Origin of the sequence: Spirochaeta thermophila DSM 6578 (assembly GCF_000184345.1) — a bacterium.
In the GTDB taxonomy this organism is placed as follows: Bacteria; Spirochaetota; Spirochaetia; order Winmispirales; family Winmispiraceae; genus Winmispira; species Winmispira thermophila.
This window is the reverse complement of sequence record NC_017583.1, coordinates 230,687-346,029: the sequence shown is the minus strand read 5'-3', so window position 1 is coordinate 346,029 and position 115,343 is coordinate 230,687. Positions and strand designations below refer to the sequence as shown.

The 115,343-nt window shown below is 62.5% G+C and carries 97 protein-coding genes, 1 tRNA gene and 1 pseudogene (2 of these 99 running past the window's edge); 38 read left to right on the top strand and 61 right to left on the bottom strand.

Annotated features, from left to right (window positions below):
• Together SPITH_RS01410 and SPITH_RS01405 are read right to left on the bottom strand one after the other, a co-directional pair.
• Positions 1–261, bottom strand: the 5' portion of a protein-coding gene (locus SPITH_RS01410; protein ID WP_014623966.1) for a hypothetical protein. It extends 195 nt beyond the left edge of the window; the window shows 261 of its 456 coding nt (coding positions 1–261); its start codon is at positions 259–261; its stop codon lies off the left edge, out of view.
• A gap of 33 nt (positions 262–294) precedes the next feature.
• Complete coding sequence (locus SPITH_RS01405) at positions 295–1,731, bottom strand: putative bifunctional diguanylate cyclase/phosphodiesterase (protein ID WP_014623965.1); 1,437 nt, start codon at positions 1,729–1,731, stop codon at positions 295–297.
• A 118-nt stretch (positions 1,732–1,849) separates the two neighbouring features.
• Between SPITH_RS01405 and SPITH_RS01400 the strand changes: the two genes are divergently transcribed.
• Positions 1,850–3,220 (top strand): tetratricopeptide repeat protein, encoded by a 1,371-nt coding sequence (locus SPITH_RS01400; RefSeq protein WP_014623964.1) that lies wholly within the window; start codon positions 1,850–1,852, stop codon positions 3,218–3,220.
• 10 nt (positions 3,221–3,230) lie between these two features.
• On the opposite strand, the gene rsmG is transcribed toward SPITH_RS01400, so the two are convergent.
• From rsmG to pepT, 9 genes are all read right to left on the bottom strand, one after another.
• Positions 3,231–3,875 (bottom strand): 16S rRNA (guanine(527)-N(7))-methyltransferase RsmG, encoded by a 645-nt coding sequence (gene rsmG, locus SPITH_RS01395; protein WP_014623963.1) that lies wholly within the window; start codon positions 3,873–3,875, stop codon positions 3,231–3,233.
• Entirely contained in the window at positions 3,875–5,734 is a 1,860-nt protein-coding gene (gene mnmG / locus SPITH_RS01390) for a tRNA uridine-5-carboxymethylaminomethyl(34) synthesis enzyme MnmG (protein WP_014623962.1), read from the bottom strand. The genes rsmG and mnmG overlap by 1 nt, the downstream gene beginning before the upstream one ends.
• A gap of 6 nt (positions 5,735–5,740) precedes the next feature.
• A complete protein-coding gene (gene mnmE, locus SPITH_RS01385) occupies positions 5,741–7,090 on the bottom strand; it encodes a tRNA uridine-5-carboxymethylaminomethyl(34) synthesis GTPase MnmE (RefSeq protein ID WP_014623961.1) in 1,350 nt (449 codons plus the stop codon).
• A gap of 63 nt (positions 7,091–7,153) precedes the next feature.
• Positions 7,154–8,614: a hypothetical protein gene (locus SPITH_RS01380; RefSeq protein ID WP_014623960.1), complete on the bottom strand. Its 1,461-nt coding sequence runs from the start codon at positions 8,612–8,614 to the stop codon at positions 7,154–7,156.
• 98 nt (positions 8,615–8,712) lie between these two features.
• A complete protein-coding gene (locus SPITH_RS01375; RefSeq protein WP_013313103.1) occupies positions 8,713–9,390 on the bottom strand; it encodes a hypothetical protein in 678 nt (225 codons plus the stop codon).
• 35 nt (positions 9,391–9,425) lie between these two features.
• Positions 9,426–10,727 carry a DUF6175 family protein gene (locus SPITH_RS01370; protein ID WP_014623958.1) on the bottom strand — a complete coding sequence of 434 codons (1,302 nt, stop codon included), beginning with the start codon at positions 10,725–10,727 and terminating at the stop codon, positions 9,426–9,428.
• 25 nt (positions 10,728–10,752) lie between these two features.
• Positions 10,753–12,099, bottom strand: coding sequence for a hypothetical protein (locus SPITH_RS01365; RefSeq protein ID WP_014623957.1), 1,347 nt, complete (start codon positions 12,097–12,099; stop codon positions 10,753–10,755).
• 48 nt (positions 12,100–12,147) lie between these two features.
• Positions 12,148–13,482: a hypothetical protein gene (locus SPITH_RS01360; protein ID WP_014623956.1), complete on the bottom strand. Its 1,335-nt coding sequence runs from the start codon at positions 13,480–13,482 to the stop codon at positions 12,148–12,150.
• Between the two features lie 12 nt (positions 13,483–13,494).
• Positions 13,495–14,772: a peptidase T gene (pepT, locus tag SPITH_RS01355; protein ID WP_014623955.1), complete on the bottom strand. Its 1,278-nt coding sequence runs from the start codon at positions 14,770–14,772 to the stop codon at positions 13,495–13,497.
• A gap of 79 nt (positions 14,773–14,851) precedes the next feature.
• Between pepT and SPITH_RS01350 the strand changes: the two genes are divergently transcribed.
• The 4 genes from SPITH_RS01350 (at position 14,852) to SPITH_RS01335 (ending at position 18,626) form a co-directional block, all read left to right on the top strand.
• Positions 14,852–15,763, top strand: coding sequence for a DUF2156 domain-containing protein (locus tag SPITH_RS01350; RefSeq protein ID WP_014623954.1), 912 nt, complete (start codon positions 14,852–14,854; stop codon positions 15,761–15,763).
• A gap of 180 nt (positions 15,764–15,943) precedes the next feature.
• Positions 15,944–17,368: a type I glutamate--ammonia ligase gene (gene glnA / locus SPITH_RS01345; protein WP_014623953.1), complete on the top strand. Its 1,425-nt coding sequence runs from the start codon at positions 15,944–15,946 to the stop codon at positions 17,366–17,368.
• A 102-nt stretch (positions 17,369–17,470) separates the two neighbouring features.
• Positions 17,471–18,136, top strand: coding sequence for an HAD-IA family hydrolase (locus SPITH_RS01340; RefSeq protein WP_014623952.1), 666 nt, complete (start codon positions 17,471–17,473; stop codon positions 18,134–18,136).
• On the top strand, positions 18,114–18,626 hold the full coding sequence (locus SPITH_RS01335; protein WP_014623951.1) for a hypothetical protein: 513 nt from the start codon (positions 18,114–18,116) through the stop codon (positions 18,624–18,626). The genes SPITH_RS01340 and SPITH_RS01335 overlap by 23 nt, the downstream gene beginning before the upstream one ends.
• Here SPITH_RS01335 and SPITH_RS01330 read toward each other — a convergent pair.
• From SPITH_RS01330 to SPITH_RS01310, 5 genes are all read right to left on the bottom strand, one after another.
• Complete coding sequence (locus tag SPITH_RS01330) at positions 18,554–19,618, bottom strand: ABC transporter ATP-binding protein (RefSeq protein ID WP_014623950.1); 1,065 nt, start codon at positions 19,616–19,618, stop codon at positions 18,554–18,556. The two genes, SPITH_RS01335 and SPITH_RS01330, sit on opposite strands and share 73 nt — an antisense overlap.
• On the bottom strand, positions 19,615–20,601 hold the full coding sequence (locus SPITH_RS01325) for an ABC transporter ATP-binding protein (protein WP_014623949.1): 987 nt from the start codon (positions 20,599–20,601) through the stop codon (positions 19,615–19,617). The genes SPITH_RS01330 and SPITH_RS01325 overlap by 4 nt, the downstream gene beginning before the upstream one ends.
• An 11-nt stretch (positions 20,602–20,612) precedes the next feature.
• A complete protein-coding gene (locus tag SPITH_RS01320) occupies positions 20,613–21,716 on the bottom strand; it encodes an ABC transporter permease (protein ID WP_014623948.1) in 1,104 nt (367 codons plus the stop codon).
• Positions 21,717–21,720: 4 nt separating this feature from the next.
• Complete coding sequence (locus SPITH_RS01315; RefSeq protein ID WP_014623947.1) at positions 21,721–22,656, bottom strand: ABC transporter permease; 936 nt, start codon at positions 22,654–22,656, stop codon at positions 21,721–21,723.
• Positions 22,657–22,777: 121 nt separating this feature from the next.
• Positions 22,778–24,358 carry a peptide ABC transporter substrate-binding protein gene (locus tag SPITH_RS01310; protein ID WP_014623946.1) on the bottom strand — a complete coding sequence of 527 codons (1,581 nt, stop codon included), beginning with the start codon at positions 24,356–24,358 and terminating at the stop codon, positions 22,778–22,780.
• Between the two features lie 169 nt (positions 24,359–24,527).
• On the opposite strand from SPITH_RS01310, the gene SPITH_RS01305 reads away from it, so the two are divergent.
• Positions 24,528–25,424, top strand: coding sequence for a 1-acyl-sn-glycerol-3-phosphate acyltransferase (locus tag SPITH_RS01305; protein WP_014623945.1), 897 nt, complete (start codon positions 24,528–24,530; stop codon positions 25,422–25,424).
• Here SPITH_RS01305 and SPITH_RS01300 read toward each other — a convergent pair.
• From SPITH_RS01300 to SPITH_RS01290, 3 genes are read right to left on the bottom strand one after another with little or no spacing between them, the layout of a single operon-like run.
• A complete protein-coding gene (locus SPITH_RS01300; protein ID WP_014623944.1) occupies positions 25,396–26,292 on the bottom strand; it encodes a UPF0158 family protein in 897 nt (298 codons plus the stop codon). The genes SPITH_RS01305 and SPITH_RS01300 overlap by 29 nt on opposite strands.
• Positions 26,279–27,976 (bottom strand): proline--tRNA ligase, encoded by a 1,698-nt coding sequence (locus SPITH_RS01295; protein ID WP_014623943.1) that lies wholly within the window; start codon positions 27,974–27,976, stop codon positions 26,279–26,281. Before SPITH_RS01295 ends, SPITH_RS01300 begins: the two co-directional genes overlap by 14 nt.
• Positions 27,977–28,019: 43 nt before the next feature.
• Positions 28,020–30,149 (bottom strand): substrate-binding domain-containing protein, encoded by a 2,130-nt coding sequence (locus SPITH_RS01290; protein ID WP_014623942.1) that lies wholly within the window; start codon positions 30,147–30,149, stop codon positions 28,020–28,022.
• Between the two features lie 281 nt (positions 30,150–30,430).
• Here SPITH_RS01290 and SPITH_RS01285 point away from each other — a divergent pair, with 281 nt between their 5' ends.
• The 5 genes from SPITH_RS01285 to SPITH_RS01265 all read left to right on the top strand — a co-directional run bounded on the left by SPITH_RS01285 (position 30,431) and on the right by SPITH_RS01265 (position 35,998).
• Positions 30,431–31,753 carry a transposase gene (locus tag SPITH_RS01285; protein ID WP_014623941.1) on the top strand — a complete coding sequence of 441 codons (1,323 nt, stop codon included), beginning with the start codon at positions 30,431–30,433 and terminating at the stop codon, positions 31,751–31,753.
• A gap of 316 nt (positions 31,754–32,069) precedes the next feature.
• Complete coding sequence (locus SPITH_RS01280; protein WP_014623940.1) at positions 32,070–33,518, top strand: ATPase domain-containing protein; 1,449 nt, start codon at positions 32,070–32,072, stop codon at positions 33,516–33,518.
• Positions 33,519–33,527: 9 nt separating this feature from the next.
• Entirely contained in the window at positions 33,528–33,881 is a 354-nt protein-coding gene (locus SPITH_RS01275) for an ANTAR domain-containing protein (protein WP_014623939.1), read from the top strand.
• A gap of 3 nt (positions 33,882–33,884) precedes the next feature.
• Positions 33,885–35,231: a sensor histidine kinase gene (locus tag SPITH_RS01270; RefSeq protein ID WP_014623938.1), complete on the top strand. Its 1,347-nt coding sequence runs from the start codon at positions 33,885–33,887 to the stop codon at positions 35,229–35,231.
• A 113-nt stretch (positions 35,232–35,344) separates the two neighbouring features.
• Positions 35,345–35,998 carry a peroxiredoxin gene (locus SPITH_RS01265; protein WP_014623937.1) on the top strand — a complete coding sequence of 218 codons (654 nt, stop codon included), beginning with the start codon at positions 35,345–35,347 and terminating at the stop codon, positions 35,996–35,998.
• Positions 35,999–36,054: 56 nt separating this feature from the next.
• Here the strand turns inward: SPITH_RS01265 and SPITH_RS01260 are convergent, their stop codons facing one another.
• From SPITH_RS01260 to SPITH_RS01200, 13 genes are all read right to left on the bottom strand, one after another.
• Complete coding sequence (locus SPITH_RS01260) at positions 36,055–36,774, bottom strand: hypothetical protein (protein ID WP_014623936.1); 720 nt, start codon at positions 36,772–36,774, stop codon at positions 36,055–36,057.
• A 61-nt stretch (positions 36,775–36,835) separates the two neighbouring features.
• A complete protein-coding gene (locus tag SPITH_RS01255) occupies positions 36,836–37,711 on the bottom strand; it encodes a metallophosphoesterase (protein ID WP_014623935.1) in 876 nt (291 codons plus the stop codon).
• 9 nt (positions 37,712–37,720) lie between these two features.
• Entirely contained in the window at positions 37,721–39,031 is a 1,311-nt protein-coding gene (locus SPITH_RS01250) for an ATP-dependent 6-phosphofructokinase (RefSeq protein ID WP_014623934.1), read from the bottom strand.
• A gap of 66 nt (positions 39,032–39,097) precedes the next feature.
• Entirely contained in the window at positions 39,098–40,771 is a 1,674-nt protein-coding gene (locus SPITH_RS01245) for a glycoside hydrolase family 9 protein (protein WP_014623933.1), read from the bottom strand.
• Between the two features lie 236 nt (positions 40,772–41,007).
• Complete coding sequence (locus SPITH_RS01240) at positions 41,008–42,810, bottom strand: family 20 glycosylhydrolase (protein ID WP_014623932.1); 1,803 nt, start codon at positions 42,808–42,810, stop codon at positions 41,008–41,010.
• Positions 42,811–42,816: 6 nt separating this feature from the next.
• A complete protein-coding gene (locus SPITH_RS01235; RefSeq protein WP_014623931.1) occupies positions 42,817–43,953 on the bottom strand; it encodes a carbohydrate ABC transporter permease in 1,137 nt (378 codons plus the stop codon).
• The gene (locus SPITH_RS01230) at positions 43,953–44,867 is read right to left on the bottom strand and encodes a carbohydrate ABC transporter permease (protein ID WP_014623930.1); all 915 of its coding nucleotides are present in this window, start codon (positions 44,865–44,867) and stop codon (positions 43,953–43,955) included. Before SPITH_RS01230 ends, SPITH_RS01235 begins: the two co-directional genes overlap by 1 nt.
• Positions 44,868–44,949: 82 nt before the next feature.
• Positions 44,950–46,236 carry an ABC transporter substrate-binding protein gene (locus SPITH_RS01225; RefSeq protein WP_014623929.1) on the bottom strand — a complete coding sequence of 429 codons (1,287 nt, stop codon included), beginning with the start codon at positions 46,234–46,236 and terminating at the stop codon, positions 44,950–44,952.
• Positions 46,237–46,435: 199 nt separating this feature from the next.
• Complete coding sequence (locus SPITH_RS01220) at positions 46,436–47,365, bottom strand: aldose 1-epimerase (protein ID WP_014623928.1); 930 nt, start codon at positions 47,363–47,365, stop codon at positions 46,436–46,438.
• The gene (locus tag SPITH_RS01215) at positions 47,346–48,155 is read right to left on the bottom strand and encodes a PIG-L deacetylase family protein (RefSeq protein ID WP_014623927.1); all 810 of its coding nucleotides are present in this window, start codon (positions 48,153–48,155) and stop codon (positions 47,346–47,348) included. Before SPITH_RS01215 ends, SPITH_RS01220 begins: the two co-directional genes overlap by 20 nt.
• 4 nt (positions 48,156–48,159) lie before the next feature.
• Positions 48,160–49,170: an SIS domain-containing protein gene (locus SPITH_RS01210; RefSeq protein WP_014623926.1), complete on the bottom strand. Its 1,011-nt coding sequence runs from the start codon at positions 49,168–49,170 to the stop codon at positions 48,160–48,162.
• 18 nt (positions 49,171–49,188) lie between these two features.
• Positions 49,189–50,370, bottom strand: coding sequence for a diphosphate--fructose-6-phosphate 1-phosphotransferase (locus SPITH_RS01205; protein WP_014623925.1), 1,182 nt, complete (start codon positions 50,368–50,370; stop codon positions 49,189–49,191).
• Positions 50,371–50,600: 230 nt separating this feature from the next.
• Positions 50,601–51,632 (bottom strand): aldose epimerase family protein, encoded by a 1,032-nt coding sequence (locus SPITH_RS01200; protein WP_014623924.1) that lies wholly within the window; start codon positions 51,630–51,632, stop codon positions 50,601–50,603.
• A gap of 128 nt (positions 51,633–51,760) precedes the next feature.
• Between SPITH_RS01200 and SPITH_RS01195 the strand changes: the two genes are divergently transcribed.
• The 4 genes from SPITH_RS01195 to SPITH_RS01180 all read left to right on the top strand — a co-directional run bounded on the left by SPITH_RS01195 (position 51,761) and on the right by SPITH_RS01180 (position 55,335).
• A complete protein-coding gene (locus SPITH_RS01195; RefSeq protein ID WP_013313069.1) occupies positions 51,761–52,936 on the top strand; it encodes a M20/M25/M40 family metallo-hydrolase in 1,176 nt (391 codons plus the stop codon).
• Positions 52,920–53,960 (top strand): glucosyl-3-phosphoglycerate synthase, encoded by a 1,041-nt coding sequence (locus tag SPITH_RS01190; RefSeq protein WP_014623923.1) that lies wholly within the window; start codon positions 52,920–52,922, stop codon positions 53,958–53,960. The genes SPITH_RS01195 and SPITH_RS01190 overlap by 17 nt, the downstream gene beginning before the upstream one ends.
• Positions 53,961–54,001: 41 nt before the next feature.
• Positions 54,002–54,074: transfer RNA gene (locus tag SPITH_RS01185), tRNA-Pro, on the top strand.
• A gap of 64 nt (positions 54,075–54,138) precedes the next feature.
• Positions 54,139–55,335, top strand: coding sequence for a right-handed parallel beta-helix repeat-containing protein (locus tag SPITH_RS01180; RefSeq protein ID WP_014623922.1), 1,197 nt, complete (start codon positions 54,139–54,141; stop codon positions 55,333–55,335).
• Between the two features lie 9 nt (positions 55,336–55,344).
• Here the strand turns inward: SPITH_RS01180 and SPITH_RS01175 are convergent, their stop codons facing one another.
• Positions 55,345–56,544, bottom strand: a complete 1,200-nt coding sequence (locus SPITH_RS01175) for an ROK family transcriptional regulator (RefSeq protein WP_014623921.1) — start codon at positions 56,542–56,544, stop codon at positions 55,345–55,347.
• A 132-nt stretch (positions 56,545–56,676) separates the two neighbouring features.
• Between SPITH_RS01175 and SPITH_RS01170 the strand changes: the two genes are divergently transcribed.
• Entirely contained in the window at positions 56,677–59,106 is a 2,430-nt protein-coding gene (locus SPITH_RS01170; protein WP_014623920.1) for a beta-mannosidase, read from the top strand.
• A gap of 56 nt (positions 59,107–59,162) precedes the next feature.
• Here the strand turns inward: SPITH_RS01170 and SPITH_RS01165 are convergent, their stop codons facing one another.
• A complete protein-coding gene (locus SPITH_RS01165) occupies positions 59,163–59,816 on the bottom strand; it encodes a hypothetical protein (protein ID WP_014623919.1) in 654 nt (217 codons plus the stop codon).
• Positions 59,817–60,340: 524 nt separating this feature from the next.
• On the opposite strand from SPITH_RS01165, the gene SPITH_RS01160 reads away from it, so the two are divergent.
• Positions 60,341–62,464: a methyl-accepting chemotaxis protein gene (locus SPITH_RS01160; RefSeq protein WP_014623918.1), complete on the top strand. Its 2,124-nt coding sequence runs from the start codon at positions 60,341–60,343 to the stop codon at positions 62,462–62,464.
• Here SPITH_RS01160 and SPITH_RS01155 read toward each other — a convergent pair.
• Positions 62,439–64,739 (bottom strand): methyl-accepting chemotaxis protein, encoded by a 2,301-nt coding sequence (locus SPITH_RS01155; protein ID WP_014623917.1) that lies wholly within the window; start codon positions 64,737–64,739, stop codon positions 62,439–62,441. The two genes, SPITH_RS01160 and SPITH_RS01155, sit on opposite strands and share 26 nt — an antisense overlap.
• 139 nt (positions 64,740–64,878) lie before the next feature.
• Here SPITH_RS01155 and SPITH_RS01150 point away from each other — a divergent pair, with 139 nt between their 5' ends.
• Entirely contained in the window at positions 64,879–65,799 is a 921-nt protein-coding gene (locus SPITH_RS01150) for a patatin-like phospholipase family protein (RefSeq protein ID WP_014623916.1), read from the top strand.
• Positions 65,775–66,698 (top strand): serine O-acetyltransferase EpsC, encoded by a 924-nt coding sequence (gene epsC, locus SPITH_RS01145; RefSeq protein ID WP_014623915.1) that lies wholly within the window; start codon positions 65,775–65,777, stop codon positions 66,696–66,698. The genes SPITH_RS01150 and epsC overlap by 25 nt, the downstream gene beginning before the upstream one ends.
• A gap of 1 nt (position 66,699) precedes the next feature.
• Here epsC and SPITH_RS01140 read toward each other — a convergent pair whose 3' ends face one another.
• From SPITH_RS01140 to SPITH_RS01070, 16 genes and pseudogenes are all read right to left on the bottom strand, one after another.
• Positions 66,700–67,374 carry an SPOR domain-containing protein gene (locus SPITH_RS01140; RefSeq protein WP_014623914.1) on the bottom strand — a complete coding sequence of 225 codons (675 nt, stop codon included), beginning with the start codon at positions 67,372–67,374 and terminating at the stop codon, positions 66,700–66,702.
• Between the two features lie 3 nt (positions 67,375–67,377).
• Positions 67,378–67,995: a dephospho-CoA kinase gene (coaE, locus tag SPITH_RS01135; protein ID WP_014623913.1), complete on the bottom strand. Its 618-nt coding sequence runs from the start codon at positions 67,993–67,995 to the stop codon at positions 67,378–67,380.
• Positions 67,996–68,003: 8 nt separating this feature from the next.
• Entirely contained in the window at positions 68,004–70,697 is a 2,694-nt protein-coding gene (gene polA, locus SPITH_RS01130; protein ID WP_014623912.1) for a DNA polymerase I, read from the bottom strand.
• Positions 70,698–70,699: 2 nt separating this feature from the next.
• The gene (gene flgN, locus SPITH_RS01125) at positions 70,700–71,164 is read right to left on the bottom strand and encodes a flagellar export chaperone FlgN (RefSeq protein ID WP_014623911.1); all 465 of its coding nucleotides are present in this window, start codon (positions 71,162–71,164) and stop codon (positions 70,700–70,702) included.
• An 8-nt stretch (positions 71,165–71,172) separates the two neighbouring features.
• Positions 71,173–71,568 carry a flagellar export chaperone FliS gene (fliS, locus tag SPITH_RS01120; RefSeq protein WP_013313054.1) on the bottom strand — a complete coding sequence of 132 codons (396 nt, stop codon included), beginning with the start codon at positions 71,566–71,568 and terminating at the stop codon, positions 71,173–71,175.
• A 70-nt stretch (positions 71,569–71,638) separates the two neighbouring features.
• Complete coding sequence (locus tag SPITH_RS01115; RefSeq protein WP_014623910.1) at positions 71,639–73,921, bottom strand: polysaccharide deacetylase family protein; 2,283 nt, start codon at positions 73,919–73,921, stop codon at positions 71,639–71,641.
• 47 nt (positions 73,922–73,968) lie between these two features.
• On the bottom strand, positions 73,969–75,255 hold the full coding sequence (locus tag SPITH_RS01110; protein ID WP_014623909.1) for a PhoH family protein: 1,287 nt from the start codon (positions 75,253–75,255) through the stop codon (positions 73,969–73,971).
• Between the two features lie 122 nt (positions 75,256–75,377).
• Complete coding sequence (locus SPITH_RS01105; protein ID WP_014623908.1) at positions 75,378–75,773, bottom strand: class II SORL domain-containing protein; 396 nt, start codon at positions 75,771–75,773, stop codon at positions 75,378–75,380.
• 357 nt (positions 75,774–76,130) lie between these two features.
• Positions 76,131–76,322, bottom strand: a complete 192-nt coding sequence (gene rpmB / locus SPITH_RS01100) for a 50S ribosomal protein L28 (protein WP_014623907.1) — start codon at positions 76,320–76,322, stop codon at positions 76,131–76,133.
• Positions 76,323–76,444: 122 nt separating this feature from the next.
• Positions 76,445–79,807 (bottom strand): adenosylcobalamin-dependent ribonucleoside-diphosphate reductase, encoded by a 3,363-nt coding sequence (locus tag SPITH_RS01095; protein WP_014623906.1) that lies wholly within the window; start codon positions 79,805–79,807, stop codon positions 76,445–76,447.
• Between the two features lie 158 nt (positions 79,808–79,965).
• Positions 79,966–80,514, bottom strand: a complete 549-nt coding sequence (locus SPITH_RS12705; protein WP_052296237.1) for a methylated-DNA--[protein]-cysteine S-methyltransferase — start codon at positions 80,512–80,514, stop codon at positions 79,966–79,968.
• Between the two features lie 196 nt (positions 80,515–80,710).
• Positions 80,711–80,884, bottom strand: a pseudogene (locus SPITH_RS12895) (putative signal transducing protein); the annotation flags it as partial.
• Positions 80,885–81,024: 140 nt separating this feature from the next.
• Positions 81,025–81,549 (bottom strand): hypothetical protein, encoded by a 525-nt coding sequence (locus SPITH_RS01085; protein ID WP_014623905.1) that lies wholly within the window; start codon positions 81,547–81,549, stop codon positions 81,025–81,027.
• An 82-nt stretch (positions 81,550–81,631) separates the two neighbouring features.
• Positions 81,632–82,555 (bottom strand): AEC family transporter, encoded by a 924-nt coding sequence (locus tag SPITH_RS01080; RefSeq protein WP_014623904.1) that lies wholly within the window; start codon positions 82,553–82,555, stop codon positions 81,632–81,634.
• 32 nt (positions 82,556–82,587) lie between these two features.
• Positions 82,588–83,517, bottom strand: coding sequence for a hypothetical protein (locus SPITH_RS01075; protein ID WP_014623903.1), 930 nt, complete (start codon positions 83,515–83,517; stop codon positions 82,588–82,590).
• Positions 83,514–84,314 carry a DUF4037 domain-containing protein gene (locus tag SPITH_RS01070; RefSeq protein WP_014623902.1) on the bottom strand — a complete coding sequence of 267 codons (801 nt, stop codon included), beginning with the start codon at positions 84,312–84,314 and terminating at the stop codon, positions 83,514–83,516. The genes SPITH_RS01075 and SPITH_RS01070 overlap by 4 nt, the downstream gene beginning before the upstream one ends.
• 74 nt (positions 84,315–84,388) lie before the next feature.
• Here SPITH_RS01070 and SPITH_RS01065 point away from each other — a divergent pair, with 74 nt between their 5' ends.
• The 7 genes from SPITH_RS01065 (at position 84,389) to SPITH_RS01035 (ending at position 89,102) form a co-directional block, all read left to right on the top strand.
• Positions 84,389–84,934: a hypothetical protein gene (locus SPITH_RS01065; protein WP_014623901.1), complete on the top strand. Its 546-nt coding sequence runs from the start codon at positions 84,389–84,391 to the stop codon at positions 84,932–84,934.
• A 94-nt stretch (positions 84,935–85,028) separates the two neighbouring features.
• Positions 85,029–85,550 (top strand): STAS domain-containing protein, encoded by a 522-nt coding sequence (locus SPITH_RS01060; protein ID WP_014623900.1) that lies wholly within the window; start codon positions 85,029–85,031, stop codon positions 85,548–85,550.
• 85 nt (positions 85,551–85,635) lie between these two features.
• Complete coding sequence (locus SPITH_RS01055) at positions 85,636–86,280, top strand: lactate utilization protein (RefSeq protein ID WP_014623899.1); 645 nt, start codon at positions 85,636–85,638, stop codon at positions 86,278–86,280.
• A 20-nt stretch (positions 86,281–86,300) separates the two neighbouring features.
• Entirely contained in the window at positions 86,301–86,675 is a 375-nt protein-coding gene (locus tag SPITH_RS01050) for a RidA family protein (protein ID WP_013313041.1), read from the top strand.
• Positions 86,654–87,226 carry a 5-formyltetrahydrofolate cyclo-ligase gene (locus SPITH_RS01045; protein ID WP_245523414.1) on the top strand — a complete coding sequence of 191 codons (573 nt, stop codon included), beginning with the start codon at positions 86,654–86,656 and terminating at the stop codon, positions 87,224–87,226. Before SPITH_RS01050 ends, SPITH_RS01045 begins: the two co-directional genes overlap by 22 nt.
• Before the next feature lie 33 nt (positions 87,227–87,259).
• Positions 87,260–87,847 carry a DUF6657 family protein gene (locus SPITH_RS01040; protein ID WP_014623897.1) on the top strand — a complete coding sequence of 196 codons (588 nt, stop codon included), beginning with the start codon at positions 87,260–87,262 and terminating at the stop codon, positions 87,845–87,847.
• A 31-nt stretch (positions 87,848–87,878) separates the two neighbouring features.
• The gene (locus SPITH_RS01035) at positions 87,879–89,102 is read left to right on the top strand and encodes an MFS transporter (RefSeq protein WP_014623896.1); all 1,224 of its coding nucleotides are present in this window, start codon (positions 87,879–87,881) and stop codon (positions 89,100–89,102) included.
• On the opposite strand, the gene SPITH_RS01030 is transcribed toward SPITH_RS01035, so the two are convergent.
• The gene (locus SPITH_RS01030) at positions 89,056–91,758 is read right to left on the bottom strand and encodes an ATP-binding protein (protein ID WP_014623895.1); all 2,703 of its coding nucleotides are present in this window, start codon (positions 91,756–91,758) and stop codon (positions 89,056–89,058) included. The genes SPITH_RS01035 and SPITH_RS01030 overlap by 47 nt on opposite strands.
• A gap of 98 nt (positions 91,759–91,856) precedes the next feature.
• Between SPITH_RS01030 and SPITH_RS01025 the strand changes: the two genes are divergently transcribed.
• A complete protein-coding gene (locus SPITH_RS01025) occupies positions 91,857–93,830 on the top strand; it encodes a cache domain-containing protein (RefSeq protein ID WP_014623894.1) in 1,974 nt (657 codons plus the stop codon).
• Positions 93,831–93,957: 127 nt separating this feature from the next.
• On the opposite strand, the gene SPITH_RS01020 is transcribed toward SPITH_RS01025, so the two are convergent.
• Together SPITH_RS01020 and SPITH_RS01015 are read right to left on the bottom strand one after the other, a co-directional pair.
• Complete coding sequence (locus SPITH_RS01020; protein WP_014623893.1) at positions 93,958–94,344, bottom strand: hypothetical protein; 387 nt, start codon at positions 94,342–94,344, stop codon at positions 93,958–93,960.
• Between the two features lie 100 nt (positions 94,345–94,444).
• Positions 94,445–95,461, bottom strand: coding sequence for an Ldh family oxidoreductase (locus tag SPITH_RS01015; protein WP_014623892.1), 1,017 nt, complete (start codon positions 95,459–95,461; stop codon positions 94,445–94,447).
• A 166-nt stretch (positions 95,462–95,627) separates the two neighbouring features.
• Here SPITH_RS01015 and SPITH_RS01010 point away from each other — a divergent pair, with 166 nt between their 5' ends.
• From SPITH_RS01010 to metH, 3 genes are read left to right on the top strand one after another with little or no spacing between them, the layout of a single operon-like run.
• Positions 95,628–96,533, top strand: coding sequence for a pantoate kinase (locus SPITH_RS01010; RefSeq protein WP_014623891.1), 906 nt, complete (start codon positions 95,628–95,630; stop codon positions 96,531–96,533).
• Positions 96,530–97,288, top strand: coding sequence for a 4-phosphopantoate--beta-alanine ligase (locus SPITH_RS01005; RefSeq protein ID WP_014623890.1), 759 nt, complete (start codon positions 96,530–96,532; stop codon positions 97,286–97,288). Before SPITH_RS01010 ends, SPITH_RS01005 begins: the two co-directional genes overlap by 4 nt.
• Before the next feature lie 15 nt (positions 97,289–97,303).
• Positions 97,304–100,945 (top strand): methionine synthase, encoded by a 3,642-nt coding sequence (metH, locus tag SPITH_RS01000; RefSeq protein ID WP_014623889.1) that lies wholly within the window; start codon positions 97,304–97,306, stop codon positions 100,943–100,945.
• On the opposite strand, the gene panD is transcribed toward metH, so the two are convergent.
• From panD to panB, 4 genes are read right to left on the bottom strand one after another with little or no spacing between them, the layout of a single operon-like run.
• Positions 100,940–101,302, bottom strand: coding sequence for an aspartate 1-decarboxylase (gene panD, locus SPITH_RS00995; protein ID WP_014623888.1), 363 nt, complete (start codon positions 101,300–101,302; stop codon positions 100,940–100,942). The two genes, metH and panD, sit on opposite strands and share 6 nt — an antisense overlap.
• A 60-nt stretch (positions 101,303–101,362) precedes the next feature.
• The gene (locus SPITH_RS00990; RefSeq protein WP_014623887.1) at positions 101,363–102,049 is read right to left on the bottom strand and encodes a phosphopantothenoylcysteine decarboxylase domain-containing protein; all 687 of its coding nucleotides are present in this window, start codon (positions 102,047–102,049) and stop codon (positions 101,363–101,365) included.
• The gene (locus SPITH_RS00985) at positions 102,046–102,585 is read right to left on the bottom strand and encodes a flavoprotein (protein ID WP_014623886.1); all 540 of its coding nucleotides are present in this window, start codon (positions 102,583–102,585) and stop codon (positions 102,046–102,048) included. The genes SPITH_RS00990 and SPITH_RS00985 overlap by 4 nt, the downstream gene beginning before the upstream one ends.
• A gap of 59 nt (positions 102,586–102,644) precedes the next feature.
• Positions 102,645–103,439 carry a 3-methyl-2-oxobutanoate hydroxymethyltransferase gene (gene panB / locus SPITH_RS00980; RefSeq protein WP_014623885.1) on the bottom strand — a complete coding sequence of 265 codons (795 nt, stop codon included), beginning with the start codon at positions 103,437–103,439 and terminating at the stop codon, positions 102,645–102,647.
• Between the two features lie 180 nt (positions 103,440–103,619).
• Here panB and SPITH_RS00975 point away from each other — a divergent pair, with 180 nt between their 5' ends.
• From SPITH_RS00975 to SPITH_RS00950, 6 genes are read left to right on the top strand one after another with little or no spacing between them, the layout of a single operon-like run.
• Entirely contained in the window at positions 103,620–104,339 is a 720-nt protein-coding gene (locus tag SPITH_RS00975; protein WP_014623884.1) for a TetR/AcrR family transcriptional regulator, read from the top strand.
• A complete protein-coding gene (locus tag SPITH_RS00970) occupies positions 104,326–105,015 on the top strand; it encodes an ABC transporter ATP-binding protein (protein WP_014623883.1) in 690 nt (229 codons plus the stop codon). Before SPITH_RS00975 ends, SPITH_RS00970 begins: the two co-directional genes overlap by 14 nt.
• The gene (locus tag SPITH_RS00965) at positions 105,012–106,277 is read left to right on the top strand and encodes an ABC transporter permease (RefSeq protein WP_014623882.1); all 1,266 of its coding nucleotides are present in this window, start codon (positions 105,012–105,014) and stop codon (positions 106,275–106,277) included. Before SPITH_RS00970 ends, SPITH_RS00965 begins: the two co-directional genes overlap by 4 nt.
• A gap of 10 nt (positions 106,278–106,287) precedes the next feature.
• Complete coding sequence (locus SPITH_RS00960) at positions 106,288–107,541, top strand: ABC transporter permease (RefSeq protein ID WP_014623881.1); 1,254 nt, start codon at positions 106,288–106,290, stop codon at positions 107,539–107,541.
• Positions 107,542–107,551: 10 nt separating this feature from the next.
• Positions 107,552–108,292, top strand: a complete 741-nt coding sequence (locus SPITH_RS00955) for an outer membrane lipoprotein-sorting protein (protein WP_014623880.1) — start codon at positions 107,552–107,554, stop codon at positions 108,290–108,292.
• Positions 108,286–109,452, top strand: a complete 1,167-nt coding sequence (locus tag SPITH_RS00950; protein WP_014623879.1) for a hypothetical protein — start codon at positions 108,286–108,288, stop codon at positions 109,450–109,452. The genes SPITH_RS00955 and SPITH_RS00950 overlap by 7 nt, the downstream gene beginning before the upstream one ends.
• Before the next feature lie 36 nt (positions 109,453–109,488).
• Here the strand turns inward: SPITH_RS00950 and SPITH_RS00945 are convergent, their stop codons facing one another.
• Complete coding sequence (locus tag SPITH_RS00945; RefSeq protein ID WP_014623878.1) at positions 109,489–111,063, bottom strand: DUF5312 family protein; 1,575 nt, start codon at positions 111,061–111,063, stop codon at positions 109,489–109,491.
• Positions 111,064–111,106: 43 nt separating this feature from the next.
• On the opposite strand from SPITH_RS00945, the gene SPITH_RS12700 reads away from it, so the two are divergent.
• The gene (locus tag SPITH_RS12700; protein ID WP_014623877.1) at positions 111,107–112,057 is read left to right on the top strand and encodes an epoxyqueuosine reductase; all 951 of its coding nucleotides are present in this window, start codon (positions 111,107–111,109) and stop codon (positions 112,055–112,057) included.
• Positions 112,058–112,150: 93 nt separating this feature from the next.
• Positions 112,151–113,443 (top strand): aminotransferase class I/II-fold pyridoxal phosphate-dependent enzyme, encoded by a 1,293-nt coding sequence (locus SPITH_RS00935; protein WP_014623876.1) that lies wholly within the window; start codon positions 112,151–112,153, stop codon positions 113,441–113,443.
• 41 nt (positions 113,444–113,484) lie between these two features.
• Here the strand turns inward: SPITH_RS00935 and SPITH_RS00930 are convergent, their stop codons facing one another.
• Together SPITH_RS00930 and mnmL are read right to left on the bottom strand one after the other, a co-directional pair.
• Positions 113,485–115,110 (bottom strand): methyl-accepting chemotaxis protein, encoded by a 1,626-nt coding sequence (locus SPITH_RS00930; RefSeq protein WP_014623875.1) that lies wholly within the window; start codon positions 115,108–115,110, stop codon positions 113,485–113,487.
• Between the two features lie 98 nt (positions 115,111–115,208).
• Positions 115,209–115,343, bottom strand: partial view of a tRNA modification radical SAM protein MnmL/YtqA gene (mnmL, locus tag SPITH_RS00925; protein WP_014623874.1) — the 3' portion only. Its footprint extends 819 nt past the window's final position; the window shows 135 of its 954 coding nt (coding positions 820–954); its start codon lies off the right edge, out of view — the gene reads right to left on this strand; the stop codon is at positions 115,209–115,211.

Genomic DNA, 115,343 nt, shown 5'->3' with positions numbered 1-115,343 from the left:
GTACCCCTCCCCCACGAACACCTGCCACACCCTCTCGCGCCAGAAAAAGAGCACAAGGCCCTCACCGTACACGAAGGCCACGTCGTCCTGCCAGGCCTCCCCGCCCCTCACCGCCTCCACCCGCTCCGGCACGCCCAGTTCCTCGAAGGCCCGGGCGAGATCCCAGCCAAGCATTCCCACCGGGTCGGGGCCCCCCTGTGCCCACACCCCCAAAGCGCCTGCCACGAGGAGACAGATCACCCACGGGCTCCGCACGTTCATCACCTTAACCACACCACAGACCCGGCCTCGAGGTCAAGCCCGAGCGACCCGGACCCCTTCCCTGAGAAGCCGCTCGAACTCCTCGGGCGGCACCGGTCTCGCGAAGTAGAACCCCTGGAACATCTCGCATCCCTCGGCCATGAGAAAGTCGAGCTGCCGTTCGTTCTCCACCCCCTCGGCAAGGGTGCTGATCCCCAGCGCCCCCGCCACCCCGATAATGGCCCGGACGATACCCTGCAGCGAGGGGTCGTCCTCCACCCCCACGACGAACGACCTGTCTATCTTGAGGGTATCGAAGGGAAACCGGCGCAGGTACCCGAGCGACGAATACCCCGTACCGAAGTCATCGATGCACAACTTCACCCCCATGGCCCGAAGCTCGTTCATCTTCTCCACAGCCTCTTCGGGATGATCCATGAGCACCCCCTCGGTCACCTCCAGCTTGAGGAACCTGCCTTCGAAGGCGAGGGACTTGAGGATCCCGGCCACCCGGAAGGCGAGATCGTGGAGCTTGAACTGCGGTGGCGAGAGGTTCACCGAGATGAAGAGGTCCCTGAAGCCCCGGGCGTGCCAGAGTGAGAGCTGCTTGCAGGCGCGGTAGAGCACCCATTGTCCGATCGCCATGATATCCCCCGTGGACTCAGCGAGGGGTATGAACCGGGCCGGCGAGACACTCCCCAATGCGGGATTGTCCCACCGTATGAGGGCCTCGGCTCCCACGATGGAGAGAGACCTGTCCACGATGGGCTGGTAGGCGAGGTGGAACTCCTCGAACCCATCCCTGAGGACCCGGCGCATGTGTTCGAGCACCAGTTCCTCCTCGAAGTGCCGTCGACCGATGTCCCCCGTGTAGAGGACCGCGCGCTCCTTCTCCCGCATCGCCTCGGCGACGGCAATGTGGAGCATCTCGAAGAGGGCGGGCCACTCCTCCCCGTGATCGGGGAAGAGCACGATCCCCACATAGCAGCCGAACTGGATGTCCTCCGCCGGAGGGTCCTGGGGCACCATCACCACATCCGAGATCTCCTTGCCCAGGCTCACCGCCTCCTCGTCCCCGCTCACGAGCCGCGCTCCCAGGAACTCCTCCGGCCTGTCTCCCTGGTAGAGCCCGGGGAGCACCCTCCTTATGCGACGGGCGGTCTTGAAGAGGAGAACCCTGCTCCTGTCCCTGCTGTTCTCTATGCGCTCGTACTTCTCGTCGAGCCGAATCAGGAAGAGGGCGAGCTTCTTCCCCTCACGGGAGGCCTCCTCCCTGAGTCGCGAGAAATCCTGTTCCAGCCCCTTCCGCACGGGGAGCCCCGTATCGGGGCTCTGATCCACCAGACGCCTCACCTGGCGATACTCCTCCTTGAGTTTCTCGAGGGCGTCTTTCGTCCGTTTCGCCACCACCAGGGTCTTCAGGATGTGCTGGAGCACGTCCTCGGGGACCCCGTGATCCCTGAGGGTCTGTTCCACCTCGGAGAGCGTCATACCACACAGTATAATAGGAGATCCGGAGGATTACAAATGAAGGGTGATACGTGCGCCTTCCTCCCGACACGTGAGGGATTTCCTTGACTTACCGGGTGTAAGACATGATAATGGTCTCATGGGTGCGCTTCCTCTCCTGCTTCCCGCGGCCATCGTACTCATCGGCCTGGTGATACTGGCCGTGTATTTCAACCTCTATGTCCTCTCCGACCCCGAGAAAAAGGCGGAGCGAAAGAAGAGGCGTGACAGGCAGGCGATCCTCAAGAAGGCCCAGCGAAGGCTCGCCCAGAACCCTCGTGATCCCGAGGCCCTCGTGGTACTCGCCGAGGCCTACTTCGAGGACCAGGAGTGGGAGAAGGCGCTGAAGCTCTACCAGGTGCTCGCCGAAGGGGTCACCGACAGGACCAAGGTCGACGAGTACGAGGTCCAGGTGCGAAGAGGGGTGTGCGCCTTCAGGCTGGGTCGCCACGAGGAGGCCTACCAGGCCTTCGCCGTGGCCTACAGCCTCAAGCCGGAGGCCTTCGAGGTGCGCTTCCACATGGGGGCGCTGGAGTACCTGAGGGGGGCCTACGAACATGCGGTGAAACTCCTCTCGGCCGCGGCGGCCCAGCAACCCGAACACCCCGAGACGAGGCGTTACCTCTCTCTCGCCCTCCACCGGAGCGGGAAATACAAGGAGGCCCTCCCCTCCATCAGGGCCATCCTCAACGAGATGCCCGACGACAAGGAGCTCCTCTTCGCCTATGCCGACTGTCTCGCGAACCTGGGCCAGAAGGAACAGGCCCTCTCCATCTTCACCCACCTCAGGGTGGATGAACAGTGGGGACCGCAGGCGTGCTTCAGGGCCGGACTGATCAACCTGGGTCTCCATAGGTACGAGCGGGCGATCAAGGACCTTGAGATAGGAGTCCGCCACCGCGGTATGGACAACCAGCTCAGGCTCGAGATGGAGTACCGGCTTGCACAGGCCTACATCCACCAGAAGGAGATCCGCAAGGCGGTGGAACACCTGAGGGCCGTCCAACGCACGAATCCGCACTACAAGGACGTGGAGGCCCTCCTCAAGAAGTACGGAGAGCTCCAGCAGAACCAGAACCTGCAGACATACCTCCTCGCCTCGCCGCCCGATTTCCTCACCCTCTGCAGGAAGCTGGTGGTGGCCTTCTTTCCCGGCGCATACGTACGGATCCTCAACATGAGCATAGAACGTTCCGAGTATGCGGACCTGCTCTGCGAGGTGGAGACGAGCCAGTGGCAGGATACGGTCCTCTTCCGCTTCGTCCGCACCACCGGGACCACCGGCGAGCTCGCGGTGCGGGACTTCCACGCCCGGCTCAAGGAGACGCGGGCGGACCGGGGCATCTGCGTGAGCGCAGGATCGTTCTCGGATGAGGCGAAGCGGTTCGTGGAGGCGAGGCTCATCGACCTGGTGGGGAAAGAGGATCTCATGGGCTATCTCAGGAAAGTGGACTCACTCAATCCCGTATGAGCACGAGACGTCACACGGGAAGTCTGCCCCTGGCTGCGATGAGGCTGCGGGGCGTATCCAGGAACGGGACCGAAACTGGAACGGCTTCCACCTCCTCGAAATGAGGGCGGAGCAGGCGGGCCTCCTCCTGCGCGGTCTCGAGCCTCCCCTTGTAGAGGAGGAGGTGTGCACCGGGGGAGAGGGGGTGGAGGTAGAGGGGGAGGGTGCCGGGCGAGAGGGGGAGAAAGGCGCGCGCAACGGCACAGGGTACGTGAAGCGGGAGGTCTTCGAGGCGGGCGTGGAGGACGGTGCACCGCGCGAGGTCGACGGAGAGGAGGACGTGCTCGAGGAACACGGCCCGCTTCTCGCGTGCCTCCACGAGGAGGACCTCCAGGTGGGGGTTCATGATGGCGAGAGGGATGCCCGGAAGGCCCGCACCGCTCCCCAGGTCGGCGAGGGGGGAGGAGAGGAACGCGCGGAGGTGAGGGAGGGGAGCGAGGGAGTCCAGCAGGTGGACCACGAGGGCCTCGGGCGAAGGGTCGGCGACCAGATCGATGCGAGAGCCCCACTCGGCGAGGAGGTGGAGGTAGGAGAGGAGGGCGGCGCGCTGGGAGGGGGTGGGCGAGAGGCCGAGGAGGGCGAGCCCGCGGTCGAGGAGGGAGGCGGGATCCTGCATCACTGGGCCTTCCTCGACCGGGAGAGATACACCATGAGGACCGCGATGTCGGAACTTCGGATCCCCGAGATGCGCGAGGCCTGTCCCAGGGAGAGGGGGCGTATCGTCGAGAGCTTCTCCCTCGCCTCGGAGGAAAGGCCCTCCACCTCCGAGTAGTCGAAGTGGTCGGGGATCCTCATGTCCTCCATCTTCCTGAACTTCTCCACCATCTGCTGTTCCCTGAGGAGATACCCCTCGTACTTCACGTCGATCTCGGCGGTCCGCACCCACGGGCGGGGATACTTCGAGAGTTCGGGTACGAGGAAGGCCAGATCGTCCAGCGTGACACGGGGATCCTTGAGCACCTGGTAGAGCGGCTTGCCCACGTGGGGGGCGAGCTGGGGGAGCCCCCGCCGCTCGGCCTCTTCCTGGGTGAGCCGGCGCTGACGGAGGAGTTCCTTTATCGCATCGAGGACATGGATCTTCTCCTGTAGTCGGTCGAACATCTCGCGGGATTGCAGACCGATCCTGTAGGCCTTCTCCAGGAGACGGATGTCGGCCGTGTCGTGACGCAGGGCGAGACGGTACTCGGCGCGCGAGGTGAACATCCGATAGGGCTCCTTCGTCCCCTTGGTGACCAGATCATCAATGAGCACCCCTATGTAGGCCTCGTCCCTCCCCAGGACGAGGGGGGGCTCTCCCCTGCACGCGAGTGCGGCGTTGATCCCCGCGACGAGCCCCTGGCCTCCCGCCTCCTCGTACCCCGAGGTGCCGTTGGTCTGACCTGCGATGTAGAGTCCCCGTATGCGCTTGGTCTCCAACGTGGGATAGAGCTGGGTGGGCTCCACGTAGTCGTACTCCACGGCATACCCGGGGCGCATGATGACGGCATGCTCCAGTCCGGGGATGGTGTGGATGAAGGCCTCCTGCACCTCCTCGGGGAGCGAGGATGAAATGCCGTTCAGGTACATCTCCTCGGTCGAGAGTCCCTCGGGCTCCACGAACACCTGATGCCTGTCCCGGTCGGGGAACCGCACCACCTTGTCCTCGAGGGAAGGGCAGTACCTCGGCCCCCTCCCCACGATCCTCCCGCCGTAGAGGGGCGACCTATGGAGGTTCTCCCTGATGATCCTGTGGGTCTCGGGCGTGGTAAAGGTGATGTAGCAGGGGACCTGACGGACCTCGAGGGTGTCATGGGAGAAGGAGAAGGGGATGATCTCCTCGTCACCGGGCTGTTCCTGCATCTTGGAGAAGTCGAGGGAGCTTCGAAGGACCCGGGCAGGGGTTCCCGTCTTGAGCCTCCCCACGGTGAACCCGAGACGGCGGAGCACGCCCCCCAGTCCACACGCGGCCGGCTCGCCGAGCCTTCCCCCCGGCGTCTCGTACTCACCGATGAAGATCTTCGCCTCCATGAAGGTCCCTGTGGTGAGGACCACCTTCCTCGCATGGAATCGTCTCCCGCGTTCGGTCACCACCCCGCGGATCTCCCTTCCCGCCTCGTCGAGCACGAAGTCCACCACCGTGTCCTGGAAGAGGAAGAGCCCCTTCTGCTGCTCGAGGCTCCACTTGGCACGCTGCGCATAGGCCTGTTTGTCCGCCTGCGCCCGGGGGCACTGGACCGCCGGTCCCCTGCTCCTGTTGAGCATACGGAACTGGATCATGGTCCGGTCGATGAGCCGTCCCATCTCGCCGCCCAGGGCATCCACCTCGCGCACGATGTTCCCCTTGGCGAGTCCCCCGACGGCCGGATTGCAGGACATCTTTCCGATGGTGTCCAAGAGCTGCGTGATGAGCAGGGTAGTACATCCCAACCTGCTCGCCGCCAGGGCGGCCTCTATCCCCGCATGGCCGCCCCCTATGACGATGACATCAGCGTCCATGATCCCTCACTTTCCCACACAGAAACACGAGAAGATCCGTTCCAGGATGTCCTCGCGGGTCACCTCGCCCGTGATCTCTCCGAGGGCCTCCATGGCGTCGTGGAGGTACACGGCAAGGGCGTCGAGCGGCGCTCCCCGGGAGAGGGCATCGAGCCCCCCCTCGAGGGAGTCCCTGCAGCGCACGAGGGCATCCCTCTGCCGCTCGGAATCGATCACCACCTCGGCTCCTCCCCCCTCCGCCTCGGGGAAGACACGATGGAGGGTCTCCTCGAGCCGGGCAAAGCCCTCACCCGTACGACAGCTCAGTGGGATGAACCCCTCCGGCGGGGGGAGCACGGCCGAGGCATCCACCTTGTTCCACACCGGGATCAAGGGCCGCTCTGCACCCAACTCCGCGATGAGCGCTTCCTCCCCCTCGGAGAGGCCCTCCGTGCCGTCCACCAGATAGATCACCGCGTCCGCATGGGAGAGGATCTCCCTCGTCCGCCGGATCCCCTCCGCTTCCACGGGATCCCCCCCGTCGCGGATCCCCGCAGTGTCGTAGAGGAGCACCGGCACACCCTTGAGCGAGATCCATCCTTCGAGGTAGTCGCGCGTGGTACCGTGCACCTCCGAGACGATGGCCCGGTCCTCCCTCATGAAGAGGTTGAAGAGCGAGGACTTTCCCGCGTTGGTCCTTCCGGCGAGCACCACACGGACCCCCTCCCGGTAGAGCCTTCCCACCCGATACGTGGCGAGCAACCCGTCCACCTCGTGCGATGCCTCCTGGATGAGGTGGGCGCTCACCGGGTGCTCGACGTCCTCCTCCGGGTAGTCGAGTTGCACCTCCACCTCGGCCACTACGGAAGCGATCTTCTCCTTTATCGCATCGATGCGCGCCCGGAGCCTCCCCTCCAGCCGGTGAAGGGCGAGGGTGTGCGCGTTCGCCGTGCGAGCCGAAACGACCTCGTGCACCGCCTCCGCCTCGGTGAGATCCAGCTTCCCGTTGAGGAAGGCCCTCAAGGTGAACTCCCCAGGCTCGGCGGCCCGAAACCCATGGGCGCGCAAGGTCCGCATGATCCGCTCCACTCCGGCGGGGCTGCCGTGACAGGATATCTCCGCCGCATCCTCCCCCGTATAGCTGTGAGGCGCCCTGAACACCGCGAGGAGCACCTCGTCCAGCATCTCACCGGTCCCGGGATCCACGAGGGCCCCATGGGCGAGGGAGTAGCCTCTCATGGAGGAAGGCGTCTTCCTCCCCCTGAAGAGCGGATCGAGCGCCTCGAGGCATCCGGCACCGGAGGCCCTGATCACCGCGATGGCGCTCCTCCCCCACGGCGTGGCGAGTGCCACGATACGATCATCGAGTCGATACATAGACACACCCCCGGATGTACCACAAAGATACGAAAAATCCGGGGGTGTGTCATCGGAGGGGATCTACGGGAGCGAGGCGAGGACCTTCTCGCCCAGGACCTCACCCAGGCTCGCGAAGGCCGCGGCGAGGGCGACCTCGGCCGACCTCCCCCGAGCCCGCTTGAAGGCCTCGACGGTGGCGATCACCCGACCGGTCACGAGATCCACGACCTTCACGTAGCCACTCACCCGGACCATCACCCCGTCGCCGTCCTCGGAGAACTCGTCGATCCTCGCATTCCCCACGATCACCCTCGCGATGTCCCCGCGCGCGCGGGCCCACGACACGAAGGCCTCCTCCCCCTGTTTCGAGAGCGTCTCCACGCCCTCGGGGATACCCTTGAGGGAGAATCCCTCCTGCGAGAGGAGCCTCATGAGCCCTCTCTCGGTGCCGCGCTCCTTGAGGAGTCCTCCGGAGGAATCGAGGTCGAGGATGAGCACCCCCGTGGGCACCGTCTTGCTGCGCGATTCCACCCTGTAGTGGAACACCGCCTGCTTGGAGAGCACCACCTTCTTCACCGCATCCGCGGCCTCCCGGAAGGTTCCGGGAAGATCTTCCAGGAGCTCGAGTGCCGACGAGAGATCGAGCCGCACCGTGATCTCCCCGCTCCCCGGCACCTGCATCACGGGGAGCGAGAACGAAAACTCACCGCCATCCCCCGTGACCACGGGGACGGTACGGACCCGCGTCCTCCCTGCGGACGTAGTCTCGCGGTAGGAGATGAGCAGGGTGGCACCCACGACCCCCTCTCCCTCTCGCACCACCCTCCCCTGGAACTCAGCAGGGAACGCTTCACCCACATAAGTGGTGAGATTGTCCCGCAGCACCTCTATCTCGAGCGGTTGCAAGGCCCGCACGGCCTTGTCCAGGTTCCGCTGGAACCGCACCTCGCGGTTCTCGAGGGAACTCGAGGCCGCAGCCCGTGCCGCATCGAGGAAGGCAACCGCAGCCTCGGCGTATCGTCCCTCCATGAGAAGGCGTTCACCCCGCCGTTCGGGTCCGGAAATGGCCTCCTCCGCCTCCTTGAAGAGAGCTTCGAGCCGGGCCTTCTCCTCGAGAAGGGCATCGCGTTCGTACCTGGCGAGGATGTAGACCGTGATACCGTTCTCGTCCTCGTACCAGTATCTGTCCACCACCTTGAACCCCGAGACCCGGGCGCTCCCCTCCTCCTTCACGGTCCTGCCGAGGGCCACCGAGAACTCTTCCAGGGAGGCCTGTGCCTCGCCCGTGGTCTCGGCGGTGATACGGACCCCCATGAAACGCATGATCTCGGAGATGAGGGCCTGCGTGGCCGCATCCTCGGCCTTCACCCTGCTCGAAGGGTCGACCGCGTACCCCACGAAGTACTCGTAGCGGTCGTCACCTTGGGGCGGAGAGAGGACCCAATCCGGAGGGGCCTCTTTCCTGGCGGATCCAGGAGAGGTGCACGTGGAGAAAAAGAGTACGGCGAGTGCCGCATAGAACCAACCGCTCACGTGTCTCATGGTACGCTCCTCTTTCTCATCTTCGACAGATCGTCGCATATGCAACACACCAGAAAAGAGGCCCCACCCTTTCGGGGTGGGGCGTCGATCTTTTCGTATCAGAAGCCTTCCTCGAAGGCCTCCTTCACCCTGTCCCTCGCGGTCTTCTCTTCCTCGCTTCTGGGCTTCACCTGCTCGTCCGCGTTCTCGAGGGCCCTTCGCACCAGCTCATCCAGGGTGCGCCGTTCCACACCGTAGAGGGCCACGTACGTATAGGCGTCCTCTTCCACGGACCCGTCCTCCCTGTAGTACCTCATGAGCACCCAGTAGTCGTCGAGCTTCTTGAAACCCACGATGGTGGCCTGGGCGAGGGTCTTCACCACGGTCTCCATGTAGGTCTCGAGCCTGTCGAGATCGCCGGCCGCCGCACCCGCGAACTTCTGCTGCACCCTCAGGCTCACCTGCCGCGCGATCTCCGTGGCCGCCTGCATGTTCTCCACGTAGAGGCGGGCCCCCTCGAGATCCTTGGCCCTGGGGGACTCGAACTTGAACAGGTAGAGGTCCTTGTACTCGGGAAGCTGTTCCAGCTCCGCGACATCCATGAGGACCCAATCGGGGACGTCCTTCCCCCACTTGTAGTTCTTGTGATCGATGATGTCGGGCTTCTTCGCCACGGGCTTCACCTCGACCTGGGGCTTGGGCTCCTGCGGCTTCTCCTCCGGCGCTCCCTTACACCCGGCGACCGCCAGTACGACCAGGGCGAGGACCGCGAGCATGACCATTACTCCTCGTCTCATACGTTCCCCCTTACAGTGGAAGTATCATTCCGGACTCATTCCAGTCCGGTGTTGAAAGTCAACGACTTTCCTCGTATCAACACGGGCTCGAGGTACTCGAGGCCCGCGACGGTATCCGCCACCTCGTAGACGAGCTCCTCGAGCTCCTCCGTTCTCCCTAGAAAATATACCGCAAACTTCGTCTCTTCTCTGGTCTGATACACGGTCTGGATGTCCTTCACCCGTTCCTTTTTCCGCAAGGCCGCCCTGAAGGCCGCCACCACCCTCGCATCGGGCGTACCCTCGAGCACCAGGTCGTAACGGATCCCCCGGCTGTAGGCCCTGGCGAGGAGCTGCTTCGCCTGCCCCACCGCCACGGGCATGGCCTTGTAGATGGTGGACTGGAGGGCGTTGGAGACGGCGTCGAACTGCGAGACCCGGCTGAACGTCCGAGGGCTGCTGTAGGGAACCGAACCAAGGAGCGCACCCGTCGACGGGTCGAAGATCTTGACGGTGACCTTGGCGCTCCCGTAGTGGTTCTCGCCCTTCGTCTCCCCCTCGGTGACCGCGTCGATCTCGAGGTAGACATCGGCATTCAGCCGCTGGGCGATCCACTGGATGATGGACACCGCCTCGCCGGTCTCCTCCTCGTAGACCATGCGCTGCTCCTCCTTGAGCCGCTCGATCTGATCGATGTCGATGAGCGAGAAGCCCTGCGAGGCCAGGTAGCTGTTCGCCATGGAGACTGCCGCCTTCATGAGGAACGGGTCCTCCTTCGAGTCCTCGGAGAAGTATACCATGTAGGTGAGCCGCTCGAGATACTGTTCGAGGAAGTGTTGTTCCTCAGGCGTCAAACCGGCCCCTCCGGATGCAGTCCCCTGCACCTCTCCCGTGGAAGGTCGAGGGGCTTCGGCAGCCGGGGCTTCGGACCCACCCGGTATCCCGTTCGCATCGAGCACCTGCTCGATCGCGTCGAGCTTCACCCGCACCCTCAGATCGTACACGTATCGAGGCTCGTCGATACTCCCCACGTTCTCCTTTCTGAGGGTCTCGAGCGTCTCCATGTGGAGGAAGGCGTTCGGGTTGCTCGTGCGATAGAGCACCTCTTCGAGCCTGGCCCTGTGTGCCTGCTCCACCTCCGGTCCGAGAAGGACGATCACCCCTCGTCTGATCGCATCCACCTTCGCGGCAGAGAGCGCCTCCCCGAGGGTCGCCCCCTCTCCGTGGGCCTCCACCACGTCGCGGGGGGCCTGGGCCGGAGCACCACCCGAGGCGCGCTGCGAGGCACACCCCGCGGTCAGGAGGATCCCGAAGACCAACAGGAAGACGGCCCCACCTACGGTCGACACCTTTCTCATACTCACTCCTCCTTGCAAAGATTCCTCACTGTTTGAACGTCACCGCGAGCGAGAACGACGGCCCGTAGTACGTACGTGCCACATCGATGAGATCGCCCAGCGCCTCGTCGGCGAGACCGAACCACAACGAGAAACCCGGCTCGACGGTGAGCTTCACGTCCCTCGAGACGAGGTAGCTGAGCGAGAGAAAGGCCTTCCCGCCGAAATGGGTGATCACGAGGAACCCCTCGTCACGCTCCTCCTCGAGAGGGAAGAGCCCTCCGGCTCCCACCACCAGGGTGGGGGCGATCTGGAGACGGCCGAGGTACCAGTTGGTGATCTCCGCACCCACGTACGTCTGGATCGGGATGTAATCGAAGATCATCGCCACGAGGGCCCACATCCTGAAGGGGAACTCGAATCCCACCGTGGGCCTGAAGTCGAAAAATCCTCGCGAGACCGTGGCCCTGACGCCGAAGGAGGCAACGTTCTCGTCGCGTTCCGCGGACTGGGGGGATACCACATAGTTGAGGTACGGGAGCACCTCCACCCCCACCCGGGGGACCTCTTGGAGCTGATCCCCCACCGTGGGCCGTCGTGCGGCATAGAGGGGGATGGCCACGCTGTAGTCCTCCTGCACCTCCTTGACGAGGAGGAGCCCCGACTCACGCACCCGTTCCCTCCCCAGGGGAGAGATGTCGGCCAGGAGGAGCACGAACTCGTCCCCCACCTGAAGGCCCATGTTCCTTCCGAATTCGAGGTAGATCTCCCCTCCCTCCACCTCGAGCACCGTAGTACGCACCACGAAGGCCTTCCTGAGCTCGTACTCGAGAAACGTGGGGACCATGTCGAGGGCCTCGGTGAGGGCCTCGGTCCTGGTCTTCGACGCCCCATCCGCCTCGATGGAGAACTGTGACTCCACGCTGTCATCCGCCACGTTGTACACCGTGACATCGAGCCGGAGATAGCTCTTGTAACCGGCCCGCGTCCTCTCAAGCTCGAAAAGCGAGAGCTGAGGTACGATCACCATGAAGGATCCCACGAGCCGCCTGAAATCCGCCTCGGTGAAGGCCTCGTGGCCCATGAGCACCTCCTCCGGTATCTCGGCCGCGGCCTCCTTGTACTCCTTGAGCCGGGCGATGAACGAATCGAGGTCCCCGGACGAGATGCTCTGGGAATAGCCTATCACATCGAACCTTCCCATCTTCACCACCGTGGCCCGCACCATCTCGGAGAGGGAGGCGATCACCTCCTCGGGCACGTTGCCCGCGGCGTTGTACACCTTGAAGACCGCCACCTCCTGCCTGGTGGAAAGTTCCTGGGCGGAGAGAGAGACGATCCCCGCGAGGAGGAGTGCGACACATAGAGAGAACTTCGGCCTTCGGTCGATCATGGAGCGATCCCTCCTTGGCAGAAAGTATAGTACACCCTCGGCACAATATCAGGGAGTTTCCGCAGAACTGTGAGAACTGTTTTCCATGCGGAGCCCCAGCTCGTCGACGAGGAACCGGGTCCCCCCATCCTGGAGTACCACCCGGCGCGGCCGGAACCCCGGGACACGAGCCTTCACCTCTTCCGACCCCTCCAGGCTCACCACGTAGTCCCCCGTGGAATAGGTGAAGCCGAGGACGAGGGACGAGCCCGCCATCGTGAGCCTCGCGAGGTCATTCGTCCCGGATGGGTCCCTCAGTCGCAGGACCAGCGTCCCCTCGCCGCCCCATACCTCGAGACGCGCCCCACTCCCCTCCACCAGGACGAAAGGCGCGCGATCGTCTCCCTCGGGAGCAGCCTTCACGAGCCCCCTCATCTCGAACTTCCACGAGGACGAGTGGAGGGAGGAGGGAATCGGGAAGACCACCCGGGAATCCCCCTCTATGAGATAGCCGAGGGTCCCATCCTCGTACGAGAGGAGGGGCTTCCCTTCCACCTGGAGAGCGGTCTCATCCGGCTCGTCTCCCGCGGAGCCGTCGTTCACGAAATCACCCCTGAAGTGATAGAGGAAGAGATAGTCGGCATTGGGCCCCAGTTCCCCGGGAAGGGCCTCCACCTCTCCCACCACGATGGAACCACTGGAGCGGAACGAAGAGGAGAACTCGGGATACGCCTTTTCGCTCCAGAGAGGGAAGAGCTCCATGGTGAGCGTATAGGCTCCCTCTTGTTCGGGAACCTGCCATCTGAGGACTTGAGCCCCTTCGGAATACCACCCTTCCTGGACCACCTTCTCCCCGGCCTTCCACCGTATCCACGCCTCGGCATTCTCGGGAAGCCGGACCCTGCCTTCCACGAGCACCTCGGCCTTCGGTCGTGCGAGGGAGGGGTGGGCCTCTATCCTCAGGATCCCGTAGTCCTCGGGCGAGGAGGCATAGAAGATCCACCGTTCGATCTCCTCCCCTCTCACTCCGTTCTCGAGGTAGACGACCCTGAGGCGGTACCACCCTTCTTCCATATCGTCAGGAAACTCGACATCCAATGCCCACTGATGTTCATCGTTCTCGGGAAGGATCTGCGTCGAAGAGAGGAGAAGGTCTCCGTCGATCCGGAGGAGTTCGATGGAGATTTCCCTCTCCGGCTTCGGCGGGGAAGTCTCCTCCTCGGCGGATTCCACCACCACCAGTACGGACACCCCCGGACGAGAGATCACTTCCCCGTCGCTGACCCCCGAGATCTCCACCTTGCTCTCCTGGAGGAAGCCGTACGAACACCCTCCCTCCGCTCCGACGACGAGGAGGAGTCCTGCCACGAGAAAGGCACTGTATCCGCGGGCCCGCCCTTTCATGTTCCCTCTATACTATAGTGTACCACTATTTTCGGAATCTGTCCAAAGGGAAATGAGTCTCAGGACCACCGCCGCCGCACGTTCCATGACCGGAAGCGCCACCCACTCATGGGTGGAATGCATGAGCATCGCCCCGGTGAAGAGGTTGGGTACCGGCTGCCCGAGCCGTTCGGCGATCCTCGCCCCGTCGGTCCCCCCCCTGATCCTGCGCACCTTCACCTCACCGCACACCTCCTCCACCGCCCTCCGGGCATGGTCCACGATGCGGGGATCCCCTCCTTCCACCTCGCCCATGTTCCGGTACTGTTCCTCGAAGGAGAGGGACACCCCGCCACCCGGAAAGGACGCCTCCACCGCACGGGCGAGGGCCCGTAGCGTCTCCTTCCTCCGCTCCATCTCCCCGCTCTTGAAGTCCCTGAGGAGGATCTCCACCCTGGCCCGGTGCACCTCACCCTCGATCCCCAACGGATAGTAGAAACCGTACTCACCGTCGGTCGCCTCGGGGCTTTCGTTACGCGGGAGGAGGGAGACGAGGAGGGACGCCATGCTCACCGCATTGACGAGCTTTCCCCGTGCGGTGCCCGGATGCACCGGGCGCCCCGTGCATTCCGCCACCACCTTCCAGGCATGGAAGCACTCGGTCTCCAACGAACCCTCCTCTCCCCCGTCCACGGTGTAGCAGACCCTCCCTGCGATCCGATCGAAGTCGAGCCCCTCGGTACCCCTCCCCACCTCCTCGTCGGAGGTGAAGACGAGCATGACCGGACCGTGCGCCACCTCAGGATGGCGCACCAGGGTCTCCACGGCGCTCATCACCTCGGCGATCCCCGCCTTGTCGTCCGCACCGAGGAGGGTCGTCCCGTCCGAGGTGACGATCGGCGCCCCTGCATAACGGGCGAGCTCGGGCGCCTCCTCGAGGGTGATACGACCGTGAGGGAGCCGGAGATCGCCCCCCCGGTACCCACGATGCACGACAGGAGTCACTCCCTCTCCCGGGGCATCCTCAGAGGTGTCCACATGGGTGAGGAAACAGAGGGGCGTGCTGTCCTCACACCCCGGTGTGGGGGGAAGCTCGGCGTAGAGACATCCCCGATCGCTCAACGAGACCTCCAGACCCAACCCCTCACACTCCCTCTCGAGGAGCCGAAGGAGGTCCCACTGGGAGGGGGTGCTCGGCGAGGAAGCACTCTTCCTGTCGGACGAGGTCCCCACCCTCACATACGTGAGGAAGCGTTCGAGCAACCGCTGGGAGTCTATCTCGATATCCTTGTGAAACCCGGTCCCGTTCATGAGGTCACCATACCGCAGGGCGATCCATCGAGTAAAGTATTCCCTTTACGGGAAGGCGCGTTTTTCATATTGTATAGACATGGCTGAATATACCGGTTCCCTCACCAGCGACGTGCAGAAGGAAGTCCCCTCGTATCCCGACTGGGGTCCCCTCGATCTCTCCATGCGGCCCCTCCTCCATCCCCGGCTCGTGATGATCCCCGAGGGGATCTCGGAGTTCACCTTCGCCGACCTCTACCTCTTCCGTCACACCTATTCCTACCGCATCACCATGCTCCCCGGAGGAACCTTCGCCATCTCGGGGCACAAGGAGGGGAAACGCTTCTTCATGCTCCCCTGCGGGCTTCCGGAATGGGACGTGCTCGAAGACCTCTTCCGGACCCACGACTTCCTCAAGAACCTCTCGGAGTCCCATTGTCGGGAGTTCCGGCCCCGTCTCGAGGAGAAGGGATACGTGGTGGAGGAGGACAGGGACAACTTCGACTACCTCTACCGGAGGGAGGATCTCGCCGACCTCTCGGGCCGCAAGTACCACAAGAAGCGCAACATGATCAAGGCCTTCATCAACAACTACACCTACGAGGAGGTTCCCATCACCAAGGCGAGGATCGAAGACGCCCTTGCGGTGCTCGAGGCATGGCGAGAGGAGAAGGGTGAGGAAGGCGACTACGAGGCGGCCAGGGAGGCCCTCATCCTCTGCCGCCCCCTGCGCCTCAGAGGGTACCTCTACTATGTGGACGGCCGTCCTGCGGCCTACACCCTGGGCGAACCCGTGGCACGGGGGAGGATGTTCGCCGTACACTTCGAGAAGGCCCTCTCCGGCTACAAGGGAATCTATCAGTTCATCAACCACGCCTTCGCGGCCACCCTTCCTAAGCACTACAGGTACATCAACAGGGAACAGGACCTCGGTATACCGGGACTCAGGCAGGCGAAGATGAGCTACCATCCCTGCGGATTCGTGAGGAAGTACAAAGTAACGAAAAAGTAGGAAAATCCGCCATGATCCTACATTTTCGTAGAGATCATTCCATTCCTTTCCTCTCGCATCGTGCATCATTCTGTGATATGGTCACGACATAGAAGTCCCGTCGAGTTGGTACGAATATTGCTGGCTAACCACGTCGGGACGCTTCTGTCACAGACACTACTTTAGTAGGGAGGAATACGAATGATTCCAGCCAAGACACCAAAAGAGCTCATGGCCTTCGTGGAGAGGGAGAAGGTCGAGATCGTGGACTTCCGTTTCATGGATTTCCCGGGCCTCTGGCAGCACTTCTCCATCCCTGCCCGCGAGCTCTCCGAAAAGACCTTCGAGGAGGGGCTCGGGTTCGACGGGTCGAGCATCCGGGGATGGCAGGCGATCAACGAGTCGGACATGCTCGTGATCCCCGTGCTCGAGAGCGCCTTCCTCGATCCGTTCACCCAGCACAAGACCCTGGTGCTCATCTGCAACATCCACGATCCCGTGACCCACGAGGCCTACACCAAGGACCCCCGCAACATCGCCCGCAAGGCCGAGGCCTACCTCAAGTCCTCGGGAATCGGCACCACGGCCTACTTCGGCCCCGAGGCCGAGTTCTTCGTCTTCGACGACATCAGGTTTGACCAGACCGTGAACGCAGGCTACTACTACATCGATTCCATGGAGGGGCGATGGAACTCGGGCCGTGAGGAGAACCCGAACCTGGGGTACAAGCCTCGCTACAAAGAAGGGTATTTCCCCGTGCCGCCCACCGATTCGCTCCAGGACCTCCGGAGCGAGATGACGCTCATCCTCGAGAGCATCGGGGTGCCCATCGAGGCTCAGCACCACGAGGTGGCCACCGGAGGGCAGTGCGAGATCGACATGCGCTTCGACTCGCTCGTCACCATGGCCGACAAGCTCCTCAAGTACAAGTACGCGATCAAGAACACGGCACGGAAGTACAACAAGACCGTGACCTTCATGCCCAAGCCCCTCTTCGGCGACAACGGGTCGGGGATGCACGTGCACGTCTCCATCTGGAAGGACGACAAGAACCTCTTCGCAGGGAACGGGTATGCCGGACTCTCCGAGACCGCCCTCTATGCGATCGGGGGTATCCTCAAGCACGCCCCCGCGATCCTCGCCTTCACCAACCCCACGACCAACAGCTACAAGCGGCTCGTGCCGGGGTTCGAGGCGCCCGTGAACCTCGCCTACTCCAGCAGGAACCGGAGCGCGGCGATCCGCATCCCCATGTACTCCGACAGTCCCAAGGCGAAGCGCATCGAGTTCCGCTGTCCCGACCCCTCCTGTAACCCCTACCTCGCCTTCTCGGCCATCCTCATGGCCGCCATCGACGGCATCCAGAACAAGATCGATCCGGGCCAGCCGCTGGACAAGAACATCTACGACCTGCCGCCCGAAGAGGCCGCCCAGGTTCCACAGACACCGGGCTCGCTTCGTGAGGCCCTCAAGGCCCTCGAGGAGGACCACGACTTCCTGCTCAAGGGAGACGTGTTCACCGAGGACGTGATCGAGACATGGATCTCCTACAAGATGCAGAACGAGGTGCTCGCGGTGGAGACGAGGCCCCATCCCTGGGAGTTCGCCCTCTACTACGACATCTGAACGGCATCTCCCCTGCATACCGAGGGCTGTCCTCACGGACAGCCCTTTTCAGTTGACGGAAAGGCCTAGGAGGAGCGGGGGGTTTTCAGTATATTGAAGGGGATGATACGGCACATACTCCTCGACCTCGACGACACCCTCTACGAAGGCTCCGAACACCTCTCGAGTGTGGTGGACGCACGGATGACCGAGTTCGTCGCACGTCTCCTGGAGGTCCCGGAGGATCAGGCCCTCAGGATGCGTAGATACTACGCCCCCCGGTATGGCTCCACCCTCACCTGGCTCTCCGAAGGATGCGGACTCCCGGACCCCTTGCTCGACGCCTTCCTGGAGTACGTCCACCCGGAGGACATCCGGCCTTTCATCCGGAGACCGGAGGTCGACGAAACCTGGCTCGCCGGCCTCGAGGTACCCTTCTCCATCTTCACCAACGCCCCCCTCGAGCACGCACTCAGGGTCCTCTCCGCCATCGATGTCTCCCCCGGTCTCTTCACCCGGATCTTCGACGTCCGGGCCTGCGGCTACCGGGGAAAGCCCCACGCCTCCGCCTACCACCACGTCCTCTCTTCGCTCGGCATCCCGGCCTCGGCATCTCTCCTCGTGGACGACAGGGAGGAGAATGTACGGGCCCTCGTCGGCCTGGGCGGCTACGGCGTGCTCCTCCTGCGGGATGGACAGGAAGGCCCCTATCCCTTCCCTACGATACGCTCGCTCAGAGAACTCCCCCGGATCCTGGAGGAATTGGATGGACGTCTCGCTCGTCTATAGGCGCCCCGACGCCTCCACGCGGACCCTCTCCGTCCCCCTCTGGCTCAGGATGAGTGCCGGAGCGGCGCTCGTGGTGCTGGGAGCCATGGCGCTCCTCTTCCCTCCCCCCTCTTGGATCTCGGCCCCGCTCGGCCTCCTGCTCCTCTTCGCCCTTGGTTACAGGGAGACGTGGCGGTTCAACGGCCACACTGGAACCGTACACCACATCCAAGGATGGGGGCCGCTCCTCTGGAAGCGTCTCGCCTTCCGCTTCTCGGAGATCGAATCCATAGAGGTGGAACTCTCACCCTACCCGTCCTCCCTCTCCGACCGACACCGTATCCCGCCACGCCGCTACGGACGACTGGTCCTCACCCGATCCGGGGGGAAGCGTCACATCCTCGAGGTCCGCTCCTCACGCGACCACGGCGTCCTGTTTCAGTGGGCGGACGATCTCGCGAGGCTCTGCGGCCTTCCGGGCGCCGGCTCCTCCTCGGCCTCGTCTCCGTAGAGGAAACACGCCACCTGGTGCCCCTCCTCGCGGTCTACAAGGCGGGGAATCCGCTCGCGACACACATCCATCCTCCGGGGACACCTGTCGTAGAAGTAACACCCCTTTCGCTCCACGTCGGGCGAGGGCACGTCGCCCGAGAGGATGATGCGCTTCCGCTTCGCCTCCACCTGCGGATCGGGGATGGGTATGGCGGAGAGGAGGGCCTGGGTGTAGGGGTGGAGGGGGTTCCTGTAGAGCTCCTCGCTCCGGGCCACCTCCATGATCTTCCCCAGGTACATGACGGCCACCCTGTGGCTCACGTACTCGATCACCGCGAGGTCGTGGGCGATGAACAGATAGGAGAGCCCGTACTCCTCCTGGAGGTCCTTGAGCAGGTTGAGGATCTGCGACTGGATGGAGACGTCCAGGGCGCTCACCGGCTCGTCGGCGAGGATGAGACGGGGGTTGAGGGCCAGGGCGCGGGCGATCCCGATCCGCTGTCGCTGCCCTCCCGAGAACTCGTGCGGATAGCGGTTCTTGTAGAGCGGTGACAGGCCCACCCGGTCCATGAGGCCCTCCACGCGCTCGTCTATCTCCTTCTTCGACATCGAGAGGAGACCCCGCTGCACATAGATCTCGAGCGGCTCGGCGATGATGTCCCTCACCACCATCCGGGGATTGAGGGAGGCATAGGGGTCCTGGAAGATCATCTGGATGTCCTTGCGCACCGCGAGGAGATTCTTGAGGGAGAGGGACGTGAGGTCCTTCCCCTCGAAGATCACCTTCCCCGCCGTGGGCCGGTAGAGTTGATTGATGGCCCTGATGGTGGTCGATTTCCCGCAGCCGGACTCTCCCACCAGCCCCAGCGTTTCACCGGAACCGAGCGAGAAGGAGACGCCGTCCACGGCGCGTATGTAACCCACGGTCTTCTTCACGATGATCCCCTCCTGGAGGGGGAAGTGGACCTTCAGGTTTTCGACCGTAAGGAGAGATTCGCTTCGATCCATCATCGACTCCCTTCTTCGGCATAGAGCCAGCACTTCACCGTGTGGCCGTCTTCCAACACCTTCTCCGGAGGATAGGCCCTCTTGCAGACGTCCATGGCCTTCGGACACCTGGGGTAGAAGGGACAACACTCCGGCAGATCGATGAGGTTGGGCGGCTGCCCGGGGATCGAGAAGAGACGCCTCCCCCGGGGTTTGTCGAGACGGGGCACCGAGTTGATGAGGGCCGACGTGTACGGGTGGGCGGCAGAGACGAAGAGCCTGTCCACGGGCGCCTCCTCCACGATGCGTCCTGCGTACATGACATGCACCCTGTTGCACATACCGGCCACCACCCCCAGGTCGTGGGTGATGAGGATCACCGAGGTGCCGAACCTGTGGGCGAGATCCTTCATGAGGTCGAGGATCTGCGCCTGTATGGTCACGTCGAGCGCCGTGGTAGGCTCGTCCGCGATGAGGATCTTCGGGTTGCACGAGAGGGCCATGGCGATCATCACGCGCTGGCGCATCCCCCCCGAGAACTGGTGGGGATAGGCGTCGATGCGTTTGTGAGGCGAAGGGATACCCACGAGAGAGAGCATCTCCACGGCCTTCTCACGGGCCGCCTTCGCCTCGAGCCCCTGGTGGAGCCGGATCGTCTCGATCATCTGCGTGGAGATCCGCAGGAAAGGGTTGAGGGAGGTCATCGGATCCTGGAAAATCATGGAGATATCCTTCCCTCTGATACTCCTCATGTCCTTCTCCGGAAGCTCGAGGAGATCCTTTCCCTGGAAGAGGATCCTCCCCCCCACGATCTTCCCCGGAGGAGAGGGGATGAGCCTCATCACGGAGAGGCTCGTCACCGACTTGCCGCATCCCGACTCACCCACGATTCCCACGATCTCGCCTGCGCGCACCGAGAACGAGACCCCGTCGACCGCCTTCACCACTCCGTCGTCGGTTCTGAAATACGTGCGCAGATCTTCCACCTGTAGTACCGTATCACTCATATCCACATTCCTCACAACGCGTTTTTGCTCTTCGGATCAAAGGCGTCCCTCAGTCCATCCCCCAGGAAATTCATGGCGAAAAGGAAGAGCGTCATGGCGAGCGCGGGGAAGAACAGGCGCCAGGGGTAGAGGGTCATCCCTTCCACACCGTCACGGATGAGGGACCCCCAGGAGGCATAGGGAGCCGAGATGCCGAGCCCGAGAAACGAGAGAAAGGCCTCCATCATGATGAACGAGGGGATCCTGAGACTGGAGAAGACGATGATCACGCCCAGGGTGTTCGGGACGAGGTGTCGGAAGATGATCCGGGACGTGGGTGCCCCCATGGCCCGCGCGGCTTCGACGAACTCCGCATTCTTGAGGGAAATGATCTGGCCCCTCACCACTCGGGCCACGGTGAGCCAGCTCACCAGGGCGAGGGCGAAGAAGAGGTTGAACATGTTGTTGCCGAAGACCGCCATGAGGATGATCACGATGAGCATGTAGGGGAGTCCGTACATCACGTCCACGATCCTCATGAGGATGTAGTCCACCCGCCCCCCGAGATACCCGGCGATGGCCCCCACCAGGATCCCGATGAGTACGCTCGTCAACGTACCGATGACTCCGATGGCGATCGATATCTGGCCCCCGTAGATGATTCGGGCGAGCATATCGCGGCCCAGGTAGTCCGTGCCGAGTACGTACACCCTCGTGTGCGGGTTGATCTCCTTGCCGTCCACCACGATGCGGTCATGTTCGATCCGGTAACGGATCTCCTCGAGATGGGCCTTCTCCTCCTCGGTGAGTTCGGAACGTCCCTCGGCGGCCGCCTTCTTCAGGAGGTACTCGTACTCTGTGTCGTACCAGACTTCACCCGCCGGCTTGAGCGAAGGCGGAAGGTTCTGATGTACCGGCACCTGGAAGTCATACCTGTGGATGGGGAGGATGGGGGCGAGCAGCGATATGAGGACGTAGAAGGTCACGATCCCGAGACCCACCATTGCCATCCTGTGTTTCTTGAGCCTCCTCCAGGCGTCCTTCGTGAGGCTCGTACCCTTTGCCGGTATGTTCGAAAGCCTGTGCTCCTCCGCCTGAGCCGCGTTGTCCGATGCAGATACTCGCTCCTGTGCCATGCGTCTACTCCCTGTATGAGATGCGCGGATCGAGAAGTCCGTAGATGATATCGACCACGAAGTTCATGAGTACCAGGATCACCGAATAGACGATCACCGTCCCCAGGATGAGGGTGTAGTCCCTGTTGAAGGCGGACTGGACGAAGTACCGTCCGAGGCCCGGTATCCGGAATATGGTCTCCACCACCACCGAACCGGTGACGATCCCCGCGAAGGCGGGGCCGAGGTAGCTCACCACCGGGATGGAAGCGCCCTTGAACACGTGCCTGAAGAGGATGACCGGGGTGGAGAGTCCCTTCGCCCTCGCGGTGCGGATGTAGTCGCTCTGGAGCACCTCGAGGACGCTCGCACGGAAGAGCCGGGCGATGTTCGCATAATAGGGAAAAGCCAGTGTGAGGGCAGGCATGATGAGGGTCTTGAGACCTTCCCTACCCGTGATCCATCCCGACGTGGGCAGGACCTTCCATTTGATGGCGAGGAAGTACATGAGCACCGGGCCGGTGACGAAGAGGGGCACGGAGATCCCTATGATAGCGATGGACATGGAGGTGTAGTCCACCCAGGTGTTGCGATAGAGTGCGGAGACCGCCCCTGTACCCATCCCCAGCACCACGGCGATAAGGAGAGAGACGGCTCCCAGGATGAGGGAGTTGGGGAGGCTGGTGAAGATGTAGTAGTTCACGTCGTGATCCTGGTACTTGAACGACGGCCCGAGATCTCCCCTCAGCACCAGGTCGCCCATGTACCTGAGGTACTGCATGAGGATCGGCTCGTCCATGTGATACTTCTTCTCGATGTTCTCCAGGATCTGCTTGGGAAGGGCCTTCTCCGCGTCGAACGGCCCGCCCGGAGCAAACCTGATGATGAAGAAACTCAAGGTGACGATGATGAAAAGGGTGGGGATGAGCCCCAGGAAACGTCGAACGATATACTTTCCCATCCGCAACCATCCTTACGCCGAGACTCCAGAAGACACGTATACCCACATGTGGATTGTCGTACAACCGTTATACCATGGAAAAGGGCCCGGAGGCTATACCTCCGGGCCCCGGGGTACACTACTACTGCTTGAGATAGATGTCCTTCACCGGATGGATGTCCATCACATTGGGGTACCACCCGCCCCACTTGTCGGTATCGATGAGGTTGATCGTCACGTAGAAGTAGAGAGGCATGATCGCATGATCCTGGGTGATGAGGAGCTCCTCGGCCTGCATGAGGACGTCGAAGCGCTCAGGTCCCGGTTCCATGGTGGCGGCCTTGTGGATGAGGGCATCGTATTCGGGATTGCTGTAGAAGGCGTCGTTCATGTCACCACCGGTCACGAACATGTCGAGGAAGGTGTTGGGATCCTGGTAGTCTCCCACCCACCCGGCGCGCGCGATCTCGAAATCCCCGGCCCGTCTGGTCGCGAGGTAGGTCTTCCACTCCTGGTTCATGAGCTTCACCTCGATACCCAGGTTGACCTTCCACTGCTGCTGGATGAACTCGGCGATCTTCTTGTGCCCCTCGGAGGTGTTGTAGAGGATCGTGAGTTCGGGGAAGCCCTCCCCATTGGGATAGCCAGCCTCTGCGAGCAGGGCCTTCGCCCTCTCGACGTCTTCACCGAGTCCCTTGATGCCTGGATACCCTTCCATGGGCGGCACGATTCCATAGGCTGGAATCTGGCCCGCCTGGGTCACCCGCTCCACCAGTTCCTTGCGGTTCACGGCCATGGAGAGGGCCTTCCTCACGCGGGGATCGTCGAGAGGCTTTTTCTCGTTATTGAAGATGTAGTAGTAGGTGGCGAGCTGCGGGTTCACGTGATAATCCGGCCGCAACTGGGCTTCCTTGATCCTGTCGGTGGGTACCGTGGTCTGCCAGTCGAGTTCGCCGTTGAGGTACATGTTGTACGAGGTGTTGTTGTCGTCGATCGGCAGGAAGACCACACGGTCGAGCCTCACCGCGTCCCGGTCCCAGTACTTCTCGTTTGGTACGCAGGTGATCTTCTCCTGCGGGTTCCAGGCCTCGAGCACGAACGGTCCGTTGCCCACGAAGTTCTCGGGCCTGGTCCATTCGTTGCCGTACTTCTCTATGGCGTGGAGGGGCACCACGGCGAACGAGTAGTGGGCGAAGGCGTCCAGGGCATAGGGCAGCGGCCCCACCAGGTCCACCTTCAGGGTGTAGTCGTCGATCACCTCGACCCCCAGGGCCTCAGGTCCTGCTTCGCCGCTGTTGTACTCGGCTGCGCCCTTGAGGAACATCGCGGGGAACCAGGCATAGGGAGCGGCGGTCTCGGGGTCGAGCATCCGGATCCACGAATCCTTCACGGTCTGGGCCGTGATGGGCGTACCGTCGGACCACGTGGTCTTCCTGAGCTTGAAGGTGATGGATGTCCGGTCCGGACTGAACTCCCAGCTCTCGGCCAGACCCGGCACCGCCCGGGACGTCTTGGGATCGTAGGTGACCAGTCCCTCGAACAGGGCCATGTAGATCCTGTGCTCCGGCACACCAGAGATCAAATGCGGATCCAGGGACTCGGGTTCCGCGCCGTTGTTGAGGATGAACTCCACGGCCTTCGCCTCCTTCTTCGCACAGCCGGTGAAGACCGCAACGGTGATGAGCAGGACGAGTCCCACTCCTATGAGCAGCGTTCGTCTCACGTTGGACCTCCTCTTCACGATAATATGGGCCTGTTCATGACAAGCCGGATATCATAGTATCGTAAATATAGTATTTTTGCAAATGCTTTCGCCCCCTCCCTTCTCAGCCCGCAACCGAATCTGTATACTATGGTGCTGGAAACGATATCGAAGAGGAGCGAACCACGCCATGAAAGGCCCCATTTCCAAGGTATACGCCCATCTCATCGAGGAGATGCTCGACAAGACCCGTCATCCACAGACGATCACACCCGAGACCGTGTGGCAGCCCGCCAACCTCGAGATCAGGCCCTACATCCACAGGATCATAGAGGAACTCCTCCTCCCCGGAAGCAGGATCGAAGGCCTGGAACACCTCTACGCACTCCACGAGGAAGCTCGAAAGGGGAAATCGTGTCTCCTCCTGGTGGAGCACTACAGCAACTTCGACCTTCCCGTTCTCGTGTACCTCCTCGAGAAACAAGGGGGAGAGCGAGGCAGGCAGGTCGCCGACGCCATCGTCGCGATCGCCGGCCTCAAGCTCAACGAGGCGAATCCCCTGGTGAAGGCCTTCACCGAGGCCTACTCCCGCATCGTCATCTATCCCTCCCGCAGTCTCTCCAGGCTCGATCCGGTGAAGATGTCACAGGAACTCCTCAAGAGCAGGGCCATCAACAGGGCGGCGATGCACGAACTCATACGACGCAAGCATTCCGGCTACATCACCCTCGTATTCCCCGCAGGCACCCGGTATCGACCGGGCAAACCCGAGACCAAACGGGGGGTGAAGGAGATCGATTCCTATCTGAGAAGCTTCGATCTCGTCTCCTTCGTGGGGATCGCAGGGAACATCCTCAGGATCAATCCCGACGACGAACGGATGGAGGACGATCTGGTGGTGGAGGACAAGGTGGTGACCCTCGTATCCCCACCGGAGGATGCGCAGCAATTCCGCTCATCAGTTCGTGAGACGGCGCCCCATCTCGCGGACAAGAAGCAGTGGGTCGTTGACAAGATCATGGAACGACTCGAGGAACTCCACACGGAGGCGGAGGCCCTCAGGGCGAGCGATCCTCCTCAGGGATGAAGAGATAGGTCGTGCTCATGACTTGAAATCCCGCCATCTTCACCTCGTCCTCGAGTTCCTTCGCCTTTCCGGGAAGCTCCACGAGGGCAGTCCCGCCTCTGCGCTCCACCCCTTCCCACCACCTCCGCCATAAGGCCTTCTCGAGTCCCAGCCCCTGGAACTCTGGGAAAACGTGGAGGAGCAGCAGGTGGTGCAGGGAGTCTCCCGCTACCTTGTACCAGCAGAGTCCTGCGATCTCATCGGAGGGCGTGAGACACACGAGGTATCGGTCCTCACCCTCGAGAGCAGACATCCCTTCCTTCATCCTCGCTCCAATCACCCCTCTCTTCCCCGGGAAAAGCTCCGCCCACGCGCCGTCCACGAGAGGGGTCACGGTGGGGGAAAGACCATCCCCCTTCAGATCGAAGAAGGAGAACTCACCCTCCAGGAGCCCCTCGATCTCCAGGTCGTCCTCCATCTCCAGGGGGAGAGAGGAGAGGCCCCAGGACTGTCTCAAGGCATTGTACCACTGGACCACTTCGCGGCGCATCCATCGATCCTTGAACGCGAACCAACGCTTCTCCACGAGCGGGAATTCCTTGAGGGCATCCTTGAACCTGCGGAATACCTTCTCCCGGGAAGAGAGGATACGCCTCAGGCGTTCCTTCACCACCCGGTTCCTGAGCGAGGCCACGAAACTCTCCATGAGGCGATACCCCTGTACCGGTCCCCATGAGGGAAGATCCACGTAACGGTCCTCACCGTCTTCCTTCCCCTCCACGGGGCAGAGGGTGCAGCTCTCCGTATCGAAACAGAGCGCCCGCTCCTGGTTCTCCATGCCGTAGACGATCAGGTCGATGATCTCCGGGGTGAGCTCAAACCGGGCCATACTGCTCCTCCAGGTAGTGCACGAAATCCTCCACCCGCTGATAGGCCAGCTTCCACACCTTGCCGGTGGTCCGTTCTTTCACCTCCACCTTCCCCTCTTCGAGGAGCTCCTGGGTGAGGAGGATACGGTACGGGATCCCCAGGAGGTCTGCATCGAGGAACTTCCGGCCGGGGGAGAGGTGCCGGTCGTCCAGGAGGGCCCGATCCCCCAGGGCCTCCGCAAGGGCCTCGAGTTTTCGCTTCATCGAGAGCGAATTACCGATCGACATGAGAAAAACCATGAAGGGGGCCACCTGTGGAGGCCACACGATACCGTGCTCATCGCTGTTCGTCTCCACGATCATGGAGATGAGCCGTCCCATCCCTATACCGTACGAACCCATGTAGGGGTGGATCTCCCGCCCCCTCTCGTCGAAGAACGAGAGCCCCATGCGCTGCGAGTAGAAGTCCCCCAGCTTGAAAATGTGTCCTATCTCCACGGCGCGTTCCTCCTGCATGGGGGTACCGCAGTAGTAGCACCTGTGACCCGCCCACACCTTTGCGATGTCCGCCACGAGATCCCCTTCGAAATCCCTTCCGAAGTTCGCATTCATGTAGTGATGATCCTCACGCCCCGCTCCTATCACCAGGTTCGAGGAGTCCGCCACCGCGGTATCGACCACCACCACGATCCCGTCCCTGCGATCGAGGGGCGAGAGGTAACCAGGAACGAGCCCCGTCTCCCGCAGTTCGCTGGAAGAGGCGAGGCCGAAGACAGGGGTTCCGAGCACCTGGGAGAGCTTCTCGGTACTCACCTCGTAGTCCCCCCGCACCACGGCGAGGACGAGGCCCTTTCCCGTGCGATAGGCCATGGTCTTTGCGAGACCGCTCTTCGGGACGGAGAGATGCACCACCAGGTCGTCCATGGATACGCACCCGGGTGTCTCCACCTCCTCCATGGGAAGTGGGATCTGGGTCCTGAGGGGCTTTATCCCGATCGCGATATCCTGGTTTGCCGTATATCCGCACGAAGGGCACCGGATCACCACGTTGTCTCCCCTCTCCGAGGGGACGAGGAACTCGTACGATCGTTCCCCCCCCATGTACCCCACCCCTGCTTCGGCCACGATATAGGGGACGTTACAGGTTCGGAACACCCGCTCGTACGCGTGAAACACCTTGGGGAAGAAGTTGTTGAGATCCGCGTACGTCCTGTGGAAGGAATAGCCGTCCTTCATGATGAACTCCCGGGATCTCAGGAGACCGATCCTCACGCGCTCCTCGTCGCGATACTTGGTCTGGAACTGGTAGAGAAACACCGGGAGCATCCTGTACGATCGCATGCTCTGGCGGAGGAGCTCGACCATGGCCTCCTCGTGGGTGGGAGAGATCACCATCTGGCGTCCCGCCCTGTCGGAAAACTTCACGAGGTCCCCCCCCACCAGGAGATCCCTCCCCGAACGCTCCCAGAGCTCCATCGGGTTCACGAGAGGCACGAGCACCTCCTGGCCGCCGAGGCGCTTCATCTCACCGGCGATGAGGCGTTTGAGCTTGTAGAAAACCCGAAGCCCCAGGGGGAGGAAGGAGTAGAGCCCTTGCCCCAGCCCCCTCACGTAGCCTCCCTTCACGAGGAGTCCGTACGGTGTCCCCTCGTGTTCTCTCGGGAGGGTCCTGAGGGTGTGCGGGAAGAGCTGAGAATACCGCATGCGTGTATTGTGACGGATGTGCACACACGAGGTCAAGCATTTCCTAGGTAGAAAGCTCCCGGACCCCGTCATCTCCCTTTATGAGCGATGAGAGTACCGAGAACAAGAAGGAGTGATACCCCACCTGCGTCACCTGGTATTCCTTGAGCACCTTGAAGAAATCCTCCCTGTTGCTCACCCCCACCTCGTTGTAGATGGAACTGAGGTGCACCTTCACCGTATTCTCGGAGATCCCCAGACGCTTCGCGATCTCCTTCCGGCTGTAGCCCTGTATGTAGAGGAGGAGCACCTCCTTTTCCCTGGGGGTGAAGTGGTAGTGCGAGAAGAAAACCTCTTCGGGCATGATGATCGAGGAGAGGAACGGTTCCACCTCCAGTCCCACCACCCTCACCCCCCCGCACCGTCCCTCACGCACGATCGGACCGCCCTGAGCGAGCACATGATACACTACCCCTTCGGGAGTGGCGATTCTGAACTGGGTGGAGGAGATCTCCCTCTCCGCCTTTATCCGTTCGAGAAACTCCTCTACGTGCTCCTGATCGAGATCCTCCACGAGCGTGAGGAAAGGAAGCGGCGACTCGAGCTCCTTCTTATGGATGAGCCTCCGGGCCGTGTGATTCGCGAAGCTCACCATCCCCTCTTCATCGAGTTCCCAAATGAGGACGGGGAGGAAAAGCGCCATCTCCCGGAAATAGTGCTCACGTTTCCTCAGTTCCTCCTCCACCTGCCTCCTCCTGCCGATCTCACGGTTGAGGGGTTCGTTGGACCGGGCGAGGGCCTCGCTCTTCATCTCGAGGATCCTCGTCTTCTGCGAGAGTTCCCGCACGAGTCGGGCCACGGCATAGCCCACGCTCACTCCGTGTCGTATGCCCTCGTACACGTGCACGTTTTCCCAGGAGAAGTCGAAGAGCATGTACCCGATGTGCTCCTCCCCCTTGAAGAGAGCGTGGAGCACACCGACGAAGGGGTGGGGTAATGTGTCCCATTCCTCGCCGGGGAGCAGGAGCCGGGGGTCGACATCCCTCTCGCCCGCCGCATATTCCCGCCTTCTCGCATCCACGGAAAAGAAACGAAGGGAGGCCCCCTTCAGGGGGTCGGAAGGGGCATCATACGTGGCGACGGCACAGCACGCTATTCCGAGTTCGGGGAGGTGCGTCCCCAGCTTCTCGTGTATCTGGGGGATGCTGGTGGAGGAGATGATCTCCTCTTCGAGGGACTTCGCCTTCTCGTACGCATAGCTCACCACCCCCATCTCCACCACTTCCTCCAGGTAAGAAGACCGATATCCCTGTTCCGCGACATCCTCCCGCCATCTGCACCCGCACGAGTCCCGCATCACCATACCTGTGGGGATGATCCGGGAACGGGCCTCACCCCTCTCGCAGAGGAGGTGGAGGAGCTCGCACCCCTCCCTGCCGAGGAGCTCCGGAGGCTGCCGCACCGAGGTGAGCCCCACGAATCGGGAAGGGGCGAGATCGTCATAGCCCGTGACTGCGAGCTCACCCGGCACCTTCACCCCCGCCTCCCAGAGCGCGCTGAGCGCCCCCAGAGCCACGAGGTCGTTGCTCCCCACGATCACATCGACGGGAAAGCGGTTCCTGCGCTCCCGCTCCTCGAGCAGACTCCTCGCCGCTCCCACTCCGTCCTCCATCACGAGCGAGGTGGGGAAGATCCAGACATCGGACGGGGGGATTCCCACCCCCTTCGCTTCCTCCATGAAGAGACGGTACCGGATCTCCATCTCCGGATTCTCGAGTGGCCCACGGAGGAAGGCGACGCGCCTATACCCGTGGTCGCGGAACAGGTGCCGGAGGAGGACGGAGAACCCCTCTCGGTTGTCGAAGGCCACATAGGGCATGGTCCCGAGCGGTGCGCCAAGGCTCACCGCAGGCCTGGAAAGACCCGACACCAGTTCCTGTAGGTGGGCGTCCCCCTCCCACGAGATGAGCGACGGCGTGAGAAAGAGGAAGGCGTCGAATCGGGGTGAGTCCAGGAACTGGAGAAAGATGTTCCGGCTCCACTCAAGAGGATTTCGGGACCCGATACGTCCACACACCACACATACGAGATCCCATCCCCTCGTCCTACACCCCTCAGCAACCCCTTTCACCACGTTCACGTGATAGGGTGAACTGAGCCAGTCGAGAAAGAGACCTACCGTGAAACGAGCCATACCTCCCCTCTTTCTGAAAGTATACCATGCATCCAGTGGAACAAGCAAATTCCTTCTGCACAGGTATGCCGCTCTTATTTCGAGCCTTTTGCGCTGTTTTCACGCAACGATAGGTAAAGAAATTACAAGCGGGTGGGGATTTATTTTACCCCAAAAAAGCGGTCCACAGGTGCGATAGAAGGGGAAAACGAGGTCGGAGTTGAAAAATTGACCCCAAAAAAGAGGGCCCCCGGGTTTTTCCATGATAGAATCATGGTAGCAGAAAACCGACGGAGGGGCCCATGGCAAGTATAGCACAGAAATCACTTTTTTGCTGGCACGATGTAGAAGCATTGGGGGATTTACATCGGCTTCGGCTGGTGTTGGAGAACCTGCCGGATGAGGAACTGATGCAGCAGCTGGAACAGAGGCGGGGGAGAGGCCGGAATGAATATCCGGTACGGGCGATGTGGAACTCGCTCGTTGCGGGGATAGTGTTTCAGCACCCGAGCATCGAGCAGCTACGCCGGGAGCTCTTGCGGAACGGGCAACTGAGGGACCTGTGTGGATGTGATCCTACCCGGGGAAGCGATGCGGTACCCAGTGCCAGCGCGTACAGCCGGTTTCTTTCCACCTTGAGGAAGCGGAGTATCCGGGAAGCACTGGTAAGGGTGTTTACCAGCCTGGTGGATCAGTGCTACCGGGAGCTGCCTGGATTTGGGCGGCGGCTGGGAGCCGATGGGAAGGGGATAGCAAGCGTTGCCCGTCGAAGGGGGAAGGGTGCCGGAGACCGGCGAGGGGAGCACGATGCGGACTGGGGGTGTCATGAGTATGTGTATCAGAATGAACGGGGGGAGGTGCAGAAGTCGGTAAAGAAATGGTTCGGGTTTACGGTGCACCTCCTTGCGGATACAGCGTATGAACTGCCGGTGGCCTTTACGGTGAGTCGGGCCTCAAAGCACGAGGTGCCGGTGATGCGAAAGCTGATTCGGTCCCTGGATCGCCATAGGCCGCATATACTCAAGGCGGCGGAAGTGTTCACGGCCGACCGGGGCTATGATGATGGCACGTTGATAGATCTGTTGTGGCACGAGCACCGGATCAAACCGGTCATCGATATTCGCAACCTGTGGAAAGATGGAGAACAGACCAGGCTGGTCCCGGGGACAAGAAATGTGGTGTATGACTACCAAGGGACGGTGAGTTGTGTCTGTATGGCCACGGGGACGCAGCGGGAGATGGCCTACCGGGGATTTGAAGAGAAGCGGGGCACGTTGAAGTACGGCTGTCCTGCGGTGCACTATGGGTATGAGTGTGCAGGCAAAGCCTCCTGTCCTCTGGCCTCCTGTATTCGGATCCCCCTCTCCACGGACCGCAGAGTCTTCACGCCTCTCGCCCGGTCTTCGTATCGGTGGAAGCGGGAGTATGCCAAGCGAACGGCCTTGGAGCGGATCCACAGCCGGCTGGATCGAAGCTTTAGCCTGGAACTCCACACGATCCGGGGGCAGGAGAAACTGTCGGTTCACCTTACGCTGGTGTTTTCTGTCATGAGTGCCCTTGCCCTGGGACGAGTGCGAGAGAACCAGCCGAACCAGATGCGCTCCCTGGTCAGGCCTGCGGCCTAACGAGCGGTCTTACCGAAACCGATCCCCCGTATCCACGTTCCCTTGAGGAATCCTGAGGGAAGGTGTGTCCAGTTCGGATACAGAACCGCCGTGGTGGAGTGAACGCGAGCAAACCATCGTGCATATTGTACCGTTGTGAGCACTATTCCGGATGAGAATACGGTAACGTTGACACCCTAAGCAGGCATTACAGCGCGTTGTTGCCCAGGATTCCCGTTGGCTTACTAAAAAAAGCAGTACAGCGCAAAAGGCTCTTATCATTGACAGATGGAACATGAGAGAGTACACTCAAAAAGAGACGCGTGAGGAATATACAATGTCAGAGGGGCGTCTTTCTTCAGGAATTTCCGGGCTCGACCACATTCTCGAAGGTGGATATCCTGAACGAAAGGCATATCTGGTGCGTGGAGGCCCGGGAGTCGGGAAAACGACCCTGGGGATGCACTTCCTCGCCGAGGGGGTGAAGCAGGGACAACCGGTCCTCTTCATCTCCATGGAGGAACCGGAAGCACAACTCCGGAGTCACTACAGCGCCCTGGGGCTTCCGATCGACGGGATCCCCATCCTGGATATCAGCCCCACCCAGGAATTCTTCCTCAAACAGGAGACCTACGATATCTTCAGTGCCTCGGAAGTGGAACGGGATCTTCTCACTGAGCAACTCATCACCACCCTTAAGGAAATTCGTCCCAGGCGGGTTTTCCTCGATCCGGTCACCCAGTTCCGCTTTCTCGCTTCAGAACCCTATCAGTTCTGGAAACAGATTCTCTCGTTCATCCGCTATCTCAAAGACGAAGGAGCCACGATTCTCTTCACCTCGGAAAGCTCCCCCACCAACCCCGACGACGACCTCCAATTTCTCGCCGATGGAGTCATCGAACTTGCCCGCGAGAAAGAAGGGAGGTACGCACTCAGAGTAAAAAAACTCAGGGGTTCCGGGTTCATACCAGGCGATCATCGATATGAACTCACCGAAAGAGGGATAAGGATCTATCCATCTCTCTCCCTGAGGAGAGAGGAAGACCTCAAGGAGTTCGAGTTCAGGACCATCTCGTTGGGCATCCCAGGACTCGACTCTCTCCTCGGCGGCGGGCTCGAAACAGGGACCATCACACTCATCTCCGGACCTTCCGGTGTGGGTAAGACCACCCTGGCCCTTCAGACAGCTCGCTCATGGGCTCAGGCGGGCATGCGCGCCCTCTACTACACCTTCGAGGAGGAGACCGCCATGATCCTCCACAGGGCACGGTCGGTGGGCATACCGATGGAAGGTCTCAATACATCATTCTATCTCGAAAAGATAGAACCCCTCGCTCACAGTGCCGAGGCCCTGGTTAACAAAATCCTCGATGATCTCAAGGAGAGAAATACAGACCTCGTGGTGATTGACAGCATAAGGGGATACTCTCTCGCAGTGGGCGAAGGTCCACTCCTTCCTTCCCTCCATTCTCTGGCAAAGCATCTGCAAAGGCACGGCCATTCGGTCATCCTTGTCGATGAGACGAGTCAGGTGATGGGCGAGTTCGCCATTTCGAGCGAGCACACCAGCTACCTGGCGGACACCATCATCTTCCTCAAGTATCTCGAGAGGAAGAGTACCATCCGCAAAGTCATCGGAATCCTCAAGAAGCGCACCGGACCGTTCGAGGCGACCCTCCGGGAGTTCGCTATCACCTCCTCCGGCATCCGCATAGGAGAACCGCTCACCGGGATAGAGGGGATCCTCCGGGGTATCCCGACCATAGTGGAAGAAGAACAGAGCTAAGGCTTCTTCATGCACGACGACATCTACATAATGGTAGTGGGAGGGCACAGCAAGAACACAGAGCTCCTGGCACGAACACTCGAAGCGGCAGGCTACAGGGTGGAAAGGCGAACGAACCTCCCCGGGGATGGGAACGACCTGCCGGCACTCCTCATCTACGATACCATCTCGCCTGCTCCCGGTCTCTGCAGCGCCCTCGAGTCCTACGTGAGAGCGGGCACGAAGGTGATGGTATTCCTTCCGAGACCCAGTCCATCGATCGAACACCTGTGTCGGGAGAAGGGAGTGCACGCGATATTCTCGAAACCGATATCCCGGGCCCAGCTCCTCGAATGGACGGCCCTTCTTCTTAAAGGAGGATGAGCGGTGACCGGAGAGTACATCCTCCTCGCCCTCCATAACAGGAACGACCGTGCGATGATCTCTTCCTTTCTCAGGGAGAGGAACTACACGGTACGGGAGTACCCGGAGGTGCGCGACCCCACCGACCTGCTCATCGTGGACGGCCCCATGCTGGAATCCCTTCAGAAGCAAATCTTCGACTGGAAGGAAGATCAGGCCCCGCTCTTCTTCCCGGTGCTCTTCGTCACCACACATCCCTCGGCCGACGTGCTCACGAGACACCTCTGGAAGACCGTCGATGAGCTCATCAGAGTCCCTCTCCTCCCTGTCGAACTCCACGCACGGATCGAGATGCTCCTGCGGGCGAGGAGGCTCTCCCTGCAACTGAGGGACTATGCGCGAGCCCTCACGAGGGAACTGGAGGTGAAGCGATTTCTCGCCGCCGCAGCCCTCGGGGGAGGCTTTCTGAGGATAGACCCCCTCACGCGACGAGTCCACATCCTCGCTCCGGAGGAGACCTCCGCCCTGCCCTTCGAAACCTGGCTGGAAGGGGTTCATCCCTCGTTCCGGGAATCGCTGATACGGGAACTCGGACAGGAGTATCCCGCGGGTAGGCCGACCTCCATCCTCTACCGCTCGAACGACCTCCGCTGGTATCTCCTGCAACTCCTTCCCGTCGAAGATCAGAACGGCACCCCTTCCTTGTACGGGCTCGCCGTGGACATCACTCGACTCAAACAGTCGGAGGCAGAACTCCAGGAACGACTCCAGGAACGGAACACCCTCCTCAAGGAAGTGCATCATCGAACAAAGAATACCCTTCAGCTCATCGTCTCCCTCCTCTCACTCAAGGGGGCCGACGCGCACTGTGAAGCAGATAGAAAACTGCTCTCCGATATAGAGACCAGGGTCCGTGCGCTCGCCCTCCTCTACAACCGTCTCTATCAGGAGGAACTCCTCGCGCGTGTGGATCTCTCCCACTACCTCAGAGACGTGGTCGATACCATCGTCCAGATCGGACACACCACTCCCCATCTCATCCAGCGGCATCTCAAACTCTCCCCTCTCCAACTTCCCCCGGGAAAAGCCGTCCCTCTCGCCCTCATCCTCACCGAATGTCTCCTCAACTCCCTCACACATGCCTTCGGCAAGACGGAAAAGGGACACATCCGGGTGGAACTCCTCGAAGAAAGCGGCCGTGGATACTTCAGGTACGAGGACTCGGGCCCCGGTGTGCCGGAGGGAACGCCTCGGAGGTTCGGGTTCACCATCATGGAGTCCCTCGTCAGGAGTCAGCTCAAGGGCACCATCGAGTTCTCCTCTTCGCCGGACTGGGGAGGATGGAAGGTCTCGATCGAGTTCCCCCTCTGAAAGGAAGCATTCAGTAGTTGTATCAAACACAAAATAACACTTGACACAAATCAAGGGATGAGGTATGCTCTCCTCGTATTTTAATAGCAAAACTATATATGATGGAGGAAACGATGTATCAACAGGAAACAGGACGATTCCCTTTGATCGGTGAGGCGTTTCCGGAGATGGAGGTCCAGACCACCCACGGGCCGAAGCGTCTCCCCTCCGATTACAAGGGGAAGTGGGTGGTCCTCTTCAGTCATCCGGCGGATTTCACGCCGGTGTGCACCACCGAGTTCGTGGCGTTCGCCAAGCGCTACGACCAGTTCAAGGAGCTCAACGCCGAGCTCGTGGGCCTCTCCATCGATCAGGTCTTCAGCCACATCAAGTGGGTGGAGTGGATAGAGGAGAAATTGGGCGTCCAGATCCCCTTCCCCATCATCGCCGACGGCCAGGGGAGGGTGGCGCAGCGACTCGGCATGCTCCACCCCGGGGCCGGGAGCAATACCGTGAGGGCCGTGTTCCTCATCGATCCCGAGGGTACGGTGCGCCTCGTCCTCTACTATCCCCCGGAGGTGGGAAGGAATATCGATGAGGTCGTGCGGGTCATCAGGGCCTTCCAGCTCTCAGACAAGCTCAAGGTCGCCGTACCCGCCAATTGGCCCAACAATGAGCTCATCGGGGACAAGGTCATCGTGCCTCCACCCACAAGTCAGAAGGAGGCGAAGGATCGCCTCAAGAAGTACGAGGGCTACGACTGGTGGTTCTGCTACAGGGATGCGTGATCGGTACCTCAATCGCGGCACAGGGGCCGTCCGGGTGGGCCGGCGGCCCCGTCTTTTCAGGGACCAGGAACGGCCCCCGACCGCATGTCGTACGTGCTGGTGAGGAGATAGCGCTCGTAAAGACGTTCCTCGTAGGAGGGGGTGGAGAGCATCCTGATGCCGCTCACCACCGCACCGAGACTACCGGTGAGCCAGTAGCCGTCCACTCCCTCGCCCCAGTCCTTGCCCTGGACAAGGTTCACCCCTATGAGGGTCCCGAGGGCCACCACCGGAGTGAGGATGGTCCACGTACCCTGCCTGGTTCTCCGCTGGCGTGCGGCTTCGGCCACGTCCCTGAGCACACCGGAGGCGAGCACATCCCTGGTGGCCGGGTCGGAGACCTCGAGGACCTCTGCGTAGGCCGCCTCGACAGCCGGCCGGGGCACGGCGAGGCCGTGGAGCCCCACCGTGGTGAGCACAATCCCCCCTCCTGTGAGGACCCACGCGGCGGTGTAGGTGGTACCGTACGACCACGAAGGATTGCCCGAAGCCATGAGGGAAGTCACGTCGTCGAGCCAGATGAAGAGACTCGATCCTGCCCCGATGAGCACCAGACCCGTCATGAAGGAGGCGAACTCGTCCACCTGAGAGGCTGCCTCGAGCTGCTTGTGTGCCACGTACTCCCGCAGGAGGACAGTGGCCACCCCGGGCTCATCCACCACCGACACGGCCTCCTGCCCGAAAAAGGGAAGCGCCACACACACCACGAGGAGACATCCCGCTGTGATCCGTTTCATGTTCCTGCTCCTTTCGGTTCCACTTCTATCATCATAGCGCATCGGGTTCCGTATCGCCACCTCATACCGACGTATCGTCGAAGACGAGCTCCCGCTCCTCCCCTTCATCGGTGAGATAGACCCCCCATCCCCTCCCTTCTTCGATGAGGAGGTAGGAGAGGCCTCCCACGCCATAGAGCCTGGAGTAGACCATCCCGGTGTCCACACAGAGGTACCGGTCCTCATACCCCAGGAAGAAACGACCGTCTTGCTGAGGGGTGTGGCCGCAGATGTAGCGCACACCACCGTTCCTCTCCAGGAACGAGGCGAGCCGGTCCACGAAGGCCTCCTCCTCCCCCATCTGCGCATCCCTGCACCACAGCACGCTCCGCGCCTCGTCGAACAGCCCCGGCCACGCCCCGAGCTCCTCCACCCCCCGCACCTCCCCCACCTCCCGCACCTGCCCCATCACCCACGCATCCCCCTCCTCCACCCACACCCCCTCCCACCCCACCGGCACGTCGCCGTGGCCGAAGACGTACGGCCCCACCTTCACCACCACGTGCTGCTGCTCGAGCCAGTCCCGCACCCATCCCCCCTTCCCGAACGCGCGCCGCACCGCCACCCGGGGATCCTCGTCCCCTTTCACGTACCCCTCCATCTCCTCGAGGGTCATGTAGGGCGAGATTCCCGCGAGGTTGAGCGCCTCGTGGTTCCCCACCAGGAACACCACCCGGGACTCGTACCCTCTCGCCTCCCCCTGCCACCGTTGGATCGCACGGTAGAGTGACGCAGAGTCGTACCCCCGATCACACACATCACCCAGGAACACGAGGCACACCCCCTCCCCACACCACCTCCCCCCCTCGGCCACCACCCCTGCATGCGAAAGCAGCCCGACGGCCTCCCTGTAGAGCCCATGCAGATCCCCCACCACCACGATCCTTCGCCACCCCATAGCCCCTCCCTAGTCGTTCTCCATCCGCAAGGGCTGCTGCGTGGCCTCGAGCACGTCCCGCCAGAGACTCCCCTCGGGATCGATCCTCTTCCTCTGGGAGACCACCACCTCCATCGGGAGGTGAACGAAGTGGTTGTTCACCAGGCCGATCACGAGCCGCGTCTTGCCCGCCATGGCGGCATGTACCGCGTTCGTCCCCAGGCGGGAACAGTACACCGAGTCCGAGGCACACGCCGGCGCGCTGCGGATCATGTAGCTCGGATCGATGTACCGCAGGTTGATGGGAATACCACGCCTGCCGAAGTACTCCTTTATGCGATCCTTCAGGAACGCCCCGATGTCCCGCAGTTTCACGTTCCCTGACTCGTCCCGTTCCTCGGAGGGGCCCATCAGGTCCTGGCCCGCCCCCTCTGCGACGATGATCACCGCGTGGTTGCGCCTCGCGAGCCGCCGTTCCAGGTGGACGAGCAGGCCGTTCTCACCCTCGAGGTCGAACGGCACCTCGGGGATGAGCACGAAGTTCGCCTCGTGCACCGCGAGCGCCGTGTGCGCCGCGATGAACCCCGACTCCCTGCCCATCACCTTCACCAAACCTATCCCATTGATGGCCGAGTGCGCCTCGGTGTGCGCCGCCGAGACCGCCTGGGCCGCGAGCGCCACCGCGGTCTCGAACCCGAACGACTTGTCGATGTACATGATGTCGTTGTCGATGGTCTTCGGCACCCCCACCACCGCGATCTTGAGCCCCCGGCGCTCGATCTCCTTCGCCATCCTCAAGGCCCCCCGCTGCGTCCCATCGCCACCTATGGTGAAGAGCACGTTGATGTTGAGCTGCTCGAGGGCATCCACCAGCTCCTCGGTACGTTCCCCACCGCCCCGGGAAGAACCCAGTATCGTACCCCCCAGCTTGTGGATATCGTCCACCACCTCGGGATCGAGCGGGATCACCGGATACTGGTACTCGGGGAGCAGCCCTCGATAGCCGAACTGGATCCCTGAGATCCTCCTCACCCCGTACCTGAGCCACAGGCATCGGACGATCGATCTGATCACATCGTTCAGTCCCGGGCAGAGCCCCCCGCAGGTGATGATCCCCGCGTGCACGTGCTTGGGATCGAAGTAGAGCCTCTCGCGAGGCCCCGCCTTCTCGAGCACCACGGTCTCGTCCGCCGCCACCTGCTCGCCCTTCCGCACCTCTATCCTGTGGAGAATCCCCTCCTCATCGCCCACATAGTTGGCGATCGAATCACCTACCACCGTCGAGAGACCGATGGGGGAAGGGATCTTTGGCGTGCCCAGCGAGGTAATCTCGAACAACATCTTCTCCATAGCTGTAACTATAGCCGGGAGCCTCCCCTCCTGCAAGCCGAACACCCCAGACGCCCCTTACCCTCCGTAGTGTGCATATATCGAGAGGGCAAGGAAGAACCACGCCGCGTGAGGTATCCACTGCTCCGCCCACCGCCACCGGTGCGCCATGTCCGAGGCGTACGGCTCGGGGAGGAAGGCGATATCCTCCTCATCGTCCACCCCGGAGGTGATCCCATTGCAGATCCCTCCCGGCGCGTTGGGGAAACCTCGCTCATAGGGAGGACTGTGACGCCCCTTCCCCTGCATCATGCACACGTCGAAGGGATTGAGCCCCAGTATCCAGTAGATCGGCGCCTCGCCATAGGTCCGGAGTTCCCCGCCCCCCATCCCCTCGCCGACAGCCCAGAAGGACGCAGCCGCGAGGGAGGCCAGGCGTGCGTTCTCCCCCTGCCACCAGTAGCCGCTCTCGTTCTCGTGAGGGACGAAGAACTGCACCCGTCCCTCCTTGCCGGGAAGCTTCACGTACTGACGGGGATAGCCGAACGGGTTGGGCACCTCTCGGCTTCGCGCCAGTTCGGCGGCAAGGGCCCGCTTTATGAACTCCTCAGCCCGCTCCACCAGGACTCCATCCTCCCTCAGAACCTCTCTCATCCGGAGCACACTCACATACGGGAATCCCGCCTCCACCGCATGAAAGAACGACCGCTGGCCCCCCTCGTCCGCCATGAGTACTCCTTCCGGAGTGAGCCGTCCCTCGAGCCGTGAGAAGAACTCCTCGGCCGCCTTCCGGTACGTCTCCTTACCCGTCGCTCGATAGAGCTCCACCGCCGCAAGCAGAGCGCAGTACTCATCGATGATGTTCTCCTTCCCATCAGGAAGATACTCTGCGTTATGAACCAGCAGGTGTGAAAATCCCCGTTCGGCAACAGCAAGGTATTCCTCAGGTGAGTAGTCCGACGCCTCCCCGAGGAGAGAGGCCCGAGCGAGAGCGGCGATCGCCGCCCCTGCCCCCATCCTGAACCCCGCCTTGTAGTCGGCAGTCTTTATACCATGTTGGGTCTCGTAGCTACACACCTCTCGCTGTTCAGGATCATGCGACCACCTGTCAAACACAGTAAGGTAAAAGAACCCCTCAGGATCCTGCATCCGCACCAGGAAGTCCGCCCCGTAGAGGGCCTCCTCCTTCACCCTCTCGAGGCTAAAACGGGGAAACCCCCTGGCGCTAAGGAGCTCATAGCCATGGAGAAACGACCATACCACAAGGCCTGTGTGCTGAGGACACATGTAGTTGGTGTAGGCAAGGTGGGAGAGATACTTGCTGAAATCACCGGATGCATCGTACCAGCCCCCATGGACGTCCACCTTCCGATCCGAACCGTAGAGAGGCACCGACCGATCCTTTCTGTCGTACACCCCCGAGCACCGTTGGCCTCTGAAGTAGAAGACGATATCCTCGAGGAAGAGCGAAGGGAAGTCCTCGGCAATGGGAAAGTACTCCGAGCGTATCCCATCCTCGAGACACACCGCATACTCACCGGGCTCCCTCACCTCGGAGAACTCACCCCTCGCGAACCACCCACGCCTCCACCCCGACACCTTCACCGGGCGATCGAACCTTCCCTCGTACACCACCTTTCCTCTCGTATCCACCACCCGGAACATCCCCTCCACAGGCACATCAGACTCCACCACCACGTACTTCGCCCCCTCTTTTGGATACCCTGCGTGTGAGATGAACACTCGTCGCATACCGCCTCCTTGTCTTGTAAGATCACATCACTACTCTATCTCACCATACCACAGGTGAGAGGAACGGATCTCCCACGATTCGAAAAGAAGAGCGCATCTTGCAGAACAGCCTCGGACAGGTCGCCAGGACCGATGCCGCACCTTCACCCGGAGGAGGGATCAGCCCTCCCACCCGAGGCACCCGTGAGGAGTGCGAACCACCGTAGAAGGCCCATGGTACCGCCACATATGGGACATCAATGCATGAGCACGCTTCTGAGCGCCCGTAACCTCCCCACACTGTCCTCGAATCCCCCCTCCCTGTTCCTCAGCTTCCATCGCACCTCGTACTCGAAGAGAAGCGCGTCGAGATGCTCCGCGAGGCTCCTTCGCACCTCCCGCGGTATCTCCACCACCGAAAAGTCGGGAGTGGCGAGGAAGTGCCGTGCGAATTCCACCGCGAACCCCAACATCCTGGCGGTGAAGTCGAGCTCATCCCCCAGGATTCCCCCGCCTTCCACCCCCGCGATGAGTGAAGAGGCACGCTCGATCTGCTCCCTGTCCTCATCGAAGCTCATGCTGGCGAGCCGAGGATATTCCTTCCGGTAGTAGGGATACACGTGGTCGATGAGCAACACCGCGAAGGGCGAGCTGTTGTGAAAGTGGGCCTTCTCGATGGTAGGGAGGGAGGAGAGGAGGAGGTGCGCCTCTGCGAGGGCCCCGGAGGGATCCCCGTACACGTGGGAGGAGAGTACCCGGGTGGTCTCATCCTCCCACTCCTCCACGTCATCCAACACCGAGGTGTGCCACGAGGCCAGGGCATAGGCAACGAGGGGGAGGAGCATCGTGACCCACTGCTGGAAGTGTCCCTGATCACCCCACTCAGTGAGGAGCGCCCCCTTTCCACCATGGGCGGCCGCAGCCCGAATCCCGCGCCTCATGTTCTCCCGGGCATTCGGCCATCGTCCCCCCAGGGAGAGCCAGCAGGAAGTTCCCACACACGTGGAAAAGGGGATCCCCGCCTCTGCGAGCAGGACAGCGTTCCGCTCGAAGGGATAGTCCGCCTCGTACCCCCAGTCGGCCACCTCCACGTCACGGGGGAGCTCCCCCAGTATCTCGGGGTGAGAGAGCACGAAGTCCCCCCACATCTGCATCCTCTTCCCGAACCGCTCCACTATGCCCTTGAGTCTGAGCATGTACGAAAGGTACACCCTCGCCGCACCCTTTCTCTTCACCTCCTCCGCACTCCTTCCTACCCCGAACTCGAAAGGCTCATCTCCGCCTACATTGCATAACCCTGCGGGAAAAAGGGGGAAGAGCTGGGAGAAGAGATCCTCGAGGAAAGGGAAGACCCGCTCGTCCACAGGGCAAAGGGTGGTGGGGATCCCCCGCCACACCCCCCACGGATCCATGAACCCCTCGGGTTTCTCGGCCAGGATACGGTACTCCGGGTGGGCGAACCACCGTTCCATGTGGCCCAGGGAGTTCTGATTGGGGATCACCGTGATACCCCGCTCGGCCGCATACGAGACGATACGCGAGACATCCTCAGGGGTATAGGCGCCCGCATCCTTCCAGACCCGCTCGTGTCCCCGATACGCAAAGGTGTGTTCGGTGTAGAGCTGGAGCTCGTTGAGGCCGAGCAAGGCGCACACATCGACAATCCAGAAAAGGGTGGAAAGCCGCGGCACCTTGTCCCTGCTTACGTCAATCATGAGCCCTCTTCTGGGAAGATCCGGCCAGTCCTCCAGCTCCACGAACGGCACCCGTACCGTGCCACCCTCCTCCCGATCGGCGAGGAGCCGCAGGGTCTGGACCGCACGGAAGGCCCCTGGATCGCCCCCCGCCTCGATCGAGATTCCCCCCGCGCCCACCGCGATCCGGAACCCCTCAGGGGGAAGGCCGGAGGATCGGGTGAACGAGACAGGCCCGGCAGGGGGCGGGCCGCACCGCCCCCCCTCGAGCCCCGTCCACTCGCCGGCCGGCACCTCCAGCACACCCCCTCTCACCACCAGACGCCTCGGCCGATGGACGAGCCGTCTCAGGATCTTCTCTTCCATACCACATCACCCCTTGATCGCCCCGGCCACGACCCCCTCCGTGATCCGCTTGTTGAAGGCGAGATACAGGATCACCACCGGAAGGGTCACCAGCACGAGGGCGGCGAGCTGCCACCCGAGCTGTGTGCTCGTGAGCGAGGTAAAGGCATACACCGCCACAGGCAGCGACTTGGTCGCCTCGGAGCTCGCGAGCACCAGCACGAGCACGAACTCGTTCCATATCCCCAGCCCGTTGATGATGGCGATGGTCACCGCCACCGGCATGGACATGGGGAGGATCACGCTCCAGAACGTCCTGAAGACCGAGGCCCCGTCTATCGCAGCGGACTCCACCAGGCTCGATGGAAGCCCCGAGATGAACTGGGTGGAGAGCATCACCCCGAGAGGGAGCCCAAAGGCGGTGTAGACGAGGATCACCCCGATCCTGGTGTCCACCAGGTGCAGGCTCCTCATGAGAAGGAACAGCGGGATGATGATCGAGGGAATGCTCAGGAGGTACCCCAAGCCGAAGTACCCACCGATGATCTGTGAGAGCCTCCGAAAGGGGAACTTGCTGAGACCAAACCCCACCATGATGCTCAAGAGCACGATGAGCACCGTGGACACGCCCGCATAGATCACGCTGTTGACAAACTTACCGGCCAGCTTTCCGTAGGAGATCGCCGAGATGTAGTTGAAGAACACCGTCCTCCAGTGGATCTGGCGCTGAAACTTTGGAGGAAGGTCCCTCACCCGCAGGGTGTCCCCCGGTTCGAGGGAGGCGATGTGCGGGGGCAACTCGTCCTTGGGAAGGAAGAACACGTGGATCCGCCGCTGGGGGGCGATCGAGGTGGACTCGATGATGAGCCGCTCACGCGTATCCTTCTTAGGATCATATGGATACCTGAGGGTCGGGTTGGGCCGTATCACCACATACTCGTCATCGAGATTATCAAAAAGCTCGTACGGAAACGCAAAGATGTCCCTGTTGAGCTCCTCGTTCGACTTGAACGAGGAATACGAGAGCCAGAACAGGGGGAGAAGCGTCACCAGGGCCCATGACCCGAGGAACACGTAGGCGAACACCCTCGAGACTATGATGAGCACCCGCTCGGGAAGCGATCTCTTACCTTCCACGATGTGCGTGCCGTTGGTTCCTGTCATCACTCCACTCCTCTCGATGCGAACTGTCGCGATATGAAATTCGCGAGGAGGATGAGTCCCACGCTGATGAAGATGATGCTGTTGGCGATCGTCGCCCCGTAGGCGAAGCGGAGGGGATCATCGTAGTTGTGGAATCCCACCTGATACATGTAGATCGAGAGTACCAGGGCATTCTGCCGGGTGAGCCCCCTGTCGGTGATGGCAAAGATGAGATCGAAGCTCTTGAGCGACCCTGCAATGGCGAGTATGGAGGAGACGAGGATGGTCCCCGACAGAAGGGGCATGATGATCTTCACGAAGATCTGCGGCTCCGTGGCCCCGTCTATCTTCGCCGCCTCGATGAGCTGGGCGTCGAGCTTCTGCAGATTGGCGAGGAAGACCACCATGTAGAACCCTGTGTACATCCACAGGAGCACGAAGGCGATGGGATACATCACGGTCTCCGGCCGCAACATGTAATCGAACTGAGCCGAAGGATCTCGGGTGAACCACTGAGTGAGCCTCGCCACCGGGCCATCCGCCTCGAAAAGGCGTTTCCAGAGGATACCCACCACGATCGTGGAGAGAAACTGTGGGAGGAAGATCACGGACTGGAAGAATCTCGGTGAGCGTATCATCTTCCGATAGAGGATGTACGCGAGGACGAAGCCTATGGGGATCTGTCCGAAGACCGAGACCGCCACTACGATAAGATTGTTCTTGAAGGCATGCCAGAAGAGGGGATCCCGGACCATCCTCAGATAGTGAGACACCCCCACGAACTTCCCCGTACCCTCGACGTTGGGATTGTAGTCCGTGAAACTCAAGCCGAGGGAGAACACCACCGGATAGGCGAGAATGAGGGTGTACAGGAGCAGGGCCGGCCCCACCAGGGAAAAGTAGCCCATCAGTTCTCTTCGTTCTCGAACGGTCATCGACGCACGCTCCTTTCCTGCGAAAGTGTGGGGGAGGGAATCCCTCCCCCACACGCACACTTTCCCTCTACCGAGAATCGTATTACTGTCTGGCGAGCTTTTCCACCTGAGCAGCCACCTCTTCCGCCGTGGCCTGGCCGCCCACGATCTTCTGCATCCCTGCGTTGAGGGCGTCATTGGCGGCACCCGAGAGATGAGCGTCGATCACGTCGGTGATCACCTTCACGCCCTGGGCGAAGACCACCTTCCTCTTCACGATGGTGGGAAGGTCATCCGGAAGCGGGAAGTTCTTGAGAATGGGGGCCACGATGGCACCGTCTCGGAGTCGCTGCTCGACCCACATCGGGCTGTTGAAGTACTGGAGGAACCTGAGTCCCGCCTCGCGCTTCGCAGGGTCATCAGCCCCGGCCTTGGTGAGACCGTACCCCACCGAGATGGCGGCTGCAGCGGAGCCGGCCACATTGGGCTTCTCACCAGGAAGCTTGGGAATCGGAAGGAGCTCTACGTTCTCGGCAAGGGTAGGATCTATACCACCAGCTCTCCACTGCCCGTCGATCATGAAGAGCGCCTTCTGGTTGTTGAAGTTGGAGAGGGCGGTTCCGTAGTTCACGAGCAGGCACTTGGAGGAGATCACCCCGTCGTCCACCATCTTCTTCAGCAGCGCGAGAGAGGCGACAAACTCGGGATCGGTGAACTTCTTCTCGCCCTTCACCGCCTTCTGCACCCAGGTGGGATCGCCGGTGATCCTGCCCACGACCCCCGACATGAGACAGGAGCCCCACACCCATCCATCGGCCCCTGCGATCTCGACCACATTGAGGCCCTTCGCCCGGGCGGTAGGCACCATGGCGACGAGATCCTCATAGGTCTTGGGTGCGGAGAAGCCGAGCTGCTCCACCAGGGCACGGTTCATGTAGAGGACCGTGGTGATGTTGGAGGTGCCGAGCGGCACGTACCATACCTCGCCGTTGGGCCCCATGGGCGGGATGAGGCTCAGGTCATAGTACCCGGGATCGAGCCACTTCCTGTGATCCACGAGAAGGCCCGCCTCCATCCAGTCCTTTCCCCACCTCGCATCGGCGCCCAGATAGGCGAGATCGGGCACATCACCGGCTGCGATACGAGCCGTCCGTTTCTGGTGATACGCCTCGTCGTAGAGGAGCTCGTACTTGATCTCGATGTCGGGATTCTCGCTCATGAATCCCTCCACTATACTGATCCACTGCTGTCCCTCCACGTTGGCCGCATCACCGTATGCGAGCACGTCGAGCGTGACCTTGCCGGCCGCCGCCCCTTCCTGTTTCCCGCCGGCGAAGATCGTTCCCGCGAGCAGGAAAAGGGTAAGCACGAGGCACAACACTCTCTTCATCACATCCTCCTCACTCATTACACGAAAGGTCATTCTCCCCAACGGGGATCCTCGAGTATTGTACAACGGGTCCATGCCGCTGTCAATAAAAACTTTTTAACTTGTTAATTTATTTTTTATCTTTTGATTACAAATAAAAGAAAAACGATTAATTAGTTTATAAAATGAATTATTTGACATTGGTTTATAAATCAAACTTTCACCTCTCCGCCCTTATCAGCACCTCTCCCCACCTGTGCTCCCCCGGCTTGAGGACGGGCGCGCCCCACTCCGGACGATTGAAGCCGTCCGTGAGCGACGCCACCGGTTCCACCGCAACCCCATCCCTCTGAGGCGGCACGAAGACCTGGACATAGGAGAAGATCCCCCCGAGGCGCATGATGAGGCGATACCTGTCCGCGGAAACCGCGATCATCCTCTCCTTCCCGGAAAGAAAGAAGCCCATGTCGCAGGGGGTCGAGCCCAACCTTCGCCCCGCCCTGAAATCCCACCGCGTCCCATCGACCGGAAGTATCCTCCCCGTAGGGAGAAGCCGTTCGTCCACCTCGAGCACGGCCTCTGCAGGAATCCGGAGCACCAGATCGTCCACCTGCATCCCGGCCTCTGGAGAGACATAGGGGTGCCACCCCATGCTCACGGGCGCCGCGACACCTCCCGCGTTCCACACGTGGGCACGCAGAGAGAGCCCGCCTCCCCCCACCTCGTACCTCACACGGAGCCCCACCTCGAACGGGTATCCCCTGTCCGACCCATCGGTGACGTACTCGCACTCCAGCCATTCCCCATCTCCCGTCTCCCCACTCCCCCTCACCCTCATGGCTCTCTGCCAGAGGAAACCGTGAAGCGCATCATCTCCTTCGGTGCACGGAAATGCGTATTCCCTCCCCTCGAAGCGATACACACCACCCGGAATACGATCATTGAACGGAAAGAGAAGCCGCCCCCGAAACCAGGGGTTCGCGAGGAGCTCCTCAGCCGCATCCTCCACGAGGAGCCGGTGGGCCTCCCCCTCGAAGACCCACCACATCTGCCTCACCATACCCCCCAACCCGGGAATCACCTCCACTGCGCAACGCTCACCCTCCAGCCTCACCACCTCCACACCGCAGTCAAGAGAAAAACGCTTCATACACTGCAGGATCGTAGAGCTTGAAACCGTACTCCCTCACATACTCGACCGCCGGACGCTCCCTCAGGATGGACACCAGCGAGGCGATAATCTCCTTCTGGGAGACGAAGAGATCGAGCGCCCGGAGTTTTCGCTCCTTCAATTCCTCGGTTCCCTCCACGCGAATCGAAGGAAGGGCCACGAAATCACCGTATGCGGCGAGCTCATAGACCCGAGGGAATCCACCGGTGGGTGGGCCGAGCTCCGCCCATATGGGATTGTGCGCATGGAACAAGGAGATAATGGCCTCCTCGTGGACCACCTTGTGGTCCGGGTGATAGTCGTTGAGGGACATGAGGAACACCCGCGAAGGGAGGAGCTTCCGATAGAAAAAGGTGAGAGCATTCTGAAGCCCCGTGTACCCCTCGATCATCCCGGGATCACCATCCTGAGCCCTCCGCCTTCCCTTGAACAGATGAAGGCTCCCATCGGGAAAATCCAGGAGATGGACCTGGTGCACCCCTATCGCTCGATACGCGAGGGTCGTCTCCTCCCTCCGCACTTCGACAATAGAATCCCGGAGGGAGAGATCACAGTACCCCTGCGCCCCGTCCGTGGTCACCAGGACGTGGACATCCACCCCCTCTTCCAGTGCCCGTTGAAGGAGAATACCTCCGCCGATGAGCACATCGTCATCATGGGGAGATATGAAGAGCCACCGTTCCTGCGGTTGCCACCGAGGAAAGGCCTCGGCAAGCCGCTCGTATGTAATCACTTCTCCCGTGCGTTCATCGCGTATCTTTACCTGCATACACTCACCCCACGAATTCGTTTCCGACTTTACGTGCTCTCTGTGGCTTGTCGAGATGTATACCCGACCGCACCCCCACCTCCACGAGGAGATTCCACCCTGCCACCAACTGGAGATAGGGAGCGAACCCTTGCTCCACCCGGGGAAGCAGAATCGTGGGAAAACGGGTCTCCCTGTGCGCGATGGCGAGCACCTTCACACCCACCCCCTCCTCGAGCACGGAGGCGAACTTCTCCTCTTCCTCCTCAAAGGGGTCGATGAGCACCACCACCTCTTCGGGACTCATCACCTCTTCGATCCCATGGACCGCGTATGTACCCTCGAGGTAGTCCGACTTCTTCCGGGTAATCTCGTTCGTCTTGAGGGTGAGCTCCTCCGCCACCCCGTTGTTCCGACCGCCGAAGTACAGCACAGGGGCTCCCACGAGAGGCCGGATCAGTTCCTCAGGAAGCTCCATCCAGAAGACCTCATCGACGAGATCCGCGAGCTCCTCCCTTCGAGCGGCAGCCTTCTCGCCCCTCAGAATCACATCGTAGAAAAAGGCCTGCTCCACCACCGACTTGGTCGCCGCCACCGCCTCTTCCGGGCCGCACCGGAGCTCGTACACCGCATCCGCTCCCTTCCCTATGGGGGAGTCCTTCCTCCCCACCACCGCACCCACCACCACATCCTGCGCCTTCTCACGGAGCGAAGCGAGGAGCCTCACCCCTTCTGCCGTCTTCCCCGAGTTGGAAGCCACAAAGACCCCCCACCCATCCAGGGCATACTCCCGGGCCTGCATCGCCCCTTCCACCTCCACCCTCACGGGGCTCCCCTCACGAAGCAGCGAGGCCCTCACATTCCCTGCGGGGAAGATCCGGGAAGAGCCCTCGCCTGTGAGGAGGAGGCGCTCCCTCTCCGCCACCCACGAGAACTCCTCCCGCACCTCGTCCACCGGAAACCTCCTGATGACCTCCGGGGTCTCTGCCATCTCTTTTACGAGAGAAAACCGCATATACTCCTGCCTGCGTTTCATCATCACCTCCACACATTCCTAAAAGAGTCGGGCAAAGCGTTCGATATCGCCCACCAGCGGGCGGATGTACTCCTCAAAGGCCTCACTCACGAAATAACCCTCCGGAGTGAGGAACTCATCGGGCATAGGCTTGGTCTTACGAGCCACCTCCTCCAGGGGAATGCTCCCCAACGTGAACCGGTACGGATTCGAAGAGCTCCTCTCTATGGTCACCATGATCCCCGAACGTCCTTCGTTCGCATACGCCACAGCCCTACGCCCACAGGCATAGGCCTCTTCCCGGTCGATCGCCGAGACCCGATCACTCGCACACATCGCGAGCGACTCGGGAATCTGGAACTCGCCCCTGAGACCGAGCCGATCCTTGAGGATGCGATGGAGGGTCAACGCTGCACTGGCTCCTCCCATCGCGCCGAACTCTATGTTGGAGAAGCTGTCCTTTTCCTGCGAGGCCGAGACCGGGGTGCCGTCCTCCCACACCACCCCTTCACCCACCACGATGTAGCAGTACCCGAACGATGCAATGGTGCGCTCCACGTCTGCGAGAAACCGATCCAGGGTGAGGGGTCGCTCGGGAACACAGATGAGATGGGGCGCCTCGTCAGGACGCCGCTTCGCCACCACACTCGCGGCTGCGAGCCACCCCGTATCCCGCCCTACGGTTTGATGGATGGCGAACTTGTCCACACGCTGCATGTCGGCCGCAAGGCGCCCCCCCTGGAGCACGGAGAGAACGACGTACCGCGCCGCGGAGGGATACCCCGGCGTGTGATCGGTGCCCACGAGGTCGTTGTCCACGGTCTTCGGCACGCCTACGCCGAAGAGCTCGTATCCGGTACTCCGACAGTAGGCCTCGACCCTGTGGATGGTCTCCATGGTATCGTTCCCACCGATGAGGAAGAGGTAACGGATATCGTACTTTTCGAGGAGCTCCCTCACCCGCGGCAGATCCTCGTCGGTGAGCTTCCTTCTCGTGGACCCCAGGGCGGAGCCGGGCGTGGCCTTGAGAAGCCCCACCTCCTGATCCGGCAGGGAAGAGAGGTCGAGGAGATCCCCCTCGAGGAAGCCCTCGATCCCGAACCTCATGCCGTAGATCCTGCCTCCGGATCTCTCCCGTATCCCTTCGATGATGCCGGCGAGACTCGCATTGATCACCGAAGTCGGCCCGCCCGACTGTCCCACGAGTGCGGCTCCCTTCATGAACCATCCTCCCACGTGTGGTCTTCAATGGAGATACTAACGCATATAACATAAACAGTCAATATTTATGTCAAATATTTTTATCCAGCAAAAAAGTTTAAAAAATAAATTAAACGAATAATTTCTTTAATGAACCAAATCACCCTCTTCTTGAACCCGCGCCTCCGCCCCCTTTACGGACACAAGAAAAGGGGCCGGGATCCCGGCCCCTCGAGCGCACCACCGTACGATCACTCCACCGAGAACCTGAGCTCAGTCCTGTGACGATAGGTCTCATCCGGCCTCAGGATACACGGGGGGAACACGGGCTTGTTTGGGCTATCGGGAAAGTACTGGGTCTCCAGACAGAAAGCCCCATACGAGGGCACGCTCACCCCACCTGCGATCTCGATGTCGTTGAGATGGTTGCCCGTGTAGAACTGTACCCCCGGCTTCGTGCTCCACACCTCCATCCTCCTTCCCGTCGAAGGGTCGCGGACCACGGCCACCTGGCGGAACCCCTCACCATCCACCACGAAACAGTGGTCGTATCCCCCCTTCACTTCATCGAAATCCCTTCCTATCGGCTTCTCCTTCCTGAAGTCGAAGGGCGTACCCTCCACGGGGATCATCCGCCCCGTGGGGATGAGGCCGTCGTCCACCTCGAGGTAGAATGAAGCGCGGAGCGTGAGCAGATGGTCGAGCACCAGACCCGAGCCCGGCCCTGAGAGGTTCCAGTACGCGTGGTTGGTGAGGTTCACGGGCGTGGGTCTGTCCGTCTCTGCGGCGTACTCCAGGATGAGGTGTCCCTCTTCGGTGAGGGTGTAGGATGCCGTGACCTCGAGGTTCCCCGGGAACCCCTGATCGCCATCCGGGCTCCGGTACGAGAAGACCACGGTCGCGGCATCCTCCCGCGAAAAGGCCTCGGACTCCCAGACCACGGCATGGAACCCGCCCGGCCCGCCGTGAAGCTGATTGGCTCCCTCGTTGGCCACCAGCCGGTACTCCACTCCATCCAGGACGAAACGCGCCCCTCCGATCCGATTCGCGAACCGCCCTATGGTGCTCCCGAAATAGGGGTTCCTCTCCTCGTAGTCGGAGAGCGAGTCGAAACCGCAGGTGATCTCCCCCACCCGCCCCTCCCGATCGGGCATCCTGAACGAGAGCAGGGTGGCGCCGTAACTGATCACCGTACACGAGAACCCTTTTCCGGTGTCGAGGGTATAGGCATACACCTCCCTTCCGTCGCGCGTGGTTCCGAAGGTCTTCTTGTCCACCTGCATCGATCGCCTCCTTGATTGTTTTCGGGCTCCGTAGATCATATCCCCCCATCCCCCGTTGCACAAGGGAGAGGAGTATTTTACACTATTGTCATGCATCCGTACACTTCCCTTTCTTGAAAGGAAAAAACATGCATCCCGGAATGAAGGAAATCCTGGAACTTCTACCACTCATCCAGGAGAAGACCCGTGTAGCGAACGAGATCCTCCTCTCGAACCTCATCATGATAAGCGAAATACCGGCTCCCACCTTTCAAGAGGAGAAGCGCACCGAGTTTCTCCTGTGGAGGTTGAGCGAGCACAACCTCATCAACTGTTCCACCGACGAGATAGGCAACGCCCTCGCCATCCTTCCGGGAACCGAAGGGACCCGGAACATCCTCATCACGGCCCACGTGGACACCCCCTTCCCGGAATCGGTGGATCACACCATCAACGTCCTCCCCGGAACGGTCACCGGCCCCGGTGTGGGGGACAACGGGCTCGGGGTGGCCGCCCTCGCGACCCTTCCCGTGTACCTCGAGCATCTCGGGTTCCAGCTCTCCTCGAACCTCATCCTCATGGGATCCGTGAAGAGCCTGGGCAAAGGGAACATCGCAGGGATGCGCTTTTTCCTCGATCACACCAACTATCCCATTCACGCGGGCATCTGTATCGAGGGAGTACGACTGGGGAGACTCAGTTACTCGTCCATCGGCATGCTGCGGGGGGAGATCGCAAACAGGGTGCCGGAAGAATACGACTGGAGCAGGTTCGGGGCGGGGGGAGCCATCGTCAACATCAACGAGGTGATCAATCGGATCCTGGAGATCCCCATCCCGAGGAGGCCGCGCACGAGCATCATCTTCGGATCCATAGAGGGGGGCTCATCATTCAACGTCATCCCCACCACGGCCACGCTCCGACTCGAGATCCGCAGCGAATCCGATGAAATGGTGGAACGGCTCAAGGAGGAGATCCAGAACATCGCGGCCGAGGTCTCCTCCCAGACAGGGACCGAGGTGGAATTCAGGGAGTACGCCCGAAGGAGGCCCGGGGGCCTCCGTTTTTCCCATCCTCTCGCCGAGAACGCCCGGACCATCCTGGAGAGCCTGGGGACCATCCCCCGCATTTCGCCGAGCACCTCCGAGCTGTCGGCCTTCATCGACCACAAGATACCCGCGGTCACCATAGGCCTCACACACGGGGAGAACCTCAACGAGGTCAACGAGACCATCGAGATAGAACCCATCACGCAGGGCATCGCCCAGCTCATCGCGCTCATTCTCGCCATCGACAGGGGGTACTGTGATGAAGCTCAACCTTAACGCATGGATCAGGGAACATACGTTCCACCACTCCCGGTTCGCCGATCTCGCGGCCCTCGTACAGGAGAAGGAGCGCCAAGGTCTTTCCATCTCGCTCTGCATCCCCACCCTCAACGAGGAGAAGACCATCGGGAAGGAGGTGGTGATCTTCAAGTCGGAACTCATGCACCGTTACCCCCTTCTCGACGAGATCGCCGTCATCGATTCGGGCTCCACGGACAGGACGAGGGAGATCGCCGCCTCCTTCGGAGCGGACGTGTACCTTTCCTCCGAGATCCTCCCCCACCTGGGGGAGCGGAAGGGCAAGGGAGAGAACCTGTGGAAGGCGATCTATCAGCTCAAGGGTGATATCATCGTATACATCGATGCCGACATAAAGAACATCCATCCCCGCTTCGTCTACGGCCTGGTGGGACCACTCATCTACAACCCTTCCCTCAAGTACATCAAGGCCTTCTACGACAGGCCCCTCGCCTTTTCCCAGGGTATACGTCCCACCGGCGGCGGGCGGGTCACCGAGATACTGGTGCGCCCCCTTTTCTCGCTCTTCTTTCCAGAACTCACCGCCATCATCCAGCCCCTATCGGGTGAATATGCAGTGCGCCGCGAGGTGTTGGAACAGATACCCTTCCCCATCGGCTACGGAGTTGAGACCGCCCACCTCATCGACGTCTATCGGATCTACGGCCTTGAGGTCTTTGGACAAACCGACCTCGACCAGCGGGTCCATCGCAACCAGGAGACCAGGGCGCTGGGGAAGATGGCCTTCGGCATACTCCAGACCTTCCTGCGACGCATGGAAGCCTACGAACTCCTCACCCCCAACACCGAGTTCTCCACCATACTGAGGCAGTTCCAGGTGAAGGAAGACCAATTCGAGCTGGTGGAATATCGGATCCAGGAAGAAGAACGTCCTCCGATGAACACCATAGAGGAATACATCGCGAAGAGGCCCACGTCCTCACCGAGGAAAAAGCGGGGGAGGAAGAAGGCCGGGAGCCCCTCCCTTCCCGAGGATGCATAATTGACACACCCCCCGCTCCGTGCTATCTTGTACCCATACATCGGGCTGTAGCGCAGGGGTTAGCGTACAGGTCTGGGGGACCTGGGGTCGGCGGTTCAAATCCGCCCAGCCCGACTCCTGCAGGAGCTGTTCCTGCAGGTTTTTCTTTATCCATATATTCTGACATCCAGGTGTTCCTTTGAGCCGTCACAGGGTCATTCTCCTGGCACTCCTCTTCCAGTGCTTCACCATCACCGCGGAGGACATCCGGGTCCCCGAGGACTATCCCACCCTTCAGGAGGCCCTGGATCGAGCCCGTGACGGAGACAGGATCGTCATCACGGGGGGAACACATCGAGGCCCCTTCTCGATCCGCACCTCGGTCTCGATAGAAGGAGAGGAGGGGACCCTCCCCATTCTCTACGACGACACCTCGCCGGTCCGTATCATACCCCTCCTGCTCGTCCAGAACGCAGGGAAAGTCCGCCTTTCGAATCTCATCATCCAGGGTGGAGATCCCTCCCAGGGTGTAGGGGCCACCTCGGTGGGGATCCTGGCCATCCAGAGCCGCATCCGGCTCTCCGAGGTGAGCTTCAGGAACATCCTCCAGTACGGGCTCCTCCAGATCGGAGGAGACTTCGAAGCCGAGGCGGTGAGTTTCCTCACCCCCTCGCTCCCCGGAAGGCTCACCGATACGGGCCTCGCCTTCTTCGGCGTATCCGGAGTGACCACCGAGCACCTCGTGTGCGACGACCCCATACTCAGACAGGGGATCACGATCAACAGCGGCCTCCCTTTCGGGGCGAGGACCTCGCTCTCCCGCCCATTCATCTTCCATCCCTCCACCGGGGCTCCGCTCACCCTTCCCTCACCACCCTCGGGCCCCACCCAGGCGAGGCTCTCGGGGATACGTCTGCGCATCCCGTCCGAAGAGGAGACAGCCGGCGTCGTAGTGGGGGGAGCGACCACCCTCACCATAGAGGACAGCTACTTCTACATGGGCCCGACCCGGCCCCGCCCCCTCTCTCCCACCGCCGTCATCGCGCGGGGAAACCCGCGGATCGTGGTTCGGAACACCACCTTCAGCGGCGTCACCCGGGGGATCCTCCTCACCACGGGCAGCCCCTCCCTCCTCCTCGAAGACGACACCTTCACCCGGCTCGGCACGGCGCTCACCATCCGGGAAATTCCCGGCTCGGTACTCGACCTGGGAGGTGGGCCGCTCGGCAGCCGGGGAGGCAACCGGTTCCAAGGCAACACCTTCGACATCCTCCTCGATCCCCTGTCCGTCCCCCTCCCCATCCCCGCCAGGAACAACCTCTTCTCGCCGTCCCCTCTCGTACACAGCACGAGAGAGGACGGCGGCCTGCCCGAGAGGATACTCGTCACCGAATGAGAGATGCACCTATGCACGACTCCGTTTCACGAGGGGGAGCGTATGCCGTACGAGGACCGGGAGAAACGCCTTGTCCCCCCTCTTATCCCAGAAGCTCTGGTGGAGACGGTTCCTGAAGATCCTGTCGAGAATCATCCCCGCGGCACCGTACGCCACGGCGAAATCATGGAGCGAGGAGAGAGACACGTTACACGGGATGGGGAGGGGATACATCCAATTCCTTCTCACATACGACATGAACGTATCGCAGATCTCCTCCCCCAGGCCCTCGATATCCCCGCCGAAGAAGACATGGGACACATTGAGGGTGTTGACGATACACGCGAGATTCGAGAACAGTTCATGGAGGAACTTGTCGAGCAGCACCCTGTTGTGGGGAAGTTGAGCGAGCTCCTCGGGGGAGAGGGAGAACTGGGAGGGCATGGTCCCCTCGGAGAAGACCGATCTGAATTCCCCCGCGGAAAACGTGTGCCCGTAATGGAGGCGGCCGTCCAGGACGATCCCGAACCCGACGCCCACACCCCCGAAGTCCTTGATGTGAGACCGCTCCTCCTTGAACTCCACGAGCACGAAGATGAAATCCCTGTAGGACTCGCCCTTCTTGAAGGCGAGCTCCCCCCACGCGCAGCAATTGGAATCGTTCTCCACGAAGACGGGAACATCCAGGAACTCCGCGAGCTCTGCACACACCTGAAACGGCTCATAGATGGAGAGGGGGATGGAATAGACGATACTCCCGTCCTCGGGGTTGATGATACCTCCGGCCCCTATCCCCACACCCAGCACATGGACGTAGCCCTTCTCCTCGAGGATCCTCGAGAGTTCCTCCATGGCCTCCAGGAAGAGGGGGATGAAGTTTCTCCGGGTGATGGGGCCGGTGTCCTTTTGCCACTTCAGGAGCACGGTCCCGGCCAGATCCACGGTCACCGCCCTCATGGCCTCGGCCTGGACCCCCACACCGATGACGACCCCATACTCCTTGTTCAATCCCAGCGCTATGGGTTTCCTCCCCCCGGTGGAGACCACGTTCTTCTGTGCCCTCTCTTCCACCAACCCCAGTTCGATGAGCTCGGCCACGAGGTTCGTCACCGTGGACTTATTGAGTCCCACCCGTTTCGCGATTTCGATCCTGCTGATTCCCTCCTCGTACCAGATCTGTTGGAGGATGAGTCCCATGTTCTCTATCTTGGTTCGACGTTTTCCGTTCATGATTCATCACTCCCCATCTTTTTGACTGGTTGATACGAAGGCTCAGACAATATATCATACATTTCCCACATGGTCAAAGACATGTCATGACCAGAAAACTGATATATTAGTTTTCAAAAAGAAGGAGATAGTATGAAATACATCGACCTGAGCGGAACCTGGAACCTCTCCTGCATCACCAGGGACCTCCCCGAGGTCCTCATGGAGGTACCGGGGGACGTGCACTCCGCGCTCATCCAAGCCGGGATCATCCCCGATCCCTACCAGGGCACCAATGAGCTCGAAGTCCAGTGGGTAGGCCGCGAGGACTGGAGACTCTCCACCACCGTGTCCCTTTCGGAGGTCCCCAGGGGGCCTGTATTCTTCAGGGCAGAGAGCATCGACACCATCTGCGAGGTACTCATAAACGGCCACTCCGCAGGAAGGGGGGAGAACATGTTCCTTCCCGTGGAACTCCGGGTGGGGGAGTATCTCAGAGAAGGCGAGAACACCATCGAGGTGCTCATCCGTTCGGCGGAGCGGACGGCCGTGGAAAGGGCCGGGCGACTCCCCTATCCCATTCCTCACACCTCTCATCCTGTGCAGTCCCCCCACAGGAACCTGGTCCGCAAGGCCCAGTGTCATGCCGGGTGGGACTGGGGCCCCTGCCTCATGGTGGCCGGGATCTACGGCGGGGTGGGACTCATCGACGCATCCGAGGGCTACATACGTTGCGTCCATACGGACCAGCGCTGGGAAGGGGACGACTGCCTCCTCGACATCCATGTCGTGTTCCTCTCCTCCGAGCCGGGTGAGATACCCCTCTCCATCTCCTGCGCCGGAGTGCACCACGAAGCACATGTTGAGGTCGGGGAAGGGTCCTCCACCATCACCCGCACCCTCCGTATCCGCTCGCCTGAACGTTGGTGGCCGGCGGGCTACGGCCCTCAGAGGCTCTACGACCTATACGTGACGCTCGGATCACACCAGGTTCACAAGCGGGTGGGATTCCGCACCGTGCGCCTCATCACCGACGAGGACCCCCATGGATCCCGGTTCGCCTTTGAAGTGAACGGGGTGGAAGTCTTCTGCAAGGGTGCAAACTGGATCCCTCAGGACGCCCTCCCTTCGAGGGAAACCCCGGACCGGGCGCGCTACCTCCTCGAAAGCATGAGAGAGGCACACATGAACATGGTGAGGGTGTGGGGAGGGGGGAAGTATGAACTCGACTACTTCTACGACCTGTGTGACCAGCTCGGCATCATGGTGTGGCAGGACTTCATGTTCGCCTGTGCCATGTACCCCTCCGACCATGAATTCCTCCGGTTGGTCGAGGAAGAGGCCCGTTACCAGGTGAAACGGCTCAAAAACCATCCTTCCCTGGTCCTCTGGTGCGGAAACAACGAGAACCTCGGTGCCATCGGTTGGTTCGAGGAGACGCGAGCCAATCCCGCGCGGTATCTCGTGGATTTCGATCGTCTCTACGAGGCCACCATAGGACGGATCTGTGACACCCTCGATCCCGGAAGGCCCTACTGGCCGAGCTCTCCGTCCGCGGGAAGGGATGTCTACGACTACAACTGGCACGACGACTCACGAGGCGACATGCACTACTGGGACGTGTGGCACGGAGGGAAGTCCTTCGACGCATTCTACCAGGTGAGGCCCCGCTTCTGCAGCGAGTTCGGTTTCCAGTCATTCCCATCTCTCGAGACCATAAGGACTTTTTGCCCTGAAGACCAGATGAATCCCACGAGCCCCGTGATGGAACACCACCAGAGGAGCCCGAAAGGGAACAGGGTCATCATCGAGAGCATGGCGAGGTATTTCCGCTTCCCCGAATCACCCGAGGCCTTCCTCTATCTCAGCCAGGTACAACAGGCCTACGGGATCCAACACGCGGTGGAATACTGGCGTGCCCTACGACCACGGAACATGGGGATCCTCTACTGGCAGCTCAACGACAACTGGCCGGTGGCCTCCTGGTCTTCCATAGAATACACGGGTCGCTGGAAACCCCTCCACTACGTGGTGGGGAGGGCCTTCGCCCCGGTGCACACGGCCGCTTTCATGAAGACCCCCAGGATCCTCACGGTGGTCGTCTACAACGATACGAGAGAACCGCTTCCGGGGAGACTCTCCGCCACCTTCTACGACTTTGAGGGGAAGGAGAAGAACCGCATCGAATGGGAAGTATGTCTCGAAGGGGAAGCAGCCTCCATCATCGAGCAGGTCCCCCTTGATCGACAGGGAATAGATCCCCACCGCACCTTCGTCCGGCTCGGGCTCGAACTCGAGAACGGGATGCGGACGAGCAACACGCACTTCCTTTCCCTCCCCAAGCAGTGTCCCCTTGCAAGAGCCGTGGTCCATACGACCGTGGAAGGCGATCGGATCACCCTCACCACCGACGCTCCCGCCTTCTTCGTGGTACTCGATCACCCCGGCGGCAGATTCTCGGACAACTGTCTTCACCTCCTCCCAGGAGAGGAGAGGAACATCCGGTTCATCCCGAGAGAAGAGGGGATCACCCTCGATCCCTCCCGCGTCTCGGTGATGCACCTCAGGGAGACGTATCGATAAAAAACAGGTGGGGGGGATTCCCCCACCTGCCAAGGAGGGATGAGAGAAAGGTTCTGCTACTTCCTCTTCTTTTCTTTTTCCTTCTTGCCCTGCTCTCTCTCGGATGCCTCGGTCACTGACGCAAGGATCTTCCGGAGTTCCTGGGCGATACTCTTCAGTTCCTTGTCCTTCTTGTGCTCCTTCCAGAGGTCCTGGAGATCGTCCCTGAGCTCCTCGGGATCATCGGAGATCGCAAGCTCATACGTCCCCTGGTCGGTGCTGATCACGAGATACCCCGCTCCGTCGATGACGACCTTCCCTGCCAGATCCTTCGATGCGGCCACCGCTTCTTCGAGAGCCGCAAGGAGGGAATCCTCTTCCGCCTCAGCGGCGTCTCCGCCCGCCACGGCCTCAGGCTGCTCGACCGCACCCTGCTCGTCAGAACTCACCGCCCCGGCCCCGTCATCGCTCCCCTGGGAAACCGTCTGCTGTGGATCCTCTCCACTCTGTGTCGCCGTAAAATCCTCCGAAGACTCGTTCCCGCTCTGAGAAGTATCGCCGGAGAGGTCGGCATCGTCCGTGGTCTGGGATCCGTCTTCCGACGTCACGGAAGCCGCGATACGTTCGATATCGCTGTTCACCGGGTTGGCGCATCCTACGGTGAGCAGCAGTCCCAGGAGAACCAGGAGCATCGATCCGAGCACCAAGGTTCTCTTGTCTCTGTGCTTCATAGTATATCCTCCATCTGGTGTTTCGGACATCAACAAGCAGGAACCGTGCCAATCTTTTCTGACTTCCCACCACTCTTTCGCCTTGTCCTGTCGTGAGATATACATCGCCCTTCCTTTCGTCCCCTCGTCGCTCTTCCATCTGCATGGCACAGTGCATAGTCCACCCTCGCTTCTATGCTCTTTGCATACCATCAGCCCAGCCCCTGCAATTCCAATATGCATAACAGCCCCAGCATGCATTGCAAAACGCATAGAAATCACCTGAAAGCACATCCCTCCTCCATTCGTATTCTCAGACATCTCTTTTCATAGGAACAAGATATCATGAACAATCCCTTCCTATCTCTTGGCACGCTAATTGCTTATGTTATCGGTGAATCCCTCCCCCATAATAACCCCCTTCCATTTGGGCTGCTTCGCATGAAGCAGCCCTTCTTGATTTCCCTTCTCTCACAGGTATGAATCTCGATGTTGCACACCGACCGCGTTTGCCCTATAGTGAACAGGAGAACGAGGAGGATTCCATGCCGAAACGAAAACTCGGACCGGGTAAACTCTTCATACGTCTCACACTCGCCATACTTCTCGTCATGGGGATCGCAGGTGCCGTCACGCTCGTCCTCACTTATGGGAACGTAAGGGAATATGTCCTCACCGTGCAGAAAGAGAACCTCACGGAGATCGTGGAGGAGGGGGGGACTCTCCTGCGGATCTACATCTCTCAAATGAGACTCCTCCTTCAACTTTCCTCCCAGAACCCCAACGTCCTCTCGGCGTTCCGGAACCCCACCCTTTCGCTTCTCGATGAGGTGGAAACCACCATCTCACTCCAGACCGAAGGGGTATGCAAGGACGTGATATTCCTCTCCCCCTCGGGAGACGCCCTCGCAGAACGAGACAGGAGCGCGGTGTCACAGCTCGGTCTCTCTCCATCTTCGATCGCATCGAACTACAGCCGTACCCGGTCACCCGTCCTCCTCGACACCTACCTTCCCACGCAGGGAGGAGTCCTCGCCTATTTGGTGACACCCGTATTCCGACCCGGGAGCGAAGAACTCGAAGGGTATCTGGCCTGGGGATTGGACCTCTATTTCCTGTTCGTACGCTTCCTTTACCACTCACAGGGGAAGACCGGAAGCACCATTCTCATCGACGACGACGGCACGGTCCTCGGGTACAGAGATGCCACACAACTCCTCTCTTCGTTTCGGGATACTCCACTCTTCCAGGCCCTTTCAACCGAACGAACGAACAAGGGAAGCACCGCCGGCTCCCTCTCCCTGAAAGGGGGAAGGGGCAACATCGTGGTCGCCTACTACTGGATCCCCCAGGAGGATATGCCCTGGGCCGTGGCTTTCTCTATTGAAGAGGCTGACCTCCTCTCGACCCTCCGTCGGAGTTTCACCTACTCGGCAGGCATGATCCTTCTCGGCCTGGCCGGGGCAGTAGTATTGATCCTCCTCATACTCCGGGCATTGGTGGGAAAGAGAATCGAACTCCTTCAGACATACTTCACCAGAGCCTCGCAGGGCGATCTCACCGTGCAGCCACGGGTGAGAGGCGACGACGAAATCGCCTACATCTTCCTCCTCTTGAGAGAATTCCTCGCCACCCTCCGGAACCTTCTTCTCGACGTACAGCGCAGGATGGGGGCACTCGAGCACACGGGCATCACCCTGGAACAGATCGCCGAGGAGACATCCACCGCGGTCGAGCAAATACAGCGCACCATGGAACAACTCACCCAGCACGCCCACAACCAGACCACCAGTGTGGTGGAAACCTCGGCAGCCATGGAGCAGATGGCGAAAAACATAGAGGCCCTCACAAGAGCCATCGAACGACAAGCGTCCACTATAGAAGCATCCTCGGCTTCTATCGAAGAGCTCGTGGCCAACATAGACTCCCTCGCGGAGGTCGCGAATCGGCTCATGAAGGGGGTCGAGGACCTCCACCAGGCCTCCGACACCGGCAAGGAGAAGCTCTCCTCCCTCATCGATCTCACCACCCTGGTCCAGGAGGCCTCAGCAAAACTCCAGGACGCCAACACCGTCATCGCGACAATCGCTTCACAGACCAACCTCCTCGCGATGAACGCCGCCATAGAGGCGGCCCATGCGGGAGAAAGGGGCAAGGGCTTCGCCGTGGTGGCCGATGAGATCCGAAAGCTGGCCGAGGAATCGGGGGCACACTCCAAACGGATCCGGCTCCAGATCAAGGACATCACCAGAGCCATCGAACAGATGGCCGCAGCCTCTGGGGAGGCGGATACCGCCTTCGGCACGATCCTGGGGAGGATCAACGAGCTGACCGGCCTCATCCAGGAGATTCAGGCGGCCCTTACCCAACAACGGAGCGGGAGCCAGGAGATCGTCTCCTCCCTCGTGGAGATGAAGGACCTCACCCACCAGGTGAGGAGCGGCGCCCGGGAGATGGAAGAGGGCAACAGGCAGATACTGGAAGCCACCACCAACCTCAAGGAGATCACCGAAGAGGTGAAGCAGGCCATACGTGAGGTGGAAGAGGGCACATCCCGCATCGTGGACTCCATCCTCAAGGTCCGCGCCCAGAGTGAGGAGAACCGCACCCACATACAGGCCCTCTCGGAGACCCTCTCACAATTCAAAATCCATGAGGAAGAGGAGTAGAGCCTCCCTCCGGCCGCTCCACCAAAGACGCGAGTCTTCTCCCCTGCTCCGAGAAACGGGAGAGGTGCTCCTCGATGGTCCCGAGGGCCGACCTGAAACGGGTCATCTCCTCCTGCAGGCTCGAATAGGTACCATGGAGGCTCTCTCCCAGCTCACGAGAGGTCTCGATATTGTGCATCACCTGGTTAAGCACCTCGCTCGTCTCCTTGGCACGCTGGGCGGTGGTATCTGCGAGCTTTCTCACCTCCTCAGCGATCACCTTGAACCCCCTGCCGTGCTCTCCGGCGCGGGCAGCCTCGATGGAGGCATTGATCGCAAGGAGGTTGATGCGCTGTGAGACATCGTCGATCAGCAAGAGCAGGTCCTGCATGAACCGGGCGTGCTCCGCGATAGAAGTAGTAATCTTGAGGTTCTCTTCAAACATTCCGCTCCGGCGGGAAATCTCCTCTGAAATTCTCGCCATCTCTTTGAGCTGCTCCTCTGAAATGGCCCCCACCGATCCCAAGGCCTCGAACAGAGAGGACACGGTGGCACGGATCTCATCCGCCCACACCTGAAGCTGTCGAGTCGTTTTTCTCATCGCCTCGAGAGTATGAATGGAAAGCACCGTGCTCGCCACCTGGGAGGCGAACGAATGGTAGAACCCGGTGAAGATCTCACGGGCGGAAACCATCATGTAGCCCAGATAACGCTGTCCGATGAGCAGAGGGAAGACGGAGAGTGCACCGGGGTGCTGCGGGGGAAGGATGTGGGGAGGAAGCAACTCGAGTGTGTTGAAACCTACATCGCCTTCCCCTCCGGCTTTTCCTGAAACGAGGAGCGAGGAGGTCTCCGGAAGGACGGCCCCGGTATAGCAGGATTCCCACTTCTCGGAGGGGAAGAGGACGAAATGGAGATACGAGATCGAGAGCCTTTCCTTCAGTTCCAGGAGTGAAGACTTCAACTTTCCCATATCCTCGGACGAGCGGATCGCCCGCAGGAGATCCTGCGAACGAAGGAACTTCTCGGTGGTGTTCATAAGATGGGTCTGTGCCTCGTGCGAGACTGCTTCTATGAAGAGTACGTAGGCCTTCTGAAGGAATATCGTGAACTGGGAATACCGCTCGGGCCTGTAACGCTGAAAGAAGGAAGCAATCGCGCCCAAGATGCGAAGCCACCGCTCCATGTCCCGGTTTTCCCTCCTCTCATGGACGAACACGGCGAACGTGGTCCTCAGACAGACATCCAGGTGTTCCCTGTCCGGCAGATCGAGATAGGCAGCCAGATGTCCCACGAGAGTTCTCAGGAGGGACTCCTCGACAGGAGTGAAGGATATGCCGAGACGCTCCTCGCAGAAACGAATGAGGACCTCCTCTGATTCCTCTTCGTCGCCTTTCTCGAAGGTGAAGGCCATCTCTCCCCCCGCCATCTCCACGTTCCGAGAGAAACACCCACAGGAATCTCGGAACCGCGGCTCCGCGACAGAAACCTCCGAGTCGGGTCTCTCTCCGGAGGAGAGCCACTCGTGGAGGAGTCGGATCGCCGCCATCCCTTGTTCCTTGACGGGCTGATACACCGTGGAAAGCGGCACCTCATTGCTCCTCGCAGCGGGGATATCGTCGAATCCGGTGAGAAGCACATCATCAGGGACTCCCACACCTCGCTTCACGAGGTACTCATAGGCCCCCAGGGCCATGAGGTCGTTCGCAGCGACGACTGCCCGGGGTTTCCTGTCGGAGGTGTTCCATATCGCCTCCATGGCCGTATAACCGCTCTCCTTCTCGAAAGTCCCTTCCCCTACCCAGTCTTCTCTCACAGGAATTCCATGCGCATCGAGGACACTCTCGAATACCCTCCACCGAGCCTGGGCCTCCGGGTTGTGATGTGGCCCCCCGATGAAGGCGAGGTCGTGTACCCCATGGTGACGAATCAGATGTTCCACGAGCAGACGCATGCCGGCCTCGTTGTCCACACCCACCACAGGCAGGCCTTCGTACTCCACCCCGATGGAAACGAGCGGCACCGAGGTACGCTCCCGGACATAGGAAAGGATTCGGGCAGGATCCCCATGTGTCGCATACGTGCTCGTGGCCACGATGCACCCATCCCACGAGGGACTCCTCAAGAAGTCGTAGAGTGTGTTGACCACCCGGTCTTCGGGATCGGGGCTGTCGATAAGTTCTCCGGGTAACGCGATACACTGGACACCCAGCTTCTCGACCTCCTCCTGCACCCCCTCCCAGAGTGCGAGCTGATAGTCGTTCATGAGCCTGTTGATCAGGAATGCTACCCTCATAGCACATCCTCCTCCGATTTGTCCTCTTGCAGTATAAAACCGTATATATACTGCGTGCAACTCTTTTACGACCGCTTCCTCACTCTCGCTCTCTATTGACACCACCCTATCCATATTCTACTGTGACCCCGGGGGTGACATGACGAAACGATGGGCACTGGTGCTCTCGGGCGGTGGAGCCAAAGGTCTCGCTCACGTGGGCGTCCTCGAGGCCCTCGAGGAACTGGGGTACAAACCCTCGCTCGTGGTGGGTACCTCCATGGGCGCCATCGTGGGCGGGCTCTACGCCACAGGCATGGGCCCTGCCCGTATGAGGGACTTCCTCGAGGACTTCGATATCAGGGACTACCTCACGGGCTTCTCCTTCCAGCTCCCCGAGAACCTCCCCTTCATCCGCATCCTCCAGGCGGGGGAGGCACTCGGCAACCTCCTCAAGGATACCGGCATGGAACCCGGCACCAAGATCTACGAGCTGCTCAGGGACCTCACCCAGGAGCTCTCGTTCGAGGATCTCGCCCTTCCCTTCAGGTGCAATGCGGTGGACCTCATCTCCGGCATCCAGCAGGTCTTCTCCACGGGGAGCCTCGCCGATGCGATCAGGGCCTCCATGTCCTTCCCCGGCGTCTTCAAACCCTGGAAGATAGGCGAGGGCCTCTACGTGGACGGCGGTATCGTGGACAACATGCCCGTATGGATCGCAAGGATGATGGGCTACGCTCCGGTCATCGCCGTGAACGTGGCGCCGAGGACCCCAGTGAAGGAGGTGCACATCCAGAACGGGATCGACGTGATCATGCGCTCCTTCTCCCTCGTCGCGTCCCGGATACCGCGCCACTACCAGAACGTACCCGACCTGGAGATCGTGGCGAGCGATGGGACTTCCCCCTTCGACTTCTCCCGGAAGGACGTCCTCATCCACCTGGGAAAGGACCTCACCCTCGCCCACAGGGACAGGATAAAGGCCCTCGTGAGACCGGGGGTCTCCCGCCTCATCCACCTCCCCGACAGGCTCATCTCATACATGAGGAGGAAACGATGGGTGCCAGACTGGAGAAGATAACCGGTACGCTCATATCCTCCTACGAGAGAGAAGGCGGCATCAACTACATGGACGAGTGCAACCTCCCCTCGAAGATGGGGGTGATCCGCATCCTCTCCGATATAGAGGCACTCCTCTTCCCGGGTTTCAGGGAGAACGACGGGATTCGGCGGGACACCGTCCGCCTCTTCACGCAGGAACTTCTCACACGCGTCCTCCGTGACCTTTCCGACGAGGTGGAGAAGAGCATCCACTTCAGTGAACGGCGCACGCGGGGCAGGCTCTCCCGGGAACACAGGGTCAAGGTAAGGGAAGAGGCCGAGGAGATCACCTATCGCTTCCTGGAGCGGCTCCCCGAGGTGCGACGCCTCCTCGTGTACGATGTGAAGGCCACCCTCGAGGGCGACCCGGCCGCGAAGTCAGAAGAAGAGGTAATCCTCTCCTACCCGGGAATCGAGGCCATCCTGGTGTATCGTGTGGCCCACATCCTCTGGACCGAAGGCGTACCCCTCATCCCTCGGATGATGACGGAGTACGTCCACGGAAAGACGGGGATCGACATCCATCCCGGTGCCACTATAGGTGAAGGCCTCTGCATCGACCATGGTACCGGCGTGGTGATAGGCGAGACCACGGTCATAGGCAACAACGTGAAGATCTACCAGGGGGTCACCCTGGGCGCCTTGAGTGTGAAGAAATCGGAAGCAAATGTGAAGCGTCATCCCACCATCGAGGACAACGTCACCATCTACGCCGGCGCCACCATCCTCGGAGGGAGCACCGTGATAGGACACCACTCCATCATCGGGGGCAACGTGTGGCTCACGAGCTCGGTGCCTCCCTACAGCAAGATCTACAACCAGCCCTCCCGTTACGTGGTAAAACCCGGGAAAGAGGAGCCACACGACTTTCAGATATAGCCTACGGATCCCTTCGGTACACCAGGGAGATGTAACTCTTCTCGTACCCCTCGAGATTCCGTATGGAAGCGAGGAACTTCTCGGCCTCGGCCTTTTTCTCGTAAGGACCGAGGCGTACCCTGTAGTAGGTGACCCCGTCCATGGTCTTGGTGACGATCCTTGCCGTGATCCCCTTCTCCCCGAGATCCTCAACCACGTGGGCGGCCCTCGCCTGAGACGTGAAGGAGGCGATCTGGATCCAGAACTCTTCCCGCACCACGGGAGTGGGAGTATGCTCCACCGCTCTCGTCTCCACCCGGGGAGTCGGGGTTCGGGTGGGAGAGGGGGCGGGAGCCCGGTCCCCCCGAGAGACCGGGCGCACCGGAGTCGGTGAGGGGGCGGCCTGTACCGCCACAGGGGCAGGAGAGGGCGTGGGGGACTCGCTCCCGAAGAGGGTCTCGGTCACGATGAACTCGCCTTCCAGGGGCTCCTCCCCTTCGAGGAGGCCGGGGAATCCCTCCCCCTCCCTCACCCACTCCACTGCATCAAAGCCACTCTGCCGGGGCTGCTCCCCGGCGGTCACCACCTGCACAGGCTTCTCCTCCCGAGGGGTAAGCCACCACATCCCCACAAGAACCACCACGAGGAGAAACACGCTCACACCCACGAGCACGACAAGGATGCGTTCTCTGTCCATATCCTATGAAACCCCCTCTCTGAGATACCCCCACCGTACGAGGAGGGTGGCGATCTTGTCTCTGAGATGCCGTTTCGATCCCACGTTGCTCACATATTCAGTATCGACACCGCAGGAAAAAGGTTGAGAGAAGAGCGCATGTTGCGCCCGGAGGATCCTCACCGCCTCGCGCACCGATCTCCCATCCCTCCGCACGAGCCGCCACACCCGCACCCACCACGGCGCCCGCACCACCACCACCCGATCACACACCGCATCGAGCCCCATCCTCCCCAGCAGCGCCGCATCCACCACCACCGGCCCCCTCCTCCCCTCCACCCGCCGCATCACCTCCTCCCGCATCCACGGGTGCACCACCCGTTCCAGCCGTTCCCTCGCCTCCCTGTCCGCAAAGACCACCCGCCCGAGCACCCGCCTGTCCACCCGCCCCTCCCTCACCACCCCCTCACCGAAGATCCGCACCACCTCCCCCCGACACACATCCAACGCCTTGTGACCCACCTCATCCACATCCACCACCTCTCCGCCGAGCAGCTCCGCCACCATTCCCGCCACCAGGCTCTTCCCCGCCCCTGCAGGCCCCGTCACCCCTATCACCGGCGGCCGCACACCCTCTCCCACACGCCCCCCTAGTGGGCCTCTCCCCAGTTCCTCCCCACCCCTATCTCCACCCGAAGCGGCACCGAGAGCCGCACCACCCCCTCCATCCGCTCCCTCACCAGCCGCTTCATCACCTCGAGCTCCTCGGGAGGCACCTCGAAGATGAGCTCGTCGTGCACCTGGAGGATCATCCGGGAGGCGAGCCCCATCCTCCGCATCTGGGCGTCCAGGTCGATCATCGCCAGCTTGATGATATCCGCGCCCGAGCCCTGGATCGGCGTGTTCACCGCGATTCGCTCCGCTCCTGTCTTCTGCGTCTTGTTCCGGCTCGTGATGTAGGGAAGCGGCCGCTTCCTCCCGAAGAGCGTGGTCACGTACCCCTTCTCCTCCGCCTCGGCGATCGTCCGTTCGATGAACGCCCTCACCCCCGCATACGTGGTGAAGTACGCATTGATGAACCGTTCGGCCTCCTTGCGCGGGATACCGAGCTCCCTCGAGAGCCGGAAGGCCGACATCCCGTAGATCACGCCGAAGTTGATCGTCTTGGCGATCCTCCGCTGCTCGGGCGTCACTGTCTCGGGCGGCACCCCGAACAGGAGGCTCCCCGTAGCCCGGTGTACGTCCTCGCCCTCCCTGAACGCCCTGCAGAGAGCCGGATCCCCCGAGAGATGGGCCAGGATCACGAGCTCGATCTGAGAGTAGTCCGCGCTCAGGAACCACCAGCCCCGCTGCGGCACGAACGCCTCCCTGATCCGGCGACCCTCCTCGGTCTTGATCGGGATGTTCTGGAGGTTGGGATCCTTGCTCGAGAGCCGTCCCGTGGCCGTCCCCACCTGGCTGAACCAGGTATGAAGCCGGCCCGTCTCCGGATTCACGAGCCCGGGAAGCACGTCCACATAGGTGTTCTTCAACTTGGTGAGACTTCGGTACTCCAGGACCTTCGCCGCCACCGGATCCTGAGCGGCCAGCTCCTCCAACACGCTCGTGTCCGTGGAAAAACCGGTCTTGGTCTTCTTCACCGGCGGCAGCCCCCGCTCCACGAACAGCACCTCCTGGAGCTGCTTGGTGGACCCCACGTTGAACTCGTGCCCGACGAGATCGAATATCTCATTCTCTATATTAGAGATGCGCTCATCGAGTTCCCTGCCGAAGGCCGACAGAGCCTCCCCGTCGAGCCCGATCCCCCACTCCTCCATCCGAGCGAGGATGGAGAGGAGCGGCATCTCCATCTCGTAGAAGACCCGCCCGAGATCCCCGGCCTCGAGACGTTCCTTCAAGACCCGGGAGAGCCGCAAGGCGATGTCCGCATCCTCGGCCGCGTACACCCCTGCCTCGGCCACCGGCACCGTCTCGAACGAAGCCCCCTTTTCCACTACGTCCTTGTAATGGATGGTGCGCCACCCCAGATACTTCTCCGCGAGCCTGTCGAGGTTGTAGCGCCCGGCATCCGACTCCAGCAGCCACGCCGCCACCATGGTATCGAAGAACGGCCCCTCCGGACGGACGCCCCATCGCCTGAGCACGTGATAGTCGAACTTCAGGTTCTGCCCCACCTTCGACACCTTCTGTGAGGCAAGAAGCGGCGTGAGGACCTCGCGCACCACGTCGGCGGGAAGCGGCCGCACATCCGGAGCCGCGAGCGGCACGTAGCACGCCCGCCCCTCGTCCACCGCGAGCGAGACACCCACGAGACGGCACGTGAGAGGGTCGAGCCCGTCGGTCTCGGTATCCACGGCCACCACCCCCCTCTCCAGGGCCTTGTCCACCCATCGGGCGAGGGAGGCCCGGTCGGTGACCACCTCGTAGGAGACACCCGCCCTGGAGGGACCCTCCACCTCGAGGGTCGGCTTCTCCCCCACGGCAGGACTCCCTCCCACCTCCTGGGCCAAGCTCCGTATGTCGTAGGCGAGAAAGAGCTCCCTCGCCCGCTGTACCTCGGGTTCCCTCCGCCTGAGATCCTCGATCGTGAGGGAGAGTTCGAGGTCCGTCCGTATCGTGGCGAGATCCCTGCTCAGGAAGGCCCGCTCTCGTCCCCCCTCGAGCTTCTTCCTCAACGAGGGAGAGAGCTCGTCGAGGTGGGCATAGACTCCCTCGAGCGACCCATACTCGGCGAGGAGGCGCCGGGCCGTCTTCTCACCGATCCCCTCCACACCCGGGATGTTGTCGGAGGCATCCCCCACCAGGGCCAGGAAGTCCACGATCTGATCCGCCCGAACCCCCCACTTCTCCTTCACCCCCTCCTCGTCGAGAATCACGAAATCGTCCTTGTCCATCCGGACGATCCTCACTCCCTTCGTGACCAGCTGGGCGAGGTCCTTGTCGCCCGATACCACGAAACACGGGCGTCCCTCCGCCTGGGCCATGGCGGCGAGCGTACCCATCACGTCGTCCGCCTCGAACCCGTTCATCCGGACGGTAGCGAACCCCAAGGCCTCGAGGATCTCTTCGATCACCGGGATCTGCGGATGGAGATCCTCCGGTGTCTTCTGCCTGGTGGCCTTGTAGGCCTCGAAGGTCTTCTCCCTGAAGGTGGGCGTGAGGGAATCGAGCACCACGCCACAATAGACAGGATCGTACTCCTTCACGAATCTGAAAAGCATACGAAAGAAGCCGTAGATCGCAGACGTGTTGCGCCCGTCCTTGGTCCTCATGGGGGCCCTGATGAGGGCGAAGTAGGCGCGATAGATGAGGCCGTAGGCATCTATGAGGAAGAGCGGTTTCATCCTTAGGTGAAGATATCAACCGAATGGGAAGTCTGGGAAGAGGCGAAGAGGGTCTTCCTAAACTGAGGGATACGCAGGGCCTCTATCCGCTCTTTGAGCGAAGCCATCTGGAGCTGGAGGAGCTTCCGGTTCTCCTCGTTGTGTGCGAAGGCCTTACGGGTGAGATCTCCCACCGATCGTTCCAGCTGCTCGATCTCTCTGTGCCCTGTGGGATACATGGCCCGGTACATCTCCTTGAGAGGGACGATCACCCTCTGGAGTGAGAAGAGATCCTTGAGGATACGATGCTCCATCTCCACGTGGATGTGGAGGCGCTCCACGTCCTCAGAGGTGATGGCCTCCTCCTCGCGCTCAAGGAGCTCGAGGTAGTCGACCAGCCGTTCCCGCTGCTTTACGAGGTAGTCCCTCAATCTCCTGAGGAGCGCCACACGGGCGTCAAGCTCCTCCATGGTGAGCATATCCGCCATGCATCCTCCTACACCTGTGCCTCGGGGGCCATGTGGGCGATCTGTGCCCAGGCCTCCCGGAGGGAAGCGAGCATATCCCGCACCTTCCTGAGCAGCTCCGGATCCTTGCGGATGTTGGCCTCCATGAGCTGTTCGTCGAAGAAGAGGTAGAGACTCAAGAGGTTTTTCGCGAGGTCCCCCCCCCGATCGAGATCCAGAGAGGAGGCCAGTTCAGCCACGATATCCTGAGCCTTGATGACGGCATTGTGGACCCTGTCGAGCTGTCTCGTTCCCTGCTCGAGGAGCTCGATCGCCGTATCGATATTCCTTATGGCTCCGTCGTAGAGCATGACGATGAGCTTCCCCTGGCTCGCGGTCTTGATCGAGGTCTGTTTGTAGGCATTGATGGCGTTCTGTGGTTTCAAGGTCCTACCCCTCTCTGCATTATCTATCGGAGCGACGGACGCTCCTCTTTATGGAAATATCCCAAGGATCTCACCGCGCGTGCTCCATGAGTTCCGAGACCGTCACGAACCGGTATCCCCTCGCAATGAGTTCATTCAGGAACACGTCGAGCTTCTGGAAGAGATAGTCCTCACGCCGCCGAACCGGGTCCTTCTCGTCGGGCCTCCCCACGGTGAAGGCGACGATCGACCCGGGCTTCTTCATACTCACGATCCGTTCCACGAGCCGGGCGGCCGGAGCATAGAGCCTCGACTCCCCCTCTCTTGTGAACTGGGGGACCCAGTCGAGGCTGTCGACATCGCAGCCCACGTACACGTAGTTCATGGCCGCCGCCGCCCTGAGGAGATCCTCCCTCACGAAATAATACGGCGCGTGCCACAGAAGGGCAAGCTCTCTGCCCGTGATCTCGAAATACTCGTCCTCGGTACGGGCGAGCCCCTGTTGTATGAATCCTTCGGAGAGCGCAAAACGGGAATCCGACATGTCGAAATGAGTGTAGAAGAGCGATCCCACCTCAGCCGCGAAGGTGGAGATCTGCCTCGTAGCCCCGGGATTCTCCCTCATGAAGTCGCCGTTCAAGAAGAACGTGGCCTTCACCCCGTACTCCTTGAGGAGCTCGAGGACCCGGACCAACCCCTCGGCCGAGGAGATCGCGTTGAACACCAGGGCCACCTCCCGTCTCCTGAGTCGGGATCCATGCGTGAAGTAGGTGAAATCAACCGATTCGTCTTTCTCCGGAAAGGGTTCATACGAACGCTCGGGCGGGGGGAAGAGCGGGTATGTCGAGAGGCCTTGCAGATCCCTCACCATCACGATGTTCCGATAGGGCTGTTCGGGGAGATCCTGGAGATACACACGGTAGGCACTCGTGTTGAGGACGGGCGCCCCGGCGGCAGGACGATCCTCCCTCACCTCGAAGACCGCCCGGGCGACATCCCACTGCACCGTATCCTTCCCTGCCCACACCATGGGCCGGTAGTCTCCCACCGTGAAGCCGAGTCCTTCGGGCTGGGAGATGCAGAGCAGTGCCTTCAGGCTCCCGTCCCTGCCGTACCGGGACACCGACCACCTGCCGCCCACCACGAGATCGTCTCCTGCCCACGCGAGCACCACGGGCTCGGGGTGATCGATCCTCCCCACCTCGGTCCACGAGTCGTAGCGGTAGAGGTGGACTCCGTCCTCCATGGCCAAGGCGAGGTAGGACCCGTCCTCGGACAGGGCCCACACCTGCGGTCGTTCCTCCCGTTCCTCGAAGACCCGCTGGGAACCCACCACCATCCAGAAGAGGCGCCTCTCCACCGTGCCGTCGTGCACCTCCTTCACGAACAGGGTGAGCTTTCCCTCATCGTCCCACACCACGTCCTCGAGGTACATGCGCCGGGGGAGCACGAGCGACGGTTCCTGGAGTGCACCGCCCTCGTAGTCCTCACGGTCGAGGGGATAGAGGAAGACGTCCCGCCCCGCCCTGCAGAACAGCACGAAGTTCTCCTCCGGCCCGATCCACAACCGGTCGAAATTGGGATCGAAGTGAAAGGGGAGCTTCCCCACCACTCGACCCACCTTCACCACCCCGTAGTAGAAGCCATGGGTGAAAATCTCCTCCTTCCGGAAGACCTTTATGACCGTACCCTCCACGAAGTAGAGACGCCCTCCCCCTCCCCAGAACACCGAGCCGATCTTCCCCCGTCCCATGACCCTTCGCTCCGGTGAGAGAACCCTCCCCTCCCGCCACTGGGAGATCGAGAAGTAGTAGACCATACCATCGTGGGCGTAGAGAAAGAGCGAGCTGTCAGGTGCCCAGGAGACAGGGATCTCTCGGTACGAGAGCTCGATCCCCTCGGCCACCACCACCTCCTCCCCGGTCTCGAGGTCCACCATCACGAGGGTACCGTACGCCGGGGAGTCCTTCTCGAAGTGCACCAGGTACCGGCCGTCGGGCGAAGTAGCGATGGGCAGCGGAGAAGTGGTGGCGATCTCGGCTCCTCTCACGAAGGCGGGAAACCTCTCCACCACCTCGACCCTTCCCCCCTCGAGAGGGATACGGAAGAGGCCGTAGCGATTGTAGATCTGCACCTTTCCCAAGGCGGGAAGGAACCTCATCCGTTCAGGGAAGAACGAGAGCTGCTGGAGGGTGCCGGTGCCCGGCTCGGCCCAGAATGCGGTACGATACGCTCCTACGCCGGGCACGGAGAGCGAGGCAGTGAAGAGTACGGTGTTGAGGGGAGAGAGCACGAGGTCCGAGAAGACCACCTCCTCTGCACCGAGAAGGAACGAACAGAGGAGACCCAGGCTCACGAGGAGACGACGCCACATCTCTCTTACTCTCGGCAGATCACACCTCCCGGTTGAGGGGAACCTCCCTAGAGGAGCTCGGCGGCGAGCTCCGCAAGGGTGCTTCGTTCGGACTTGTGGAGCGTCACGTGGCCGAAGATCTCCTGGCCCTTGAAGGCCTCCACGAGATAAGTGAGGCCGTTGGAGTTCGCATCGAGGTAAGGGCTGTCGATCTGGAAAGGATCACCAGTGAGGACCATCTTGGTGTGGTGACCCGCCCTGCTCACGATGGTCTTTATCTCGTGGGGCGAGAGATTCTGGGCCTCGTCGATGATGATGTACTGGTAGGGGAGAGACCTCCCTCTGATGAAGGAAAGCGCCTCCATCTCGATCACGTCCTGGGCGAGGAGCTCCTCCACGCTCTTGACGTGTCCCCTGGAGTACACACTCACCAGGTAGTCGAGGTTGTCGAAGATCGGCTGCATCCAATGGGAGAGCTTCTCCTCCTTGTCACCGGGGAGGAAACCGATATCCTTTCCCATGGGCACTACCGGGCGGGTCACGAGGAGACGTTTGTACGCCTTGTCCTCGAGTACCTTCTTGAGTCCCGCAGCGAGAGCGAGGAGGGTCTTCCCCGTACCGGCCTTGCCCACCAAGGTCACGAGCTGCACCTCGTCGTCGAGGAGCAGGTCGAAGGCCATCTCCTGTTCACGATTGCGCGGCTTCACCCCCCACACACTCGAAGGTCGGGGAATCACATACCGCAACGTGTGGTCCTCGTGGCGGTACCGGGTGAGCATCTCCCGGCCCGAGTGCGCCCCTTTGAGCACCACGAACTGGTTGGGATAGAACGCGCCGGGCGACGACACGGCCTCCTCCCGGTCGAGATCATCGAGCGTCTCCTCCTTGGCGTCCTGCTCCACGTACCCGCTGTAGAGACTCTCGATGTTCACCTTCTGCTTCTCGTAGTCCACGGCCTTGAGCCCGAGGGCCGTGGCCTTCACCCGGGCGTTGATGTCCTTCGAGACGAAGAAGACCTCCTTCCCGTGCTTCTGCAGGTGGTAAGCGGCGAGGAGGATCTGGTTATCGGGCTTGTCCGAGAGAAAGCCCTTTTCGTCCTTCCAGAATCCGAGGAGCACACGGAGCACGATCCCGTGCTCTATCGCCACGCCCTCGCTCAGGTTTCCCTTCTTGCGCCGCTCGTCCAGGAACCTGATCGCAGCACGGGCGTTCCTGCCCCGTTCGTCGCTGAAGCTTTTGAGCTTGTCGAGCTCCTCGAGCACCCAGATGGGGATGACCACCTCGTTGTCCTTGAAGCTGAGGATGGCATCAGGGCGGTGGATGAGGACGTTGGTGTCGAGAACGAAGGTCTTCATGGCGGTCCCTCCCCTCCTGGCGAAGCGGCCCGCATCAAAGCCTTGTAAAAACGCAGGGCCGTGGCTCCCTTCCAGGATACACCACAGCCCTCGCTTTTTCCAGTGAAGGGGCACCGTCCTCCTCAGCCCTCCGGCTTCACCTCCACACTACTCTCCCAGAGGCCGTGGATGTTGCAATAGCTCTCGGCCACCAGGGTGCCGGGTTTGTCGAGCTTCACCTTGAACACCGCCACCGGCTCGGTGTAGGCAGGACCGGTGTTCGGTCCCGCAGTGGTGGCGCCATGGGCATTGAACTCGGCACACCCCAGGTCGATGGCGAACTTTCCATCCACATCCTTGTAGTAGAGGCGGATCCATTGGATGAAATGCTCGGTGGTGTTGGGATGGGGGATCTCCTTGCCCACCGTCACCGTGACGAGCACCGCCTCCCCCTTCTTCACCTTTCCGGGAAGCTCGATGACCGGCACATGTTTCTCGGTCTTGAAATCGTCGCTCTTGATCCATTCTCCAAGGGCCATACACTCCTCCTTGTGAATCTGGTCGATAGGGAAAAGTATATACCCTCACCCGAGAGGGCGCAAGGAGAGATCCTCTTCCCCCGGAACCGGGGGACGATCAAGAGACGAGGTGCACGATGGAGCATCGTCTCACCATCCACGAGACCATCCAGGACCTCGCGGGGCGCCCCTCCCCTCCACCATCCCCTCGAACATGGGAAGGCCCGTGGATCGGGCCGGAACACCACACCCCTCCCCGGTCCATGGACGCCGCACATCCGACAGGATACGAGGAAACCGTGGCTCCTCCGCATGAAGAGGTCGGGGACAAAAAGAGACTCCCCTCTCCGGAGAGTCCTCTCTGCACAGAGGTCCGCGTCAGACCGCCTTCACCACTTTCCCCGATCTCAGACACCTCGTACAGATCTTGATGGTCCTCACGCGCTTACCGTCCACGATCTGGATCTTCTGGATATTCGGCTTGAAGGTGCGCTTGCTCCGGTTGTGGGCATGGCTCACCGTAAATCCACTGCGCGTCTGTTTCCCACAGATTTCACAACGCCGTGCCATCGGTAACTCCCTCGTGCGAAATGTTGTGCCACTATACCAGAAACTCACATCCCTGTAAAGTTACCCCGACCCCGGGCCACCGCACCTCGCCTCGAAGGCCGTTCCAACAGGCTCCACCCACCTCACGAACACCCGGTGGTGGCCCCGCAGGTCTCACACTTGAGGCAGGTGCCGTTCCTCACCATGGTGAAGTTGCCGCACACGGGGCACGGATCGCCCTCGTAGCCCTTCCTGCGGGCCTCTTCCCGTAGGACATCCTTCCGCGAACGAGGGACCTCCTCTCCTCGATGCAGAGGTCCCTCCAGGGATACCTCCCTCCGCAACTCGGTGGAAGAGAGGTCCTCCGGAGTCACATGGGCGAGATCGTAGCGCTTGAGGTAGGAGATGGCCAGGTCACGGAAAATGAGATCGATGACCGAGGTGGCCATCTTGATGTAGGGGTGTCCCTGCACCATGCCGTTGGGCTCGAACCGGGTGAAGACGAAGGCGTCCACGAACTCCTCGAGCGGCACTCCGTACTGGAGCCCCAGAGAGACTGCGATGGCAAAACTGTTGAGGAGGGATCTGAAGGCTGCGCCCTCCTTGTACATGTCGAGGAAGATCTCGCCCGGGGTTCCATCCTCGTACTCACCGGTTCTGATGAAGAGGCTGTGCCCCCCTATCTTCGCCTTCTGCGTGTACCCCGTACGCCGGGGCGGGAGGACCCGGCGCCTCCCCCGAGGGAGCCCCCCATCCTCCACCCGCCCGGCAGGCCGTGCCGTCCCCACCGCCCTCTCCGCCTCCGCGATGACCTCCGCGACCCTGTCCCGCGCACTCCCCGCCCCCACGAGCGGCTGGCTGAGCTTCGAGCCGTCACGATAGAGGGCCACCGCCTTGAGCATGCTCCGCCATGAGAGGAAGTAGGCCTCCTCGACATCCCGCACCGTGGCGCTCTGGGGCATGTTGATGGTCTTGGAGATCGCCCCGCTCACGAACGGCTGCACCGCCGCCATCATGAGGATATGTCCCCGCCACGAGATCGCCCGGCTCCCCTTCCGTCCCGAAGGGGTAGCCGTGTCGAAGACCGGCAGATGCTCCTCACGAAGATACGGGGCTCCCTCGAGGGTCATGGCACCGCAGGCCCACTCCTCGGCCGCCCCCACCTCCTCCTCCGAGAACCCCAGGAATCCGAGAAGATCGAACGACGGATCCTTACGTGCCTCTTCCGGCACCCCGAGACGATCGAGCGTCCCCGCCGAGAAGGCCCACACCCCCAGGACGCCCCTCAAGGAGAAAGCCCCCCTGAGCCGCTCCTCCACGGCCTCGAGCTCCTCCTCGGGAATCCCCTTCTCCCTCAGGACCTCGTACGAGACCCCGGGCGCACCCTTGAGCGTCCCTCGCCCCACGCAGTATCGCACGATCTCCTCCACCTGCTCGGCCGAATAGCCGAGCCGCCTGAGAGCCGGCGGTACCGATCGGTTGATGATCTTGAAGTACCCCCCTCCTGCGAGCTTCTTGAACTTCACGAGGGCGTAATCCGGCTCTATCCCCGTGGTATCGCAGTCCATGAGCAGCCCTATCGTCCCCGTGGGGGCGATGGCGCTCACTTGTGCGTTCCTGAAACCGTGCCGTTCCCCCCATTCCAGGGCCTCGTCCCACACCCGCCTCGCAGCCTCCAACAGGTAGTCCGGGGTGTGGCCGGGATCGAGTCCCATGGGAGTGACCGAGAGCCCCTCGTACTCCTCCGGCGGGGCCTGGCGCGCCGCCCTCGCGTGGTTGCGGACCACCCGTAACATGTGCTCCCTGTTCGCCTCGAACCTGGGGAACGGCCCCCACTCGGCCGCCATCCTCGCCGACATGTGGTACGCCCTTCCGGTCATGATCGCCGTGATCGCCCCCGCCACCGCACGACCCTCATCGCTGTCGTAGGGAAGCCCCATCACCATGAGGAGGCTCCCCAGATTGGCGAAGCCGAGGCCCAGCGTCCGGTAGAGATAGCTCCTTCGGGCCACTTCGGCGGAAGGGAACTGGGCCATCACCACACTGATCTCGAGGATGAGGGTCCAGATGTCCACCGCATGGACGAAGGAGTCCACGTCGAATCTCCCCTCTTCTTCGTCGTAGAAGGCGAGGAGGTTGAGGGAGGCCAGGTTGCATGCCGTATCGTCGAGGAACATGTACTCCGAACAGGGATTGGAGGCCCGGATACGACCATCCGCGGGACACGTGTGCCACTCGTTGATGGTGGTATCGAACTGGAGCCCGGGATCCGCACACCGCCAGGCCGCGAGCACGATCTCGTTCCACAGATCCCGCGCCCTCACCGTGCGCACCACCTCGCCCGTGGTACGGGCGGTGAGCGGCCACTCCCCGTCCTCCTGCACCGCGAGCATGAACTCGTGCGAGACCCTCACGGAGTTGTTCGAAGACTGCCCGCTCACCGTGGCATAGGCCTCGCCCTCCCAGTCGGTGGTGTACACCGGAAACTCCTCGGGCCCCATCCCCTCCTCGGCGAGCCTGAGCACCTGATGGACGAACTGTTCCGGTACGCCCGCCTCCAGGGCCCTCCCCACCGCGTCGCGGACGCCCCCAGCCGCCACATCACCTTCGCTCCGGTAGGCCGAGAGGATCTCCCGGGCGTGTCGTGCCACGAGGCGGCTCCCCGCCACCAGGGACGCGACCTTGTACTCCTCTTCCACCTTCCACCGTACGAACGTGAGGATATCCGGGTGATCCACATCGAGGACCACCATCTTCGCCGCGCGTCTCGTCGTCCCTCCACTCTTTATCGCCGCGGCCGACCGGTCGAAGACCTTGAGGAACGACATGAGTCCGGAGGACATCCCTCCGCCGCTGAGGGGCTCGCCCTCGGCCCGGATCTTGGAGAAATTGCTCCCGGTTCCGGACCCGTATTTGAAGATGCGGGCCTCCCTGTGGAGGGCGTCCATGATCCCCCCTTCACCCACCAGGTCGTCCTCCACGTCGAGGATGAAACAGGCATGCGGCTGGGGTCTGCTGTAGGCGTTCGCGGACTTCTCGAGTTCCCCGGTCCGATGGTCCACGTAGTAGTGGCCCTGCGGCGGCCCCTCTATCCCATACACCGCGTGGAGCCCCGTGTTGAACCACTGCGGCGAGTTGGGCGCCGCCATCTGATGGGCGAGCATATAACACACCTCGTCATAGAAGGCCTGTGCATCCTCCTCGGAATCGAAGTAACCCGCCTCCTTTCCCCACCACATCCAGGTGTAGGCGAGCCGGTGGAAGACCTGCCGTGCGTCATACTCCCTTCCGTCGGGAGAGATCTCCACCGGTACCCCCCTGCGCCTGAAGTACTTCTGCGCGAGAATATCGGTGGCGATCTGCGACCAGGACGAGGGTACCACCACGTTCTCCTGGCGGAAGATCACCCTCCCTTCCACATCCCGGATCTCGCTCACCCTCGTCTCCCAGGTGATCCCCTCGTACGGATCGGAGAGTCCCTCCGTGAAACGACGCACTATCTTCATCCTCCCCTCCTTGCGCTATATGTAGGGTTTCATCTCACAAGAATGGAATATATCACCCATATGTGGGGTTGTAAAGGGTAGACGACAAAAAAAGTCAAGAAACCGCACCCAGCCCGACGATCGGAGCGTCCTCAGGAGGCGTCTTCACACATCCGGTCTTATCCCCGCCATCCCTCCCGCTCCAGGAGCACCCTCTTCCTCCACACCCCCCATCGATAGCCCCCCAGGCTCCCCCCGGCTCCCACCACCCGGTGGCACGGCACCAGCACCGCCACCCTGTTCGCCCCGCACGCTGCACCCACGGCCCTCGCCGCCCCCGGCCGCCCCACCGCCCGCGCCACCTCGCCGTACGTCCTCACCTGCCCCGCCGGAATCCCCCGAAGCGCATCCCACACCGCCAGCTGGAACGGCGTCCCCACGAGGTCGACGTCCATCCTCACCTCCCCCCCCGGCTCCTCCACCGCCTCCAGCAGCCCGGCCAGCACCCCCTCGCGAAACCCCTCCCCCCCCTCCTCGAGCCGGGCCCCCGCGAACTCCCTCACGAGCAGCCCCACGAGCTCCCCCTCCCCCTCGCCGAACGCCACCCTGCACACCCCCCGCTTCGTCGCCGCCGCCACCACCCACCCCAAACCGCACTCGGCCGTCCCGTACCACACCCTCCGATCCCGCCATGCGTCCGTCCGCTTTCCTTCGAGCACCATCTTCATACCTCCCGACACGTGTGCTTCTCCACCAGACGAGCCCGCAGCCGCGACACCCCACCCGCTCGAGTCCCGCGAGCCTCCCCAGCGCTCCGAACACCCCTCCCGCAGGCCTCGGCTCCGGCTCCCCCCCGCAGACAGGACAGGCGGGAGGAGCAGACCTCAACACCGAGAACGGCGCCTCGAGGAGCCCCGCCTCCTGCAGCACCCCCACCGCCTCGTCCCTGTCCTCCTCACTCACCAGCACCCGACACGCAGGCTGCGCATCCGGCACCGGGAAGAGACGGAAGACCCCCTCCTCGGGCACCACGCACCCCACCCCTGCCTCCTCCAGTGCCTGCCTCGCCCACTCCGCCTCGAGCCGGTCGCTTGTCACGAGCACCGCCACCAGCCTCACATCACCAGTATACGTCACGACACGAGGGACCTCAACCGCATCTGGATGGTGCACTAAAGGGGTGGCATACGCCACCCCTTCGAAACCACACACGAGAGGACTTCATCCTTACTCCTCTGTCACTTGGACTCCACTTTCAAAGAAAAGTCAAAAGAGTACTCCCTACCTGGTTCGTACTTCGGATCATCCTGATGTATCGTCACTCTCAAGGGCATGCTGCCATCCTCTCGAACCACTATTGGCAGGAGGAAAAACGCGCGGAGAGACTCATCGCTCTCCCCTTCCCATGTGTAGATATTGATATCCCTATCTCCCCCCATATCGAACACCTCGAGATCAATAGAAACATCCCCGGAGCTCATCTCACTCACGAACATCGAGGCATCGATCGTGATTCCCTTCTCCTTTTTTATCCCGTTCACGATCTCCTCGATGTAGGCCGGTAAAACCTCTCGGATGAACTGTTCTCCTTTTCCCTGATCAACAGTGGACCTCACCATCACCGTGACTTTCGTGAGCACCGCCGTACCGGTGATGTCGGAAGGGTCAAGGAGTTTCGGACGAGCCGACATACACCCTGCCGTCAGAGCAAGGAAGAAAACCGGGACGAAAAATCCTGCCCACACCTTTTTCGGATGGTTCATAGTGTACCTCCTTAATATGATATACCCCATAGTAACAAATCCGCGAAACTCGGTCAATTGCGATGAGCAAAAACGAATACCCTCACCCCCACCCCGCCGTGACCGCCGCGATCCCCCACAGGAGGAAGAAACTCACCACCACCGAGACATTCGCATACGTCCCCGCGTACTCCACATCGAGCCCGTGCTCCACCGCATAGGGGATCACCACCAACGGAGCCGGGAGGAGCACCCCCATGAGCACCAACCGCCGGAGAAACACATCGAGCGGGAGGACCACCCAGAGGAGAAGACCCGCCGCAAGCCCCACCCCGTACCGGAACAGGAGGGTCCTCGCCAGGAGGCGGCGCACCTCACAAGGGAAGCGGACCCTGAGGGTCATCCCCAGCACGAGAAGCACGAGACCGTTGTTCGCCCGTGCGAGGAGCCCGAGCACCTCCTCCACCGGTCCGGGAAAGGAGAGCCCCGAGAGATTCATCCCCGCCCCCACCATGTAGCTCATGAACGGGATGGACCCCAGGAGGATCCGCGCGATCCTCCCTGCAGAGATCCGCTTTTCCCCCTCCCCCCCGAAGTACCACGAGACCAGGTAGAGCAACCCGAAGGTGAGGAAGGCGTTCCCCACGTCGAACATCGCCATCCCCGCGAGCCCCTCCCTGCCGTAGAGCCCCTCGACGAGCGGATAGGCGAAGAGCCCTATGTTGTAGCCCACCACCACGAGGAGGGCGTTCCCCAGGAAGGGCCGTTCGAGCCTGCCGAAGAGGAGACCCGCGAGGAGCAGGTTCAGCACCCCCACGCCCAGACAGATGAGGGGAAAGGAGAGGAGCGCCGGTACCAGTTCCACCTCGGGCAGGGTCGTGAGGATCACCGCGGGGAGGGTCACGTTGATCACCAGCCTCGAGACACTCCGCCCCATCTCGAGCGAGAGCACCCCCGCACGCGTGAGCCCATACCCCAGGACGATCACCGAGAGCGAGAGGAGAAACGGGTAGTGTATCCCCACCATACACCTCCGGAGACATCACATGATCTTCCATACTACTGAAGTGGATCCTCAATCGCACCCCCCGCCACCCGTCCCGAGGTCTCCCCTGCACCGAACCCGAACCCTCTCTCGAGCATCTTCTCGAGTGCAGCCGCCCCCTGGAGGAGATCCCCCACCACCCGCTCGGGCGGCTGCTCGGGCCCCATCCCCACCGCCCCGGCCCGCGGGAGGATCCGGGCACGGATGTACCAGGGGAGCTCGGCAAGAGGCTGCTGGAGGAGATAGGCGAAGAGCTCCTTCACCACAAGGCGGTAGGAACCCACATCGTAGCCCATCCAGGAGAGGAACCCCCTGAAGACCCGCCGGGTCTCCTCCAAGAACCCCTCCCACACCCGATACGCCGCCATCCTGAGACGAGGGTCGGCGTAGTAGAGGGCGTGGAGCGACTCGTGGGTGAGGAGCATCGAGAGGAGGGCGGGAGGACTCTCCCTGCTCACGGAGATGAGCCCTCCCCCGCCCGGTGCATACCCCGCCCTGAGCGGGACGAGCACCCCGGCGGACACGAGCACCTCCCTCAGCCACTCCTCCTCTTCCAAAAGGGGCACTCCCCTCTCCCGGGCCATGGAGAAGAACCGCGCGAGCACGGCGTCCTCGTAGTCGTGGGCGTTCCATCCGTGGAGGGAGGCCACCTCCTCCCACGAAGGTATCCGCCCACGATACCCCGGCTTCTCCGCAAAAAAGGCGAGCCGCTTGAGCGTCCTGTCCTGCCTCCCGTAGGAATCGAACACAAGGACGAGGAAATCGGGCAGCACCTCCCACCGGAAGACGTCCACCGGGTGGGATTGGGGCATCTCGAGCACCCGGCCGAGGCTCACCCTCGGTACGGAGGCGGGCTCCGGGGACTGCGCGCCCAGGGACACGCCCGTCGGAACCAGTGCGAGCAGGCAGGCGCCGAGGAGGCCCGAAGGAAAGGGGGATCTCATGATCCTTCGTCCGCGAGACACATCTTCACGACATGACGGGCCAGGTTCTCGGCGATCTCCCGCTTCTTCTCCATGGGGAAGTCGTGCGAGTACCTCACGAACTGCTGGAAGTAGCCCTTGAACGAGTAGGGGAGCTGAGGAAGGGAGAAGACATGGCGCTCCATCTCCCTTCCCCCCGGTTCGAAACGCCGGTTGACGGCGAAGAGCACGGCGCACACGCTCTGGATGAACCCGGAGGCCGAGACGAGGAAGAAGTACTCGTCCTCGAGGGCCGCTGCGGCACAGAGATCGGAGAGAAAGTGCTCCATCTTGGCCCTCGCCTCGTCGCGGAGTACCCTCCAGAAGGAGGAGGGCAGATCCTCGAGCCGCTCCCGCACCGAGGCGAGCCAGTCGGAGCGGGAGAAGAGGATCGTGCCGTTCACGAGGCGGTAGAACATGTAGCTGACCCTGTCCTCCACCAATTCGAAGGCCCCGGGCTCCGCCCCCAGCACGGCTTCCACGTCCGGTATGGACTTGTACTCGAGCCTCACGGGCAGATCGCCCACGAGGAACCGGTCCTTGCGATTGCCGGGCGCGGACTCGAAGGCCCCGGTGAAGGACAGCTCTTCCATCCGCTCTTTGTAGGAGGGAAGCTCGCCCGAGAAATACACGTCGAGGCTGATGAAGAAGTAGGGGTCGTAGATGTCCTCGCGATCCCGATCGAGGAAACACACGGTATCCACCGCATCCCAGCGTGAGAGCACCTCCACGAGTCTCTCCAGGACCGCTTCGACCTTCATCCGCATCGGACCTCCCATGAAGACTCCTTGTACCGCCTCCTCTTACATAGTAGCATGCGACAGAAACAATGAGAAGTGAAGAGGGAGGAACCATGGAGCTGGTGGTGACCGGCGTACGGCTCCCGGGGAACATGGAGGCCCTCGTCGAGGAGGCACGGGCCAGGCTCTTCCACGAGCACGGGATACTCACTGCACGGTCCGCCTTCCCCTTCTACGCCCTCAGGGTGGACGAGGAGCCCCTCCCCGTATCCGTGCTCGAGGGGGCGCGGAAGGGGGGATTCCTCCCCTTCCGGGGCGGCCTCGTCCGCCGGGAAGGCGATCTCCTCGTCCTCCCCACCCTTCCCCCGGACCCGTGGGACAGCCTCAGGAGATGGCTCGAGGGCACGGCCGGCGCGCAAGGCCCGTGGCCGCACTGGCTCCCGGGGACGGGGTTCTTCATCGCCGTCCGAGAGAAGGCGCCCCCACCCCTCGAACCGCTCGCGGGGCGCACCATCAAGGCGCCGATCCTCTTCTCCGCCCTCTTCGACTGGGAGGACGGGGAGGAGCCCTGGCGGGCGGTGCGTTGGAAGGTGCTCTGGCAGAAACCCCTTTTCAAACATCACGTGCGCAAGGGGGTATTGCCCGACGAGGTTGTGTGATGCTATAAACCAATCATGGGTTACCTGTGTCGCCTTCACGGGTGGATGAAGCCTCATGTATGTGGTATCTTAGCAGGTAGAGAAATTAGAGATTATGGAGACTTTAGAGATCATTCATTACCTGAAGGACGGTGACAAGCTCATCTTCTTCCTTCCCCGCCACCTCAGAGCGGTTGGCGCGTACTCCCTATTCACCCATGCGGAGAAGCTCATCCAGGAACACAACCCCTCGGCGATCCTCCTCGACCTGAGCGGCACCGAATACATCGACAGCACCACGATCGGCACCTTCCTCAAACTCAGGGCCTGCATGCTCGGAAGGCAGGGGGCCTTCCTCCTCGCCAACATCCACCCCAAGGTGGCGCGCATCCTCTCGGACATGCACCTCTACGACTACTTCTCCCGTTTCAGCGACGAGGCGCTCTCACGGGTTCGGGAGAAGGTGCTCGACTCCGTGCCGGTGATCGACAAGAGGTTCCTCGCACCGTGGTACCTCAAGGAGACCCACGAGTGTCTGGTGAAGGCCGCGCCGGCCTTGAAGGAGTCCTTCCTCCCCCTGCTCAGGGCCCTCGAGGCGAAGATCGCCCTCTCGTGCAACCAACGCGCCGGGGTCTGATTCCCCTTCACATATCCCGTCTCAACGGGTAGGCTGATACGTCGAGAGGCCGCGAGAGGCCTCACGTCTCAGACAGGAGGTGCGTATGCCGACCGCAGAGGTGCTCAGGGAGTTCTCGCTCGCGCGCGCGAAGGAGGTCAAACGTGTCTTCGAGCGCCGGGGGTTCGAGGTGTTCGTCGCTCCGTCGGTGGCCGAGTCACGCGAGGTGGTGGAGCGGATCGTGCCCGAGGATGCACTGGTCGCCTGGGGAGGGTCCATGACCCTCGAGGAGTCGGGGATAAAGGACCTGCTTCGGACGGGCCCCTATCGGGTCCTCGACAGGGACAGGGCCGCCTCCGCCGAGGAGGTGGAGCGGATCTACAGGGAGACCTTCTCCTGTGACTACTTCTTCATGAGCGCCAATGCCCTCTCGCTCGATGGACACATCGTGAATATCGACGGCAGGGGCAACAGGCTCGCGGCCCTGCTCTTCGGCCCCAGGTACGTGGTGATGGTCGTGGGGTGGAACAAGGTGGCGGCGACCCTCGACGAGGCCCTCGCCAGGGCGAAGCACCTGGCCGCGCCGCTCAACGCGACGCGCCTCGAGAAACACACGCCGTGCAGGAGGAGCACGGTGTGCGAGGACTGCCTGGGGGACGAGTCGATCTGCTCCCACACGGTGATCACCAGGCGTTCCGTGCCCCGGGGAAGGATCAAGCTCATCCTGGTGGGACAGAGGCTGGGATTCTAGAAGACCCGTCAGGAGGTGGTATGGAGTACGTGCATGCCGAAGGTGCTCCCGAGGCGATAGGCCCCTACTCCCAGGCCGTTCGCGCAGGGGAGATGGTGTTCTGCTCGGGCCAGATAGGGCTCGATCCCGCCACGGGGAGCCTGGTGAGCGGCTCCATCGAGGCGGAGGTACGGAGGGCGCTCGAGAACCTCACGGCGGTGCTCGAGGCTGCAGGCTGCACGAGGGAGGACGTGGTGAAGACCACGATCTTCCTCGTCGATATGGCGGACTTCGAGGCCGTGAACCGGATCTACGGCGGGTACTTCCCGCATCGGCCCGCCCGCTCCACGGTGGCGGTCAAGGCCCTCCCGAGGGGGGCGCGGGTGGAGGTGGAGTGCATCGCGGTGCGCCGATGAGGGAGGAGAAGGCGCGGCTGCGGGCCGTGCTGCGGGCGCGTGTGGCCGGTATGGGGGCGCAGGCACGCGAGGAGGCGGGCAGGGCGATACGGGAGCGCATCGCAGCCTGGGGACGCTGGCGGGCGGCGAGGACGGTGGGCGGGTTCCTCCCGCTGCGCGACGAGCCGGACGTGCGCCCGCTCCTGGACGAGGCCCTGCGAGAGGGGAAACGTGTCTACGTGCCGCGGATCGCGGGGGGAGGCATAGGGTGGGGCCGGTATGGGCCGGGGGTGAGGCTCGTGCGGCATGAGCTGGGGTTCCTGCAGCCGGAGGAGGAGGGGGAGAGGGGGGTGAGGCCGGAGGTGGTGCTGGTGCCGGGGCTGGGGTTCGACAGGGCGGGGAGGCGGCTGGGGAGGGGTGGGGGGTGGTACGACCGGCTGCTCGTGGGGGAGGCGCGGGCGGTGGGGGTGTGCTTCGCGTGCCAGGTGGTGGAAGCGGTCCCCGAGGAAGAACACGACGTGCGGGTGGCGTATGTGGTGACCGAACAAGGATTTTTCCGCTGTTACACTTGACAGGCGTCCCCCTTCATGCGCATTCTATAGCACATGGGAGAGATAAAATCGGCACTGGAGAAGGCCCTCGAGCGGGCTGCCGCGATAGAGCCCGACAAGGGAAAGCTCGAAGAGGAACGCTGGATCACGAAGGGCAAGCAGAGCGCCGCCCGTTTTCTCGAGGACCGCGAGTTCGACATAAAGAAGGAACTCAAAGGGCTTTCCGCCGAACAGCGGTCATGGTTCGTGAAAGGATCGGTGGAGACCTTCCTCGCCAACCTCACCCTTCCTTCACGAGAGGAGGAGCTCGAGCGGCTTCCCCTCGTCATGGAGGGCCTGAGGAAGGTGCTCGGAGAGGCCCCTCTCTTCGGCATGCTCGAGCAACAGCTCTCGCAGTTCTTCTCCCAGTATCTGGCCACCTACCGGCAGGTTGAGACGGCCCTCCTCCAGCAGTTCGCACCCAGGTTCCGGGAGAAAGAGACGCTCCTCTCCCAGCAACTCGGCATGCCCGTGAAGGTCGCCCCGGAGAGCGATCCCGAATACCAGGCGGCCTTCAGACAGCACATCGGCCAGGTGAGGGCACAGTATGAACAGCATCTCTCCCAGGTGAAGGCCCAGATCAGGAAGATGCTCCTCGCCTAGCACACCCTGTACATGATCCGGAGACTCGCACATGGGAGCCCCCTCGGAGAAGTTCAGACTCTATCTCCTCCAGTTCTTTTACTTCTTCGCAGGGGGGAGCGCCCTTCCCTTCCTCACCCTCTACTTGAAGGAGGTGCTCCTCTACCCCGACGGCAGCCCCGCCTACAGTCTCATAGGGGGGCTCTTCCTCGTCTCCGGGCTCGCGGGCCTCGTCGCCTCGCCGGCGGCAGGCTATATCGCCGACACCTTCCATGCGGAGAATAGGCTCCTCTCCATCTCGGGACTCATGTACGCCCTGGGAAGTTTCCTCTACATGGTGCTCTGGTTCCTCCCTCCCTCCTATTACGGCCTCGCGTACGCCCTCGTGATCGCGGGGAGCATCCTGAGGGGCATATTCATGCGCCCCATCATCCCCCTCCTCGACGCACAGATCCTCGCCTACTTCCACCATGCGGAGGGCAACGCCCGTAACTACGGAACCATCCGTTGGATGGGCTCGTTCGCCTGGGCCTTCAGCCTCGTGGCGAGCGGCATCCTCCTCCAGCTCACCGGAAAGCTCGTCTACCCCATCGCGGTCCACGTGGCCGGACTCCTCCTCTTCGCCTTCATCGCCCTTCCCCCCAGTGGGACACCCCGCACCTCCGAGCCCACGAGATGGGAACACCTCCTCAAGGACCGCCTCTTCTTCGGCTACCTCTCCGTCATCTTCCTGGTGGGCTTCAGCGTGATGGGGAGCTACAGCTTCACCACCTACCTCATGGAGGAATCCGAGGTGAGCTACCTCCTCATGGGTCTCTCGTTCGCAGTGGCGAGCCTCCCCGAGATCCCCCTCATGTACCTTGGCAGGAGGTTGCTCGCGCGCTGGGGTATGAGCTCCCTCTTCCTCATGGGTGTGGGGCTCCATGCCCTCAAGCTCGTCCTCTTCCTGCTCATCCCGCAGGGGTCATCCGCCCTCCTCTTCGTCCTCGTCCAGATCCTCCACGGATGCGGGTACGCCTTCTACTACCTGGGACACATCTCCATCGTGGACGGATTGTCCCATCACACGCTGCGTGCGACCTACCAGAACCTCCAGCAGTTCGCATGGGGCCTGGGCGCCTCCATCGGAGGGCTCGCCGGAGGCATCATCATAGAGCACACCTCGGTGCGGGTCTTCTTCGGCGTGGATGCCGCCATACTCGTCCTCGCGATGGGCATCTTCTCATCCTTCATCCTCCCGGCCCTCCACCGCCGCGCCCTGCGAGGAACGTCCTGATCTCATCCTGGAGACGGGAGAGCTCCCTCCGCACCGTATCGAGCAGGTAGGGCATCCTTCCCTCGTCGTGCTGCCTCGCCGCCTCCTGTGCCGCGAGGGCCGCGTCCCGGAGCGACCGGGCGTAGAGGTTGGCCGCTCCCCCCTTGAGGGCGTGCACCTCCCGGTGGAGGGCCTCCCAATCCCTGCCTTCCCAGGCACCTTCGATCCTCTCCCACTGGCGCTCCGCCTCATCCAGGAATCCTTCCAGTATCTCGAAGGCCCGTTCCCGGAGATCGCCGAACTCCTCCACGAACGCCCCGATCCCTTCCCGGGCCTCCTCCTCCCCCTCCGATCCCCCGCGTCCCGAGAGCAGCCGCCGCACCTCCTCCACCATCTCCTTCCGGCGGATCGGTTTTATGAGGACCCCGTCCATCCCCGCCTCCCTGCAGCGCCGCACGTCCTCCCGGTAGGCATCGGCCGTGAGCCCCACGATGGGGAGATCCCCTCCCACCAGGGCCCTGATACGCCGCGTGGCCTCCAGTCCGTCCATCACCGGCATGTGGACATCCATGAGCACCAGGTCGTACCGTCCCTGCGCCACCTTCTCCAGCGCCTCTCTCCCGTTCACCGCCACCTCCACCTCGGCCCCCGCCTCTGAGAGCACGAGGGAGACGATCTTCTGGTTGGGCATGTAGTCCTCGACCACCAGGATGCGGCGTCCCTCCAGCACCCCCCTCGTCCCCTCCTCCCCGGCTCCACCCTCCGTCTCCAGCCCTGCCACCGCCTCCACACAGGGGATCCTGAACCACACCCTCGTCCCCTTTCCCACCTCGCTCTCGAGCCCGATGTCCCCTCCCATGAGCCGCACGAGCTCCCGCGCGATCGTCATCCCCAGTCCCGATCCACCGTACCGCCGGGTGGTGCTCGTATCCCCCTGGACGAAACTCTCGAAGACCTTCTCCCGCATCTCCTCCGGTATCCCTATCCCCGTGTCCCGCACCTCCACCTCGATCCAACGCCCTTCCCCCTCCTCCACACACCCCACCCTCACCCGCACCCCCCCCTCCTCGGTGAACTTCACCGCATTCCCCACCAGGTTCATGAGCACCTGTTGCAACCTGAACGGATCCCCCACCACCCACACGGGCACACCGTCCTCTATCTCGAAAGAGAACGAGAGCCCCTTCCTTCGCGCATTCTCCTCCATCACCCTGCACACATACCCCACCACCTCGTGGAGGTTGAACGGACTCTCATCGAGCGTGAGCTTCCCCTGCTCCATCTTCTCCACGTCCAGGATCTCGTCGATGAGCACCTTGAGACGCTGAGCCTCCGAGAGCAGGAGCTGGAGGTGTCCCTCACGCTCCCTCGGATCCTGCTCTCCCTTGAGGGCCTCGGCGAAACCCATGATCGCGTGGAGCGGGGTCCGCATCTCGTGGCTCACGTTGGCGAGGAATTCGCTCTTGGCCCGGTTCGCCTTCTCGAGGAGCCGGTTCGCCTCTCTGAGCTCCCGGGTTCTCCGCGCCACCTCCTCTTCGATCCCCGTGGAGTACTCCTCGAGCCTCGCGTACACCCGCATGGTGCGCGAAGCGAGCGTGATGAAGATCATGGCCTCGAAGACGAAGATCCCTATCCCCTGAAGCCACACGAACGGTTCCCGCCCCATCACCTTGTAGACGATATCGTGCCCTCCCAGGAGCACGAGGAGGCCGGTACCGATGAGGAGGAATCCCCCTTCCCGTGCTCCATGACGGAAGATCACGATGCTTATCACCACGTACGACACGAGGAAGGCGAACCCGACCACGAGGGACGCCGCGAACACGCGTTCCGCATCCTGGAGGGTCCGAGGCACGAGCGCCATGTGCCCCCCCACCACCCAGACCAGGATGAGGACATACCGTTTGAGACGATCCGAGGCCCGGAGCGAGAAGAACTCGAAATAGAAGACGAGAAGATATCCCAGGGAGACGATGAGCCCGGCCTTCGAAACCGAGTAGCTGAGGACGGGGGGCAGAAAGGCGAGGGGGGATGCCATGCGCACGAAATAGAGGGCGATCCCCAGATTGGCCACCGCATAGAAGAAGAACCCCCGCTCCCTCCTCCGGTTCGCGTAGAGACCGAAGAAGTAGAGGGACACGAAGAGACTCAGGAACGCGAAATACCCGTAGATGCGGGCGTTGAGAACATTGCGCACGTTCCGCACCAGGAAGGCTTCCCTCCCGTCCACGAGGGCCACGCGCCGGATACGTATCCTGCTCTTTTCCTCATAGACCACGATGACGAGATCGTTCTCCTCCCTGAGGTGCATGGGGGGGATGTACCGCACATAGATATCCCTCCTCGAATGGGCGAACCGTGGAGGGAACCCCCCCTCTTCGTCGAGGAACACGCCGTTCAAGATGTAGCGGTAGGCTCCCGGAAGACGATCCACCAGGAGGTACACCGGCTCCGTGGGAGACGAGGGGAGGGTGAACGTACAGCGGAGGAGGATCTCTCCCCGCGGTCCGGCGGGTCGATAATCGAGGGGAAGCGAGACATCCTGGGGTCCACCGCCCGGGAAGAGGGGGACGAGGGTCCATCCCGAGGAAAGCTCATGGGGAAGGACGAACCCCTCCTCCCCGCTCAGGATCCCCACGACAAGGGAGAGGAGCAGGACACAGGACACACCTTTCATGTGCACCTATAGTGTAGTGGGAGCAGAGATGGATTGCAACGAACCCACCCAAAAAACGCTTGCACGCCATCGGACTCCTCTATACTATGGTAGGTAGGATGAAGTGGTACAGAATCCTCTTCCCCCTCTATCTCATCATCCTCGCAGCCTTTCCTTTCCTGCTCACCTCGTCGTTCCCGCAACGGGACATCGATCACGCAGAAACCCTGCTCCGGTCCGAGATCCGGAGGATCTCCGACCTGTACACCCGCCACTACCAGAGCGTAGAGGCCCGTATACGAGAAGAGAAGGAAGAGATCAGATCCGAACTCGAGAAACGACTCAGTATAGGTCTCGCCATCGTGGAGACCTACCATGAACTCTCCCGTGCCCGTCTCCTCTCCACCAAGGAGGCCCAACGGAGGGCCCGGGAGGCCCTCCGGAACATCCGTTACGAGGACGAAGGCTACTTCTTCGCAGACACCGTCACCTACATCTCCCTGGTGAATCCGCCCAACCCGGAGCAGGAGGGACTCGACAGGGAGAACCTCACCGACATCACCGGCACCCCCTACGTGAAACGGATGATCGACACCGCAAAGACCCGTGGAGAGAGCTTCCAGGAGTACTACTTCCCCCACCTCTCCGGAGGGGAACCGGTGAAGAAGTGGGGATACGCGAGGCTCTTCGAGCCGTGGGGCTGGGTCGTCGGCACCTCGGAGTACATGGACACCCACGAGAGGAGGTGGGAGCGCCTCCTCGAAGAAGCCCGCCGGGCCGTCCCCCTCCACTCGGACACCGAAGGAATCGGCCTCGCCCTCCTCTCCCCCGACGGGGAAGTGGAGGGGGCCCCCATCCTCTCCTCCCTCTCCCGGGACGAGCGTCGAGCCCTCATCCAGGAGGCCTCGACAAGCCCCCGCGAAGTGGACGGCCAGCTCGTCGCGGCCTCTCCCCTCCCCGACGGCCGCACCCTCGTCGCCGTCCTCCCCCTCACCCCCACACCCGCCGACCGCCTCCCCCTCGTCCTCTCCGTGTCTCTGGTGCTCATCACCCTCCCCTTCCTGCGATGGCGGACGGGGCCCAGGAAAGAGGAAGGACATCCGGCCGCCGCTCCCCGCGCACCCGAACCCGAGCCGCCCGCCACTCCACATCCCGCCCCCCTGTCCACGGGAGAAGCGGAACCCGCACCCCCTGAGCCCCCCTCCGCACCACCCTCCTCCACTCCCCCTGAACCCCCTCCCCACACCACGCCTCCCCACCCCACCCCGGAACCCCCGACACCCGCCCCCACCTCTCCTCCGACTCCACCCGCCGCCCTCCACCTCGCATCCCTCACCCCCCTCCTCGAGCGGCAACGGAAAGCCCTGGGGTCGCTCCTCGAGGCCGTAGAATCCCTCGCTCCACCCCCACGGCTCGAGAGCCTCCTCTCCTCCATCGACACGGCACTCGCCGACATCCCTGCAGCCCCCCCTTCCCGGGCCCCATCCTCACTCCATCGCCTCACCGAGGCCATCCGGTCGCTCCTCGAAGACCTGGAGCGCTACGAAGACGAAGCGGAAGAGGCCCTCGTCCACATGGAGACCGTCCAGACCACCACCCACGAAGTTGAGGAGTTCCTCCAGGCCATAGACGAGATTTCGGAACGCATCAACATCCTCGCCCTCAACGCAGCCATAGAGGCCGCTCACGCAGGCGACGCAGGGAGGGGCTTCTCGGTGGTGGCGGACGAGATCAAGAAACTCGCCGAGGCCACCGCGGAGCACACCACCTCCATCTCCTCGGCCGTCACCACCCTCACCACCACCCTCAAGACGACCACCTTTCTCACCCCCGAACGAACCCTCTCCCCCCTCAAGACCGGACTCCAGGAACTCCTCGATCGGATCCTCCACCTCGAGGAGGACCTCGCGCGCCCCACCCTCGAAGGAGAGATGAGCGCCCTCACCTCACGCCTTCGAACGCTCAAGGAAGAGCTGGTCTCGCTCCAGGAACGCACCCTCCACTCCTTCCAAGACACGAAGCAACGCATGACACACGGACTCCACGAACTCGAGGACATCCTCGAGACACTGGAAGACCGGATCCACCCATGAATCCCCCGATCGAGGGGACCCTTCACCGGAAGACACCCCCGGGGCGCATCCGCAGCCCCACTTGTGTGACTCCCCAAGCGCACATCCGGGACTCATTCATGAAAGAAGTACCGCCTCGTCCGGGGACCTATCCCGGGAGTCTCCACTCCCTGCGCACGCAGCGGCAGAACCCGTGCATGGTGGCGCACACCCCGCCGAGGATGGCGAAGATACCCCAGAAGAGGGGCTGGGCGAGGATCTGGAGGAGGGAGAGCCTCCCCGTCTCCTCGACCGTGCGCTGGACGATCGGGGCGTAGTACACGCCGGCTGCCACCAGGAGGGCGCCGCAGGTCATGATGAGGTGGCCGAGGAGCACGAGGGCCCAACGGGCAGAGGTGAACGAGACCGCGATGAGGCCTCCCCCTATGAGGAGCTTCACCACGGCCCAGAGGGTAAGCCCCACCACGAAGTGGTACACAGCATACCCGAGCAGCAGGAGACCGATGAGGAAGGTGAGGGGACTCGGTGCACGCATCGCATCCTCCTTTGTTTGTGTTCATCGTATCATCGATTATTGGGGAAAACAACCAGTCCGCCCGGAGAATCCCCTCTGTGAGGGGCGGTGAGGAGACCCCTCACCGCCCTTCTTCGAGATAGCGCCACACCGGTTCGGCGAGGGGGATCCCCTCCTTGAGATACTGTTCCATGGTCCTCTGCTCCGGCTCTCCGGGAACCATCACCTGCTCACCCGAGACAGAGGGCTGCGCGTGGATCTCGTCCACCAGCTTCTGACAGAGAGCTTTCACTTCGTCGGCGGCCCTGAACAGCCCGGGGTCGATGAAGAGCATCCACATGGCGAGGTTGCGCTGCTTCTCGAGATCACCGTACATCTTCACGAGGTGAGGTCCGAAGGCCCCACCTATGAGCACACCGGTGAGGAGCTCGATCATGAGGATGATACCGTAGCCCTTGTAGCCGCCAAACGGGAGGAGCCACTTCGCCCTGTGTGGATCGGTGGTGGGATTGCCCTCCTCGTCCACGGCCCAGGTGGGCGGGATGGGGGTGTTCTTCTCCCTCGCGTAGAGCACCTTTCCGAGGGCCACCTCGCTGGTCGCCATGTCGAGGAGCACGTCGTCCCCCATGCCAGGGAACCCGAAGGCGAGGGGGTTCGTACCGAGAAAGGGGACCTTACCGCCGGGAGGGACCACCGCGGGATCGGTGTTCGCCACGACGAGGGCGGCAACCCCCGCATCGAGGGCCTTCTGTACGTAGTACGACATGGCGCCGGCGTGACTGGAACGACGGATACCGGCGAGGGCGAGTCCCTCCTTCGAGACGAGCTCCAGAGCGGCCTCGGTGGCCTTGTTCGCAGCCACGTGTCCCATCCCTCCCTCGGCATCCAACAGAAACGCCACTCTGCCTCGGGGAGAGATCGGGAAGGTGGAGGAGGTGTTGATACCTCCCCTCCTGATCCGCTCGGCATAGTGGGGGATCCGCATCACCCCGTGGGAATGCACGCCCCGCAGGTCGGCGAAGACGAGCACCTCGGCCACGACAGCGGCCTGGTCACGAGGCAACCCTGCCTCCGAGAGCCTGAGTACGGCCTTCTCCTTGAGCCATTCGGGCGTGGTGGTGATCATGCGCTCTGACATATACCCTCCTCAACAACAGATGGATGCTCATGCGAGCAAGTAACACGGTCTATGGAAAGACTAATATATTTGATCTCAGAAATCCACCCCCATGGGACCGATGTTGACAACTTCCCCATACCCTTCTACTGTAAAGAGACGCGTATCTTTCACAGCGAGGGTTGCGATGCACGAGGTGACGGTCTTCTGTCCCGGTCACGTCACCGGGCTCTTCTACGTCCCCCCGCAGCCGGACGACCTTCTCTCACAGGGATCGCTCGGAGGGGGTTTTTCCATCGATCGTGGGGTTCGCACCACGGTCTCGATCGAAGGGGGTGAGGGAATCGAGGTGTACATCGGGGGAACGGAGGCCGAGGATCCGCAGCTCGCCGTGCAGACCGTGGCCGCCTTCGCCCGCGCGGCCGGAGGCCTCCCCGAGGGCAAGGTCGTGGTGCGCCACGAGCCCGAGGTGCCGATGGGTGCAGGACTCGGCACGAGCGGGGCTGCGGCCGTGGGGATCGCCCTCGGCCTCAACGTCCTCGTGGGGGGGAAGCTCTCGGAGGAACAGGCCTACCAGGTGGCCCACAAGGCCGAGATTCTCGCACAGACCGGCCTGGGCACCGTCCTGGGGCTTTACGCAGGCGGGTGCAAGGTGAGCGTGGCGATGGGCGCGCCGGGCAGGGGCGAGGCGCGGGCCATCGAGGTGCCCGAGACGATCCGAGTGGTGATCGGGGTGGCAGGCCCCTTCCCCACCCAGGAGGCCCTCCAGAATACCGGGGTTCGGGCCCGTGTGGAGGAGGCCGGGAAGGCCCTCCATGCGGCACTCGCCGCAGAGCCCACCTTCGAGCGGTTCCTCGCCCTCTCCCGGGAGTTCTCACGACGGGTGGACCTCTTCTCCCCCACGGTTCGTCCCCTCGCAGAGGCCTGCGCCAAAGAGGGGATCCACCACGCCATGCTCATGTTCGGCGACGGTCTCTACTCCCTGGTGGAAGAGGCCCGCACCCCCGAGGTGGAGGACCTCTACCGAAGGCTCCTCCCCGGCGGCACGACATTCGTGTGCTCCATCACGGGGGAGAGGGGGAAGGTGGTATGAGCGTGGAAATCCCCCCCGACCATCCGCGGTACCGTTCCCTCCTCTACAGGGAACGGCTCATCGAAGGGATGGAGAAGAAGGTCACCGCGCCCGCAGGACTCATCGCCCACGGGAGGGGCGAGGCCTTCGACTACCTCCTGGGCGAGCGGACCCATCCCCACGCCCACACGGCCATACGTCAGGCGGCCTTCCTCTTGCTCACGAGCAGGCACCCGGTCGTCTCGGTGAACGGGAACGTGGTGGCCCTCTGCCCCGAGGAGCTGGTACGCCTCTCTAAGGTGACGGGGGCCCCCCTCGAGGTGAACCTCTTCTACCGGAGCCGCGAACGCGAGGAGGCGATCGCACGGGTGCTCAGGGAACACGGTGCCGAGCAGGTGCTCGGCGTGGGGGCCGAGGCCGTCATCCCCGAGCTCTCGAGCGAGCGGCGCAGGGTCGATCCCGAGGGGATCCTCGAGGCGGACTGCGTCTTCGTGCCTCTGGAGGACGGCGACCGCACCGAGGCCCTCGTGCGCCTGGGAAAGAAGGTCATCACCGTGGACCTCAACCCCCTCTCCCGCACGGCCCGGACCGCCACGGTGACCATCGTGGACAACATCGTGCGCGCCCTTCCCCTCCTCATAGAGGTGATCGAACGCCACAGGGATGATCCCTCCTCCCTCGCCGTCCCCGATTACGACAACAAGAGGATCCTGGCCGAGGCCCTCTCGGCCATCGTGCACCACCTCACCGCCACAGCCCACGAGCTCGCAGACTGACCATAGGGAGGTCCGATGGCCCACCCCATAGAGGAGCTCCTCAAGGAGCGCATCCTCATCCTCGACGGTGCCATGGGCACCATGATCCAGCGCTACCACTTCTCGGAGGCCGACTACCGGGGGGTCCTGTTCGAGAAGGGGCCCACGGTGGACGGCCGCGAGGTCGCTCTCAAGGGGAATCACGACCTCCTCGCGCTCACCAGGCCCCACGTGATAGAGGAGATCCACCGGGCCTACCTCGAGGCGGGCGCCGACATCATCGAGACCAACACCTTCAACGCCACGAGGGTCTCCCAGCGCGAGTACGGGACCGAGGACCTGGTGGAGCGGATCAACCTGGAGGCGGCGCGCCTCGCGCGTCGCGTGGCCGACGAGTACTCGGCCCGTACCCCTCACAGGCCGCGGTTCGTCGCAGGGGTGCTCGGCCCCACGAGCAAGACCCTCTCCCTCTCGCCCCGGGCGGACGACCCGGCCTTTCGCGAGCTCTCGTTCGGGGAGCTGGAGGAGGACTACTTCGGCGCGGTGCGTGCCCTCGTGGAGGGCGGGGCGGACCTCATCCTCATTGAGACGGTGTTCGACACCCTCAACGCCAAGGCGGCCCTCGCAGCGGTCGCGCGGTTTTGCAGGGAGAGCGGGCGGGCGGTGCCGGTGATGCTCTCGGCCACCATAAGCGATGCGGCGGGCCGCCTCCTCTCGGGCCAGACCCCCCGCGCCTTCCTCCACTCGGTGCTCCACGGCCGGCCGCTCTCGGTGGGGTTCAACTGCGCCTTCGGTCCCGAGATGATGCGCCCTCACCTCAAGGCCATTCAGGATGCGCCCTGCGCCGTGAGCGTGCATCCGAACGCGGGGCTCCCCAATGCCCTCGGCGAGTACGACCAGGGGCCGGACCAGATGGCCGCAACCCTCGCCCTTTACGCGAGGGAGGGGCTCCTCAACATCGCAGGCGGGTGCTGCGGCACCACGCCGGACCACATCCGGGCGATCGCAGAGGCCCTGGAGGGGATCCCTCCCCGGCCCATCCCCTCCCCCAGGCCGGTGGCGGTCTTCACCGGGCTGGAGGTGCTCGACCAGGAGGAGGCGGGCTTCATCCTGGTGGGCGAGCGCACCAACGTGGCGGGTTCTGCGAGGTTCCGCCGCCTCCTCCGGGAGGAGCGGTGGGAGGAGGCCCTGGAGGTGGCGCGGGCGCAGATCTCCGCGGGCGCCCAGATGATCGACGTGAACGTGGACGATCCGCTCCTCGATCCCCCCCGTTTCATGCGGCGCTTCCTCTCCCTGGCGGCCTCGGATCCCACGGTGGCGCGGGTGCCGGTGATGATCGATTCCTCGGACTGGGAGGTGCTGAGGGCAGGGCTCGAGTCCCTCCAGGGGAAGGGCGTGGTCAACTCCTTGAGCCTCAAGGACGGGGAGGAGGTCTTCCTCGAACGGGCGCGGGTGGTGCGGGAGATGGGGGCTGCGGTCCTCGTGATGTGCTTCGACGAGGAGGGACAGGCCGAGACCTTCGAGCGCAAGATCGCCGTGGCGCAGCGGGCCTACCGGCTCCTGGTGGAGGAGGTGGGGATCCCGCCGTGGGAGATCGTGATCGATCCGAACATCTTCGCCATCGGGACGGGGATGGAGGAGCACGCCCGCTACGGCCTCGACTACCTGGAGGCGGTGCGCTGGATCAAGGAGCATCTCCCCCACGCGCGCACCTCGGGTGGGATCAGCAATGTCTCGTTCGCCTTCAGGGGGCACGAGGGCCTCAGGGATGCGATCCACGCGGTCTTCCTCCACCACGCGAGGGCGGCGGGGCTCGATATGGCGATCGTGAATCCCCAGCGGATGATGGCCTACGAGGAGGTGCCGGAGGAGGTGCGGGGGCTGATCGAGGATCTGGTCTTCGACCGGCGGAGGGATGCGACGGAGCGTCTCCTCGAGGCGGCCCGGGGGTTTTCCGGCGCCGGGCCGAGGGTGCGGGGCGAGGATCGGGCGTGGAGAGACCTGCCGGTGGAGGAGCGGCTCGCCTACGCCCTGAAGGAGGGGATCCAGGCGTACCTCGTGGAGGATCTGGAGGAGGCGCACCGGAAGGCGGGGAGCGCGCTGGGGGTGATCGAGGGGCCGCTCCTTACGGGGATGGAGGAGGTGGGGAGGCTCTTCGGCGAGGGGAGGCTGTTCCTGCCGCAGGTGGTGAGGGCGGCGCGGGTGATGAGGGAGGCGGTGGCGATCCTGGAGCCGAGGCTCAAGGCGGAGCAGGGAGGGGTCGGGAAGGCGAGGGGGGTGGTGGTGCTCGCCACGGTGAAGGGGGATGTCCACGATATCGGGAAGAACATCGTGAAGGTGGTGCTCGAGTGCAACGGGTACCGTGTGGTGGACCTGGGGGTGATGGTGCCGCCCGAGAGGGTGGTGGAGGCGGCGCGGCAGGGGGCCGATGCGGTGGGGCTGTCGGGGCTCATCACGCCGTCGCTCGAGCGGATGCGGGAGACGGCCGAGGCGATCGATCGGGCGGGGCCGGCGGTGCCGCTCCTCATAGGTGGGGCGGCGACGAGCAGACTCCACACGGCGCTCAGGATCGCCCCGGCCTACCGGGGGCCGGTGATCCACGTGCGGGATGCCTCGGAGGCGGTGCAGGTGATGGGGCGGCTCCTCTCGGAGGGGCGGGAGGAGTTCGTCCGGGAGGTGAGGGCGGAGCAGGCGCGGCTGAGGGAGCAGGGGGTGAAGGGGAGAGGGGGCGTGCCGGGGCTGGGGGAGGCGCGGCGGAGGAGGCTGCGGCCTGGGCCGGCTTCGCCGGTCGAGCCGCGGGTGCGGGGGCCTCAGGTGGTGCGGATGGGGGTGGCCGAGGTGCGCCCCTACCTGGACTGGCGGATGTTCTACAAGGGGTGGGGGCTCCCTGCGCGCACGCCCGAGCGGATGCGGGAGGCGGAGCGGGCGGAGGCGGTGCGGCTGCGGGAGGAGGCGGAGGGGGTGCTCGCGCGGATGGAGGGGAGGGTGCGGATCGAGGGGGTGGTGGGGTTCTTCCCGGCGCGGGATGTGGGGGAGGACTGCATCGGGGTGCTGGGGTGGGGGGGAGAGGGGGTGATCCGGCGGCTGCCCATGCTACGGCAGCAGGCGGTGAAGGAAGGGGAGCCCACCCGGTCCCTCGTGGATTTCCTGCCTCACGAAGGGCATGACTACCTCGGCCTCTTCGTCATTACCGCAGGCAAGGACATAGAGCGCTTCCTCGCAGAGGAGGGGCCTGGAGAACCCTATCGCGAGCTCATGGTACGGCTCCTCGCCGACAGACTCGCCGAGGCGGCGAGCGAGTACCTCCACATGCTCGTGCGCACCACCCTCTGGGGCTATGCCCCTGAGGAACACCTCTCCCCCGAGGAGGTGCTCGCAGGCAGGTACCGGGGCATCCGACCTGCACCCGGACACGCCGCCTGCCCCGACCACAGCCTCAAACAGGACATCTTCGAGCTCCTCGGGGCAGAGGCACGCCTGGAGGTCAGGCTCACCGAGTCGTTCATGATGGTCCCCCCATCCTCGGTCGCGGGCTTCTACTTCTCGCATCCCGAGAGCCGCTATTTCGCCGTGGGACGCATCACCGAGGAACAACTCCGCGACTATGCACGCCGCAGGGAAAGGCCTGTTGACGAAGTGCGAGGCTGGCTCGACCACATCGTGGTCGCAGATTCATGAGCCGGGTTTCAGCACCTTCTTCACCGTGTTTCGATGGTCCACCAGCACCACGGTGGGCTGCCAGGAAGAGGCCTCTTCCGGGGTGAGGTGCGCATAGGAGACGATGATCACCAAGTCGCCGGGCTGGGCGAGCCTCGCGGCCGCGCCGTTTATGCAGATCTCCCCGGGCCTCCCGTCGATGAGGTAGGTGGTGAAGCGGGCGCCGTTGTTGAGGTTGAACACATCAACCTTCTCGTGCGGGAACATACCCGCCGCTCGGTAGAGCTCGGGATCCACCGAGATCGACCCCTCGTAGTCGAGTCTCGTCTCGGTCACCACAGCCCTATGGATCTTGGACTTGAGCACCTCTATGAACATCAGCCTCTTCCTTGCTCCACTTAAAAGGGATCTTTAGAAAAGATACCAGAAACTCACTGTTCAGGAAAGGACCCGCGCTTCCAGAAGGCCCACAAGCCGGGAGGCGAGCGCCTCGGTGGTAGGCACCTCCTCCGCCTCCCCCGGCGAGGTGAAGATCCGCGCCCTCACCCCCCTCCCCATCTCCTCCATGTCGTTGTGCACCACGAGGTCGGCCCCCTCCTCGAAGATACGCCTCACCGCCTCCTCCACCGCCTCACCCCGCGCCCCCACCGTGAGCTTGAACCCGACGAGCACCACCCCCGGCGCCCACCCCTTGATCCCAGCGAGGAGCTTCTCGTTCCTCGCGAGCCCGATCCAGACCGGCCCGGCCGAGTCCACCTTCCCGCCCCCCTCCACCCGCCTCAACACCACCCGCAGCCTCCCTTCCTCCTCCTCCCTCGCCTCCTCCTCCCACACCCCTGCCACGCTGAAATCGCTCACCGCAGCCGCATGCACCACCGCATCCCAGGCACCCCCACGAAGGAGCCCCTCGAGCCGCCCGGCAAGCTCGGCGAAGCAAGAGAACCGCACCACCTCCACCCCCTCCGGCACCACCTCCGCCACCCCCACCAGGGCCGTCACCTCATGCCCCCTCCGCGCCGCCTCCTCTGCCACCAGGGCCGCGGTCCTCCCCGTGGAGGTGTTCACCAGGCTACGCACTCCGTCCACCGGCTCCCGGCACCCCCCACCCGTCACCAGGATCCTCACAGATCCTCCTTTATCTTCTGGAAGACGAGCTCGGGATCCGCGAGCTTCCCGGTCCCCACCGTGCCGCAGGCGAGCCTCCCCTCCACCGGGGCAAGGATCACCACCCCCCACTCCTCCAGGACCTTCAGGTTGCGCTGGGTGGCGGGGTGGAGGTACATCTGCGTGTTCATCGCCGGGGCGAGCCACACCGGCCTCTGGAAGTTGTTCGCGAGGAAGATCGCGCCGAACAGGTCGTCGGCAAGCCCTGCAGCCAGGCGCGCGATGCAGTTCGCCGAGGCGGGATACACCAGGAGCAGATCGGCCCACTCCTGGGCGAGGGTGATGTGCGGGATGAAGTCGGGTTGGCCCGCGAACATGTCGGTGAGCACGGGCCGTCCGGTGATCCCCTCGAAGGTTGCAGGGCCAATGAACCGGAGGGCGCGCTCGGTGGCCGTGGCCTGGACCTCGTACCCCTCCTTCACGAGCATCGAGGCGAGGGCAGCGGCCTTGAAACAGGCCACCGAGCCCGTCAGGTGCAGGAGTATGCGCTTCGACATCGACACCATCCTCCTCATTCGTTCTCATGGGCGGGGGAGGCCCATCGAAGAGACCGGCCTCACTCGTCCTCGAAACTCTCCTCCCGGGTGGGGAACCGACCCTCCACCACGTCCTCCACGAACCGATCCACCGCCTCTTTCACCGCGAGCCCCACCTCGGCGTATCGCCTCACGAACCTGAAAGGCTTCTCCAGCCCCACCCCCCCAAGGTCGTAGAGCACAAGCACCTGGCCATCGGTGTCGGATCCCGCCCCTATCCCGATCGTGGGAATGGAGATGCGCTCCGTCACCACACGGGCGAGTCCTGAGGGGATGCACTCCAGCACGATCCCGAAACACCCGAGCGCCTCCAGCCTCCCGGCGCCCTCCAGGATGTAGGTGCGGGAGGCCTCGTCCCTCCCCTGCACCCTGAACCCGCCGAAGGCGTAGTAGAACTGCGGGGTGAGGCCCAGATGCCCCATCACCGGGATCCCGGCCTGTACCAGGTGGGCGATCTCCTCCTCGATCCCCTTCCACCCCTCCACCTTCACCGCATCGGCCCCTGCCCGTATGAGCTCCCCTGCAGCGTGCACCGCATGGGCCTTGCCCTGCTGCATCGAGAGGAAGGGCATGTCGGCGATGATCATCTTGTCGGGCGCCCCCCGTCGCACCGCCTCGGTGTGCCGGACCATCATCTCCAGGGTTGCGTGCACCGTGGTGGGATACCCGTAGATCACCATGGCGAGGCTGTCCCCCACGAGCAGGCAATCCACCTCGGTCTCGTTGAGGACCCGTGCGAAGCTCGCATCGTAACACGTCACCATGGAGATCTTCTTGCCCTGCCGCTTACGGGCAAGGAAACTCCGAACGTTCACCTGCTGCCTCCTCGATCCGTAAGAGTAGCACAAAAGAGCCCATTCTGTCCAATCGTGCCGCCCGGTTCAAGCAGGAATTGCGATATTTCGAGCATGGCGCTTGACGATGCGCACGAAACACACTATACTTCCCATTAGACCGACGGTCGGTCGAACACGTTCTGCGGAGGAATCGCCTGCATGACCGGATCAGATTTTCACACGGTCCGCGACACCCGCGCCCGCATCATAGAGACCGCCTCCCGACTCTTCTGGGAGCACGGCTACGACCGCGTCCCTGTAGAGCGGATCATTCGTGAGGTGGGCATCGCAAAAGGCACCTTCTACCACCACTTCCGGTCGAAGGAAGACTTGCTGGACGCCGTGGTCGAGACCCTCACCGACGCGTTCATCGACCGGCTGGACAAGACCCTTCGGGACACCTCCATCCCCATCGAGGAGAAGCTCAACCTCCTCATGAACCAGTCCGTGCAGTTCAAGCTCGAGAGCATCCCCCTCATGCTCACCATCCTCAAGTCATGGCTCGACCCCGCCAACGTCACCTTCCGCGAGAAGATGGAGCAGCTCTCACTCGAGAAATCCCTCCCCCTCATGGCCCGCTTCATCGAGGAAGGTACCGAGGCCGGGCTCTTCCACATAGGCAGGATGAGGCCCCGGGACGTGGCGCGATTCATCATGACCCTCTCGTTCGCCATCACCAACGAGACCGCCGAATACCTCCTGGGCCTTAAGGATCATCCCGAGTACGAGGAGAAGTTCACCACCCTCTACGAGAGCTTCCAGTACGCCTACGAGCGGATGCTGGGGCTCCCGGAGGGATATCTGGACTTCAGGATCGGAGAGTTTCTCCGGGCCACCAAGGCATACCTAGAGAAAGGAGCAGACAATGGCGATCGTTGAACTTTCCGGAGTGAAGAAAGACTACCACACGGGAGAGACCGTGGTACACGCCCTGAGGGGGGTGGACATCCAGGTGGAACCGGGCGAGTTCCTCGCCATCGCCGGACCCTCGGGTTCGGGCAAGACCACCCTCCTCAACATCATCGGCACCCTCGATTCCGCGGACGAGGGGACGGTGATCATCGACCACACCGATATCCCGTCCCTCGATCCGAAGGAGCGAGCCCGCTTCAGACGCGGAAAGATCGGCTTCGTCTTCCAGACCTTCAACCTCATCCCCGTGCTCACGGCCTACGAGAACGTGGCCTTCGCCCTCGACCTCCTCGACCTTCCTGAACGCGAGGTGAGGGAGCGCACCATGCAGATCCTCAAGGACGTGGGGCTCGAGGGCATGGAGGACAGGAGACCGGCCCAGCTCTCGGGTGGTCAGCAACAGCGCGTGGCCATCGCCAGGGCCCTGGTGAAGAATCCCATCCTCGTCCTGGCCGACGAGCCCACCGCCAACCTCGACTCCGAGACCGGAAAGGCCATCGTCCACCTCATGCAGGAGCTCAACGAGAAGTACGGCACCACCTTCATCTTCTCCACCCACGACAAGATGGTGATGGACCACGCCCGCAGGCTCGTGCTCCTGCACGACGGACTCATCCAGGAAGACATAAGGAGGGAGTCATGAAGGCAAAGACCCTCTTCTCACTCTCTCTGAAGAACCTCACGCGCTACACCAGGCGCACCATCATCACCGCCTCGGCTGTGGCCGTGGGGATCCTCCTCTTCATCTTCGTGGACTCCATACTCAAAGGTGCAGAGAGGGACTCGGAACGCAATCTCCTCTGGTACGAGACCGGGAGCGCCCAGATCTTCACCGGGGAGTTCTGGGAGGAGAAGGACCGTCTCCCCCTCAACAAGGGTATCGAAGAGCCGGACGAGGTACTCTCGTTCCTCGCCTCGAAAGGCGTGAAGGCAGCCCCCCGGGTCACCGCCCTGGGCGAGCTCGTGGTCTACAAGGACCCTTACCCCGAGGACGGCTCGCTCCAGGTACGGATCACGGCCGTGGACCCGGTGCGTGACCCCGAGGTCTTCAGGCTCGAGGACGAGGTGGTGGAGGGCTCCTGGTTCTCGGGATCGCCCGGTGAGGAGGGCGTGATCCTGGGCCAGTGGCTCGCAGAGGACCTCGGCGCCAGGGTGGGCTACCCCGTCACGCTCGTCACCCGCACCCGGGACGGGGCCTATCAGACCATGGACCTCACCATCGTGGGGATCGTGGCGACCCCCAATCCCGTGGTGAACCGCACCGGTGTGTACCTCCCCCTCGACACCGCAGACTTCTACCTGGACATGGGAGGCACGGTCACCTCCATCGCCCTCTCCCTCCCCGAGCACATCCCCGTGGAGGAACAGGTCGCCGCATTCGGGCCCGCGCTTGCGGCACGTTTCCCCGACCTCACCCTCAAGACGTGGAAGGACCTCGCACCGGGGTACGTGGCCATCGCCCAGGCAAAGCAGGGAGGGACGAGCATGATCCTGCTCCTCCTCTTCGTCATCGCCGCGGTGGGGATCTCCAACACCATGCTCATGTCCATCTACGAGCGGTTCCGCGAGATCGGCATGATGCGGGCCCTGGGCATGAAGGAGTCGCAGATCGGACTCTCCTTCCTCCTCGAGGCGGCGGGCATAGGCTTCCTCGGCGCCCTCATGGGGGTGATCCTCGCCGTTCCCATCAACTACTTCCTGGTGGAGTACGGGATCGACTACGGCTGGCTCATCAGGGAGATGGACGTGGGCTACCGCATCGCCGGGGCCTTCAAAGGGACCTGGGATCCGGGCTCCTTCCTCACCGCGTTCGTCATGGGCGTGCTCATCGCCACGGTGGTCGCCATATTCCCGGTCCGCAGGGCCTTCAAGAAGAGCATCGTGGACTGCCTCCACTACCACTAAGGAGGAGATGATGAAACTCTCACAGATCGCCTGGCGCAATATCTTCAGGAACAGGAGGAGGAGCCTCCTCTCGGTGCTCGCCCTGGCCATCGCGGCCATGAGCCTGGTGCTCCTCTTCGGCCTCATAGACTGGATGAAGGACGACCTCAGGACCAACCTCTTCAGGTTCTACACCGGCCAGATCCGCATCCGGGACAGAGAGTTCGACACCTACGAGCACCTCTCCCCCCTCCACCTCAAGGTGGAGCACGCCCTCGACCTGGTGGAAAAGATCGAACAGATCCCCGGCGTGAGGGCGGCCGCAGCCCGCATAGGCTTCCCGGCCATGGTCCTGGAAGAGGAGGGCACCTTCCTCGGCGTCTACGGCAGGGCCATGGATATGGAACAGGAACGAAAGGTGGCGAACCTCGACGAGTACCTCCTCACCGGCGAGTTCCCGAAGGCAGGGTCGAGGGAGATCCTCCTCACCCCCTCCCTCGCAGAGGAACTCGGCAAACAGGTGGGGGACACCCTCACCCTCATGGCCCGGACCGCCACCTATGGCACCAACGCCATGACCTTCACGATCACCGGACTGGTCCGCTTTCCCTTCAGCTCCCTCGACCGGGCCTTCTTCATCCCCCTCGACACCGGACAACGGCTCCTCAGGATGCGATCCCTGAACGGGAGCACATTCGATGCCGCGAGCGAGGTGGTGGTGCTCCTCGAAGAGGGGGTGAAGGAACGAGACGTGCTCCCGCACGTCCAGGCGCTCCTCGCCACGGGGAGCTACGGAGACGTCGAGGCCAAGCCCTGGCAGGAGCTCCCCACCCTCTACTCCGTCATCCGGATCGCCGAGATCACCTACAACATCATAGGGCTCCTCTTCCTCCTCCTGGGCAGCACGGTCATCATCAACACCACCATGATGGTCATCTACGAGCGCATGAGGGAGATAGGGACCATGAGCGCCATGGGCATGGAGGGGGGCCAGCTCGTGGGGCTCTTCTTCCTGGAGGCCCTCTACCTCGCACTCATCGGGGCCGCGGTGGGGGTGGGCCTCGGCGCACTCTTCGCCTACCCCTTGGGCATCTACGGCATCGACTACACCGCCGCCACCCAGGACATCCAGTGGCCGATCTCCAACATCTACTACTGCACTCCCACGTGGCGCACCTACCTCTTCGTCTTCCTCTTCTCCGTGGTGGTGGGGGCCGTCACATCCTTCATCCCCTCACGGAGGGCGGCGAAGCTCAATCCCATACAGGCACTCAGGACCATATAGGAGGCGCCTCATGAACACACGACGCATCGCATCGACACTGCTCGTATTCCTCCTCGCAGGAGGGCTCCTCTCCGCCCTCACGCCCGAGGAAATCCTCGACCGGGTGGAGGAGAATCAGACCTTCTCCACCTTCCGGGGAGAGGGCAAGATGGTGATCACCGACAGGTTCGGCACCCGCACCAAGACCTTCAGATTCTACGCAAAAGGCGAGGAACAGTCCCTCATCGAGTTCACGAGCATAGACGAGGCAGGACAGAAGATCCTCCGCACCGAGGACGAGATCTACCTCTACTACCCCGACGCCGAGGAGCTCATCCGCCTCCAGGGGGCGGCCTTGAGGGAATCGGTCGCAGGCTCCGACCTCTCGTACGAGGACCTCACCGGCGGCAAGGAGCTCAAGGACAAGTACCGCGTGAGCATCGAAGGCGAGGAGACGGCCAACGGTCGTCCCTGCTACGTGCTGGTGCTCGAGGCCAAGGTGAAGGACGTGGCCTATCCCAGACAGAAGCTCTGGGTGGACAAAGAGCTGTTCGTGGGATGGAAGGCCCAGTACTTCGCCCTCTCGGGCAAGGTGCTCAAGGAGGTCGAGGTGAAGGAGATCGAGGAGATAAAGGGGCACTCCATACCGGTCCACTACGTCTTCAGGGACATGCTGAAGCGCAACTCCTCCACCGAGTTCCTCATCTCTGGGATCGAAGTGGACATCCCCCTCGACGAACGCATCTTCTCGCTGGAGGAACTCACATGGTAACCCTCCGCTCAAAGTGGGCCATCCTGTCGATGCTGCTCCTCCTCGGGGTCATTCCCCTGTGGGGGGAGCAACAGGTCAGGGTGATCATGGACACCGCTGTCTTCGGTATGCGTATCGACGAGGAGACCTGGTCTCTCTTCTCCTCGGGAAACGGCGAACTCGACCTCCAGAGCAGGGGGAGCAGGAACGTGCGGGCCCGTCTCTCCCTCACCGCATCACTCGGTCAGGAGGTGGGCACCGGCGAAGGCACGCCGAGCCTCACGGGAAGGGAGACCGCCACCTTCGGCATCCACTACGCCTACGTGAAGGTCCGCATCCCCCTCGCCGAGCGGTACGCCGTGCGTCTCTCCATGGGAAAGAACGCCCTCACCTGGGGGGTCGGCTCGCTCTTCAACGCGGGAAACATCGCCTTCAACCCCACGGCCACGCAAGGGGCGAGTCTGCTCGCGGTGGAAGGCCCGGTGAGGGAGGATACGGCGTGGTACGCCTCCCTCTACCTCCCGCTCGGCACCTACGCCTTCCTCGAACCGGTGGCCCTCGTGGCCCTCGCCCCTGCCTCGGAGGCCCCCCTCTTCCCCGCACCAGAGGAGACCTCGCTCGGCGCACGGCTCCACACCAAGGCTGGCCCCCTTCTCCTCGAGGCCGCCTACCTCCATGACGGACCGCAGGGCACACATGTGGGGGCCTTCACGATCCAGGGCAACCTGGGTGCCGACCTCTACGCTTCCCTCTGCTCTTCCATCCCGAAGGACACGGAAGACGTCACCACCTCTCTCAGGGAGGAGCTCGTCCTCTCCCTCGGCGCCTTCTGGCTCAACCCCATAGAGGTGGGTGAGGGGCTCAGCCTCAGGATCGAGGCCCTCGTCATCCCCGACGCATCGTGGGAGGAGGGAACGGCAGGAGACCTCTCGGACTACGGCATCCACCTCTACCACGAGCTCAGCCTGGCCCCCTCGGACCGGCTCACCCTCCTCTTCCGGGGGCTCCTCTCTCCCATCGATCTGAGCGGCGTGGGAATCGCAGGTCTCGACTGGAACCTCGACCAGGGCCTCCACCTCTACTCCTTCTTCTCCCTCCAGGTGGGGGAGGAGACCGACCTCTACAGCCCCTCGCACCCCGGAGGCATCGCCCTCGCAGGAGGGGTTCGCTACACCTTCTGAACCACACGGGGAAGGGGAAACCCTTCCCCTTTTCACTCACTCCTCGGGTTGCCGCTTCCTGGTGAAGAAGAGCTGGAGGATCTGGATGAAGTAGTAGATCTTCTTGTACGTTTCGACCATATCCCTCTGGAGGTCTTCCCCCTCATAGGCGTTCTCCACCTCACGCCAGTTGAGGATGACCTCCCGTTTCGATCCCTGGGAGTCCTCTATGAGACTCTTGAAGATCTTGCCTATCGAGATGAGGTTCTGGGCGGTCTCCATCACCATCCGCCGGACGGCCTCGTTCACGTCGTCTATGTACTGCTTGAGGACGCGCTTCACCGCCGGTTCCTTTCCGCTCCCGCTCCGGTGGAGGTACTGACGGATCTTCTGCCCCCGCTCCCCCTCATCGCTCAGGGACTCATCGAGCTCCACCACCTCCTGGGCGATGTCCATCACCCGGTAGTAGGCGTCCGAGAGCTCCTGGGAGACCTGGGGAGCGGTCCACTTCCCGCGCACGATGAAAAGCTCGGCGAGCATCCTCACGTCGCGCTTGTAGAAGTCCAGGAGAAAGGCCTTGAGGTAGTTGAACGGCTCCACGTAGAGGAAGGTCCCCACATCGTGACGGGCGAAGGCCGAAGCCGTGGCCTCCGTGTAGTACCGGGACCTCGCCACCGCATCGGTCCCGAAGACCATCCTGAGGAGCTGGCCGAGCTTCATCTTCCGCTTCTCTTCCCTGAGTCCTCGTATCACGGCCTCCGCATCTCGTCTGAGCTCTTCGAGCACCCCCTCGACGATATCCTGGCGTGAGACCCTCACCTCCGGCTGAAAGGCAGGATTCTTCTCCACATGCTGCACGATCTTCACCAGGATATCGCTCCGCTTCACCGCCATGAGGGCGTTGAACATCCGCTGCCAGAGCCTCGGATCGACCACCTCCACGCCCTTGTAGAGCCTGAGGACGGGAAAGACCTCCTGCCACGGAAGGCCAGGATCGAGGGGCCCTATCACATCCAGGAAGTCCTTGAGATCGTCCACCACGTACTCGGCCGAGATGGGTTCGAACCTGGGGGTATACGAGGGGTCCTGCTCGGGGAAGGAAGCGTCGAACTTCTTGAGGAGGAAGTAGAAATCGAACTTCACGAATCCCACGAGGTAGAGGATGGTCTCGTAGACCCTGTTCATCCGCTCGGCTCTGTCGCGGCTGCACAGATCGTAGAGCTCGACGAGATCGCCCTTCACCTCCTCGGTGAGCTGTTCGAGCGACACCTCCTTCACCCTCACGCGGAGCGCCCCTGGATCGAGCCGGGCGAGGATCCCCCGCTTCTCCTCGGGGAGGAAGGACTCCACCACGAGACGCCTCAGCGCCTTCGAAGAATCGGCGTGCTGGAGGAGTGTCTGCGCTGGACCGATCACCCGATATATCTGGAAGAAGAACTGAGCGAGCTGTGGGAGGGCTTCATCCGACCGGGGGTTGTAGAAGCGATACTTGCTCCTGCGTATCTCCTTCGCGATCTGTCTGAGGGCACGCCTCTTCTGACGAGCGGGATCGTTCGCCCCCAGGATGATGTCGAGTATCCTCCCCAGAAACCCTTTCCGCACCGGGGCGGTTCCCGGAATACCGTCACTCATACTTTACATACTAGGTGAAAATATACTGAACTGTCAACGAAATATGAGCAAGGGCCTCACCTTCGAAGCGATTCTCGACCTCTGCCGGGAGGCGGGTCTCACGGAGGTCTACCCGTCCTCTTCCGAAGGCATCCCCGGCCTCGACCCGCACCGCCACCCTTCCTTCCTCATCACCCACCTCCCCTACACCATCCCCACCCCCCACCCCTCCCCCCTCCCCTCCGCCCGCATCGCCCCCTTCGCCTGCGCGAACCACTACCGGGAACTCTCCCACACCCTCAGGCGGATCGTCTCCCTCATCGGGCAGCGCACCGGCCACCCGAAGTCCGCCTTCCGGGTCTTCTCCAACTCACCACTCCCCGAACGGGCCATGGCCCACCGCGCGGGACTCGGGGTCCCCGGGAGGAACGGGCTCATCATCCACCCGGTCTACGGCTCCTACATCGCACTCGGCGGCATCCTCCTCCCCTTCCCCCTCGACCTCCCCCCGTCCCCACCCCCTCCGCCCCCCCTCTCCCCCTGCGGCCCCTGCACCGCCTGCCTCACCGCCTGCCCCACCCGCGCCCTCCCCGGCGACGGCACCCTCAGGAAGGAGCGGTGCATCCAGTACTGGGCGAGCACCCACGGGATCGTCCCCGACCCCGTCAAGGCCGCCTGGAGCCCCACCCTCTACGGCTGCCCTCACTGCCAGGCCGCCTGCCCCTACAACAGACGCCCCGCACCCGGACGGAGGCCCGTCCTCCGCGGCCGGATAGGCCCCGCCCTCCCCCTCACCCTCCTCCTCGGCACCCCCGCCCCCCTCCTCAAGGCCCTCCTCCGGGGCTCCGCCCTCCACCTCGGCTGGCTCTCCCCCCTCACCCTCCAGCGCAACGCCCTCCTCGCCGCAGCCGCCACCGGAGCCCGCCCCCTCCTCCCCTACGTCGAACCCTACCTCACCCACCCCGATCCCGTCCTCCGCGATGCGGCCCGGTGGGCCGTCCTTCGTCTCTCATGATCCCGATCGGGAGCATAAATATACAAAAACACCCCCATTCCTGCATGAATATGCATTGACAAACCCCTCCCCTTCGGACATCATAGCCTTGCTATGAAACTCAACCCACTCGCCCAGTCTCTCAACCAGACCCTGGAAGGGAGCGTCGCCTACAGGCTCCTGTCGGATCTGGGGAAACGCATGTTCTTCCCCAGAGGAGTCGCAGCCCAGAGCATGGAGGCCAAGGAGAAGGCCCACCGGTTCGACGCCACCGTGGGCATCGCGAACGTGGAGCGGGGAAAACCCATCATCCTCGAAGAGATCCACCGGTGGGTCCCCGAGCTCTCCCCTGCGGAGATCGTCTCCTACGCCCCCACCCCCGGCGATCCGGAACTCCGGAAGCTCTGGCAGCAGGAGATCCTCCGGAAGAACCCGGACGTACCCCCTGATCGCATCTCCCTTCCCATGGTCACCTCGGGCCTCACCGGTGCCCTGAGTCAGGTGGCCGACCTCTTCGTGAACCCGCACGACCACGTCCTCGTCTCCGACTTCTTCTGGGGCAACTACCGCCTCCTCTTCGAAGGACGGCGCGAAGCCCGGCTCGTCACCTATCCCCTCTTCACCGAGGAAGGCTCCCTCGATCTCGAGGCCCTGGAGCGCACGATCAGGGACATTCCCGCGAAGAAGGCCGTCCTCGTCCTCAACTTCCCCAACAACCCCACCGGCTACACCCCCACCGTGGACGAGGCACGGGCCATGGCCGGCCTCCTTGCCAGGTGCGCCGAAGAGAAAGACCTCCTGGTGGTCTGCGACGACGCCTACTTCGGCCTCTTCTACGAGGAAGGGATCTACCCCCACTCCCTCTTCAACCTCCTCGCCACCGCGCACCCCAACCTCCTCGCGGTCAAGGTGGACGGCCCCACCAAGGAGCTCTACGTGTGGGGCTTCCGCATCGGCTTCCTCACCTTCGGATCCCCGGTCCTCACCGCAGGCCAGTTCGACGCACTCAACCAGAAGCTCGCAGGATCCCTCCGCGCCACCGTCTCCAACTCCAACCGCCTCGCCCAGAGCCTCCTCAAGCGCGCCCTCACGAGCGCCCACACCCCCTCCGAACTCGCGAAGTGGGCCGATCTCCTCAAGGCCCGCTATCGGAAGACCCGCCAGATCCTCTCGCGCATGGGCGACGACGTCCCCCTCGTCCCCCAGCCCTTCAACTCGGGCTACTTCATGTGCTTCAAGACCAGGGGGATCGATGCAGAGGCACTCAGACAGGCCCTCCTGGAGAAGGGCATCGGGACCATCTCTCTGGGAAGGGACGTGCTCCGCGTCACCTTCGCGAGCATCCCTGAGGAGCACCTGGAGGAACTCTTCTCGGAGATCTTCGAGACCGCCCGCAGCCTCGCATAGGGAGCGATCCACCACGGGCCGGGGATACCCCCGGCCCCTCCTCATCCCATCCTGTCGAGCTCTTTAAGCCCGTCCATCACCCGCCTGTAGGCCGCGAGGTTCTCCTCACCCTTCCGGGAGAGCTCCCGGGTGCTCTCCAAGACGGCATCCGCATGGGACGCCACGCGTTCCACCTCCTCCCGCACCACATCCACCAGCCCCCGCATCCCCTCGATGGAAGCCCCGCTCGCATCCAGCTCCGCTTCCATACTCCGCAGGGCCTCCTCCACCTCCTGGGAAAGCCCGGAGAGGCTCGCCACGGCCTCCTCTATCTGGCGATACCCCGCCGCTGACTCGCTCATGCCTCCGAGTATCTCCACGAGCGAGTCCCTCGTCTCCTCTATCCTCTCCTTCATCCCCGCGAACACCTCCCTGAACTCCTCCAATGCCTGGACGGCCTCCTGCACCAGGGCGTTGTTCTCCCCGAGCGTCTCGCCGATCCTCCGGGCCTGGGCGTTGCTCTCCTCCGCGAGCTTACGGATCTCCTCGGCCACCACGGCGAACCCCTTCCCCGCCTCACCGGCATGGGCCGCCTCTATGGCCGCATTGAGGGCGAGGAGGTTGGTGCTTCCGGCGATCTTCGTGATGGTCTGGGCGATCTGGAGGATCTCTCCGGAGTGCGCACCGATCCTGTGGAAGAGCTCCCGCGCCCCCTCGAACCTCCCGAGCACTGCAGCCGCCTCGCCCGCAAGAGCCTCCAGCTCCTCCCGACGGGAAGAGGCAGTGGAGACCATGTTCCGCACCTGTGCCTGGAGCTCCTCCACGGCAGAGGATGTCTGGGCCACCGCCTCCTTCACCGCCCCCATCCGTTCCCTCACGAGTCCCCTCGCCCCCTTCACCCGCCCTTCCGCCTCTCCGGCGCTCGCCGCATAGTCCGAGAGCTGAAGGACAAGCTCACCCATGCGCACGAGCCCCTCCCTCATCTCGGAGGACCGTTGGGCGTTCCTCGCGGCGTGCTCGCTCAGGTGCTCGCCGAGGTTGAAGGCCACGGCCGACTCCTCCACCAGGCCGTGAAGGCCTCGATACCGGGCCTCGGCAACCTTCGCCTGTTCCTGGAGTTCCCTGAACGAACGGTACTGGAGGTTGAAGATGTGTACGATGAACGCAGCGCTGAAGATCATGAGGATGAGCGCCACCAGCGCCTCAGAAAGGCCATCCCCCATACCTGCAGAGAGCGTCACGGGCCGGATCCGGACCCCATACGCGAAGACGAGCGTGAGCACGTTCAGGACGATGAGGGTGATCACCTGCCACGAGGCATAGGCGAGCAGGGGAAGACAGATGAGCGTGGGAATGAGATACGTCGCCTGGACGTAGATGTCCCGAGGGGAGACGATCTCCCGCATGGAGAAGAGGACGAGCGCAGCCAACCACATGAGGAAGACGTTCCCCGTGCTCACCAGCTTGAAACGGCCCAGCAGCAGGAGTATCACGTAGACGAGGAACACCCCCGCCACGACCAGCTCCCCCACCCCCATCCGCACCATCCCCTGGAAGAGGCGCACCAGGGCGAGGCACACGAACCCTATACCGAGGAACGTATCGAGGAAGAGGAGGGAGTTGACCTTCCGCTTCACGATGAGGTCGGCCTCCTGATACGATCTCTCCAACACACGTTTCCACCACATACCGCGTTCCTCCTTGCTACAATGTCTGTATCGTCAACGTCCAGGGAAACCCAAGCCTTCGGGCATGAATCTCCAGGACCATTGATCTCCCTTTACGTTCACCTCGTTTTTCTTCCCCCCACTTCAACCCACAACCTCCCCTGCCGTGTCCCCCTCCTCCTCATCTCATCCTCGAGCCTCCTCAAGAACCGGCCCTTGGGCATGTACTGTCCGGGGACCCCCCTCCTCTCCGG

What these genes read in the sequence shown, in the direction of transcription:
- SPITH_RS01405 (WP_014623965.1), bottom strand. Translation starts at nt 1,731, where the DNA reads ATGACGCTCTCCGAGGTGGAACAGACCCTCAGGGATCACGGGGTCCCC.
- SPITH_RS01400 (WP_014623964.1), top strand. Translation starts at nt 1,850, where the DNA reads ATGGGTGCGCTTCCTCTCCTGCTTCCCGCGGCCATCGTACTCATCGGC.
- rsmG (WP_014623963.1), bottom strand. Translation starts at nt 3,875, where the DNA reads ATGCAGGATCCCGCCTCCCTCCTCGACCGCGGGCTCGCCCTCCTCGGC.
- mnmG (WP_014623962.1), bottom strand. Translation starts at nt 5,734, where the DNA reads ATGGACGCTGATGTCATCGTCATAGGGGGCGGCCATGCGGGGATAGAG.
- mnmE (WP_014623961.1), bottom strand. Translation starts at nt 7,090, where the DNA reads ATGTATCGACTCGATGATCGTATCGTGGCACTCGCCACGCCGTGGGGG.
- SPITH_RS01380 (WP_014623960.1), bottom strand. Translation starts at nt 8,614, where the DNA reads ATGAGACACGTGAGCGGTTGGTTCTATGCGGCACTCGCCGTACTCTTT.
- SPITH_RS01375 (WP_013313103.1), bottom strand. Translation starts at nt 9,390, where the DNA reads ATGAGACGAGGAGTAATGGTCATGCTCGCGGTCCTCGCCCTGGTCGTA.
- SPITH_RS01370 (WP_014623958.1), bottom strand. Translation starts at nt 10,727, where the DNA reads ATGAGAAAGGTGTCGACCGTAGGTGGGGCCGTCTTCCTGTTGGTCTTC.
- SPITH_RS01365 (WP_014623957.1), bottom strand. Translation starts at nt 12,099, where the DNA reads ATGATCGACCGAAGGCCGAAGTTCTCTCTATGTGTCGCACTCCTCCTC.
- SPITH_RS01360 (WP_014623956.1), bottom strand. Translation starts at nt 13,482, where the DNA reads ATGAAAGGGCGGGCCCGCGGATACAGTGCCTTTCTCGTGGCAGGACTC.
- pepT (WP_014623955.1), bottom strand. Translation starts at nt 14,772, where the DNA reads ATGAACGGGACCGGGTTTCACAAGGATATCGAGATAGACTCCCAGCGG.
- SPITH_RS01350 (WP_014623954.1), top strand. Translation starts at nt 14,852, where the DNA reads ATGGCTGAATATACCGGTTCCCTCACCAGCGACGTGCAGAAGGAAGTC.
- glnA (WP_014623953.1), top strand. Translation starts at nt 15,944, where the DNA reads ATGATTCCAGCCAAGACACCAAAAGAGCTCATGGCCTTCGTGGAGAGG.
- SPITH_RS01340 (WP_014623952.1), top strand. Translation starts at nt 17,471, where the DNA reads ATGATACGGCACATACTCCTCGACCTCGACGACACCCTCTACGAAGGC.
- SPITH_RS01335 (WP_014623951.1), top strand. Translation starts at nt 18,114, where the DNA reads ATGGACGTCTCGCTCGTCTATAGGCGCCCCGACGCCTCCACGCGGACC.
- SPITH_RS01330 (WP_014623950.1), bottom strand. Translation starts at nt 19,618, where the DNA reads ATGATGGATCGAAGCGAATCTCTCCTTACGGTCGAAAACCTGAAGGTC.
- SPITH_RS01325 (WP_014623949.1), bottom strand. Translation starts at nt 20,601, where the DNA reads ATGAGTGATACGGTACTACAGGTGGAAGATCTGCGCACGTATTTCAGA.
- SPITH_RS01320 (WP_014623948.1), bottom strand. Translation starts at nt 21,716, where the DNA reads ATGGCACAGGAGCGAGTATCTGCATCGGACAACGCGGCTCAGGCGGAG.
- SPITH_RS01315 (WP_014623947.1), bottom strand. Translation starts at nt 22,656, where the DNA reads ATGGGAAAGTATATCGTTCGACGTTTCCTGGGGCTCATCCCCACCCTT.
- SPITH_RS01305 (WP_014623945.1), top strand. Translation starts at nt 24,528, where the DNA reads ATGAAAGGCCCCATTTCCAAGGTATACGCCCATCTCATCGAGGAGATG.
- SPITH_RS01300 (WP_014623944.1), bottom strand. Translation starts at nt 26,292, where the DNA reads ATGGCCCGGTTTGAGCTCACCCCGGAGATCATCGACCTGATCGTCTAC.
- SPITH_RS01295 (WP_014623943.1), bottom strand. Translation starts at nt 27,976, where the DNA reads ATGCGGTATTCTCAGCTCTTCCCGCACACCCTCAGGACCCTCCCGAGA.
- SPITH_RS01290 (WP_014623942.1), bottom strand. Translation starts at nt 30,149, where the DNA reads ATGGCTCGTTTCACGGTAGGTCTCTTTCTCGACTGGCTCAGTTCACCC.
- SPITH_RS01285 (WP_014623941.1), top strand. Translation starts at nt 30,431, where the DNA reads ATGGCAAGTATAGCACAGAAATCACTTTTTTGCTGGCACGATGTAGAA.
- SPITH_RS01280 (WP_014623940.1), top strand. Translation starts at nt 32,070, where the DNA reads ATGTCAGAGGGGCGTCTTTCTTCAGGAATTTCCGGGCTCGACCACATT.
- SPITH_RS01275 (WP_014623939.1), top strand. Translation starts at nt 33,528, where the DNA reads ATGCACGACGACATCTACATAATGGTAGTGGGAGGGCACAGCAAGAAC.
- SPITH_RS01265 (WP_014623937.1), top strand. Translation starts at nt 35,345, where the DNA reads ATGTATCAACAGGAAACAGGACGATTCCCTTTGATCGGTGAGGCGTTT.
- SPITH_RS01260 (WP_014623936.1), bottom strand. Translation starts at nt 36,774, where the DNA reads ATGAAACGGATCACAGCGGGATGTCTCCTCGTGGTGTGTGTGGCGCTT.
- SPITH_RS01255 (WP_014623935.1), bottom strand. Translation starts at nt 37,711, where the DNA reads ATGGGGTGGCGAAGGATCGTGGTGGTGGGGGATCTGCATGGGCTCTAC.
- SPITH_RS01250 (WP_014623934.1), bottom strand. Translation starts at nt 39,031, where the DNA reads ATGTTGTTCGAGATTACCTCGCTGGGCACGCCAAAGATCCCTTCCCCC.
- SPITH_RS01245 (WP_014623933.1), bottom strand. Translation starts at nt 40,771, where the DNA reads ATGCGACGAGTGTTCATCTCACACGCAGGGTATCCAAAAGAGGGGGCG.
- SPITH_RS01240 (WP_014623932.1), bottom strand. Translation starts at nt 42,810, where the DNA reads ATGGAAGAGAAGATCCTGAGACGGCTCGTCCATCGGCCGAGGCGTCTG.
- SPITH_RS01235 (WP_014623931.1), bottom strand. Translation starts at nt 43,953, where the DNA reads ATGACAGGAACCAACGGCACGCACATCGTGGAAGGTAAGAGATCGCTT.
- SPITH_RS01230 (WP_014623930.1), bottom strand. Translation starts at nt 44,867, where the DNA reads ATGACCGTTCGAGAACGAAGAGAACTGATGGGCTACTTTTCCCTGGTG.
- SPITH_RS01225 (WP_014623929.1), bottom strand. Translation starts at nt 46,236, where the DNA reads ATGAAGAGAGTGTTGTGCCTCGTGCTTACCCTTTTCCTGCTCGCGGGA.
- SPITH_RS01220 (WP_014623928.1), bottom strand. Translation starts at nt 47,365, where the DNA reads ATGAAGCGTTTTTCTCTTGACTGCGGTGTGGAGGTGGTGAGGCTGGAG.
- SPITH_RS01215 (WP_014623927.1), bottom strand. Translation starts at nt 48,155, where the DNA reads ATGCAGGTAAAGATACGCGATGAACGCACGGGAGAAGTGATTACATAC.
- SPITH_RS01210 (WP_014623926.1), bottom strand. Translation starts at nt 49,170, where the DNA reads ATGAAACGCAGGCAGGAGTATATGCGGTTTTCTCTCGTAAAAGAGATG.
- SPITH_RS01205 (WP_014623925.1), bottom strand. Translation starts at nt 50,370, where the DNA reads ATGAAGGGAGCCGCACTCGTGGGACAGTCGGGCGGGCCGACTTCGGTG.
- SPITH_RS01200 (WP_014623924.1), bottom strand. Translation starts at nt 51,632, where the DNA reads ATGCAGGTGGACAAGAAGACCTTCGGAACCACGCGCGACGGAAGGGAG.
- SPITH_RS01195 (WP_013313069.1), top strand. Translation starts at nt 51,761, where the DNA reads ATGCATCCCGGAATGAAGGAAATCCTGGAACTTCTACCACTCATCCAG.
- SPITH_RS01190 (WP_014623923.1), top strand. Translation starts at nt 52,920, where the DNA reads ATGAAGCTCAACCTTAACGCATGGATCAGGGAACATACGTTCCACCAC.
- SPITH_RS01175 (WP_014623921.1), bottom strand. Translation starts at nt 56,544, where the DNA reads ATGAACGGAAAACGTCGAACCAAGATAGAGAACATGGGACTCATCCTC.
- SPITH_RS01170 (WP_014623920.1), top strand. Translation starts at nt 56,677, where the DNA reads ATGAAATACATCGACCTGAGCGGAACCTGGAACCTCTCCTGCATCACC.
- SPITH_RS01165 (WP_014623919.1), bottom strand. Translation starts at nt 59,816, where the DNA reads ATGAAGCACAGAGACAAGAGAACCTTGGTGCTCGGATCGATGCTCCTG.
- SPITH_RS01160 (WP_014623918.1), top strand. Translation starts at nt 60,341, where the DNA reads ATGCCGAAACGAAAACTCGGACCGGGTAAACTCTTCATACGTCTCACA.
- SPITH_RS01155 (WP_014623917.1), bottom strand. Translation starts at nt 64,739, where the DNA reads ATGAGGGTAGCATTCCTGATCAACAGGCTCATGAACGACTATCAGCTC.
- SPITH_RS01150 (WP_014623916.1), top strand. Translation starts at nt 64,879, where the DNA reads ATGACGAAACGATGGGCACTGGTGCTCTCGGGCGGTGGAGCCAAAGGT.
- epsC (WP_014623915.1), top strand. Translation starts at nt 65,775, where the DNA reads ATGGGTGCCAGACTGGAGAAGATAACCGGTACGCTCATATCCTCCTAC.
- SPITH_RS01140 (WP_014623914.1), bottom strand. Translation starts at nt 67,374, where the DNA reads ATGGACAGAGAACGCATCCTTGTCGTGCTCGTGGGTGTGAGCGTGTTT.
- polA (WP_014623912.1), bottom strand. Translation starts at nt 70,697, where the DNA reads ATGAAACCGCTCTTCCTCATAGATGCCTACGGCCTCATCTATCGCGCC.
- flgN (WP_014623911.1), bottom strand. Translation starts at nt 71,164, where the DNA reads ATGGCGGATATGCTCACCATGGAGGAGCTTGACGCCCGTGTGGCGCTC.
- SPITH_RS01115 (WP_014623910.1), bottom strand. Translation starts at nt 73,921, where the DNA reads ATGTGGCGTCGTCTCCTCGTGAGCCTGGGTCTCCTCTGTTCGTTCCTT.
- SPITH_RS01110 (WP_014623909.1), bottom strand. Translation starts at nt 75,255, where the DNA reads ATGAAGACCTTCGTTCTCGACACCAACGTCCTCATCCACCGCCCTGAT.
- SPITH_RS01105 (WP_014623908.1), bottom strand. Translation starts at nt 75,773, where the DNA reads ATGGCCCTTGGAGAATGGATCAAGAGCGACGATTTCAAGACCGAGAAA.
- rpmB (WP_014623907.1), bottom strand. Translation starts at nt 76,322, where the DNA reads ATGGCACGGCGTTGTGAAATCTGTGGGAAACAGACGCGCAGTGGATTT.
- SPITH_RS01095 (WP_014623906.1), bottom strand. Translation starts at nt 79,807, where the DNA reads ATGAAGATAGTGCGTCGTTTCACGGAGGGACTCTCCGATCCGTACGAG.
- SPITH_RS12705 (WP_052296237.1), bottom strand. Translation starts at nt 80,514, where the DNA reads ATGAAGATGGTGCTCGAAGGAAAGCGGACGGACGCATGGCGGGATCGG.
- SPITH_RS01085 (WP_014623905.1), bottom strand. Translation starts at nt 81,549, where the DNA reads ATGAACCATCCGAAAAAGGTGTGGGCAGGATTTTTCGTCCCGGTTTTC.
- SPITH_RS01080 (WP_014623904.1), bottom strand. Translation starts at nt 82,555, where the DNA reads ATGGTGGGGATACACTACCCGTTTCTCCTCTCGCTCTCGGTGATCGTC.
- SPITH_RS01075 (WP_014623903.1), bottom strand. Translation starts at nt 83,517, where the DNA reads ATGAGATCCCCCTTTCCTTCGGGCCTCCTCGGCGCCTGCCTGCTCGCA.
- SPITH_RS01070 (WP_014623902.1), bottom strand. Translation starts at nt 84,314, where the DNA reads ATGGGAGGTCCGATGCGGATGAAGGTCGAAGCGGTCCTGGAGAGACTC.
- SPITH_RS01065 (WP_014623901.1), top strand. Translation starts at nt 84,389, where the DNA reads ATGGAGCTGGTGGTGACCGGCGTACGGCTCCCGGGGAACATGGAGGCC.
- SPITH_RS01060 (WP_014623900.1), top strand. Translation starts at nt 85,029, where the DNA reads ATGGAGACTTTAGAGATCATTCATTACCTGAAGGACGGTGACAAGCTC.
- SPITH_RS01055 (WP_014623899.1), top strand. Translation starts at nt 85,636, where the DNA reads ATGCCGACCGCAGAGGTGCTCAGGGAGTTCTCGCTCGCGCGCGCGAAG.
- SPITH_RS01050 (WP_013313041.1), top strand. Translation starts at nt 86,301, where the DNA reads ATGGAGTACGTGCATGCCGAAGGTGCTCCCGAGGCGATAGGCCCCTAC.
- SPITH_RS01040 (WP_014623897.1), top strand. Translation starts at nt 87,260, where the DNA reads ATGGGAGAGATAAAATCGGCACTGGAGAAGGCCCTCGAGCGGGCTGCC.
- SPITH_RS01035 (WP_014623896.1), top strand. Translation starts at nt 87,879, where the DNA reads ATGGGAGCCCCCTCGGAGAAGTTCAGACTCTATCTCCTCCAGTTCTTT.
- SPITH_RS01030 (WP_014623895.1), bottom strand. Translation starts at nt 91,758, where the DNA reads ATGAAAGGTGTGTCCTGTGTCCTGCTCCTCTCCCTTGTCGTGGGGATC.
- SPITH_RS01025 (WP_014623894.1), top strand. Translation starts at nt 91,857, where the DNA reads ATGAAGTGGTACAGAATCCTCTTCCCCCTCTATCTCATCATCCTCGCA.
- SPITH_RS01020 (WP_014623893.1), bottom strand. Translation starts at nt 94,344, where the DNA reads ATGCGTGCACCGAGTCCCCTCACCTTCCTCATCGGTCTCCTGCTGCTC.
- SPITH_RS01015 (WP_014623892.1), bottom strand. Translation starts at nt 95,461, where the DNA reads ATGTCAGAGCGCATGATCACCACCACGCCCGAATGGCTCAAGGAGAAG.
- SPITH_RS01010 (WP_014623891.1), top strand. Translation starts at nt 95,628, where the DNA reads ATGCACGAGGTGACGGTCTTCTGTCCCGGTCACGTCACCGGGCTCTTC.
- SPITH_RS01005 (WP_014623890.1), top strand. Translation starts at nt 96,530, where the DNA reads ATGAGCGTGGAAATCCCCCCCGACCATCCGCGGTACCGTTCCCTCCTC.
- metH (WP_014623889.1), top strand. Translation starts at nt 97,304, where the DNA reads ATGGCCCACCCCATAGAGGAGCTCCTCAAGGAGCGCATCCTCATCCTC.
- panD (WP_014623888.1), bottom strand. Translation starts at nt 101,302, where the DNA reads ATGTTCATAGAGGTGCTCAAGTCCAAGATCCATAGGGCTGTGGTGACC.
- SPITH_RS00985 (WP_014623886.1), bottom strand. Translation starts at nt 102,585, where the DNA reads ATGTCGAAGCGCATACTCCTGCACCTGACGGGCTCGGTGGCCTGTTTC.
- SPITH_RS00975 (WP_014623884.1), top strand. Translation starts at nt 103,620, where the DNA reads ATGACCGGATCAGATTTTCACACGGTCCGCGACACCCGCGCCCGCATC.
- SPITH_RS00970 (WP_014623883.1), top strand. Translation starts at nt 104,326, where the DNA reads ATGGCGATCGTTGAACTTTCCGGAGTGAAGAAAGACTACCACACGGGA.
- SPITH_RS00965 (WP_014623882.1), top strand. Translation starts at nt 105,012, where the DNA reads ATGAAGGCAAAGACCCTCTTCTCACTCTCTCTGAAGAACCTCACGCGC.
- SPITH_RS00960 (WP_014623881.1), top strand. Translation starts at nt 106,288, where the DNA reads ATGAAACTCTCACAGATCGCCTGGCGCAATATCTTCAGGAACAGGAGG.
- SPITH_RS00955 (WP_014623880.1), top strand. Translation starts at nt 107,552, where the DNA reads ATGAACACACGACGCATCGCATCGACACTGCTCGTATTCCTCCTCGCA.
- SPITH_RS00950 (WP_014623879.1), top strand. Translation starts at nt 108,286, where the DNA reads ATGGTAACCCTCCGCTCAAAGTGGGCCATCCTGTCGATGCTGCTCCTC.
- SPITH_RS00945 (WP_014623878.1), bottom strand. Translation starts at nt 111,063, where the DNA reads ATGAGTGACGGTATTCCGGGAACCGCCCCGGTGCGGAAAGGGTTTCTG.
- SPITH_RS12700 (WP_014623877.1), top strand. Translation starts at nt 111,107, where the DNA reads ATGAGCAAGGGCCTCACCTTCGAAGCGATTCTCGACCTCTGCCGGGAG.
- SPITH_RS00935 (WP_014623876.1), top strand. Translation starts at nt 112,151, where the DNA reads ATGAAACTCAACCCACTCGCCCAGTCTCTCAACCAGACCCTGGAAGGG.
- SPITH_RS00930 (WP_014623875.1), bottom strand. Translation starts at nt 115,110, where the DNA reads ATGTGGTGGAAACGTGTGTTGGAGAGATCGTATCAGGAGGCCGACCTC.